This window comes from Halarchaeum salinum (genome assembly GCF_039520965.1).
Classification (GTDB): Archaea; Halobacteriota; Halobacteria; order Halobacteriales; family Halobacteriaceae; genus Halarchaeum; species Halarchaeum salinum.
In genome coordinates this window covers 54863-164881 of record NZ_BAAABL010000021.1, presented here as the reverse complement: position 1 = coordinate 164881, position 110019 = coordinate 54863, and the positions used below count along the sequence as shown (strand labels likewise).

Sequence of the window (110019 nt, the reverse complement as noted above, 5' to 3'; positions counted from 1 at the left end):
CGTCTTCGAGGCGCTGAGCGACGCCCGCGAGCGCACCCCGAGTGACGACTTCGCCGTTCTGCTCGACGAACTCACGAGCGTCCTCGAGACGGGTGGGGATATCGAGTCGTTCCTCGCGGACGCCGTCGTGGACCAGCGGGAGCGCGCCGAACACAGACAGGAGCGCGTCCTCGACGACCTGGAGACGATCGCGGAGGCCTACATCGTCGTCGCGCTCGCCGGCCCCGCCTTCCTCTTCGTCGTCGTGCTCGTCGCGAGCTTCACCGCTCCCGGCCTCCTCCGCGCGCTCGCCGTGATCACCTACGTCGGCCTCCCGCTCGTCCTGCTCGCGTTCTACCTCGTCTTCAAGCGACTCCTCGCCCGGACGCGCCGCCGGGCCGCCGCGCCGGTCGCGCGGGCGACTGGGACGGGGGCGACCGATCCGTCCGACATCGACGACGGCCCCATCGACGACTACCGCCGGGAGCGCGAGCGTACCGCGTGGCGCGAGCGACTCGCGGCCCCGCTCCGCGCCGTCCGCCAGCGGCCGCCGCTCGTCGCGCTCGTCAGTACCCCGATCGGCATCCTTCTCGGCGTCGCGATGTTCCTCGCCGGACTCGTCCCGCACACGCTGGACGCGATGGCCGCATCGCCCGTCGTCTCGACGACCGGCCTCCTCGTCGCGCCGTTCCTCGTCGCGACGGCACCGTTCGCCGTTCTGCACGTCCACGAACGCCACCGTCGTCGCGACCTCCGCGCACGGTTCCCGGACGCGCTCCGGGTCGCGGCGGACGCCGCGAGCAACGGCGTCCCGCTCGCGGACGCGATCTCCCTCGTCGCCGAGCGAACGTCCGGGGCGCTCGCCACCGAACTCGGCCGCGTGCGCCGCGACGTCGCGTGGACGGACGAGTTCGACCACGCGCTCCGGTCGTTCGCCGATCGGCTCCGCGTCCCGGACGTCACGCGCGCAGTCGGGCTCACCGTCGTCGCAGTCCGTACGACCGACGATGTCGGACCCGTCATCGAGGCGGTTGCGGACGACCTCGGCACCCGCCACGAACGCGAAGCCGACCGCCGACGCGTCCTCGGCGTCTACGCTGGTATCGTCGTCATCGGCGTCCTCGTCTACGTCGGGATGCTCGCCGCCTTCGAGATCGTCTTCCTCCCGGCGATCAGCGACGCCGCCCAGTCCGCCGGGACCCTCTCGCGGAACGCCGCGACGCCCCTCAACCTCAGTGCGGTGTCGATCGAGACGTACCGGACGCTCTTCTACCACTCCGCGCTCGTGCAGGCCGCGGGGAACGGCCTCGTGGTCGGCGCGCTCGTTGGTGGACGGCTTCGGGATGGGATCGCCTACGCCGTCCCGCTCGTCGCAACCGTCGCCGCGGCCTTCCTCGCGATCACGTTCCTGTTCTAGCTGCCGGGTGCGTGGCTCTCTTGCGTCCACGTCGCGTATCGGGGATGTGACCGAGACCATCACCGTCTTTTCCGATTACGTCTGCCCGTTTTGCTACCTCGGGCGACGGTCGCTCGCCGAGTACCAGGAGTCGCGCGAGGACCCCCTCGAAATCGACTGGCACCCCTTCGACCTCCGGTCGAACCAGCGCGATGATGAGGGTGAGGTCGTCCGGGAGAGTGGCCACGACGACGACTATTACGAGCAGGCCCGCGAGAACGTCGAGCGCCTCCGCGAGGAGTACGACGCCGACGAGATGGCTTCGTCGTTCGCGAGCGACGACGTCGACTCCCTCGACGCACAGATCGCCTCCTACTACGTGAAGGAGCACGACGACTACGAGACGTGGCTCGACTTCGATCGCGCGCTCTTCACGGCGCTCTGGGAGGAGGAGCGCGACATCGGCGACGTCGACGTGCTCGCCGAGATCGCCGACGAGGTCGGCGTCGATCCCGACGAGGTCCGCGACGCGGTGACGGACGAGGACCTGCGCGAGACGGTGCACGCGAAGTTCCAGGAGGCCCACCAGCAGGGCGTGACCGGCGTTCCGACGTTCGCCTATGAGGGGTACGCGGCGCGCGGTGCGGTCCCGCCCGAGCAGCTCCGCCGGCTCGTGGAAGGAGAGTAGCGACCTGACAGGGCGGTCTCCGATCGCTAACGGCCCTCATTCGTCCCACTCGGTACGTCCTGTCGCCGGGAGAACAACGGATTCCGGGAACGGATAGTTGGATAATACTAATTTTTCTTTGCTCTATGGGACTGAACAAGCACCACACGGAGAAAAATACGTTCCGTGACGCAAGGGATCGGTATGCTTATGGCCATAACGCGTGATGGATCGAACACACACCGATGACCTGGTCAAATCAAGAGTGGTGGCCGGACCTGCTGCGACTGGACATCCTCGACGACAACGCCGCGGAGCTCAACCCGTACGGCGAGGAGTTCGACTACGCCGAGGAGTTCCAGAAACTCGACCTCGACGAAGTGAAGGCGGACATCGAGGACGTCATGACGGACTCGCAGGAGTGGTGGCCGGCCGACTACGGGACCTACGGACCGCTGTTCATCCGGATGGCCTGGCACAGCGCCGGCACGTATCGCACCCTCGACGGCCGCGCCGGCGCGGCCGGTGCCCGCCAGCGCCTCCCGCCGGAGAGTAGCTGGCCGGACAACGTTAACCTCGACAAGGCTCGCCGCGTGCTCCAGCCGGTCAAGCTGAAGTACGGCCGCAAGCTCTCGTGGGGCGACCTCATCGTGCTCGCCGGGAACGTCGCCCTCGAATCGATGGGCTTCGAGACGTACGGCTTCGGCGGCGGCCGCGAGGACGCCTACAAGTCCAACGAGGCCGTCGAGTGGGGTCCCGAGACCGAGTGGGAGACGACCGACCCCGAGCGCTTCGAGGACGAGGAGGTCGGGAACCTCAAGGACCCGCTCGCGAACACCGTGATGGGCCTCATCTACGTGAACCCCGAAGGCCCGTACGGCGAGCCGGACCTCGAGGGCTCCGCGAAGAACATCCGCGAGGAGTTCGACCGCATGGCGATGGACGACGAGGAGACCGTCGCGCTCATCGCCGGCGGCCACACCTTCGGGAAGGTCCACGGTGCCGACGATGAGACGGAGGTCGGCCCCGAGCCCGAGGCCGCTCCCATGGATCAGCAGGGCCTCGGCTGGGACCACGACTTCGAGAAGGCCGGCATGATCACCAGCGGCATCGAGGGCCCGTGGAACGACACGCCGACCATGTGGGACTCCGGATACGTCGACAACCTCCTCGAGTACGAGTGGGAGCCCCACAAGGGCCCCGGCGGTGCGTGGCAGTGGCGGCCCGCCAGCGAGGAGGAGCGCGCGAACATCGAGAAAGCGCCGGACGCGCAGAACTTCGACGAGTCCGAGGAGCCGATGATGCTGACGACGGACGTCGCGCTGAAGCACGACGAGGACTACCGCGAGGTCCTCGAGACGTTCAAGGAGGACCCCCGCAAGTTCCAGCAGGCGTTCGCGCGTGCGTGGTACAAGCTCATCCACCGCGACATGGGCCCGAAGCAGCGCCTCCTCGGTCCCGAGGTCCCGGACGAGGAGTTCGTCTGGCAGGACCCGATCCCGGACGCCGACTACGAACTCGTCGGCGCGGACGAGACCGCCGAGCTCGAGGACGCCATTCTCGACTCGGACCTCTCGCGCACCCAGCGCGTGAAGACCGCGTGGGCCTCCGCGTCCACGTACCGCGACAGCGACAAGCGCGGCGGCGCGAACGGTGCGCGCGTCCGCCTCGCCCCCCAGAAGAACTGGGAGGTCAACGAGCCCGCGAAGCTCGCCGACGCCCTCGACACCTACGAGGACATCCAGGCGGAGTTCAACGACTCGCGCGACGACGACGTGCGCGTCTCGCTCGCCGACCTCATCGTCCTCGGCGGCAACGTCGCCGTCGAGCAGGCGGCGGCGGACGCCGGCCACGACGTCGACGTCCCCTTCGAGCCGGGTCGCACGGACGCCAGCGCCGAGCAGACGGACGCCGACTCCTTCGAGCCGCTGAAGCCGAAGGCGGACGGCTTCCGGAACTATCTCGGCGAGGGTGACTACAACGACCTCTACGACTCCCTCGAGGAGCGAATGGTCGACAAGGCGGAGCTCCTGAACCTCTCCGTGACCGAGATGACCGCGCTCGTCGGCGGGCTGCGCGCGCTCGGCGCGACCTACGGGGACACCGACCGCGGCGTCCTCACCGACGACCCCGGGACGCTGAACAACGACTTCTTCGTGAACCTGCTCGACATGGACTACGAGTGGGAGCCGCTCTCCGAGGACGAGGAGGTCTTCGAGGTTCGCGATCGCGCCACCGGCGAGCAGGAGTGGGAGGCCACCCGCTTCGACCTCGTCTTCGGCTCGAACTCCCGCCTCCGCGCCCACGCGGACGTCTACGCGGCCGACGACGGCGAGGAGAAGCTCGTCGAGGACTTCATCGCCGCGTGGAGTGCGGTCATGCAGGCCGACCGCTTCGATCTCGAATAGACGCCACCCACCGGGTCGACACACCGACCATCCGTTCGAGTCGGTCACCTTGACCGACTCGTTCCCTCTCCCCCTGCGATTTCCGCCGCTGACCCGCGACAACGTTTTTCAGTCTCCCGACGATACTGTCGCCCCGCATCGGTCATGACGGACTCCCGGCTCGATCGCGTCGAGGCGGTGCTCGAAACCGCCATCAGACGCGCCGGCGTCGGCCGGCTCTGTCCGCCGACACACGCCGTGCGCGCGGCCGAGTTCGGGGCTGTCGGGCTCTCCGGGGCGTTCTTGAACGTCGTGCTCCTCTTCGCCCTCCTCGGCGACGTCCCCTACGTCGTCTCGGGGTTCGTCGCCTTCTTCGGTGCCGCCGCGTGGACGTTCGCGCTCAACAGCCGCTACACCTTCGAGACGACCGATCGGCTCGGACGGCGCTTCGTCCGCTATCTCGGGGTCTGCACGTTCGGGTACGTCATCTACACGGCCGTCCTGACGGCCGGCCTCCGGTGGCTCACCCTCCCCTACTGGCTCGCCTCGCTCTCCGCGGTCACCGGCGGCGGGCTGTGTAACTATCTCGGGAGCGAGTGGTACGCCCTCGCGTCGTAGGGGAACGGTTTTTCGCCCCGCGAGCCACGGAGTTCGTATGGAACTCCAGGACTACTGGGGGGTCGGCCCGAAGACCGCCGCGCTTCTCGAGGACGCGCTCGGCGAGACGGCCGCGATCCGCGCCATCGAGTCCGCGGACGTCGGCGCGCTCGTCGACGCGGGCGTCCCTGCGGGGCGCGCCACCCGGATCCTCCGACGCGCGAGCGACGACGGCGATGCGGACGTCTTCGCGACCGACGACGCCCGCGACGTCTACAACCGCGTGCTCGACGCCGCGACCGCGTACGCCCTCACCGACCGCGCACGCGACCGCATCCGCGTCCTCGCGCCGCTCGCGGACGCCGACGCCGCCGAACGACGTCTCGATGAAGTGGAGGCGGCGATCGGGACGTGGCGTGATTTGAACGACGCCGACCGCGACGCGGCCGTTGCCGCCTTCGAGGAGCACGAGAGCCGCGAGGCGGGCGAGCGGGCAGCCGTCGAAACCGCACTCGCGCTCATCGACGCTGGTCTTACCTCCGGCATCTTCGCCCCGTTCGCTGAACTCGACGCCGACTCCCTGCGTGACGCCGCGGCCGCGCTCCGCTACCGCGACGACGACACGGGCGTCAGCGAGGGGTACGACGATCGTCTCGACACGTTACGCGCACAGGCCGACGCTATCGAGCATCTCGCCACCGACGCGGTCGCGGTCCTCGACGACGTCCGCTCGGGCACCCTGCACGGCCCCGACGCGTTCCGCGAGGCGGTCGTTGAACACGTCACCGACGCGACGGGCGTCGAGGCTGCTGCCGTCCGAGAGCACGCTGCGAGCGACGCCACGGACGCCGCGGACTTCGTGAGTACGACGCTGCGCTCGCTCGCCGATGCACGTCGCGAGGCCGCCGCCGAGCGTGAGGCGAGCGTCCGCGAGGACCTCGACGCCGCCGTCGCCGAGGCCAAAGCCGATGTCGAAGCGGCCGCCGATGCCGTGCCTGACGCCGCCTTCGCCTGCTCGCTCGCGCGTTTCGCCATCGCCTACGACCTGACGCGACCCGAGTACACCGCGGACGCGGCGCTCGCTGTCGTCGGCGCGCGTAGCCTCGACCTCCGCAGCGAGGGCGTCTCGGTCCAGCCCGTGACGTATGCCCTCGGCGATCACGATTTCGCCGGGCCGCCGTCGGGCGACCGCGTGAGCGTCCTCACGGGTGCGAACTCCGGTGGGAAGACGACCCTCCTCGAGACGCTCGCGGAGGTGGCGACGCTCGCCTCGCTCGGGCTGCCGGTGCCCGCCGAACGCGCTCTCGTCGGCGACTTCGACCGCCTCGTCTTCCACCGCCGTCACGCGAGCTTCAACGCCGGCGTGTTGGAGACGACGCTGCGCTCCGTCGTCCCGCCGCTCGCCGCGGACGGCCGGACGCTCATGCTCGTCGACGAGTTCGAGGCCATCACCGAACCCGGGAGCGCCGCCGACCTGCTCCACGGGCTCGTCTCACTCACCGCCGACCGCGACGCCCTCGGCGTCTACGTCACTCACCTCGCGGACGACCTCGATCCGCTCCCCGGCGTCGCGCGCATCGACGGCATCTTCGCCGAAGGGCTTGCCGGCGACCTCGCACTCGAAGTCGACTACCAGCCACGCTTCGGTGTCGTCGGGCGCAGCACCCCGGAGTTCATCGTCGAGCGCCTCGTCGCGAACGCGGTCGACGACGAACGCGAGGCGTTCGCGACGCTCCGCGACGCGGTCGACGAACGGCCCGTGACGGACGGCGACGACGCGTAGCGGTCGCTGCTCGATCGGGAAAACGAAAGAAACCGCCGCGTTACTTCTTGCGCTGCGTCCCGCCGCTCTTCGAGGGACGGGTCTTCTCGGTGCCCTTCCCGCGCTTGCGGAGGCCGCGACCCTTGCGGCCGGCGGAGGTGAGTCCGCGGAACGCGCGGTTCTTCTGGCTGTTGTTCGCGATCCAGCCGAGATCGTCGTCGTTCTGGATGGCGGGGTGCTCCGGGTCGAGGAGAATGACTTCGAACCACTTCTGCGAGCCGTCCTCACCTACCCAGTAGGAGTTGAGCACGCGGAGGTTGCGGTATTTCCGGGAGGCGCGCTCCTCGGAGATGCGCTGGAGGTTCTTCGCACGGCCGATGCGGTTGACGCCCTGGCGCTTCGAGCGGCGACCGGCCTTGTGGCGCTGCTGGCGCGCCGTCCCCTTGCGGAGGGCGATGCGGGCGACGACGACGCCCTGCTTCGCCTTGTAGCCGAGTTCGCGCGCCTTGTCGAGACGCGTCGGGTGCTCGACGCGCTCGATTGCGCCCTGCTCGCGCCATTCCTGCTTGCGCTGCCACTGCAACTCGGCGAGTTTGCCCTCGCCGGGCTGCTTCCACGCGTCCTTGATGTGGGAGTAGAAGCTTCGTGCCATAGTGTGTCCGCGGGCGCTTGCGATTCAGTGCGCGAGGCGCACCACATTTCGTCCCGTCGCGACGACGCCGCGGCGGGTGCCCGTCGGGCCCGCACCGACGAGTTGGTTGCTCTACCGGCGTGGCGACGTTAAGGCCTTCGGAACCGGACGCGGTGTCCACCGATCGCCGGCGCGAATGCCGTCGCTCGTGACGACGAAACGCAGGGGAAGGAGAGCGCACAGCGGGGACCGGGTCGTCAGTCGGGTGACCCGGGGAGGCCGCGGAGCCGCCCGAGCGCCGCTGTGCTCACGCGCTCCGCGACGGCGATGATACTGCAACGCGCCGTCGTCCATGTGTATGCCACGAACGAGCCTCCACCCGATCCATTAGGGCCCGGCCATAAAGCGATTGTTCGAGATCGTACCGGAGTTCGGCCCAATTCGGGCACACATTCGACCAGGATGCCCCGCGCTACGCCGGGTAGTCCCGGACCGTGGTGAACGCATCGTCCGCGACGGCGTCCGCGATCGCGTCGTCGTCCGTCTCGGGCATCGGGTTCGGGTATTTGCGCCGGACGTAGGAGACGATGTTGCGGACGTCCCGCTCGAGGAACTCGCGGGCGTTCTCGTGGTCCGTCTCGACTGCCTGTGGCCAATCGAAGAGCACGATGCCGTCCTCGCGGATGAAGACGTTGTACTCGCTGATGTCCGCGTGGACGTACCCCTCGCGGTAGGCCGTCGCGACCTCCTCGAGGATCAAGTCGAGGACGCCGACGACCTGCTCGTCTTCGAGTTTCGCGCGGTTGAGCTCGACGCCGTCGATCTTCTCCATCACGATCGCGTGGCGGTTCTGGTCGATCGGGCGCGGCACGCTCACGTCCGGGTAGAGCGTGTGGAGCGCGTCGTGCTCGCGCTCGGCGGCCTTTCTCGCGGTGTAGAACCACGAGACGTGGTCGTTGTCACTCGTGTAGTCGCGCTCCTTTTGGACCTCGCGGAAGTTCGTGTACCCCTCGCGGTGGAACTTGAGGGCGAGGGGCTTGTACGACTCCACCTCGAAGACGTCGCTCTCCTTGCCGACGCCGAGCGGCGCGCCGAAGCCCGAGACGGTCTCACGTTCGGCGAACGCCTTCAGCGCGAGGACGTCGTACCCCTCGAAGGTGAGCCGGAACCCCTCGTACTGGATGGTCTGACGCTCGACCAACCCGCGGTCCTCGACGCGGTCGAGGCGGTAGTCGACTTCTTCGGCGGTGAGGCGCGCGAACTCCGGGAGCTTCTCGCGCGCGACCCACTCGGAGAAGCGCATCCCGTGTTCGACCCCGGAGAGGAGGTTGAAATCCTCCTGCTCGAGGGCTGCGACGTCCTCGGCGACGTTCCGTACCATCTACCGAGACGTTGGTCGGCGCGCGATAAAAGCCCCGCGACACCCCGAGGCGTCGGCCGTCGCGGCTCGCCCGTCAGCTCGTGCCGTAGCGATCGATGTATCGCGAGGTCTGCTCGGCGAGGCGTTCGAGCACCTGCGTATCCGTCTCGTCGAACCCGTCGCCGCCGTCGTCCGCGACGCAGAGCATCCCGATGCGCTCGCCGCCCGCGACGAGCGGCGCGCCCGCGTAGAAGTCGAGGTCTGCCGTGACGGTCCCTCCCCGATCGGAGGTCGCGAGGTCGTCGACGACGAACGCACCGTCGTCGGTGATCCCGTGCGCGCAGACGGCACGCCCGCGCTCGCGATCCGAGAGGTCGACGCCCTTCCCGGTGAGAAACGTCTCGTGTCGCTCCTCGACCAGCCCGATGAACCCCGCGCGGGCGTCGACGCATTCGCGCGCCGTCGTCGTCATCCCGCGGAGGTGTGCGCGGAGCGTCGGGTCGTCGAAATCGGTGTCGGCGAGCGCGTCGAGGCGCGCGAACTCGCCCGCTGGGACGGGGAAGTCGTCCCACCCGTCGTTGACGGCGCGCCGGAGCGTCCGGGCGGTCGTCGCGGCGTCGGCGCTCGCGTCGGACACGACGCAGACCGCGTCGCTCGCGCGGATCACGCCCCCGAGCGCCTCGCTCCGGGCGACGGCCGCGTCGGCGAGTATCGCGTCCGCGTCCGCCGCCGCATCTGGTGCGGCGTCGATCGTGCTGTGCGTCATCGAGATTCCGTCGGTCTCCCCCACGGTGGGACCGTCACAAGCCGTCGTGTCGACCGACACGCGGACGACCGAGAGCTCCCCCACGTCGCTCATAGTCACAGACGAGAGCGCATTCCATGATAACCTGTCGGCCTGGCGGTCAGTCCCCCGCCCTGTGAATACCACTAGTTATATTGTGTAGTAGGATTATTCTCCAGGTACATCATGACGAACGACGAGATCCGCACGACGCACATCGGTAGCCTTCCCCGACCGCCCGAGCTCCTCGAACTCCTGACGGCGAAACAGGAGGGTGAGGAGGTCGACGAGGACGAGTGGGAGCGCGCGACGACCGACGCGACGCACGACGTCGTCGAGCGCCAGGTCGATGTCGGCCTCGACTCGATCAACAACGGCGAGCAGTCCCGCGTCTCGTTCAACTGGTACGTCCAGAACCGACTCAGCGGGATCGACGGCACGCGCGAGACGGAGCTCTGGGCGGACCTGCAGGAGTATCCGGAGTACGCCGACGAGACGTTCAAGACGGACGTCATCGACCTCTCGGAGCAGCCGGTCGTCGTCGACGAAATCGAGTACACGGGCTACGAGGAGGCCGAGACCGAGATCGACGAGTTCCAGGCCGTCCTCGACGACCTCGATGTCGACGTCGCGGACACCTTCATGACCTCCGCGTCGCCGAGCGTCGTCACGGCTACGCACGTTAACGATTACTACGACGAGTACGACGACTACCTCGCGGACGTCGCCGACGCGATGCAGGAGGAGTACGAACTGATCGCGGACGCGGGCTTCACCCTCCAGATCGATGCCCCCGAACTGCTCACCGCCGGGCAGACGGAAGCGTTCGCCGACGCACCGCTGTCGGAGATCAAGCAGGCGACGCGCCGCCACGTCGAGGCGCTCAACGACGCCCTCGAGAACGTCCCCGCCGAGCAGGTGCGACTCCACACCTGCTGGGGGAGCTACGAAGGGCCCGGCCACCTCGACATCGACCTCGTCGACATGCTGCCGGTCATCTACGAGGCGGACATCTCGGGCCTCAGCGTCGAGCAGGCGAACCCGCGCCACCAGCACGAGTATCGCGCGTTCGCGGAGGAGCCCCTGCCCGACGACTGGACGCTCATCCCCGGTGTCGTCGACGTGAAGACGAACATCATCGACCATCCGGAGACGATCGCGGATCGCATCGAGCGCGTCGCGAACGCCGCCCCCGACGACACCGAGATCGTCGCCGCACCGGACTGTGGCTTCGGCACACAGGCCGGCCTCGGCATGGTGAGCCCCGAGATCGCGTGGGCGAAACTCGAAGCGCTCGTCGAGGGCGCGGAGATCGCGACCAAGCGGCTCTCCTGAACTCGAACACGGTTTTTCGCCGTGCCGTCCGTGCGGGATGCAGAACCGGGACAGCCCGCCGTCGAGGCGCTCGCGCTACGCGTCGTCGGCGGTGTACTGGTCGTAGAGGACGCTCCCGAGGCCCGACGCATCGCGCACTTCCGTACTCTCGTCGCGCGCCGCCGTCCCGCCGACGACGCCCGCGTCTTCCATCTCGCTGACGCGCTGCTCGATCTCCGCCTGGACGTCGCTCAGCAGTTCGTCCGGGACGTCCGTGATGTCCTCGGGCCCATCGAGTGACTCCTCGCGGACGACGTGCCACTCGCGAACCGTTGGGTCGTAGTCGACGGCGCGGAGCCCGCTCTTCGTGACGAACACGATCGCGGTGATGAGCTGTGTCTCGCGTTCCGGGTAGTGGAAGGCGTTCACGGGGCGGACGTCGACGAACCGACCGGAGGCCGAGAGCGCCATCACCTCGTCGTGCGAGAGCGGGCGCGCCGGCAGCGAGTCGAAGGCCATACGTCCACATGCGCCTCGACGCTCAAGCGTCGTTCGAAAGCCGCCGCGACGGAGGCGAAGGTTCAAGCGGCTTCCGTGCGCCCGACGCCACATGAGCAGTCCGCTCGACACCACGGTCCGCGTCGGCGAGATCCGCGCCGCCGAACGTTTCGAGGCCGCCCGCAAACCCGAACTCTTCAAACTGGAGATCGACCTCGGCGACGAAGTCGTCACCTCCGCCGCACAGCTCGGCTACAATCACGATCCCGAGGCGGTCGTCGGCCGACAGGTGCTCTGTGCGACCGATCTCGGGACCGTGAACATCGCGGGCTTCGAGTCCGAGGCGCTCACGCTCGGCGTCCCGGACGATGAGGGGAATCCGGTGCTCGTCGCACCCGATGCGGACGTGCCCCTCGGCGGCGAACTCTACTGATCGCAGGAGTGCTATGGGACGGGTGTCGCGCGGTCGGTATGAGTCTGAACGGTGACCGCGCCGCCGCACCGCATCCAATCTTTAGGTCAGCCTAAAGAGACAAAAGTGTTTCGACGCCCTTACTCGAAGCCGAAGGTCTCCGCGCCCTCGCCACCGAGAATGTCCTCGATGGCCGCACGGATCTCGTCAAGAGGCGGTTGGTCGCGTGTCGGGTCGAGTGAATGGTCGCCGATCCACCGATAGCGGATCGTCCGGTCCGTCTCGAGGAAGAAGACGGAGCGTTTCGGCCGGCGAAAGAGGCCGAACGCCCGGTAGTCGACGCCGAACGCGCGCGTCAGTTCGAGGTCGCGATCGGCGTACAGCGGGAAGTCGAGGTCGAGATAGTCGATGAACTTCCGGTGCGTCGTCGCGTGCGAGCGCGAGACGCCGACGACCTGTACGCGCTCGTCGTGGGCGAACCAGCCGTAGTCGCGAAACGAGCACCACTCAGACACGCAGTCCGGACTGAAATCGTTCGTGTAGAAGGCGAGGAGTGTCGGTTGCTCGTCGGTCAGCGACGAGAGCGCGACGTCGGTGGTGCTCCCGTCGGGTTGGACGAGGGTGGCAGTCACGTCCGGGGCGACGTCGCCCACGTCGAGCGCCTCGCTCATGGGTGCGTGCAGGACGTCGGCGCTCAAGTGTGTTCTGCCCGCTCGTCCGACTCCGAAGCCCCTTTGCTCGCCGCCGCCGTCCGCTCGCGTATGGCTTTCCACGTCGGCGCACACGTCTCTATCGCGGGCTCGAAGACCTCCGGTGACCCCGAAACGCCGCCCGGTGACGGCATCGAGAACGCAGTCTGGCGACAGCGCAACGTCGGGGGCACCTGCGGGCAGGTGTTCACACACTCCCCGCAGGTATGGCAGTCACCCGACGTCGGCGACGACGAAGCGGCCGCGTTCCGCGAGGCCAGCGAGGAGCACGACGTCGGCCCGTGGGTCATTCACACGTCCTACCTCGTCAACCTCTGCACGCCCAAGAAGGACCTCCGCGAGAAGTCCCGCGTCGCGATGCAGGAGGAGGTCGACGCCGCCGCGAAACTCGGGATCCCCTACGTGAACGTTCACCTCGGCGCACACACCGGCGCGGGCGTCGAACAGGGCCTCGAAAACGCCGCGGGCGTCGTCGACTCCCTCGACGTCCCCGACGACGTGACGATCCTCATCGAGAGCGACGCCGGGAGCGGCACGAAACTCGGCGGCGACTTCGACCATCTCGCGACCGTCCTCGACCTCGCCGACACCGACCTCGACATCTGCCTGGACACCGCCCACGCCTTCGCCGCGGGCTACGACCTTTCGACCCCCGAGGGCGTCGCGGACACCCTCGCCGAACTCGACGACGTCGTCGGCGTGGAGCACCTCCAGTACGTCCACCTGAACGACTCGAAACACGAGTGCGGCACCAACAAGGACGAACACGCCCACATCGGCGACGGCTACATCGGCGATGATGGCTTCGAGGCCTTCCTGAACCACGACGCGATCCGCGACGTCCCGCTCGCCCTGGAGACGCCGACGGAGGACGGGCGCTCGTACGCGTGGAACATCGAGCATGTGCGAGATCTGCGTGACGGCGACCGGTAGGGAGCCGTCACGTTCTGGCGAACGGGGAGGGACGACCCGTGAGCTGCGTCGCGCCGAGTAGCACGAAGCGCGACGTTCTCGTGAGCGGCGCAGCCGTGAGTGGTGTGACGGCGCCCAGTCGAGAGACGTTATAGTTCGCCGCCGAGCGGTAAGCGTTTCCTCCCTCCCGACCCTACTCGTGTTCAGTGAGACGGTTCTCCGCCGACTACCTGAAGGACACCCGTCGCGGGATGTGGAACGACCGCGCGGCGCTCGCGCCGCTCGCCCTCGACTCGCGGACGCGGATCCTCGACGTGGGGTGTGGCACGGGCGAGTTGACGCGCGTCCTCCGCGAGGAGAGCGACGCCGAGGTCGTCGCCGTCGACGCCGATCCCGACCTCCTCCGCGCGGCCGACGCGGACGGGCGGGCGCTCGGTGACGCGACGCGTCTGCCCTTCTGCGACGACGCCTTCGACCTCGTCGTCTGCCAGGCACTCCTCATCAACCTCCCCGACCCGCGGGCTGCGATCGAGGAGTTCGCGCGCGTCTCCTCGGACGTGGTCGCCTGTGTCGAGCCCGACAACGCCGAGGTCGTCGTCGAGTCGAGCGTCGCGGCCGAGGCCCCGCTGGCGAAGCGCGCGCGCGACACCTACATCGCGGGCGTCGAGACCGACGTCACCCTCGGATCGAGCGCGGCCGCGCTCTTCCGTGAAGCCGGCCTCGCGGACGTCGAGAGCCGCCGCTACGAACACGAACGAACGGTCGAGCCGCCGTACGACGCGCCGGCGCTCGACGCCGCGAAGGCGAAGGCGGCTGGAACCCGAATCGAGGAGCAAGCGCCGACGCTCCGGCGCGGCGGCCTCTCGCGGACCGACGTCGACGAGCTCAAGAGCGAGTGGAAGGCGATGGGCCGCGACGTCGTCGAGGCGATGGCCGCGGGCGAGTACGAGCGCCGCGCGGTCGTCCCCTTCTACGTCGTCGCCGGGCGGATCGACGCGGGCGAGACCGAGCGTGGCGATGCCGACCGTCTCGCCGACGCGGACGATGGCAGTAACGAGGCGGCGTGACGCACACAAACAACGCTCACACGACGTCGCCACGGACCGTCGTGCCCTCCTGGTCGGCCTCGTAGGCCCGCATCGTCTCGGCGGCCGTCTCGGCCTCTTCGTCGTCGAAGCCGAGCATCGTCAAGGCCTCCTCGAGCGGCGGGAAGGCGAGCGCGCTTTCGCGGAGCTTCGCCAGCGTGTCGTCGTCGCGTCGTCCCTCGGCATAGAGACAGACGCCGCGCGGGTCGATCACCTGCTCGTAGTGCTCGCGCATCCGCGCGCCCTCGGCGCGTTGGGTGACGTTGCGCTCGAAGCCCGTATTACACACTTCGAGGTGGACGGGCTCGCCCTCCGGGAGAAGCTGTGCGGCGAGGCATTTCTCGGGCGCGACGTAGCCGCTGTCGTCGGTACGCACCCACTCGGGGTGTTCGCGCGCCCACGCGGCGTCGACGGTGCGCCCGATCCCCTCCACGCCGTATTCGGCGTCGAGCTCAGGGGCGGGATCACCACTGAAGAGGAGATCCTTCGTGACGTAGACGTCGAGGCGGGTGATCGGGTCCTTTCCGAGTGCGACTTCGCCGTACACCCAACACTCGGTGACGGGGACGGGGAGGTCGCCGTCGCTCACGGTATCGAGGACGGTCTCGACGTGATCCAGTGCGGCGTCGCGATCCATGTCCTCCCCGACGCGCTCCCGCCACAACGCGTTTTCCCTCGCTACTCGCCGGCGACGAGGTGGGAGCGAACGTAGCCGTCGATCGCCTCTCGCGTGTGGGCGACGGTGTCGCTGTCGCCGAAGAGCACGCTCCGGGAGCGCGCGCCATCAACCATCACGAGGATCGTGTCGGCGACGCGCTCTGGGTCGACATCACGGAAGGCACCCGTCTCGATCCCGTCTCGAACGGTGTCGGCGAGCAGCGCGACGAGGTGCGCGTCGTTCGCCGCGAACGCCTCGCGGTACGCCTCGACGTACGGGGCTTGCGAACGGAGTTCGAGCATCGCCACTTGGAAGTCCTCGGATTTCTCCGGCCCGGAGAGGAGGATGTCGACGAGCGTGTCGAGTCGTTCGCGCGGGTCGTCGCTGTCGTCCGTCTCTTCGACCTTCGCGAGGAACCCATCGAGGAGGTAGTCGAGGAACGCCACCAGCAACTCCTCTTTCGTGTCGTAGTGGTAGTGGATGAGCGATTTCGACTTCTCGAACTCGTCGGCGATAGACTGCATCGTCAGATCTGCGTACCCCTGTTCGCACAGCGCCCGGTAGGTCGCCTCCATGATCGCCGTCTGCGTCTCCGAGCGCTCGCTCCCCGTATCATCGCCCATATTTGACTGATTGCTTAGTCAGACACGAAAACGTATCGGTTCCCGAACCACCGCCGTCGGCCGTAGCCACCGGTGCGCCCGCGGCGGCGGGGGCGGGACGCGCGGACGAGCGCCGTCACCCCGCTCGGGGCGACGGTCGTAATGGTGAAACGCGCGCGCCGACAACGGGAACGCGATGGAGTGCACGAAGTGCGACCGTGAGGCGGTCATGCACGCGGCGTACTCGGGGAACCATTTGTGCGAACGCCACTTCCGCGAGTCCGTCGAGCGCCGCGTCCGCCGCCGCGTCCGCGAGGACGACCTCCTGCCGGACTCCGCGACGCCCGACGACCCCCAGACGTGGCTGATCGGCCTCTCGGGCGGGAAGGACTCGGTCGTACTGACGCAGATCCTCCACGAGACGTTCGCGGAGGACCCCCGTATCGAACTCGTTGCGCTCACCGTCCACGAGGGGATCGCCGGCTATCGCGACAAGAGCGTCGACGCCTGCGAGGAACTCACCGCCGACCTCGACATCGACCACGAGATCGTCTCCTACGCAGAGGAGTTCGACGTCGAGATGGACGACGTCGTCGACTCCGACCCGGAGAACATGGCCGCCTGCGCGTACTGCGGCGTTTTCCGCCGTGACCTCCTCTCGAAATACGCCCAAGGGTATGAGGCGGATAAGCTCCTCACCGGCCACAACCTCGACGACGAGGCCGAGACGGCGCTGATGAACATCTTCGAGGGGAACACCGAGCAGATGGCGAAACACTTCGACGCCTCGCTCGGCCCCTTCGACGAACGCAACACGCAGGGCGGGATGACGCCGCGCGCGAAACCGCTGCGCGACATCCCCGAAAAGGAGGTCGCCCTCTACGCGCAGTTGCGCGACCTTCCCGTCCACATGGCCGAATGTCCCCACTCGAGCGAGGCGTTCCGCGGCGAGATCCAAGACCTCCTCCTCTCGCTCGAGGAGGCACACCCCGGCACGCGACACAGCATCATGGCGGGCTACGAGGAGCTGGCGGCGATGGCTGCCGAGCGCTATCGCGACCCCGGGAGCGCGGCCGACCTGAATGAATGTACGGAGTGTGGCGCGCCGACGACGCGCGAGGTCTGTCGGAAGTGCGATCTCGTCGATGCCGTCCACGCCGCGGACTGACGCGATGGGCGAAGCGTCCGACGTGTAAGACGCGCGCGAACGCCGTCGCTGGTCGTCGGTGCGACGCTGAAAAAGGACGAAACGGCGCTAGCGGATGACGTCGAGGCCGTTGTTCTGCTCGAGTTCGCTCTGGCCGCCGTCGCTGTGCGCGCCCGCGCCCTCCCAGTCGGAGCCGCCGTCGGCGTCGGCCTCGAAGTCCTGGAGTTCCGCGCGGGACTTATCGGCCTGCTTCTGCGTGCTGGGGCCGAGGACCTGCGCGGACTGGACGCCGGTCATGATCGCCATGACGCGGACCTTGCCCTTGTAGTTGTCCTGGATACGCGCGCCCCAGATGACGTTCGCGGAGTTGTCGAGGCGCTCGGTGATGTTGTCCGCGATGCCCTCGGCCTCTTTGAGCGTGAGGTCGGGGCCGCCCGTGATGTGCACGAGCCCGCCCGAAGCACCGCGGTAGTCGACGTCGAGGAGCGGGTGGCTCATCGCGTCCTTCACCACTTCGTCCGTCTTGTTCTTGTCTTGCGTCTCGCCCACCAACATCACCGCGACGCCGCCCTGGTTCATGATGGCGGTCATGTCGGCGTAGTCGAGGTTGATGAGCGAGGGCTGGGTGATCGTCTCCGAGATCCCTTTGACGGTCTCCGCGATGATCTGGTCCATCACGGAGAACGCCTTGCCGATCGGGAGGTTCGGGACGTAGTCCAGCAGCCGGTTGTTGTCGAGGACGATGATGGAGTCCGCCTCGTCGCGGAGCTTCTCCAGACCCTCCTCGGCTTTCACCGTGCGGGCGCGCTCGACGTTGAACGGCGTCGAGACCATCCCGACGACGATCGCACCCTGCTCCTTGGCGATCTTGGAGACGACCGGCGCGGCACCGGTCCCCGTCCCGCCACCCATCCCGGCGGTGACGAAGACGAGGTCGGCGTCGCCGAGGACCTCCTTGATCGTGCCCTGGGCCATCTCGGTGGCGCGCTCGCCCATCGAGGGGTCGCCGCCGGCCCCGAGGCCGTTCGTCAGGGACTTCCCGACGAGGATCTTCGTGTCGGCCTCGATCATCTGCAGGTGCTGCTTGTCGGTGTTGATGGCGACGGTGTCCGCGCCCTCGACCCCGATGTTGTACAGTCGATTGACCGTGTTGTTACCTGCACCGCCGGCACCGACGATGACGATTCGGGGATCCCCGAACTCGCTATCGTCGCTGTCGACGTCGCTCAGGTCCCGCTGTTCTGCTTCGGCGTTCTCGAGGGCGTCGTTGACGATATCCTGCATCTCTTACACCTTCGCCCAGTTGCGGTTTTCGTTCGACTTCGAGTCGGTCTGTTCCTCCAGCATCTCGCGGACTGCCGAGCGGATGGCCTCCGAGCGATTCGGGTACTTCCCGAGCTCGACCATCTCCTCGACCTCCTCGATCTGCTGCTTCGGAATCCGGAGTGTCACACGCTCCATTATTGTCTTCCCCTGCAAGACGGCGGGAGTTCCCCATATTTGTCTTACACAGCGCCCCGAACCGGGTGTACTGACGCGACCCCGACCGATTCGCCGTAAGACCTCCGTCTTACGTACGCACAACGACAACGGACCTGCATAAATAGTTAATGGCTGTGTAAACGGCCGTGTCTTACCGATCGAGGACGTCGCCCGCAACCGTCCGACGACCGCAGTCCGGGCAGAACGCCCAGTCGGAGCGGAGCTCGACGCCGCACTCACACGTCGGCCGGCCGGCCGCCCGCTCGCCGCAGTTCGGACAGAACGCGTGATCCGCCGCCAGTCCCTCGCCGCACTGCGGACACGCACGCTCCTCCGATTCTCCCGGCTCCCGCGCGTCGGACGCGGGTCCCCCATCGTCCGTCGTCGAATTCCGGGGCCCCGCGTCGTCCGCCGTCGCGTTCCGGTTCGCTGCGTGCGCACGCGTGTCTCCCGACTCTGCGTCCGACGCGTCGTCTGCCACGTTTACGTTCACCGTCACGTCGCCCGCTTCGCCGCCGCCGTCGTGGTGTGTCGCGATCCGCTCGTCGATCCGCGCGTCGAGAAGTGCGTCGAAGCCTCCCCCATCCGCGTCCGACACCGCGTCGTCGGGCTCGTCGAGGTACGCCCGAAGCGCGCGGCGCATCACCTCGCTCTTCGACGCGTCGAGCGCCTCGACGCGCTCGACGAGCCCCGCGTCCGCCCGGAACGTGATCTTCGACATGCGATACGCGTCGTACGCCGCCCGTCCATTTGAAACTAGCCCCCCGAACCGGGGCACTGTTCAGATTAGAATTGAAGGATGAGGCAGCCGAATTTCTGAGTGATCTATGCCCGAAATCAGCCGCCTCAGCGGAGGTAGCGACTGCTTCGAGTTAGCGTTTGTGGAGCGAGAAGCGACACCGAACTGGGCGATGAAGCTCGGTATTCGCCTCCACCTCGCAGGACTATCACCTTCGAATACTGTATCTGAACTTGACAGATTTGGTGTCGACCGTGCACGATCCACCGTACACAACTGGGTGCAGAAGGCCGATCTACAGCCATCCGGGGGCAAAAACTCGGATCACGTCGCAGTTGATGAAACCGTGATCCAGATCAACGGCCAGCAATATTGGCTGTATGATGCTGTCGATCCCAACACGAACAAATTCCTTCATGTGAAGCTTGGTACAGCGCAAAACCGCGGTCTGTCAGAACTCTTCTTTGGCGAGCTTCGCGAGAAATACGACGTCGAAGACGTCCCCAGAAATCAGGGATTTCTGGTGTGCGAACGAGACGTCCTGCGTCTCGTTAACGCTGTGTTTCTCGACGATGGAGCGCCGTGGCTTCAAGAAGCACTCCGCCGCCACGGCCTCCGATTCCAACACGTCACACACGGGAATCGGAATGCCGTTGAACGACTCTACAAAGAGATAAAACGACGAACGAACCAGTTTGCAAATCACTTCCGCCACGCCGACCCAGCAACCGCTGAAACATGGTTGCTCGCACAAGCCTTCTGCCAAAATCAGCTAATCTGAACAATGCCGAGGGTCATACCCGTACGTCGGGGAAGGGATAAAGTGTGTTGACGGCGTAAACGAGAGTATGGGAACGAGACAGATGCGGGTGAGTGAGGACCTGTACGCGCGAGTACAGTCCGAGAATCGGGAGGGTGAGACGCTGGCAGAGACGCTCGACCGCCTCGTCGGCGGCTACGGACTCACCGACTTCGCGGACGACGTCGCCGAGCTCGACATCGACGCAAGCGTCGAAGAAGCGACCGACGGGTCGGTCGGAGCGACGCCACCGACCCACGAATGATACTCGACACGCAGTACCTCGGCGCGCTCGCGGATGGGAACGCTGCGGCCCGGGAGAAAGCGGCTGACCTCGACGAGCAGGTCGTTCCTACCCGTATCCCGACCGCCGTCATCTGGGAGGTGTTCACCGGGATCGGGAACGCGCCGCTCGAAGAACACGGAAACGAGTTGCGCGCGCTCTACGAGAAGCTGATCGCAAGTCGCTCCACCGTCGCCCTTACGCCCGAGGTGGCGCGTCGCGCGGGTGAACTGAACGGGACCCACCTGAAGTCGGATGTCGTGACGAAGCTCGATGGCGCTGACTCGGTCGTCGCTGCGCACGGATTACTGCTCGACGAGCCGGTGATCTCGAACGACTCTGACTTTCTGGATGTCGACGGCCTCGACGTCGAGACGTACTAACTGTCGACGGCTTCAGAAAGAGCGGGTCAGCTGAAGTTGCCGTCGTCGTCGCGCTGCGGCGGCCGGCGTGGCGGCTGGTCGCCGCTCTGGAAGGCGATGGGGAGGTTCTGGAGCGCCTGGGTCGCACGCGTCCCGAACGCCCACACGACGGCGAGCAGAACCTCGACGGTGAGCACCTGCTGAAGGAGGGTCGGGATTGAAACTTGTGAGGGTGTTCGCCGTCCAACGACTCAATCCGAGTTGCAACGCGGTAGAAACCCAGCATGGGATTGAAATGGGCTGGTGGAGAAGTCGAAGCGTGACGATCGGACGGTCGCGACGCGGTGGAAACCCAGAATGGGATGTGAAACACCTCCCAGATCGAGTACATTGAGAGCGAGTGATCGCGGGTTCGATTCCTGCGAGGCTCGTTCCCGGCCGGACAGAAACCCACGAGGGATCAGAGAGATGCCACAATACAGCGTTGAAGAAAGGTCCTCTTCGTCATCGACGAGGCCCACTATCTGATGGGTGACGCGTCGTCGCTTGGCTTCCTCGAAACCGCGGTGCGACACAGCCGTCACTACGACCTCTCGTTGCACTTCGTCACGCAGACGGGCGGGGATCGTACTCACGCCGGAGGCGAAGACGATCGCTGACCTCTGCTTGCTCGTCCAGATTTATCGGATCTCGGAGGAAGCCGAGAAGTAGATATTGTATAATGAGTATGAGGGGAAGTTCGTAGTAGGGGGTAGTTACCATGTCATACGGTGTATAAACACTAACTAGGCCCTCTCATGCCCGTTTTCGTACGCCTTTCGCAGGGTATATCTGTAAGACCACGTTGAAGCCCTGCTACGTTCAGATGATTCAACGGAACTTCGACACGGGAAGCGGTTGCACGGGTATGGCAGCCGCGGGTTCGCGTATCGACACCCGGATTCCCATCCGTGGGGCCGGCGACGGCGGGTGGCCGTCGACGCACGACCCGGGACCGATCGACGGCTCGACAACGTACGTATGAAACTATCGCCACGCTACATCTTCGGCTTGGAGGACGCCGATGGCGCCGAACTCGCCCTGTTCATCGTCGCGATGGGCGTCCTCCTCGGTCTCGCTGCTGTCGGACTCGTCGACCCGAGCCTCCTCAGCACGACGATGAACGGTGCCTTCGACTGGGTGCTCAAGTGGTTCGGCTGGTGGTTCATTCTCCTTGGCTTCCTCCTCCTCGTTCTCGTTACCGGGTTGACCTTCTCGAAGTACGGGAAGCTCCGCATTGGCGGACAGGAGGCCACGCCCGACTTCGACACGTTCTCGTGGCTTTCGATGGTGTTCACCGTCGGCTTCGGCGCGTCCATCCTCATCTGGGGCGTCGGTGAACCCATCAGCATCGCGAACTCCCCGCCGCCGAACATGCCTATCTCGGCGACACCGGGCGCGCTCGCGCTCGCCTTCATGTACATCCACGAGGTCTTCCCCGGTCTCGCGATGTGGTACCTCCCCGTTGGGATCGCGTTCGGCATCATCGTCTACACGCAGGGTGTCGGTGAGTACAAGATCGGCGCGATGCTCGGGAACCTCATCAGCGTCGAGGACCACCGCTGGTTCCACTGGCTGGTGAACCTCTCCGCCATCGTCGCGAGTATCGGCGGCATCGCGACGACGCTTGGGTTCAGCGCACAGACCGTCTCCTCCATCCTCGGTGGGACGTTCGGCCTCGAATCCGCGTCGCTCACCTATCTGCTGTTTGCGGTCATCGGCGCTGTCTTCCTCTTCGACGTCTGGCTCGGCCTCCGTGAGGGCATCCGAAACGCCGCGCGCGCAACGATGATACTCATCGGCATCGCGATGGCGCTGCTCATCGTCGTCGGGCCGACGCTCTACATGTTCGAACTCGGCCTGAACGCGACTGGCGTATGGCTATCGAACATGCTCCGCCTCTCGCTCTACACCGTCCCCGGCGCTGCGAACACATGGGCTGGCCAGTGGACCGGCTTCTGGTGGGCGTGGTGGGCCGCGTGGAGCATCTTCGTCGGCAGCTTCGTCGCCCGCGTCTCGAAGGGTCGGACGATCCGCGAGATGTTCCTCGTGCTCGTCATCGCGCCTGCCGTCCTGACGTGGATTCAGCACTCGCTCATCGGTGGCTGGGTGCTTGCGCCCGGCTACCGCGAACCCGTCACCGCCGCCTACACGTCCTCGGGGATCCCCGCGTCCATCGCGACGGCGCTCTCCATCACGCCGTTCGGCAAGCTGCTCGCCGTGATCTTCGTGCTCGTCATCGCCGGCTACATCATTACCTCGCTCGACTCCGCTGTCTTCATGGTCTCCGCGATCACGCTCGGCGACGAGGACCCGAACGCCCGCATCCGGGCGTGGTGGGGTATTCTCCTCGCCGTCTTCGGCGTCATGAGTCTCCAGCTCTCCGGGTTCGGCGCTATCGAGTCCTTCGCCGGCGTACTCGCGTTGCCGTTCACGGTGTTCCTGCTCGCCATCGTCTACGCGAGCTACCGGGCGGCTCGCGAGATCCTCGGCGCAACCGACGACTCCATCATCACCGAGCCGAAGCCCGACGAACCCTCACAGCCCGCGACCGATGCCGACCACACCAGCGAGGACGAATCCACGAACTGACGGCTTCCGAGGTCGCGAGTCTTTCAAAACGCCGCGTCCGTCGACGTCCTCGTCGAGCGTTGTCCAATACGTCGGGTGAAAACCAGCTCGGTCGCATCGCCCACAGGCGTCTCACGTTCCCCTGCTCTCTGGCGGGTTAGCGCTGCGAGCGTCCTCAGCGGTCGTCTCGCTGTTCGTCCCTGTCGCTCGTCTCGTCGGTCTCTTTCCCGTCGTCGAGATCCGTGCTCGGAAGGTTCGGATCGCGGTACGGGTTGCGGCCGTAGACCGCGCCGTGGAGGCCCTGCTCGTCGAGGCGTTCGCGCAGCACCCGCCGGAGGCGGTTGAGCGAGGTGATCGAGAGGCCGTGTTTCTCCGCGAGCGCCTCGAAGTGCGGGTCGTCGGTGAGCGAGGTGAACTGCTCGTAGAGATTCTCGAGGCGCTCCGGGGGTTGCTCGGCGAGCCACGCCTGATCTTGCAAGCCGAGGTAGCGCTCGCGTTCGTCGTCGACGACGTGGCGAATCGTGACGAGGGCGACTTTCTCGATCGCGCGCTGGCTCCCGAACGCGGTCAGATCGAGGTCAACCATCACGCCGAGCGCCCGGTCGCGCTGCCACGGCGTCACGTCGAGGTCGTTGCAGAGCGCGTGCGTGATCCGCAACTTCTCCAGTCGATGTTGGCGCGCACTGTGTCCCTCGGTCGCGGGGTGGCGCTCCTCGTGGAGGCGTCGCAGGCTCTCGGAGACGTCCGCGTCCGGCGAGCGCGCGCGCCCGATCTGCGTCGCGCTCGGGCTCGTCGGCCCCCAGCGACCTACCGTCGTGTCGCGCCTGTGTGCCGCACGCGCGAGCGCGCCGTCGCCCGGCCGCTGGCTGAACTGCTCCTCGTCGACCACCTCGAACTCGGGGGCCGACGTGGCGGCGTCGGTCATCGACTCCCGCTATCGGTCGCAGACGGATAAACGCACGACTACCCAACGTAGCCGTCACGGAAAATTGGGCCGCCCACTCCGGGGCGTCCCTCGCTCGTATCCATTACTTGTGACGAGAACAACTTAAACAGACATCGGTGACCGACACCGACGTTTCTTGCCGTGGCCGAGCGAATGCGCGGCCATGGACGACTCTCCGGCCGACGAGTGGGCCGAAGTGACCGCGGAGCGCGCGGGGGACACGGAGTGCCGGTGGCGACGCCGCGTCACGCCGTCGTTCGCGGTCGACCTCTGGGTGTCGGAGTCGCCGACCGACGAGACCTGCCCCTACCACGTCCTGCTCTCGACGATCCACGAGGACGGGACGCGACACGTCTCCGACCATCCCGTCGCGGGCTACGGGACGCGCGAGGCGACCCAGGACGCCCTCGCGGCCCTCCGCGACGTCGTCGATGACGTGCTCGCCGAACGCGATAATGTCCCCGACCCGAAGAACCGTCTCGCGCACGCGGTCATCCCGCGCTTCGTTGAGGAACACCTCGACGTCGACTGCGCGTGCCAGCCGCTCTACGACCCGGACGTCGTGTCGTCGTAGCGGCTGCTCATCGTCGAACGACTGCAAGAACCTGACGGCGGATCGCACGACGCCCGTACAACGACAGAGCGCACGCCCCGGCCACCGCCGACGTCAGGTGGTGAGGGTGGTGGTGGTTCCGAGGACGACGCCGACGACCGTCGCCGGAGCGCCGCGCACCCGCAGTGAGGCCGCGTGTCCACTTCTTCGTTCTGGCGGTTCCCCAACACGACGGATCGTGACCACCTTTATACTCGGACTCCCCTACGACTCGAACGTGCAACCGACACCCGACCTGTGGGTACTCGTCGCCCTGGTGGGGCTGCCGTTCGCCGCCGCGGCGGCCACGCCACTCGTGGCGCGCGCCCTCGGGAACCGGACTGCGTACTACGCGGCCGCGGTCGCCGCGGTCTGCTTCGGGTTGGTCGTCACGCTCGCCGGGACGCACGGCGGCGCGGCCGTCACGTGGGTCGGCCCACTCTCCGTCTCCCTCGGTTTCTACGTCGACGGGCTCGCGACGCTCGTCGGCGCGCTCGCCAGCGGCGTCGGCGTCCTCGTCTTCTGGTACTCCGCGGGATACATGCGCGGCGAGCCCGGCCAGCCGAAGTATTACGCCACGATGCTCGCGTTCATGGGATCGATGCTCGGCGTCGTCTACGCCGGCGACCTCGTCGTGCTCTTCTGCTTCTGGGAGCTGACGAGCGTCGCCTCGTTCCTCCTCGTCGGTCACTACTCGGACCGTCGGGAGTCGCGCTACGCCGCACGCAAAGCCATGCTCGTCACCGTCGGTGGCGGGCTGTTCATGCTCGTCGGCTTCGTCCTGCTCGCGAGCGCCGCGGGCACCTACTCGCTGACCGCGATGCTCGCCCACCCCGCAGCAACCCGTGCTGCCGTGGAGCAGGCGGGAGTACTCCTCCCGGTCCTCTCGCTCGTCGGGATCGGCGCAGCCGCCAAATCCGCCCAGGTGCCCTTCCACGTCTGGCTCCCGGACGCGATGGCCGCCCCGACGCCCGTCTCCGCGTTCCTCCACTCCGCGACGATGGTGAAGGCCGGCGTCTTCCTCCTCGGGCGCGTTCGTCCGATCCTCGTCGGCGAGCAGTGGACGGAGATCTTCGTCGCGCTCGGCCTCCTCACGATGCTCGTCGCCGCGATCCTCGCCGTCTGCGCGAGCGAACTGAAAGAGCTGCTCGCGTACTCGACGGTGAGCCACCTCGGTCTCATCGTCGCCGGGTTCGGCTTTACGGGCGCGCTCGGCTCCGAGACCGCGGTCTTCCACATTCTCAACCACGCGGCGTTCAAGGCCGCGCTCTTCCTCGTCGCCGGGATCGTCGCCCACGAAGCTGGCACGCGGGCGTTCGACGACCTCGGTGGGCTTCGCCATGACCTCCCGATCACCGCGGCCGTCACCGTCGTCGCCGCGCTCGGCATGGGTGGCGTCCCACCGTTCAACGGCTTCTACTCGAAGGAGCTCCTCTTCGAGGCGAGCTACGAGTTCGCCCACCACGCCGGCGGGATCGCCTGGCTCGCACCGACCGTCGCCGTCGTCGGCAGCGTCTTCACGCTCGCCTACTCGCTGCGCTTCCTCAGCATCTTCTTCGGCGAGCGCCCCGAGACGCTCGGCCACGTTCACCGCGCGCCGTGGCCGATGACCGGCCCGCCCGTCGTCCTCGCGGCCGTCGCCGGCGTCATCGGTCTCGGTGGGATCACCGCCGCGCTCGGCGCGCCGCTCGCCCCCGTTGAGGAGTTCGTCGGCTGGGTCGTCGGCTCCACGCTCGGACCCGAGGCGGGCGCGCACGCCACGAGCTTCCACTACCACCTCCCGACGCATCTCTCGCCCGCCGTCGTGATGAGCGCCATCGCGATCGGCGGCGGCGTCCTCTGTTTCCTCGGGTGGCCCCGCGTCCGCTGGGCGACGCGCGGCCTCCTCGATACGCTCCCGGTCCTCCGCGCTGACGGCTGGTACGACCGGCTCGTCTACGGCGCGAACCACGCGAGCACGCGCGTCCAGCGCGCCCTCTGGACCGGCCACCTGCGAACGTACGCCGCGTGGACGTTCGTTGGTGCGGTCGCGCTCGCCGGCTTCGGCTACATCGCGACCGGCGTTGCCGTCCCGACCGCGGGCCCGTCGCTCAGCGCGACCCTCACCGTCATCCTCGCCGTGGCGGCCATCGCCGCGATCGCCGCCGTTCGCGCGCCCTCGCACGTCGCCGGCGTCATGGCGCTCTCCGTCGTCGGCTTCGCCGTCACCGTTTTCTTCGTGCTCGCGAGCGCGCCCGACGTCGCCCTCACGCAGGTCGTCGTCGAGACCGTGACGTTCGTCGTCTTCCTCGTGATCCTCGACAAACTCCCGAGCTACTACGGGCGCATCGAGCGCTCGCGCGCCGCCCACGACGCCGTCATCTCCGTGCTCGTCGGCGGCCTCGTCACCGTCACGACGCTCGTCGCGACGAACGCAACACCCGACACCATCGCCTCCTACTTCGTGAACAATACACTCGAGCAGGCCGGCGGACACAACATCGTGAACGTCATCCTCGTCGACTTCCGTGGCCTCGACACGCTCGGCGAGATCAGCGTCGTCGCCATGGCCGCGGTGGCGGTGCTTACCCTCATCGTCATGCGTGAGCGGGGTGAGACGCCATGACTTGCGTCGGACCTGCGGCCCGACTAAGTCACCCTCGCCACACGGCGGTGGCTCGCGTGACTATCGTCGGACTAGTGACCCGACTGAGTCACGCCGACCACACGGGGTGGTCCGCGTGACCAGCGCCAGACGGCGGTCTGGCTGGGTCACCCTCGCCACGCGGAGGTGGCTCGCGTGACCACGGTCATCCTGCGCACGGTCACGCGCGTCGTCCTCCCACTCGGGTTCGTCGTCTCCTTCGCGTTCTTCTTGCAGGGACACAACCTCCCGGGTGGTGGCTTCATCGCCGGCGTACTCACCGCCTCCGTCGTCGCGCTCGCCTACCTCGCCTACGGCCTCGACGTCGTCGAGAACGACGTCTTCGGCCGCGAGGTCGAGACCGCAGTCGAGCACGTCCAACACGGCGTCGTTCGCGACTACCAGACGCTCTACGCGGCCGGGCTCGCCGTCGCCGTCGCCGGCGGCCTCGCCGCGATCGTCTACGGCTACCTCACGAACACGACCATCCCTTTCATGACACAGACGTTCCGCACCGCGACCGTCCCGCTTTTCGGACATATCGAACTCGCCTCCGCGGTCGTCTTCGACCTCGGGGTGTACGCCGTCGTCGTCGGCGCGCTCCTCACGATCATCTCGGTGGTGGGGGCGGAATGACTTGTACGATCGCCTCAGAGCGGGGGCATCAACCGTCCCACGCTCGACTCCGGGGGTGGCCGGTATGAGCCAGACCGAAGTCGTCCTCGCACTCGCGCTCGGCGTGCTGTTCGCCGCCGGGACGTTCCTCGTCCTGCGCCGCGACCTCGTGCGCGTCGTCTTCGGCGTGCTCGTGCTCTCGCAGGCGACGAACGTCTACCTCGTCACGATGGGTGGCATCGGCGGTGTCGCGCCCATCATCGGCCATGGCGGGGAGACCACCGACCCGCTCGTGCAGGCGCTCGTGCTCACCGCCGTCGTCATCGGCTTCGCCACGACCGCGCTCCTGCTCGTCCTCGTCTACCGGACGTACCAGGAGCACGGCTCCATCGACCTCGACGACATCCAGGGGGCGGTCCGATGACGACGCACCTCGTCATCGCGCCGATACTCGTGGCGTTCGTCACCGCGATCACATGCATCCTCGTGCGCTTCGCGCCGCGCGTCCAGCGGGCGTGTAGCCTCGTCGGCGTCGTCGGATACAGCGCTGCGATCGTCGCGCTGCTCGCGCGGGTCTGGCCGGCGGACACGATCGCCTATCAGGTCGGTGGGTGGAGCGCACCGTACGGCATTACGCTCGTCGCCGACCCGCTCTCGGGCTTCATGCTCGCGCTCACGGCCGTCATCGCACCGCTCACGCTCGTTTACAGTATCCGCCACCTGAAGCCGCCCGGCCAGCGCGTCTCCTACCACACGCTCTTTCACTTCCTCCTCGTCGGCTCGACCGGCGCGTTCCTCACCGGCGACATCTTCAACCTCTTCGTCTGGTTCGAGGTGACGCTCATGGCTTCCTACGGCCTCGTCGCCTTTTACAGCGGTCGCGACGAGACGCTCGCCGCGACACGCTACGTCGTTCTCAATCTCGTCGGCTCCAGCCTGATGCTCCTCGCCGTCGGTGGCCTCTACGGCGTGACGGGCACCCTCAACATGGCCGACATGGCGCGCTGGCTCGCGGCGGCCTCGCCCGCGGAGGCAACGCCCGTCCTCGGGCTCTCACTGCTCCTGCTCGCCGTCTTCGGGCTGAAAGCCGGCCTCGTCCCCTTCCAGTGGTGGGTGCCCTCCGCGTACGCTGCCGCGCCCGCACCCGCCGCGGCGATGCTCGCCGGCGTCGCGAAGAAGGTCGGCGTCTACGCGATCATCCGCGTCGGCTTCGTCGTCTTCGCCGCCGCCAACCCGGGGTTCGTCTTCGGCGGCCTCAGCGGTGATCTCCTCGCCGCCTACGGGCCCGTCCTCTTCGCGCTCGCCGGCGCGTCGATCCTCGTCGGCGGGCTCGCCGCGCTCGATCGGCCGACGTTCGAGGAGACGCTGGCCTACTCCAGCATCGGGCAGGTCGGGTTCATCGTGCTCCCGTTGGCCATCGCGGCCGCTGTCCCCGACCTCCGCGCGGTCGGCGTCGCCGCGGCGCTCGTCTACGCGCTCAACCACGCGCTCGCCAAGCCGCTGCTCTTCCTCGTCGCCGGCATCGTCGAGGACACGACGGGAACGACCGACCTCGACACGCTCGGCGGGCTCGCGGGCCGCGCGCCCGTCCTCGCCGGGGCGTTCCTCGTCGGTGGACTCTCCCTGGTCGGTATCCCGCCCCTCGCCGGCTTCTTCGGGAAGCTCCTCGTCTTTCGGACGGCCGCGCTTGGCGGGTCGACCGTCGCGCTCGCCGTCGCCGTCCTCGGTGCGATACTCACCATCGCGTACGTCTCACGGACGTGGAACCGCGCGTTCTGGGGCGAACGCACCGACGTCGTCGCGTCGATGTCCGCGATCGACCCCGTCCGGCTCGCCGTCGTCGTCGTCCTCGCCGGCTGCGTCGTCGCCGTCGGCGTTGGGTTCGGCCCCGTCTATCAGTTCGCCGAGGCGGCCGGTCACGTCGCCACCGGCGCGGGTCGTGATGCCTACGTCCGCGCGGTACTCGGAGGTGGTGTCGCGTGACCCGCGTCGGATCCGCCGTCCGACTGGCCCACGCGCCCCACCGGGGGTGGTCCGCGTGACGTCCGTCCCGCGCTGGGTGACCGCCGGCGTCGGCTTCGCCGTCGTCTGGATCTTCGTCGCGGAGGCCCCCGGGACGCTACGGGGGATCGTCGCCGGCCTCGTTGCCGGCCTCATCCTCTCGCTGCCCGTCACGTACACCTTCCGCGCGCTCTTTCCGGGGCGCAGCGATCTCGGACGGACGCCGACGATCGTCCGTGCCGTCTCCGTCTACCTCGTCGACTTCGTGTACGAGCTCCTCACCGCGAACATCGACGTCGTGAAGCGCGTGCTCGCCCCCACGCTCCGCTTCGATCCCGGCGTCGTCATCGTCCCGCTGCGCGTCGAGAGCAACGCCGCGATCACCACGATCGCTAACTCCATCACGCTCACGCCCGGTACCCTCACTATGGACTACGACGCGGACGCGAACGCGCTCCACGTCCACGCCGTCGACATCGGGGACGTCGAGGCGCTCGTCGCACCGATCCGGCGCTGGGAGCGCTACGTGATCGACATCTTCGGCGAGGACGTCGACCCCGAGAGTGAGCCACGCGAGGCCACGCTCGAGGCCGCGTGGGAGTACGACTCGTCTGACGAAGACGAGGAGGTGGAGGGATGAACGCACCCGAGATTTACCACCTCGTCCTCGTCGCCTGCGGCGTGATCGTGGCGCTCTGCACGCTCGCCTGCACGTACCGCGTCGTCGTCGGCCCGACCGTCCCCGATCGCGCGGTCGCGCTCGACACGATCTCGACGTGCGTCGTCGGACTCGGCGTCGTCCACGCCCTGGAGGCCGACCGGTCGTTCTTCGTGCTCGTCGCCGTGATGCTCGCCATCGTCGGCTTCGTGACGACGGTCGTCGCTGCGAAGTACCTCACTGAGGGGGCGATCATCGAATGAGCCTCGCACTCACCACCACGACCGTCGTCGCCGCGACCGAGGGTGCGAGCGAGGCTGGTCACGCAGCCGCGGCCGGGCCTTCCACGCTGCGCCTCGCCATCGTCGCCGCGCTCGTCGTCGTCGGGACGTTCTTCCTCTGCGTCGGCACGATCGGCCTGCTGCGCTTCCCCGACGTCTACAACCGGATGCACGCCACCTCGAAGGCGACGACGCTCGGCGCAGCCTCGATGTTCCTCGCCGGCTTCGTCCGCTTCGGCCCCTTCGGCGCGGGGCTCACCTCCCTCGTCGGCATCGTCTTCCTCTTTGTTACCGCGCCCACGGGTGCTCACCTCATCTCGCGGGCCGCCCGCAAGCTCGACGTCGAGATGTACGACGACGAGGAGTGAACGCTACTGCGAATCGAAACGGCTAAAGTCGAACGCGCGCTACGAGGTGGTAAGCCGAGGTAGCCTAGCCTGGCCAAGGCGGTTGCCTCGAAAGCAACTGTCCACACGGACTCGTGAGTTCGAATCTCACCCTCGGCGCTCCACTCCTCTCCGTTTTCACGTCCCCAGCACCGCGTCGATCGTTTTCGCGTCCGCTCACGCGGCCGGATCGAGCACTTCGCGAATGGCCGTCGCGACCTCCTCGAAGCGCGCCGTCGAGAGTTGGTCCGTTGTGACGAAGACGCCGCGGTCGTCCGTGACGACGCGCGTCAACGCGCCGTCCTCGTGGCCGTGGATCGTGTACTCGTACGCCCCGAGCTCGGAGTTCGCGGCGGTCTCGCGGCGCTCGAATCCGCGGCGCTCGTTCTCCACGAACGACGCCAGGTCCGCTGACGCCGTCAGGTCGTCGCGCAAGTAGAGCTGTTCGTAGTCGTCCGCGGTGAAGTAGACGATGCTCCGAAGCGAGTCGCCGATCGCGCTCCGACACGCCCGCGTCAGCTCCTCCCGTACGGTGTCGTTCATGGTCCTTCGTGTGATACGCACTCACGCACCTAAATGTATGTGGTGAGTTACCACGAAATATTGGGTGCCGTCGGCGGCGAGATCGACAACCGCCTCGGCGTGGTCGCGACGCGACCGCTTAGTCGTCGGCGGGCACGGTGTCCCCCTCGTCGGTGTCGGCCGCAGGGAGGAGGCGATCGAGGGCGTCGAGGACGGCCGTGACGCTCGCGACGGTGATGTCGGCGTCGCTCGCCGAGACGGACACCGAGTGATCGCCCCGCGAGACCTCGACGTCGACGGTGACGACGGCGTCCGTCCCGCCCGTGATCGCATCGACGTGGTACGATTCGAGGTGGAAGGAGAACTCGGAGCCGAGCGCCTGCCGGACAGCGCTCATCGCGGCGTCGACCGGCCCGCTCCCCGTGCCGGCGGCGCTGCGCTCGTCGTCGTCGACGCGCAGGCGCACGCTCGCGGACGGCGTTCCCTGGCCGCTCGCCGCGGTCAGGTCGAGCAACTCGACGCGGCGCTCGCGCGAACGCCCGCGGACATCCTCGGCGATGGTGAGGAGATCCGCGTCCGTGACGCGCTTGCCCTTCTCGCCGAGGGTCTTCACGCGCTCGACGACCGCCGCGAGCGCGTCGTCGTCCAACTCGACGTCGTGTTCGGCGAGCGCGGCGCGCACGCCCGCTCGTCCGGCGTGTTTTCCGAGGACGAGGCGGCGTTCGCGGCCGACCGCCTCGGGTGGGTAGGGCTCGTACATCCGCTCGTCCTTGAGCGTCCCGTCGGTGTGGATGCCGGACTCGTGGGCGAAGGCGTTCTCGCCAGAGACGGCCTTGTTCGGCGGGAGGCGAACCCCCGTGGCCTCCGAGACGGTCGCCGCGAGGTCGTAGAGCGATTCGGTCGCCATCGGCTCGACGCCGTAGCAGTGCCAGAGCGCGATGGCGACCTCCTCCAGGGCGACGTTGCCCGCGCGCTCGCCGATCCCGTTGATCGTGCCGTGGACGAGATCCGCGCCCGCGGCGAGGCCGGCGAGCGCGTTCGTGACGGCAAGCCCGAGGTCGTCGTGGGTGTGGACGCCGACGGGCCCGTGGTCCGCGAGGCGATCGACGCCGCGATAGACCGCCTCGGGCGAGGAGTGCCCGACCGTGTCCGCGAAGCAGAAGCGGTCCGCGCCCGCGTCGAACGCGGCTTCGGCCTGCGCTTCGAGGTAGTCGTAGTCGGCCCGTGAGCCGTCCTCGCCGATGACCTCGACCCAGAGGCCCTGCTCTTTCGCGTAGGCGACGAGCTCGCCGGTCGTCTCGACGACCTCCTCGCGCGTCGAGCCGACCTTCCCCTCGATGTGGCGGTCGCTCGCCGGCACGACGATGTGGACGCCATCAACGTCACAGTCGAGGGCGAGGTCGACGTCGCGCTGGACGCCGCGGCAGAAGCTCGTGATCCGTGCGTCGAGGCCGAGGCTCGTCACGCGTTGGATCGTCTCGCGCTCGGCGGCGCTCGTGCAGGCGCTGCCCGCCTCGATGGCGGCGACGCCGGCCCGATCGAGTCGGCGGGCGATGTCCGCCTTCTGATCGGGGCTGAGCGACACCCCCGGAGCCTGTTCGCCGTCGCGGAGGGTGGTGTCGAGAAACTGTACGTCGCCGTCGCTGAGGGTTGTGTTTGAGAAGAAGTCCATCGAGAACTCGCTGTCGGTAGTGGTGGTTTCGTTACCGTCGGATTTCACGGCCAGCCGCCTTGCGGCGACTTCCTCTATCCTCCGACGTCGTCGTATCTGACGTCATCGTACTCCCACCGACGACGCCGAGCCTCTTAAAGTGGTCGGAACGTTCGGGAACAACCGTGATGGTGCGCTACGCGGTTCGTCCGCGGCGTCGACCCGCTCACTCGACGCGGACCGTATCGCCCACGCTGACGTCGGCCGCCGCGCCCGCCGGGAGTTCGATCAGCCGATCTGCCTCCGCGGCCCCGAGGCCGGTCCACGCCGAGAGCGTCTTGAGCGCCTGTACCTCGTCGTCGGCGAGCCAGAGGACGTCGATGGCGAACGGGACGAACACCATGTGGACGTCGCGGCGCGTTCGCCCGCCGAACTCGAAGACGAGCGCGTAGTCGTCCGGAACCGACGCTCGGAACATCAGCCCGCGGGCACGCGCGAGGAACGAGTCGGCGATGTCGACCGTCGAGGCGAGCGTTTCCGTCCCGCCGTCGCGCTCGTGGATGACGCGCACGTCCACGGGAACGCCCGTGGCCCGCTTGGCTCTTCGGGGCGCGCGGAAGCGTTTTGGCGCTCCCGTCGCAACGCCGAGGCGGTGAAGAAGACGCCGACCGGGACCGCCGTGGGCGTAGACGACCCCTACGCGCACGCTGGGGACTGCGACCACGTAACCGGCGACGGGAAGTGCCGCTACGCCTTCGAGCATCCCGAGCACGACCGCGCATTCGCCGCCGAGCGAGCCGCCGAGGACTACCGCTGTCCCGCGACGGACGACTGCGACTGGCGCGACTGCCCGCACTATCGCTCGACCAGTGACGCCCGCGAGTGCGAACGTTGCGGCCTCGCAGAACGTCGGGACGCCCACACCGACGCCCGACCGCTCCTTGAGGAACATCACTTGGCGTACGCGGATGAACGCGGTGAACCAGCGGACCGAGCGAGCGGGGAGGGACGACCCGCGAGCAACGCGGACGAGGGAAGCGAGTCCGCGAGCGACGGCGTCAGCCACGAAATCACCGTCGTCCTCTGTCGGTGGTGTCACGCTGCGGTCCACGACTCGTGGGCGCGAATCGACGACGACGCCGCGCCGAGCGCCGCGGCACTCGCCGAAGCGGAGGGCCGCCGGAGTGACGAACTCGACGAGACGGGCTTCGAGACGGCGGCCGAACGGTGCGGTGGCGACGGGTAGCGAGACGACGGCGAACGTCCCGCGTCGGACGCCTGTCCCGCGTTCCGACGCGACTACGAGGACTTTTTACGGCGACAACCGATAGAGCACGCCATGACGCGCATCGCCGTCGTGGACAACCACGGCCAGTTCACGCATCTGGAACACCGGGCGCTTCGCGATCTCGGCGTCGACACCGAACTCGTCGACAACGACACCGCGCCGGCCGACCTCGCCGCGTACGACGGCCTCGTTCTCTCCGGCGGTCCGAGCATGGACCGCACGGGCCGCTGTGACGAGTACCTCGACCTCGACGTCCCGATCCTCGGGATCTGTCTGGGGATGCAGTTCATCGCCGCGGAGTACGGCGGCGACGTCGGCGGGGGCGACTACGGCGGCTACGCGGACGTTACCGTCGAGATAGTGGACGAGAACGACCCGCTCGTCGGCTCGCTCGCTCCCGAAACGCGGGTGTGGGCGAGCCACGCCGACGAAGTGAAAGCGGTGCCCGACGGCTTCACGCGTACCGCGACGAGCGACGTCTGCGACGTCGAGGCCATGAGCGACCCCGAGCGCGAGCGCTACGGGGTCCAGTGGCACCCCGAGGTCGCACACACCGAAGCCGGCGATGTCGTCTTCGAGAACTTCCTCGCGCGCTGCGAATAGGCGTCCATGACCGAGACGCAGGGCGATCTCGCGGCGCTCTCGCGGTTCATCTTCCGCGCGCCGAACTGGTACGCCAGCCTCACGTTCTCCCTCTTTGTCGCCGCGCTGGCCGGCGTCGGCGCGTTCAACGCCTCCTACCCGCTGGAGGACGCCTGGCAGGGGGTCTTCTTCATCGGGATCCCGACCGTCGCCGCCAGCCTCCTCACGACGCCGATCGACGGCTGGCTCAACGGCCAACTCACCTACAACCGCGCGTCTCTCCTCGCACTCTGCTGCGAACTCATCGTCGTCGCGCTGCTCGCCGTCGCCAGCGTCATCGCCGTCCTCACGCGCCTCGGCCAGAACTTCGTCTTCGACGTCCTCATCGCCGCACTCGCGCTCGTCTTCGCGCTGCGCTTACTCGTCGTCCTCGCCGTCTCGCGCAACAGCCTCCCGCTCGCCGCGATCCCCGCGAGCATCCAGACGGTCACGGCCGGCGTCCTCCTCTTCGTCTACTCCGGGACGATGCGCTATCTCACGATCGACGTTCCGCTGCTCAACGCCTACCTATCGCGCCCGCAGAGCGCCCCCTCGCGTCTCCTCCTCGTCACGCCGAACGACCTCCTCCTCCTCGTCGGCATGAGCGTCCTCTACGCGCTCGTCGCCTACGGCTTCGTCCGCACCATGGACCGCCCGTGGCGACAGAGCCTCGGCGTCTCCGGCCTCGACTTCATCCGTGGCTTCATCGGCCACATCGCGGAGGGCACTCGCGAACTGGAGGATTTCTTCGAGCAGATCGGTGAGGACGCCATCGTCCCCGTCACCGTCCTCTCCGTTCGCCGCCCCGACGGCGAGGAGAAAGCCCGGTTCGTCCTCCCAATGATCCACCCCGGGCCGATGGGCGAAATCGGTGGGGGGAACCTCCCACAGCGCATCGCCGAGACTGCGACCGGCCTCGCCTTCCCGCCGCACGCGACCGCCGGCCACGACTTCAACCTCGTCACCGAACGCGAGGTCGATACGCTCATCGACGCCGCCGAACGCGCCGCCGCGAACGTCGAATACGACCGCGACGCGACCCGCGGTATTCGTGCTACGCACGGCGACGCCAGCCTCCTTGGCCAGCGCTTCGGCGACGACGGAGCGTTCCTCGTCGCCAGCTTTGCACCCGCGTTCGCGGACGACGTCGAGTACGCTGTCGGTCTCGCTGCCGCCGCTGAAGCCCGTCGTGCCGGTCTCGACGACGTCCTCCTCGCCGACGCGCACAACTCCAACAACGGCCTCCAGGGCGACGACCTCGGCCACGTCGTCCCCGGCTCCCCCCGATCGTTCCACCTCATCGAGGGTGCCGGCGACCTCGGGAGCCGCCTCACCGACGCCGAACGCGGTCCGCTCTCGCTCGGCGTCGCGTGGGATCGCACCGTCTGGACGCCACAGGAGGGCATCGGTCCGCTCGGCGTCCGCGTCGCCGTTACCGACGTCGAGGGCGCACGGACCTGCTACGTCCTCGTCGACGGTAACAACATGGAGCCCGGCCTCCGCGACGACCTCGTTGATACCCTCGTCGAGGCCCACGGCTTCGACCCGGACGCCGTGGAGATCATGACGACCGACACCCACATCGTTAACACCGTCAAATCGGAGAACCAGGTCGGCGACGTCATCGACCAAGCCGAACTCAGCGACCTCGTCTGTGACCTCGCCGGCGACGCAATCGCCGACATCGAACCCGTCGAGGCCGGCGTCGCCACCGAACACGCTGAAGTCACTGTCTTCGGCAACGATCGCACCGAGACGCTCGCCAGCCACGCCAACGCCGTTATCGCGCTCGGCAGCGTCCTCGGGGCCGTCGTCGTCGCCGCCACCCTCCTCGTTAGCGCGCTCATCTTCTTCCTGACGTAGGACCCTTTTCTTCGCCGGAATCGCCTCCGGCGACCCGTTCCTCGAAAAAGCTCCGCCAAAAACTCCCGCACGCCGCCGGTACGAAGTGGTGGATCGCGGGACTGCACCGCGACGTCGCCGTGCCGGTCCGTTCTGCATCGACCCGTCCGACCCCCTGTCTCGCCTCACTTTGCCCCAGTTCTCCGACAACACATGCCGCCGTCCGCGACTTCTTCTCCAAGGACGGTCCAACCGCTTTCCGTGTAGCCACACTGACGCGCGGCGGCCAGCGAAACTCCGTCCCGACCGCCGCGTGCATACGGGGCCGGTGTCCGCCATCCGGAGCAGTCGCTCCCCGTCTCGTGACGATTGCAGAAACCGCGAGAGTGTCGCGGCCTACTCCTCAGCCGCGAACAGGTCGTCGACCGCTTCGCGCCCGACGCGCGCCGCCTTGTCCGCGAGTTCGTCCTCATCGACGTCCGCCTCGGGCGCGTTCACGTAGACGTCCATCGTGAGCACGCCGTCCTCGAACGTTACCGCGACGTCGAGGTCGCGAACGTCGGATTGTTTCACCCGCGAGAAGAGGTAGCCTTCCGCGGCTTCCGCGGCGGTCTGGACGACCGTCTCGTCGTCAACCATCGCCTTACGCGCCGCCGGGACCGCCGCCCATCATGCCGCCCGCACCGCCGAGCATGCCCTGAAGCTCCTCCTGGAGCTCCTCGAACTGGTCTTCGACGCGCGTCTCCTGCTTTTCGAGGGACTGCACGCGGATCTCGAGGTTGTCGACCTTCTCCTCGAGGTCCTCGGCGGCCTCGTCGTAATCCGTCTGCACGAGGAGTTCGCCGACCTCGCGGTACATGACGGTGTCCTCGTCGATCTCGTCGAGCTCGTCGAGCGCCGTCTCGGCCTCGCTGAGCTGCGTCTCGGCCTGCTGCTTCTGCGCTGCGACCGTCTGGGCCTTCTCCTGAAGGTCCTGCAGCTCTTCGAGCTTCTCCTGCGCCTCGGGCGGAAGGTTGCCCTGCATGGACGAAACGTGCACGCCCGGAGGTAAAAACCCCCGCTTTGCCCGACGCCACCGCTGGCGCTCGCCGATCCTGAAAAGCCGGTCGAGAGGGGGGAGGGGGGGGGGGAATCGGACGGGTCGGCGCTCGAAAGACGAGCGCCCGGTTCGTCCGTTCAACCGGCGTCCTATCCAATGCCCTCGATGGATAAGAGCCTGTGTCCTATTTGTTTAGGGTCGCGTGCGATCGGCCGGTTTCGCTTGCTCGCTCCGCGACCTCGACGAGCGTCGTCCACGTGTTCGCCCCGGCGCGGAGCGCAGTCAGATCCGCCGCCGCCACCGTAACCTGGACCGTCGCGCCGTCGCGTTCGAGGGTCGCCCGCGTCCGACCGCCCTCGATGTCGCCGGCCTCAACGCGGACCGCGTTCGCGACGGCCGCGGCTACGCGTTCGGTCTCGTAGGAGAAGACGAGTGACGTCCGGTGAGTCGCGCGCACGTCCCTCGTCGGTGCGTTACTGGACGTCGACTTCCTTGACGTCGCGACTGCGCTCTTTCAGCAGGACGCGGTGCCCGCAGTACGGACAGCGGACGCCACCGTAGGCGTCCAGCTCGACGTCGCGCTTACAGCGGGAGCACTTGTACGACATTGGTCGTTACGCCTCGGACTCGTCCTCGGAGAGCGCGGTGCGAATGGAGCGCGTGACGGCTTCGCCACCGGGCGTGGCGGGCCGGTACGCGCCGCCCGCGAACTTGTAGTCGCATTTGCCGCACTGCCAGATGCCCGTCCCCTTGCGGTCGACGGCGTCGGAGCCGCAGTCCGGACAGGTGTGGTCGGCGTTCGTGTCACTCTCGATCTCGCTGACGCGGCGTCGCGCGACGCGACCGTAGCGTGCGCCGAAGCGTCCCGCGCTACCGGTGCCGCTGGAGCCCTTGCTGGCCATGATATCGAACACTAACCCCAGCGCGCACATAAGCCCTACGAGTCGGTCGTCCGCCGCCACATGCCACGCGCGCTGACACCACTCCCCGCGCCGGTCCACGGCCCCGCCGCGCCTCCCCGGCTAGTCGGTGAGCCCGGCTTCCTCTAAGGCCTCGTTGAGGTCGTTGCGAACGCGTTCGCCCATCTCGCGGTTCATCGCCGTCGTGACGACGCGGTTCTCCTGGACGCTGGAGCCGTCGCGGATCAACAACCGGACGTTCCCGTTCCCGTCCGCGCGCGTCACCTTCGCCCGGACGCCACCGCGCGCGCCCGACCCGCTCGCATCGATCGGGCCGGGGATCACCTTCTTCACGTTCGGGTGGGCCGCCACCTCCCGGATCGTCCGCTGGCCGACCCGCCCACCGATCAGCGTGCTGTGCGACCCGCCGATCTTCTCCGCGGGCGCTTTCTCAACGATGTCGAGTTCACGCTCGCCGCGGCGTTCGATGACGGCCGCCACCGGGTCCTCCGCGGGTACGCGGTAGACGTCGTAGTGGAGGTCGGCGCGGACGGCCTGTACGACCGCCCGATCGCCCGCGACGTACACCTCTTCGGGGCGTTTTCGCCGTACTTCGTCGGCGACCCGCCCCGCGAAGTTCCGCACGCGCCGCCCTTCGAGATCCGCGTCGTCCTCCGGCGTCGTCGCGATGTCCGTTTGGCCCACCACCTCCTCGTCATCGAGGAAAGTGAGCGTCGCGTGATCGTGCTCGGCGTGGACGACGACGGCGTCCGCGTTGCGGGTCTCACAGACCAGGCAGTAGTCGCCCGGTTTCTCGAGGGGGGTCCCGCAGCACGAACACTCCATACGCCCGATGGACGGCCCTCCGACGTAAAACCGCCCTGCTTCCTCAGAGATCGAGCGGGCCGCTCTTGAGGTACTCGCGGAGCAACACCGTCGCGTAACTCCCTTTCGGGAGCGCGAAGTCGAACGTGAGCGGCTCGCGCGAGACACCGAGGTCGCTGCGGACGAGGATCGCGCGTCGCGTGCCCGTCGAGTCGAACGACCCCGGACGGTCGAAGTCGGCGGGTTCGACACCGACATCGTCACAAACCCCGCGCTCGATCTCGCCGGGTTCGCCCTCGCCGAACTCGGTGTCCGTGCCGACTAGCGGCGCGGTGACGAACGCCCGCCCGCGTTCGAGGTGGCGGTTCACGATGTCAACCCGGTCCTCGGTGACGCGCTGTGTGCGATCGATATCGGGTAGGGCGGGTTCGCCGTCCGTATCGGCGAAGCAGACGACGTCGCCCGCGACCGCCCGGTCGAACGGGAGGCCGCGTTCGAGGCGCTCGGAGAGGATCCGGTTGAAGACGAACGACTGGGCGGCGTGGACGAAGAGCCGCTGGAGGTTCGACGGGAACGTCTCCAGGGCCTCGCGGAACTCCTCGGGGCTCTCGCCGCCGTTCTCTGCGAGCGTGTTCAGGACGGCGCGTTCGTAGCGCAGATGTCGCGGGAACCGCTCGATGGCGGCGCTCCACTCGCGCGTCTCCTCGACGAACGCCCGGGCCTCCTGCGTTTCCGGCGGTTCGTCCTCGGAGGGGTTGCCGATGTACGCCATCACCGCTCCCTCCCAGTCGTCGCGGAGGACCGCGAGCCCGACCTCGTGGGTGACGGGGCGGTAGCTCCCGAAGCGCTGTTGGCCGAAGAAGTTGGGGACGCCGACGCTCGTCGCGCCACCGTCGTCTCCGTCGCCTCCCGTTTCTCCTGCCCCGCCGAACGCCGCGAGTTCGCTCGTCACGTCGTCGACAGGTTCCGGGTCGGCGTCGCGGACGACGATCGTGAAGTCGTTCCCGCGGAGGTCGCCGAAGCGGATCGGCCGGCCCGCGCGGCCGACGACCTCGATCTCGGCGTTGCCGATCTCGGGGAGGTCGTCCGGGCCGACGCCGCGCACGCTGAACAGTTGGGTCGTGACGGCGTTGCGGTCCTTCGTTCCCGCCCACGAGACGCGCTCGCGGCTGATCCCGAGCTTATTCGAGAGATCGCGGGCGAACCCGTTCGTGTCCCAGTTCGTCAGCGTCGCGCGGAAGACGAGGTGCGGATAGTCCCCCGTGTCCGCCTCGACCGGCTCGGTGTCGAAATCTTCCAGCTCGCGCACGCGGAAGTCCGCGGCCTCCTCGCGCAACGATCCGCCCGTCCCGGGGGCGTCGCTCGCGTAGTAGCCAATCCCGACCGCCTGCTCGATCGCGTGGGCCTCGCGCATCAGTAGAGCGAGAGGTCGCCCGTGACGGCATCGACCTCGTTGTCCTGCGCGGGGCCGATCCCGCACGTCGTCGCCGTCCCCGGATCGAGTTGGGTGCGCCCGGCGTCGCGGACGATCGACGTCGGGAGCCCGCGCCGCCGGGCGTTCTCCGAGACCTCCAGGAGCTCGGACTCGGAGCCGACTTTCACGACGATCTTCGGCTGACCCGCGTCCTTCCACGCGCGTACGGCGTCCGGGTCGGCGTTCTCCGCGGCGTTCATGGCGGCGTGTGCGACCTGCGCGGCGAGCTTCCCCCGCCCCATCCCGAGATCCGTCCGGGCGGCGATGACCTGCTTCATACCGGAGGGAGCGACCGGGCCGGCATAGGCGTGGCGACCCGCGCCCCGAGAGAGGTTCGCTTAACACGCCCCGGTGCCTCCGCGTGCGTATGATCCTCTCCGACGCCGATCTCCTCGATCGCATGGAGGCCGGCGACCTCGTCGTCGAGCCCCTCGACGATCCCGAACTCCAGATTCAGCCCGCGAGCATCGACGTCCGGCTCGGGAAACAGTTCCTCGAGTTCCAGCACGCCAACATCCCCTGCATCCACCCGACCGACGAGACGGAAGTCGAGGACTACGTCACCGAGACCGTCGTCGACGAGGACGGCGAGTTCATCCTCCACCCCGGCGACTTCGTGCTCGGCACGACGAAGGAGCGCGTCGAGATCCCCCCGGACCTCGTCGCGCAGGTCGAGGGTCGCTCCTCGCTCGGGCGGCTCGCAATTGTCGTTCATGCGACAGCAGGATTTGTCGACCCGGGATTTCGAGGAAAAATCACGTTAGAGCTCTCTAATCTCGGAACTGCACCCGTTGCCCTCACGCCAGATATGCGGATCAGTCAGATAGTTTTCACAGAGCTCTCCTCGCCCGCCAAGCGGCCGTACGGCGCAGAACGCGGCTCGAAGTACCAGGACCAAAACGGCCCGCAGGCCTCGCGCATTCAGGGCGACGTGGAGTTCGGCGGCGACCAGCGCGGCGACGGCGGAGGGGACGCGTAGATGCGCTTTCTCGAGGAGGTCGTCGCCGACGAGTTCCTTCCCACCTACCGCTCGCTGCTCGCCGCGGCGCTCCGGGAGCGCGGGCTCACCCAGCAGGCGGTCGCAGACCTCCTCGGCGTGAGTCAGAGCGCCGTCTCGAAGTACGCGAAGGGTGAGGTCGGGACGCGCGAGGAGATCGAGACGGACGAGCGTGTGACGGCGCACGTCGCTGAGATCGCGGACGGGCTCGCGGACGGCACACTCTCGCGTGTCGGCGCGCTCGCCGAAGCGGAGGCGCTCGTGCGCGACCTCGAAGCGCCCGGCGACGTGCTCGCCGACATCCACGCGGAGCAGATGCCCGAACTCGCCGGAACGGACGTCGACTTTCGTGGCACCGGCGAGGGAGCGCTCCGTGAGCGCGAGCACGTCCTCGCCGACCTCCGACGGGGCGTCAGACTCCTCGAACGCGCCTCCGGGTTCGCCACGCTCATCCCCGCGGTCGGTTCGAACCTCGTCGAGTGTCTCGCGGACGCCGAGACGCCGGAGGACGTCGCGGGCGTCCCCGGTCGGATCTTCGACGTGATGGGGCGGACGACCGTCCCCGCCGACCCCGAGTTCGGCGTTTCTGCCCACGTCGCGACCGTCCTCCTCGCCGCCCGCGACGCCGGCAGCGACGCGCGCGCCGCGATCAACGTCGCGTACTCGCCCGGTCTCATCACTGCGCTCGCCGAGGCGGGCTACGACCCCGTCGAGTTCCCCGCGGAATCCGAATCCGACGGCGTCCGTACCGTGGTCAGCGACGCCGTCGCGGACGCACCCGAGACGCGCGCGCTCTACCAGACCGGTGGCTATGGCGTCGAACCCATCGTCTACGTGCTCGGCGACGACGCGCCGAGCGTCGCGGCGGCCGTCCGGGAGTTCTGCTGAGCCGCGCTACGAGGTGCCGACGCGCAGGAGCCCCTGTGGCTGATGGCACGCCCGATCGACGACCGTGACGCGAAAACCCGATTCGTTGTCGTCCGTCGGTTCGAAGCGGACGTCCGCACCCGGCCGACGCCGGAGCAACTCGACCGCGAGCGGGAGCGTGAGTACGCGCCGCCCGCGCCCGAGCGCGTAGCCGTCGAGGGCGACCGTCGATGAGTCGCCCGGCCCGTCGACGTGGTACGCATCGAGGAGGCCGGCGGCCGCGACGCTGTCGAGGCTGTCTGTGAGCGCGTCGTCCGGTGCAGCGACGGGGTCGAGGCGGCCCGCCGCACGGTTCAGAACGACCTCCTGTTCGTGGACGCTCAGCGCCTCATCGAGCACCGCGCCCATGCTCCGCAGTAGGAGGAGACAGAGGTCGTCGGGGTCGTCGACGGTCTCCGCGGCGTCGAGATACGTGTCCATCACGGCGCGCTCCGCGTCGCGGAAGCCACCCCCGGAGAGCGTCTCGAAAACCGCGGCGGCGACCTCGTGACAGAACTCGCTCCGGTCGGTCGGCGTGTGGACGTTCTCGGTCTCGTCCGTCCCACGCGGGAGCTGTCGGACGATGACGTCCCGGTGTGGGAGGCGGGGATCGTACTGGCGTAGCTCCGCCCGGTAGGCGTCCACGAGGTCGGCGGCCTGCGTCGCGCTCTCGCGATCCGGGAACCGGTGTTCGCCGGAGGGGATCGGCCGCTCGCCCGTCCGAGCGCAGGCGAGATAGTAGGGCCCGTCGTCGCACGCGTACCCCACCAGGCGCTCGCGGATCTCGTCGAGCGTCCGCCCGACCATCTACACCACCACCCGTGCTGAGTGCTGCGCCATATGTTTAGGCTGGCCTAAACCCTATTGGGTGTTGCGGTCCCGGACTCACTCGTCGTCCGCGACCGCGCCCTCCCGAAGGCGCTGCTCCGCGGCGTCGAGGGCCGCCTCGCGGTCGAACTCCGCGACGATCGCTTCCAACTCCGTACGCGATGCCCCCGAGAGGTCGCGTGCGTGACGCATGACGTTCGGCAGCGCGCGCAGGATGTTGTCGATAATGGGGACCGTCGCCACCTGCGCGCTTCGCGAGAGCGGGTTCAGGTCGACCACGACCTCTTTCTTCCCCATCTCGCCGAGCGCCTCCGCGCGGTCGCCGTCTTCGAGGGGGACGAGCACGACGTCGGCGTCGTAGATCCCGTCCGCATCGACTTTCGCGCGCTCGTGGGAGAGCCCCGGGATCCGCGCGTCCGCGGTCAGGCCCTTCACCTCCCCAGCACCGTGCTCGCGGAGGTGGTCGGCGATGGCGCGCACGCGCTCCTCCGTCCGTCCGAAGAGGTTCACCTCGATGTCCGCACCCGTTACCTCGGCGAGCTCGACGACTTCCTCCGGCACCAATGCCGCGACGTTTCCGTTGACACTGATCACCGGATGGTCCCCGAGCAAGAAGTGCGCCGCCGCCGCGCGCGCCGCCCGATCCGCGCTCGGGATCGTCTCCTCGCCCAGCAGGTAGTCGAAGGCCTCCCCGCGGCCCTCCGCGATCAGCCCCTGCATGCTCGTAATGCCCTTCTCCACGCCCGCCTCGATCCGGTGGCGCGTCACTAGTGACTGATAGCGCGGGTGATCTTCGGGGACGTCGACCTCGTCGCTCATACCTCCGAGTCGACCGCGTACCGCCAAAAACACCTCGTCTCCCCGTGTCGCCTGCCACCTCCCTACGTTCCGGTGAGACTCGCACCCGCGTCGTGCACGCGCGTCGCTGTCGCATCGTACCCCGCGTCCGTGAGCCCGTGTCCGAGCGCGAACACCGTGTGCCCGAGCATCGCCATCGACGCCTCGCCGCCCGCCTCGACGACGTCCGTGACGATCGACTCGACCTCCGGGGTGAGGAGGTCGGCCTCCTCCGCAAACCGCCGCGACTCGCGGACGAACCCTTCGATCGTCGGCCGCTCGCGCAACGCCCCCAAGGCTCGTACGCCCGCAGACGACAGGCGCGCCGTCGAGCCCGCGAGCACGTCGGCGGTCGAGAGCTCGCCGAGCGAGACGTACTCGATCCGGCCCGTCGCCGGCACGCCGTCGAGTTGCCCATGTGGCGGCGCACCCGGATCGAGCCGGATCGGGACGCCGCCGCGCGCCTGCGCGACCACGTCGCCGAGACCCGTGCCCGCGGCGACCTCCCCCTCGTGGGCGAGGCCGACGAGTTCGTTCTCCGAGTGTCCGGTCTCGAACGCGCCGTTCGCCGCTAGTGCCGTGCCGAGCGCCATCCCGCCGGAGACGCCGAAGCCGGCACCGACCGGGAGATCCGTCGACGCCGCGACCGACGCCGACGCGTCGAGCGCGTCCAACACATGCCCGACCGCCGGCACCGACGCGTCGCGCCCGTTCAGCGTCACTGTCCGCTCGGCCGCCGGCGTAACGCGGACCGTGACCCCGTCTGCCAGCGTCACGCCCGCCCCCCGCGACCCCGTCTTCGCCGGCGTCCCGGCCCGGTGGACGGAGAAGAACCCCGTGACGTGTCCGGGAACGAACGCCGCGGCCTCGTCGGTCATCGTCCCGTCGTCGGTGCGGCCCCCGGTTAAGGCTTGCAGTTCGCCGCGACCGTCACGCTACTCGACCGATCCGGGTGAATATGTCTCCACACGAGCCAAAACCGTCATCCGCGGCGTCGGCGTAGTTTCACACGCCCACGGCTGGAGGCGTCGATTATCGGGGCTCCCGCGAGCGGGAGATAGTCCGGTAACCGTAAAATCCGGCCACTCCCTTGAGGGGGGAGCCATCGGCCACTGGGGGACCGCGACGAGGTCACTCGCTGGCCTCGTTGCGTCCACACCCTGCTCGTGCTCCCCCCACGGTCTGGGGTCGTCACACACGTCGTTCTCCTCGGCCGGTCGTTCCGAAAAAACACCAGCAGCCGCCGCGTCGCCGCGGTCGGTCGGTGTCCAGCTACGGCGAGAGCCGTTGCCGATCCCGCGGGAACCCCGTCGGACGAGCGAAGCGATGTCCGACGTGCCCCCAAGAGACGACGAGCGCCGTCGCCTACGGCGACAGGCGCTGCCGGTCTCGCGGGAACAGCGAGAGACTCGCCATCCTCGTCTCTCTGGCTCCCGCTCGCCGGACCGCGTCCAGCCCTACGGGCTGAGACGCTGCCGGTCTCGCGGGAACAGCACCGCCTCCCGGATGTTCTCCAGGCCGAGCATCGTCATGACGAGACGCTCGACGCCGTACGCCCACCCCGAGTGGGGCGGCATGCCGTACTTGAACATCTTCGTGTAGTAGTCGAACTGATCCGGATCGAGCCCCTGCTGGCGGAACCCCTCGACGAGCGCGTCGTAGCGGTGTTCGCGCTGCCCGCCGGAGACGAGCTCCATACGCGGGTGCATCAGGTCGAAGCCCTTCGAGGTGTCCGGGTCGTCCTCGTAATCCTGGATGTAGAAGGGCTTGATCTCGCTCGGCCAGTCCGTGATGAAGTAGTGCCCGCCGACGTCGTCGCCGAGCGCGCGCTCGGCCTCCGTGGAGAGGTCGTCGCCGTAGACGAGCTGCTCGTCGAGTTCGCCCGTGGCGTTGATGCGCTCGATGGCCTCCTCGTAGGTGAGTCGCGGGAAGTCGCCCTCGGGGACGCCGAAGTCGTCGTAGCCGAGGAGTTCGAGCTCGTCGGCGCAGTTCTCCTCGACGGCCTCGTACGCTGCCTTCAGCGTGCCCTCACAGACGTCCATCGCGCCCTCGTGGTCGATGAACGCGGACTCGAAGTCGATCATCGTCGCCTCGTTCAGGTGGCGGGGCGTGTTGTGCTCCTCCGCGCGGAAGATCGGCCCGACCTCGAAGACGCGCTCCAGCCCGGAGCCGACCATCAGCTGCTTGAACAGCTGCGGGCTCTGGTTCATGAACGCCTCCTCACCGAAGTACGTGATCGGGAAGAGTTCCGTGCCGCCCTCCGTGCCCGTCGCGACGATTTTCGGCGTGTTGATCTCCGTGCTGCCGATGCTGCGGAAGTACTCTCGGACCGCGCGCAGGATCTCCGCGCGGATCTCGAAGATCGCCTGGACCTCCTTCTTGCGGAGGTCGAGCGTCCGGTTGTCGAGGCGCGTCGAGAGGTCGGCGTCGACCTTCCCGGACGGGTCGAGCGGCAGTTCCGCGTCGGCCTCGTTGAGCACGTCCACCGACTCGGGCAGCATTTCGACGCCCGTCGGGGCGCGCTCTTCTTCCTCGACGTCACCAGTGACGCTGATGACGGACTCGCGGTGGACGCCGAGTCCCGTCTCCACGAGCTCCTCGGGCATCTCGTCCTTCTCGAACTTCACCTGGATCTTCCCGGATTTGTCGCGGAGGATGAGGAAGGCGATACCGCCGAGGTCGCGGACCTCGTGGACCCACCCGGCGACCGTGACGTGGTCGCCCGGTTCGGCGTCGGCCGTGTACGTTCTGTCGTCCATACGCGCCCCTATCGGCGTGGCGCGCTTAAAGGCCGCCCTTCGCGTCGACGGGTGTGCTCGTGTCTCCTCCCTACCGCGCCGCTTTCCCGTCGCGTGCGCCCTCGACCGTCTCGCGGACCGCCTCACACCCCTCGTCGTGCAGGAGATCGCCGACGACGACGACGTCCGAGCGTTCGCCCATCAGGTAGGCGTCGTCGTAGTCGTGGACGCCGCCGCCGTAGAACAGCGTCGCCTCGTCGAGGGCGTCGTGGGCCGCCGCGACCTTCTCCGGGTCGCCGAGCGTGCCCGAATATTCGAGATAGACGATCTCCTGGCCGAGCATCCGCTCCGCGACCTCCGCGTACGCCGCGACGTCCGCCGCCGTCTGCTCGCAGTCGGCGTCGGTGAGTTCGGCGACGGAGGCCTCCGGGTTCAGGACGATGTACGCCTCGGTCGCGGTGCGGGCCCAGTCGACCGAGTCGAGGCGGACCCACTCCTTGTGCGCGCCGGTGATCCACGCGACGTCGCCCGCGTTCAACACGATGGGGACGAGATAGCCGTCCAGGGCGTCGTCCTCCACGACGACCGCGGGGTTCGATGGCTCCTGATAGAGCGGGACGTCGTGCGTTCGGCAGGCGTCGATGACGCGCTCCATCTTGTCGCTCGTCACGTCGAGGGTGCCGCCGATCTCGATGGCGTCCGTCCCGGTCTCGCAGACGTCGTCGAAGGTCTCGCCGTCGACGAGGTCCTTGTCCGGGTCGACCTTGAGGACGTGGTCCCAGTCGGCCCACGGGGTGTGCATGCTCGGAGTGTCACTCCGGGCCAGCAAAACCCCTTCGGACCGCCGCGTCGCGCGCTCGCCCGCCCCGCGCGCCCGGTCGAGCGCGGTCCCGAACGGCAACCCATTTACTCGCACCACCCCGATTTCCACTCGAATGCCGGTCATCGACTGCGACCCCGAGACGGCACGCGAGCGCCTCACCGAGGCGGGCGCGACGTTCGCCGAGGGGAACACCGACCACGAGCGCTGGCGAGCGACGCTGGGCGACGCGAGCGCCGTCGCTTACGACGACCAGGTCGTCGTGCAGGGGAAACGCCCCCTCGACGTTACCGCGGTCCTCCGCGATCACGGCGGGCGCGTCCACGCCTACTTCGACGGCGCGTCCCGGGGGAACCCCGGTCCCGCGGCGGTCGGCTGGGTACTCATATCGCCCGGCGACGGTATCGTCGCCGAAGGGGGTGACACCATCGGGTCGATGACGAACAACCGCGCCGAGTACGAGGCGCTCATCGCGGTTCTGGAGGCCGCCGTCGACTTCGGGTTCGACGAGATCGAGATCCGCGGCGACTCACAGCTCATCGCCAAACAGGTGACGGGCGAGTGGAACACGAACGATCCCGCCCTCCGCGAGCGACGCGTGCGCGTCCGCGAACTCCTCCGCGAGTTCGACGACTGGTCGATCACGCACGTCCCCCGGGAGGTGAACGAGCGCGCGGACGACCTCGCGAACGAGGCGCTCGACAATGCCTGATCTCGATCCCGAGGTGGTCGAGGAGGCAGAACGCCTCACCCGCCTCGCGCTGCGCGCGAGCGACGACGGCGAAGCGGCGGCCTACCGCGAACGCCGCGACGCCCTGCTCGACGAGGCGGGGTACGCGGCCCGCGAGCGCGAAGACGACGGTGCGGTGACGCTCGTCTGCTACCCCCAGGCGTGGCTCGACGAGACGGGAACGATACGGATGAACGCGTTCGACCCGGATGAGGCCGTCGAGCGGTCGCTCGGCGGACCGGGCGATCCCGAGCGGTGGGACGACGTCGCCGAACACAATCGGGGGATCGCCCGAACGGTCCACGAGGAACACGGAAGCGTTCACGGCGAGACGGCGACGGCGCTCGCGGCGTTCGCCAGCAACCACTACGCGAAGCCGATCGAGGCGCTCACGCGGGACGAACTCGCCGAATTCCGCGAGGAGTATCTCGTCCGGAACGCGTGGCCGAGCGCGGAACAACTCGACCGCCTCGCCGAGTCGCTTCGCTACGCGTTCGCTGTCGTAGACGAAGAACCGCCGTAGCGCGCGGTGCGCACCGCGCGGCGCTACTCGTTGTCGGCGACGACGTCACGGACCCGCTGTGCGCGCTCGTCGTTCGCGATGAACTTCCCGAGCGCCCACGAGAGATCGTCGAAGACGGCCTCGACACCCGCGTCCGTCAACGCGTACTGGTTCGTCCGTTTGTCGAGTTCGCTCTTCTCGACCAGCCCTTCCTCGACGAGGTCGTCGAGGTTCGGGTAGAGTCGTCCGTGGTTGACCTCTTCGCCGTAGTACTCCTCGAGCTCCCGCTTGACTGCGAGCCCGTATCGTGGTTCCTCCGACAGGACCACCAAGATGTTCTTCTGGAACGCTGTCAGATCGCGGGCGCTGGTGCGCGCCGCGGGTTGTGCCTCTGACATAGCTGATTTAAGACACACACAGTATTTAAACGCTTCTCACGCTTCCGACGCTGAGCCAGGCTTCGACGACCCGAAAGGCCCATTACGGCGTCAATCACACACCAAATCGTTATGGTCAACCTCTGGGAAGACCTCGAAACTGGGCCCGACGCGCCCGACACCGTCTACGCGGTCGTCGAGTGTCTGAAGGGCGAGCGCAACAAGTACGAGTACGACAAGGACATCCCGGGCACGGTGCTCGATCGCGTCCTCCACTCGAACGTCCACTACCCCTCGGACTACGGCTTCATGCCGCAGACCTACTACGACGACGAGGACCCCTTCGACGTCCTCGTCCTCGTGAAAGACCAGACGTTCCCCGAGTGCGTCATCGAGGCCCGCCCCGTCGCCCTCATGAAGATGGACGACGACGGCGAACAGGACGACAAGGTCATCGCCGTCCCCGAGGAGGACCCGCGCTACGACCACATCGAAGACGTTGAGGACCTCACTGACCAGAAGAAGGCCGAGATCGCCGAGTTCTTCGAGACCTACAAGAACCTCGAGGAAGGCAAGGAGGTCGCCGTCGGCGACTGGGAGGATGCTCAGTCCGCCAAGGACGCCATCGAGCACGCCCAGGAGCTCTACGAAGAGAACTTCTAACGTCTCACTCTGCCCGCACTTTTTCCGCGTGACCCGCCCGATTACCGGCGGGTATCCGTCGCCGTCCCGCCGATTCGCTATGCGCATGGGTAATACTTTGGACGTGGCGGCGCTATCGCCGTGTATGTCCACGGATCGACCGGCGGTCGGCCTCGATCACCTCACCGTCGTCCCGACGAACTTCGACGGCGCGGACGGCGATGCTGAGGACGGGAACGACGAGTAGCGCGTCGTGCACGCGCGGCGTTGGGGTGGCTCCCGTTCCACCGTCCCGTATCGCTCATAGACAGAGGCGAGACGCCGGGATGAACGAAGCTTCTTAAGCCGCTCGCCCGGAAACGGTGTGTATGGGACTCTTCGACCGGCTCCGGGGCGACGACGGCCCGCGGGTCGCGTTCATCGGTATCGACGGCGTGCCGTACTCGCTCGTCGCCAACCACCCTGAGGTATTCGAGAACCTCACGGCGATGGCTGAGGACGGAGCTGGCGGCGAGATTGAGAGCATCGTCCCGCCCGAATCGAGCGCCTGCTGGCCCTCCCTCACGACGGGCGTCAACCCCGGAAAGACGGGAGTTTACGGCTTTCAGGACCGCGAGACGGGCACGTACGACACGTACGTTCCGATGGGCCGGGACGTGCAGACCACCCGGATCTGGGACCGCGTCGTCGACGCAGACCGGTCGGCGTCCGTCTTCAACGTCCCCGTCACCTTCCCGCCCCAGCGCAACGTCGATCGGATGGTGTCGGGGTTCCTCTCGCCCGGCGTAAAGAAGGCCTCCCACCCGAGCGATGTCGGCGACTACCTCGACGAGCAGGGGTATCGCATCGACGTCAACGCCAAACTCGGCCACGACGAGGACAAAACCGAGTTCATCGAGGACGCCCACCACACCCTCAAGAAGCGCTACGAGGCCTTCGACCACTACCTCACGCAGGACGACTGGGACCTCTTCTTCGGCGTCTTCATGACGACCGATCGGGTCAACCACTTCCTCTTCGAGGACTACCAGCGCGACGGCGAGTACGAAGCGGAGTTCTTCGACTTCTACCGGCAGGTGGACGAGTACATCGGGAAACTCCGCGAGGCCGCTCCCGACGACGTGACGTTCGTCGTCGCCTCCGACCACGGCTTCACGACGCTCGACTACGAGGTCCACCTCAACCATTGGCTCGAACAGGAGGGGTGGCTCTCCTTCGAGGACGAGGAGCACGACAGCCTTGCCGACATCGCCGACGACACGCGCGCGTACGCCTTTGTCCCCGGGCGCTTCTACCTCAACCTCGAAGGGCGCGAGCCTCGCGGGAGCGTCGCACAGGACGACTACTACGAGGTTCGCGACGAGCTCAAAGCCGAGATCGAGGCGCTCGAAGGACCGGACGGCGAGCCGGTCGTCGACCGCGTCGTCGAGAAGGAGGACGCCTTCGCGGGCGACCACGACGAGATCGCACCCGACCTCGTCGCCATTCCGAACCACGGCTTCGACCTGAAGGCCGGCTTCCGCGGGAGCGACGCGATCTTCGAGAAAGGCCCGCGCAACGGGATGCACTCCTTCGAGAACGCGACGCTCGTTACCGACGCCCCGGACGTCTCGATCGGCGAGGCGAACCTCTTCGACCTGACGCCGACGATGCTCGATCTGATGGACGTCGACTTCGACGCCACCGACTTCGACGGCGGCAGCCTCGTCAAGGGCTGAGGGTCGCGTACCTTCTTATACGATCGCGCGACCACCTCGTCGCGTGTCCACCGACTTCCGCGCCGACGCGACCGATCACCGTCTGATCCACGGCGAGCGCGCCGACGCGACCGATTCACGCCCGACGCATAGCGAGCACGACGAGACGTCGGGTCGCGTCGCGACGACCGAGCACACCGACACTCCGGAACGCGACGCGACGACCGAGCGCGGTCACGCTCCCGATCGTACCGACGTCGACGCCAGACTTCGCGCCGTCGAACGCGCCTTCGAGCCGGCCGAACCGACACCCGAGAGGGGGGACGATTCGACCGGCGGCGAACCCGAACACAGCGCGTCCGACACCACCGACCCAACGCTCGATGTGCGTCTCGCCGCCGTCGAGCGCCGTCTCGACGACCTCGACGCCGCCGTCCAATCCGTGCAGGGATATGTCGGTACCCTCGACGCGGTGAACGAGTCCGTCGAACGCCGCGCGAACGCCGCCCTCGCGGCCGCCGAACGCCCGCGCCCGACGCATCCGCTTCCCGACCTCCCCGATCCCGAACCCGCCGTGAACGACGATGACGACCCCGGATTTCTCGCTCGCCTCGTCCGGTGAGCGTCCTCCGCGTGCTCCTCGCAGTCGTGCTTGCTGGCGCGCTGATCGTGGCCGCTGCACCGGTCGTCGACGACGCCCGCGACGCGAACGCCGCGCGTGCCGGCCACGTCGCCGCGATCGACGTCCGAAACGCCATCGTCGGCCTCACCGCCAGCACGCCCGCACCGCCCGGCGCGCCGGCCGCCGAACGAACCGTCACCGTCTCGCTTCCGCGTCCCGACGCCACCACCGCACCTGTCTCGCTCCTCGTCGGGAGCGTGCCGGACGCGCCGGACGCCGCCACGACTGACGTCGTCGCGGTCGGTGTCGACGGTGGCACTCGGGCGACTGTCCTCCCCGTCGACCTCCGCGTTCACGACGGCTACGGCACACTCCGCGACGACGACACGGGGCTTCGCGTTACGCGCCGGGCAACGCTCACGCTCCGCTACGTGCTGGTCGATCAAACCCCGACGGTGGTCGTCGCACCCGCCTCGGGGGCGACGGTTTATACGCCAGCGCGGCACGACGACGCCGCGTGACCCTCACTGATTTCCTCCCGTCGCGGGGCGACGCGCCCGCGGCGTGCGCGTGCGTCCCCGACTACGCCGACAGGCGACTCGATGTGAGCGCCGACGACTGCCCCGGTCGCGGCGACCTCGCTGCCCACCCGTTCTGCCGCGAGACGGTCGTCCGTGCCCTCGACGGCCGTGATACCGATGCCATCCGCGTCACCGCAGACGGCCTCGAACGGCGGTACGGTCCCGACGCCGTCGCGCTCCTCGTCGCCGCCGGTGAGTTCGCCGCGCGCATCGCCCGACTCGACCCGCAACTCGCGTCGCACGCGTGGCGCGATCCGCGTGCCACCGCCCGCGAAGCGACGGGCCGCGCCGGTACTGTCGCGTCGCTCGCCGCCGAGACCGGGCTGGCGGACGCACTCGACGTCGCCCCGGAGCGCGCGTTCGCCGCCTACCGCGGGCCGGCGCTCGCGCTCGCACACGTCGATCCCGTCCCATCCGCCGACGCGACGCTGCTCGATACCCGCGAGGTTGCCCCAGACACCACGGCGCGCCGCTATGACTGCCCGAACGCCCTCCCGATCTACCATCTCGTTCCCGCCGACGCGACGCTCGACGCGACGGACCACCGCGCGCTCGACGCCGCCGTCGAGCGTCTCGTGGCCGCTGACGCGCCCAGACCGGATCGCGCGATCGCTGCGGTCGTCGACGATCCGACCCGCGTCGCGCCACTCGCACGCGTTCTCCGAAAACACACACGCGGGTACGGCGTCCTCGACGACCTATTCGCCGACGAGCGCGTTAGCGACGTCTTCGCGCCCGCCCCGGCCGATTCGACGCCGCTCTACGTCCGCTGCGACGGCGAGCGCCACCGGACGAACATCCGACTCACCGCGGGCGGCGCGGCTGCGCTCGCCTCGCGCTTCCGTGCTGGAAGCGGCCGCGCGTTCTCCAGCGCCGACCCGACGCTCGATGCCGTCGCCGAGGACGTCGCCGGCCGTCGTGTCCGGGTCGCCGGCGTCACCGGTCCGGCGAGCGATGGGCCGGGGTTCGCCTTCCGGGCGCACGGCGGCGATATCTGGACGCTCGCCCGCCTCGTTGCCGGGGGGACGCTCCCGCCCGACGCCGCGGCGCTCTGCTCGCTCGCCGTCGAACGCGGCGCGGCCGGCCTCGTCGCCGGCGCTCGCGGCGCGGGCAAGACGACACTCCTGTCCGCGCTCCTCACCGAACTGCCGCGCGACGTCCGTACCGTCGTCGTTGAGGACACCCCGGAGCTGCCCGTGGCGGCCCTCCAGCGCGACGGCCGCGACGTGCAGGGCCTCCGTACCGACCTCGACGGCGACGGACTCTCGCCGGACGACGCGCTGCGCACCGCGCTCCGGCTCGGCGAGGGCGCGCTCGTCGTCGGCGAAGTTCGAGGCACGGAAGCCGGCACGCTCTACGAGGCGATGCGCATCGGCGCGCACGTCAGCGCCGTGCTCGGGACGATCCACGGCGAGGACGGTGCCGCGGTCCGCGAACGCGTCGTCTCCGACTTGGGTGTTCCACCGTCGGCGTTCGACGCGACGGATGTCGTCGTCAGCGCCGGCCGTCTCGACGGTGCTCACCGCGTCCTCCGGATCGAGGAGTACCACGACGGCGAGTTTCACGCGCTCTACGCCCTCGATGGGACGAGCCTTCGCGCGACACCCCGGCTCCGCGAGTCGGCGCTCCTCGCGTCGCTCGCCCGACCCGGCGAACCGCTCGCGGACGTGTACGCCGCGCTCGACGCACGGGAGCGCGAGATCGCGGAGCGCGCCGCGACGCGCTCGTGACCCGGTCTACCGCACCGCTCGACGACGCCCTCGTCCGCGTCGCCGCGCGTCTTCCCGACGTTCCCGTCCCCGTTCCGGCCGACCTCCACGCGACGCTCACCGCGTTGGACTGGCGCGCGACGCCGGCAGACGTCGCGCGCATCACCGCGGGCTTCATCGTCGTCGCCGTCGTCGCGCTGCCCGCCCTCGCTGTCGCGCCACTCCCGGCGCTCGTGGTCGCGGCTTACGCCCTCGCGGGCGCGTGTGCCGTCCGATACGCCCCGACGCTCGCTCTCGCGCTCCACGAGAGCCGCCTCGTCGGTGCGGGACCGGGGTTCGTCGCCCGCCTCGCGCTTCGCGTCCGGATCGAGCCGTCAGCGGAAGGTGCGGCCGCGTTCGCCGCCAAGACGGGTGACGACGCCCTCTCCAACGCGCTCGCGGACGCCGTCACTGTGACTGCCGGCACCCCGGAAACGCCGCTCGACGCCGTCGCGGGATCGCTGCCGACACCCGGTCTCCGCCGCGCCGTCGCGCTCGTCCGCGCCGCGGTCGAGACGCCCGCAGTTGCTCGCGGCCGCGTCCTCGATCGCGCGCTCGCCGCCGCCCACGACGCCACCGAACGCCACGTTCGCGAGGCGACGCGTGCCGTTCGCGGCCCCGTCAACGCCGTCTACGCCTTCGGCGTGATCCTTCCGCTCGCGCTCGTTGGCCTCGTCCCCGTTGCGCCCGCCGCCGGCGTCACGCTCCCGCTCGGGTTCGTCGCCGTCTGCTACGACGTCGTCCTCCCGCTCGCGCTCCTCGCCGTCGCCGCGTGGGCGCTCGCGAACCGCCCCGCTGTCTTCCCTGCCGGTCGCGCGGACGCGAACGTTCCCCTCGACCGCCGTCGTGCCGCGCTCGCAGGCATCGGTGCCGGTGCCTTCGCCGCTGTCGGCTGCGTCGCCCTCGGCGTCGCGTGGGCGCTCCCGATCACCGTCCCGTGCTGTGCACTCGGGGCCGCGCTCGTCGTCGCCACCCGTCCCGTCCTCACGATCGACGAGCGCGCTGCTGCCGTCGCTGACGGCCTTCCCGATGCCACCGCTGTCGTCGGCCGCCGGCTCGCGGCCGGCGACCCACCAGAGACAGCCGTCGCCGCCGTCGGCGACACTCTCCACGGTCCCGCGGGTACGCTGTTCGCCGCGGCCGACCGGACTCGTCGCACACTCGGTCGACCGCTCGACGACGCGTTCTTCGGCCGCCGCGGCGTCGTCGGCCCCGAGCACGGCCCGCGCGCCGCCGGCACCGTTCGGCTCGTCCTTGACGCCGCGACCGGTGGCGCGGCTGGCGGACGCGTCCTCACCGAGGTCGCCGACGGGCTCGACGCGGTCAAACGCCTCGAAACGGAGGCTCGCGCCGACCTCGCTGACCTCGTCGATACCCTCGTCCGCACCGGCGGGCTGTTCGCGCCGCTCATCGCCGGCGCGACCGTCACGCTCGCCGGCCACGTCGGCTCCTTCGGCGGTACCGGGGGCACGCTGTCAGTCCCGACACTCGGCCTCGTCGTCGGCGGCTACGTCGCGTGGTCTGCCGTCGTTCTCACCACGCTTGCCGTCTGTCTCGATCGTGGGGTCCGCCCCGCGCCGCTCTGCTACCGCGTCGGCGTCGCGCTCGCGAGTGCCGGTGCGTGTTACGCCTGTGCCGCCGCGGCCACCGCGGTCCTGCTCTAGTTCTTCCGTGATGGGGGGCACACCTGGGGCCATGTTCGACACGCAGGGCGACGCACTCCCGACGTGGGTCGCCCTCACGCTCGTCGCCGGGACCGCGCTGGCGGCCGTCACCGCGATCCCCGACTCGCCGACGCCCGACGCGACCGCCGTCGCGAACGCCGTCGATGCCGTCACAGCCGGCGAGTACGCGGCCGCGCACACCGTTCCGACGGACGCCACGACCGTCCGCGTCCGCCCGACACGCGTCGCGCTCCGGAACGACGCCGGCGCGACGCACGCGACGTTCGCACGACCGATCACGCCCGCTGACACGCCGCGGCTCCGTCGCGTCCTCCGCGGTGACGCCCCGCTCGATGTTTATCCCTCGATCGCCGCGTTTCGAGCTGACGTCCAGCGTGCGCGCGCTGCCGACACGAGCGCCGACTGGCGGCCGTCTCTCGACTCGCTGCGCGTTCGTCGCGTCGTCCTCGGAGGTGTCGATGTCACGCTCCTCGGGTAGAGCGCAGGTCGAACCGACCGCCGCGCTCGCCGCCGTCCTCGCGCTAACCGTGGCACTCGGGATCTACGCGTCCGCTTACGCCATCGTCCCGACGGGTCACGAATCCCCGACGACGCCGACGACGACCGCTCTCGCCGCCCTCGACGACGATATCGGGCCGGGACCGGTTGACCCGATGACGCTCGGATCGGCGGTCCGTGCGCTTCCCGTGACGGGATCGTTGAACGCGACGCTCCGCACGCCGACGCGTGTCTGGTCGGTCGGCCCGCCGCGGCCGCGCCGTGCCGACGTCGCGTCGGCTCCCCTTCCGGTTCGCGTCGAACCCGGTCGCGTCCGGCCCGGACGGCTCACCGTGGCGGTGTGGCGATGAGTCATCGTCGTGGGCTGAGCACCGTCCTCGACGTCGCCGTCTGCGTCCTCCTGATCGGCGGCGCGGTCACTACGCTCTCGACGATCGTTCCGACCGATCCGCCGGCCGACTCCGCACCCGGCGCGACGGCCCGCACTGCCCTCGACAGCACCGCTGTCGTTCCCGTTGGCGACACTACGGTTCGCGGGTCGATCGCCGCGCTGCTCGCCGACGCCGCCGTCGCGCGCAGTGCGAGAATCGCGCCACCCGGCTACGTCCGGGCCGTCGAGCGTGTTGCCACCCGCCGCCTCGCCAACGCCACCCGTCGCGCGTCGCTCACCGCGTCGTGGCGACCCGACGACCCGTGTCGCACAACAGCTCTCACGGTCGGGACGCCACCACCGCCCGGCGGTGCCGTCGATGCAGTGACCCTCGTTGTTCCGACCGGGAACGGCACGACCTGCGGCGACGCGCCGGTCCACCTCACCCTCCGGACGTGGTCGCGGTGAGGCTCGACCCGTTTCCGGATCAGCGTGGCCGCATTCCGTTCGCCGTCATCGGCGCGCTCCTCTTGATCACCAGCGCGGTGCTGGCCGCGGGGATCGCCGGCCAACCCGCCGCCACGGGGTACGACGCCGGGCCCGCGCTCGCGGCGTCGTGGACGGCGACCCACGCCGCGACCGAGCGGGCGGTGCTGCGCGCGAGCGTCGCCGCCGCCCAAAATCCAGTCCTCGAACGCGCCGACACACCGTACGGTCGCGTACTGAACGCGAGCGATCCGTTCCACGACGCCCTTCGCCTTCGGATCTATCTCGCGGTCGCCGACGCGCTGCCCGAGAGCGCGGTGACCCTCGATGGCGTCACCGCGACGGCGTCGCTCCCCGGCATCGTCTCGCCCACGGACGCCCGCACCGCCATCGAGCGCGTGACGCTCGTCGGTGTCGAAAACGATACCGCGATCCGCGTTCACGTCGACGGTGTTCGCGTCGTCGCGACCCGTTCCGGTGCCGTCGTCGACTCGCGCGAACGGACCGTTACCGTCACTGCGCCCACGCCGATACTTGCCGTCCACGATCGCGTCGGGTTGTTCGAGGCGCGTCTCGACCGCGGCGTGACCGACGGGCCGGGGCTCGCGCGCCGCGCGACCGTCTCGCTCACCGCGCTCGCGGAGGCGCGCGGCCTCGCGCAGTATGGCGGCGCGCCGATCAGCAACGTCGTCGCGAACCGCCACGTCGCGCTCGCGACGAACCGCGGCGTCCTCTCGCTCGAACGCGCGACGTTCGGCAGCGCGGACCCACTCGGCGTCGACGCGACGCGGCGCGCGGCCGTCACGGTCGCCGGCCGCGACCTGCTCGTCGGTGCGCAGGCGACCGCTGAGGGACTGAACGGGACCGCCGCGGCCGCCGCCGGAGAGACGCTCGCGACGCTCGACCCCGGCACCGCGAACCCACAGCCGGTGCCGCTCGAACCCGTTGCGGACGACGCCCTCGTCGCGTTCGTCGACGGCGACGGTACCGACTCGATCGATGCGACGATCCGGCGCGCGTACGCTGTCGCCGTTCGTCTCGGCATCCGCATCTCCGCCGACGGTCGGCCGTCCACACCCGCCGTTCCACGGGGGTACACCCGCGTCGACTCGTTCTCGGGCTCGGTCAGCATCGGCAACGAGAGCTACCGCGTCGCCGTGGTCGTCGGTGCGCGCCCCGCGACCGGCCGCAGTCTCCCCGGCGTGACCGACGGGCCGGCGTGGGTCCGCGAGCGCGCGGTGCGGCGCGCCATCGACGACGAGATCGGCGGCTCGGTCGCGAGCCGTGCCGTCGCCGGGGCGCTCGATACCCACTTCCTCGTCCATCCCGAGGTGCCCGCACCGCGCCGTCGCGCGGTCCTCGACGCGCTCGCACGGACGCATATGGCGCTGCGGAACGTCACGACGCACGCCGAGCGACGCGCCTTCCTCGACGGTGACCCGCTCGCCTCGCTTCCGCCCGCGATCGGCGCGACCGTGGATGGAATGCCCGCGTCACCGACAGTCGACGAGCGCGCCGCCGCGCTCGTCCGCGATGCCTACGCCGACCGCGTCCACGCCCTCGTCTCGTCGCGCCGCTCGACGCTCGCGAGTGCGCAGGCCTCGCTCCGCGAGCGGCTGACCGGCCGCGGCGTTTCCGTCACGCCGCCGCCCCTCGCGGGCCCGGACGCGCCGCCGGTCCCGATGACCGTCTCCGCCGATCCGGCGTACCTCTCGCTCGCCCGCGTGACGCCCGCCGACGCACCGATCGACGCGTCGTACTACCCGCTCGCCGCACGGAACGACAACCTGTTCACGGTGCCGTCGGCCGACATCGTCGAGAGAGCCCTCTCCCTGGTGACGACGGGCCACGCCGAGCCAGTGTCGTACGCGACGGCGGCGCAGACTCTCTACGCGGCCGAACGGGCCGGTGTTCACCGTTCGGAACTCGAGCGCGCCGTCAGCGACGCGACCGACACGGCCCGCGGGGCGATGGCGGCGACGCTCCGGCGACACGCGGGACTCTCGAAGCCGGCCCGTGAGCGGGCCCTCGACACCGCGTTCGCCCGCTGGTCGACGCCGGCGACACGCGCGCTCGCCGTCGCGAACGGATCGCTTCCGGCCGCGGTCGCCGCGGCGGCAGCCGAGAGTGGTGCCGACCAGCCCGACCTGCTCGCCGCGCGCCTCCAGCACGCCGTCCGCGAGCGGCGGTCGGGGACCGCCCTTGTCGTCGGCGGCTCGGCGGTCGATCCGGTTCGAGCGACGATCACGTCGCGAATCGCCACAGCTGCCACGGACGCGACGCAGACGGCGGCCGAGCGAGCCCTCGCGCGTTCGACGCTCGCACTCCTCCCGTCGGGGCTCCCGATCCTCCCGCTCCCCAGTCAGTGGTACGTCACCGCGAACGCGTGGCACGTCGCGGCCCGCGGCGGCTACGCGCGCTTCGAGGTCGCCGCCCCGCTCGGCCGGCCGGGCGTCGCCGACGGGTCGCTGCGCTACGTCCGGGCGGACGCACCCGTGACGCTCGACGTCGATGGTGACGGCCGCGCGGAGCGCCTCGGACGCGACACCGCACTCGCCTTCGACTATCGGACGGGCGTCGTCGCGGTCGTGCCACCGGGCCCGCGCGGCGTCGGCGATGTCGGGCACATGTCCGAGATCTCGGCGGGCTGGACGGCCCGCGCCGAGTGAGAAGCCCCATTTAGCCCGAGCGCCACGGTTCGGGTATGCTCACAGCGGACATCGCCGAACCCGAGGCGACCTCGCCCGAGGCGCTTCGGACGCAGTATCTGGGCGCACTCACGGCGGTTCTGGAGGGGCGCGGAACCGAGGCCGTCGCCGCGGAGACCGACCTCACGGCCGAGCGTATCGCGGCGCTGCTCGACGACCCCGACGCCGTGACCGTCGAGGAGACCGCCGCGGTCCTGTCGTGCTCGCCCGACTATCCAGCGGCCGAGGACTACCTCCTCGAGATTCGGGACCACCTGATGCTCCAGATGAGTTCCGCGGTCGTCGACGTCGGCTCGCTCCAGCGCGCGATCGAAACGGACCTCGACGCGAAGGCGCTCCAGCAGAAAGTTGAGGGCCGCCGCGAGATGACGCTCGAGGAGTACGCACGCGTCGTCCACCACCTCGCGGTCGAGAACCCGTGGTGACGATGCGGGTCGCCATCCTCGGTTGTGGCTACGTCGGCCTCGAACTCGGCCGACAGCTCGCCGCGGCCGGCCACGAACCGATCGGCGTCCGGCGCTCCGACGACGGCCTTGCCGCGATCCGCGACGCCGGCTTCGACGCCGTGCGCACGGACGTGACTGACGCGGAGAGCCTCGCGGCCGTCCCCGACGTCGATGCGGTCGTCTTCGCGGCCTCCTCGGGTGGTCGGGACGCCGACGCCGCCCGCCGCGTCTACGTCGAGGGACTGCGCACCGCGATCGACGCCTTCGGCGAACGCGAGCAGAGCCCGGATCAGTTCGTCTACACGTCGAGTACGGGCGTTTACGGCGATCACGATGGCGACTGGGTCGACGAGGAGACGGCGCTCGATCCGACGACGGAGAAGACCGAGGTGCTCGTCGAGGCCGAACGCGTCGCCCGCGAACGCCCGGCCGAACACGGCATGACGGGTCGCGTCGTCCGCTTCGCCGGTCTCTACGGCCCGGATCGCTACCGGCTGGAGCGATACATTACCGGATCGGTCGTCGAGGGCTATCTGAACATGCTCCACCGCGACGACGCCGCGGGGATCGTCCGCTTCGCGCTGACCGAGACGGACGAACCGCTGCTGCTCGCAGTGGACGACGACCCGGTCGACAGACGCGATCTCGCGGACTGGTTGGCCGACGCCTGTGGCGTCGCACACCCGGAGAAGGTCTCGCAGGCCGAACGCCTCGCGGACGACGATCTTTCGGAGGCGGCGCGTCGACGGCTCACGACGAGCAAGCGGTGCTCGAACGCCCTCGTACGCGATCTCGGCTACGAATACGCGTATCCGACGTTCCGCGAGGGGTACGAAGCGGCGGTGCGCGCGTATCGCGCCAAGCGGTAGGCCGCCGTCGCTCGGCCGGTGCCGTTCGGCCGACGCACCGGCTTCGCCCGACTTTTTGCGGCCGCGCGCTCACACTCGCGCATGGAGTACACGCAGGAGCGGGTGGCGACGCTCCACGATTACGGCGGGGCGAGCCCGGACGCCCCGGTCGGCCGCGCGACGGTCGTCGTCCCGATGACCGAGCGGGAGTACGCGGGGCTCGCCGCCGAGGGCGTCCTCTCGACGCTCGCGGCGCTCGACCCCGAGCGCGTCCTCGTCCCGCTGCGCGCGCCCGCCGAGCGCGTCCCGGCCTTCCGCGAATGGCTCGACGGCTTTGATCTCCCTTTGGAGGTGCTCTGGTGCTCGGGGCCGCGCCTCGCCGACCTGCTGGACGCGGTCGGCCTCAGCGGCGCGGCCGGGAAGGGGCGGGATGTTTGGCTGGCGCTCGGGCTCGCGGCCGACTCCGAGCACGTCGTCCTCCACGATGCGGACGCGGAGAGCTACAGCGAGCGTGACGTCCCGAAGCTCCTCGCACCGCTCGCCGGCGACTTCGATTTCACGAAGGGGTATTACGCCCGCGTCGAGTCCGGGCGACTCTACGGGCGGCTCTTCAGGCTCTTCTACGAACCGCTCGTGACGGCGCTCGCCGAGCGTCACGACCACGAAATCCTCGACTATCTCGGCGCGTTCCGCTACGCGCTCGCCGGCGAGTGCGCGATGACGGGCGACGTCGCGCGCTCGCTGCGCGTCCAGCGGCGCTGGGGCCTCGAAGTCGGGACGCTCGGCGAGGCCTACCGGAGCGCGGGCCCCGACGGCGTCGCCCAGGTCGATCTTGGCTTCTACGAACACGACCACCGCGCGGTCTCGGGACCGACGGGGCTCGGCGACATGAGCGAGGGTGTCGGCGACGCGCTCCTCCGCGTCGTCGAGGAGGCCGGCGTCAGCCCGGATTACGACACGCTCCCCGAGCGCTACGCCGCGATAGCCGAGCGCTTCGAGCGCGGCTACGCGGCCGACGCGGCGTTCAACGGCTTCGAACACGACCCGGCCGCCGAGCGCGAGCAGGTCGAGACGTACCGTGCGGCCGTGAGTGAACCTGGCCCCGACACTCGCCTCCCCGCGTGGGACGACGCCCCGCTCTCGACGGCGGAGGTCCGCGAGGCCGCGGCGGCGGACCTCGACGCGGTACGTTGAAGCGCCCGCGACGCGCACGGAACAGCCATGTCCCTCGACCCGGACGAACTCGCGGGCGTCTGTGACCTCTTCGGTGGCTTGACGCGCGACGAACTTGCGGCCGCACTCGCGGACCTCGCCGCCCGTCGTGGCGACGACTACGACCGCGAGACACACGACGCGGCCGTCGCGGACGCCTGTGAGGCGTACGTGCTCGTCGAGATTAGTCCGGATGCGCTCGACAGCCTCGACGGCGTCGCGGCGGACGTGCCGCTGCTCGTCATCGGCCCGCGCGCGTTCCCGACGCTCCCCGAGGGCGGCGAGGACCTGCCGCACCTGATTGATGCACCCCGGCGCGACGTCCCGAGCGACGCGGTCGAAACCGCGATCCGCGCGCGCCTCGCGGCCGACGTGGCCGCGCTCGACGACGGTGAGACGCGTGATCGGGAGTCGGCGGCGGACGCGCCCGATGCGGACGTCCTCATCGACGTCACGTATGACGCCGCAGCCCTGACGGGAACCGACTTCGCCGACGTCCGCGAGCGCATCGCGGATGCGCGGTGACGTGACCCGAGGAACGATTAAGGGGGCGAGGTGTCTGCACATCGGTATGGACCTCGGTCGCATCGCCACGCGCCGCCCGGCAACGACCGCCGGCGCGGAACGCGAGGCGGCCGTCCTCGTGCCGGTTATCGAGCGGGACGACGGCCCCGCGATCCTCTTCACGAAGCGCGCGGCCCACCTCGGCGAACACCCGGGGCAGATGAGCTTCCCTGGGGGCGGGCGCGAACCGAGCGACGACGACGCGACGGCGACGGCACTCCGCGAGGCCGACGAGGAGATCGGGCTCCACCCCGAAGAGACCCGCGTCGTGGGTCGCCTCGACGACATCGAGACGGTGACCGACTACGCGATCACGCCGATCGTCGCCCGCGTCCCCGATCGGACGTACGACCCGGATCGCCGCGAGGTCGCAGAGGTCGCCGTTCTCCCCCTCACGGCGCTGCTCGACCCGGCGAACTACGAACTGGAGCGCCGCGAACACCCTGAGCATGGCGAACTCGACGTCCACTTCTTCCGCGTCGAGGGGTACACGGTCTGGGGGGCGACCGGCCGCATCCTCGCACAGTTCCTCGAACTCGCCTGCGGGTGGGAGCGCCCGACGACGCCGGATCGGGTCGTCGATCCCGACGCGGAGCCCTGAATCCGCTACGCTTTTGCCGGTGACGCGGCGTAGTACGGACGAACATGGTCGCACAGACGAGTGGTCGCGTTCCAGCACCGGTCTAAGTTCTCCCCCGTGAATACGACACGTTCCCGACACGCCGACGTGGAGGTCCAGTCGTGCTGAGCGCTGCCGCCCGCGCCCGCGAAACCGGTATCGACGCGGTGGCGCTGAAGCCGATGGAGTGCGACGTGCGCGTCGCGTCCGCCCTCCCCTTCGACACCGTCGTGATCGACTACGAGGGTCGAGAGCACCTCCCCGAGACGGACATCCTCGCGGACCTCGCGGCCGCGTGCGACCTCCGCCTCACGACGCCCGTCCGTGCGAGCGGGTTCGACCCGCTCGGCGACGACTCGCTCGCTGCGACACTCCCTGACGCCGCGGGCCGCGTTCTCGTCGCCGGCCACGGCGCGTATCTCGACGGCGACGAGCAGGCCAAACGCATCGCACCCCGGCTCGGTGCAGCCGTCGAGACACACCCCGACGCGTGGGTCGGCACCGAGGGGATCGAGCGCGTCGCGCTCGCCACTGGCGCTGGCCAGTTCGAGTTGCTCTCGCGCTCGACGGACCGCGACCTCGGCGCGCTCCGCGCGGCGGGCTATGCGGGACAGATCGCACTCTACGCGCCCGTCGTGCTCGCCGACGACGAGGACGCGATTCTCGACGCGGTCGGCGACTACACGGCTCGACGCGGTCCCGTGCGGCGCGCGCTCCCGGACGACGCTGCGACCGACGGGTCGGCGAGCGGGCGCGCCCGCGAGGTGCTCTCCGCTGCCGTGCGCGACTACGCGCTCGTCGGCGACGCCGAGACGGTGGGCGAACGCGTCGCGGAACTGAAGGCCGCAGGCGCGGACACCGTCGTCGGCTACCCTGCCCGCGGTCCCGAGGCGTTCCGCTAGTCGAGGACGAGATACGTCTTCTCGCCGTCGCGTTCGAAGTGTGCGTCGCGCTCGCGGACGAACGAGCGCACCCACGCGAACGACGTTTCGGTGACGTCGATCCGCGCCTCCTCACGACCCGGTTCCCCGACGACGTCTGCCCCATCGACGCTCATACACCGGTCTACGACTCCTTCCCGCTAATAACTCACCCGTGCGCGCAGTGAAAGTGAAAGTGGTCGTCTCGGTGCGTCTGCGTCCGTGTTTGGTCGATCGAGCGAACCCTCACACGTTGAAGTGCCTGCCGTTCCACCGATCGGTATGCACGGACTCGGACGCGTGGGCGACGGACGGCGGGCCGCGCGATGGCCGGGTGGCTGCGCGCCGACGGGGTGGCCGCGATGACGGCGCGCTCGGTCGCGGTCGTCGGCGGCGGTGCGGTCGGGCTGACCGCCGCGTACGACCTCGCCCGCCGCGACGCGGCCGTGACGCTGTACGAGCGTGACGCGCTCGGTGCGGGGAGCACGGCGCGCGCGGCCGGCATCGCCTACGACGCCTACGCCGAGGACATCGACGTCACGCTCGCTGAACGCGCCATCGAGCGGTTTCGGGAGTTCTCGGGTGAACGCGACTTCCGCTTCGCGCACGCACCGTATCTCTGGTTCGTCACGGAGGGTGGGGCGGCCGCGGGCGCGATCCGCGAGCAGGTCGAGCGGATGCGCCACCACGACCGCGACGTGTCGCTCGTCGATCCCGATGCGATCAGACAGGAGTTCCCGGTGCTCCGAACGGACGATATCGTCGCCGCCGGCCTCGCGCGCACGGCCGGGACAGTCGATCCCGAGACCTACGTCGATCTGCTCGCTACGAAGGCGCGCGCGGCGGGCGTCACGATCCACACTGGCACGCCGGCATCAGTCGCCCTCGGTCCGCCGCGAGTGAACGGCACGGCGTACGACGCCGTCGTCGTCGCTGCGGGCGCGTGGTCGGGCGACGTGCTCGCCGACGCGGGCGTCTCCGTTCCACTCGAACCGTACCGCGTGCAGGCGCTCGTCGCCGGCGGACCGGCCATCCCGATCCTCTACGACGCGACGCGGGAGTATTACGCTCGCCCGCACCCGAACGGCGTCGTCGCGGGCGACGGCGTCACGACGCCCACCGATCCGGACGACTACGACGGCGAGGCGGACGACGCCTTCCGCGACCGGATCACCGACCGACTCCGTGAGCGCGTCGTGAACGCCCGCGTCCCCGTCCAGCGTTCGTGGGCGGGCGTCTGTGCGCGGACGCCGGACACCGATCCGCTCCTCGGCGAAGTGACGGATGGGCTCTACGTCGGCGCGGGGTGGAACGGTCACGGGCTGATGCGCGCACCGGCCGCCGGCGAACGACTCGCGGAAGAAGTGATGGGCGTTCGTGACGGCGTACCGGCGTTCGATCCGACGCGGTTCTGAGCGACGCGGTTCTGAGCGACGCGGTTCTGAGCGACGCGGTTCTGAACGGCGCGGTTCTGAACGGCGCGGTTCTGAACGGCGGCCCTTCTGCGCGACGGCGACGCGCTTCTGCGCTACTCGATCGTGACGGCCTCGCCCTTCGGGACGTAGACGTGGAGCGTGCCGTCGTCCTGCAGTTCTGCGCGCGTATCGGCGTCGGCCACCGCGGCGTCGGCCGGGAGGGTGGTGTGGCCGTCGAGCGAGAGCCCGCGGCCGGGTAGCAACGTCCGGAACCCGTCGCGGTAGTCCCGATAGCGATCGAGACGGACGCTGACGCCGCCGTCCTCGGCGACAACTTCGATATCGCGGGCCTCGACGCCCGGCGCGTCGAAGACGGCGAGATACTCGTCGTCGCTTTCGAGGACATCGACGGCGAGCGGGGTGCGCGCTTGGATGCGGCTCATCGCCCGCCCGACGCGTTTCAGGACGGCACGGCTCGCGGCCGCGCCGTACGTCACGAGATCGCTCACAGCTCGATTTCCGCGAGCGACGTCTCCGACCCGCAGTAGGGACATCGGAGGTCGGCGGTCGAGACGTCGTCCGGCACGTCGTACGTGTAGTGAAGCTCCGCCATGTCGAGTTCGCACTCGTCCGCCGTACAGGTGACTTCCATCGTCGCGGGCATACTCCCGCGTTCGCCCGCGAGCTCAATAAACACGCGGGCTTCCGCGGATTCGGCCGGTCCAAGCACGGGACCGTCGCACCCGGACGGTCGCGTTTTTACGCATCCAGCACCTTCCCCGCTCATGACCGACCCCGCGACCCTCGACGTGACCATCGTGGACGGCTACGTCGACGAACCGGCCCACTTCGGCGTGCCGCCGTACATCTCCACGTATCCGCGTTACACGGCCGGCGCGCTCGTCGAGGCGGGCGTCCCCGAGTCGCAGATCACCTACCACACGATCGACGCCCTCCGCGAGGAACGCTCCCGCTGGCTGGACGTCGAGGAGGCCGACCTCATGATCTATCTCGGTGGGATGACCGTCCCCGGCAAATACGTGGGCGGGACGCCCGCCGAACCGGACGAGGTGCGCGAACTCGCGTGGACCGCGGACGGCACCTCGCTGATGGGTGGCCCGATCCGCTTCGGTGTCGGCGAGGAGAACGCCGGCGCACAGGACATGGCGCGCGACGACCTCGACTTCGACTTCCTCGCCATGGCGGACGTCGAGGCGGCCGCCCACGACCTCGTCGCGAGCGGCCTCGAAGGGTTCGAGGACCGCTATCGGGACAACGACGAACTCGACCGCTGGGCCGAGGCCGGCGCGTTCGTCGTCGCACAACACCCGAACCATCCCCACTACCTCATCGCCGAACTCGAGACCTCGCGTGGGTGTGCCTACCGGTGTTCTTTCTGCACGGAGCCGATGTACGGCGACCCGGACTTCCGGTCGCCCGACTCGGTCGTCTCCGAGGTCGCGGCACTCGACGAGGCCGGCGTGAACGACTACCGCATCGGCCGGCAGGCCGACATCCTCGCCTACGGGGGGGACGGCGAGGCCCCGAACCCGGACGCCCTCCGCGAGCTCTACGAGGGGATCCGCGCCGCCGTCCCGGACCTCGGGACGCTCCACCTCGACAACATGAACCCCGTGACGATCGTGGACTACCCCGAGAAGTCGCGGGAGGCCATCCGGATCATCGCCGAACACAACACCCCCGGCGACACCGCCGCGTTCGGCCTCGAATCCGCCGATCCGGTCGTACAGGAGGAGAACCACCTCCTCGTGGACGCCGACGAATGTCTGGAGGCCGTCCGAATCGTCAACGAGGCCGGCGGTTGGCGACCTGGCGAGCCGGAGAAAGTCGGGCCTTCCACGGGCGACGACGTCGATCGCCTGCCGAAACTCCTCCCCGGGATCAACCTCCTCCACGGCCTGAAGGGCGAGCGCCCGGAGACCTACGAGCACAACAAACGCTTCCTCGAACGCGTCTTAGAGGAGGGACTGATGCTCCGGCGCATCAACATTCGGCAGGTGATGGCCTTCGAGGGCACCGAGATGGCCGAGACGGGCGCGGACGTCGCGAAGGCGAACAAGAAACGCTTCAAGCAGTACAAGTCGGCGGTCCGTGAGGACGTCGATCAGCCGATGCTCGAACGGGTTTGTCCACCCGGCACCGTCCTCGAGGACGTCCACTTCGAGTACCATCAGGACGGCAAGACGTTCGGGCGCTCGCTTGGCACGTACGCGCTCCTCGTCGCCGTCCCCGGCGAGCGCGAACTCGGGACCGTCACCGACGTCGCGATCACCGACCACGGCTATCGCTCCGTCACCGGCGTCCCCTACCCGCTCGACCCGAACGAGGCGTCGATGGACGAACTCCGCGCGCTCCCCGGCGTCGGCTCGAACACCGCGGGCGACATCGTCGTCAACCGGCCCTACGAGACGCCGACCGAGGTGCCGGGCGACGCCGACCTCACGCGCTTCACCCGCGGGTAGGACTCGTCGGACTGAGATAGAACTATAATGCACGATACTAATGCATCTACGAGGGTCTCATAGTGGAAATCTCCGATCAACTCCTCTGTCTGTTCAACGCCGAAGTCACCGTCAGCGACGACGAGTACGTCGTCCGCGTCCCGACGAGCGAGATCGAAGCCGGGGACGTCGACCCCGGCGAGATCTATCGTGTCGCGCTCATCGAACGCGAGGACGCCGGCGCGAGCGCCGAATCATCGTCGTTGTCGCCGTCCGACGCCACCTCCAGCACCTCCGCATCGACGGCCGGGAGCACGACCGGTGAGGGGCCACAACCGCCCGTCGAAGAGGGCGAGATCAGGTACGTCGAGATCGAGGACATCGGCAAACAGGGCGACGGCATCGCGCGCGTCGAGCGCGGCTACGTCATCATCGTCCCCGGTGTCGAGATCGGCGAGCGCGTCAAAGTCGAGATCACGCAGGTAAAGTCCAACTTCGCCGTCGGCGAAACCATCGACGACGACGCTGACGACGCCGACGCATAGCGCTCTCCGTCCCTTCGGTACGCCCCGCCCCGTCACATCGTCTACGTGACACTATCCGTCCGTCGCGGCCTCCTCGTAGCGTGTCCCGTCAGGGCGCTTTGCGCCCTCTGAATCGTGGACGACCGTCTCGTCCGACTCGGTGTCGGCGGGCGCGTAGGCGTCGCGGACGTCGATCGCCTCCTCCAGCTCCGTGACGGCTCGTTCCTTGAGCGCCGCGGCGAGCTCCTCGGCGTCGCCGCGCGAGATGTCGCGACCCAACCCCTCGCACTCGTGGGCGCGGACCATTCCCGCCTCGTCGACGGCCTCGCCCATCGGTTGGCTCGTCCCGCCCAGCGCCACCGAGAACGGATACGTGCGACAGATGAGCGGTCGGTGCTCGTGGACCGTACACGCGCCCGTTCCGTCCTCCTCCTCGTAGAACGTGCAATCCCCACAGCTGTCCGTCTGGAGGGCCCACTCGAACGTCTCGCCGTTCCCGTCAGCATCGAGACCGAACGGCATCGGGCGCGCGACGTCGCGCCACTCTAGGTCCTCGGCTGCCGTCAGCTCGCGCACCTCGTCGGGGAACACGGTCGCCGTGTGCTCCTCGCCAAGGCCCTTACAGCAGCCGCCACAGCGTGTGCACTCGAAGCCGATCTCCTCGATGGCGTCCGCGAGCGCGGCTACCTCCAACTCCCGCGCGCGGTCGAGTTCGTCTTCGAGGCGCTCCATACGCACGGATCGGCGCGCGCCCGGAAAAGTCCCGCGTCACGGGGGACGCGGTAGTCACGGTGGCGAACGCGTCTTACACCACCGCGTTCCGCCCGGCGTCGCCTCGCGTGTTACTCGCCGCTCGACGGCCAGCTTGTCGAGGTGGGCGCGAACAGTCGCGGCGGCGAGGTCGCGGTACGCGCCGAGGTTGGTGTCGTAGACCGCATCGACGATTGCCGAGACGGTCCGCGCGCCTGCTTCGACGGCCGCGAGGACCTCGCGTTCGCGCTCCCGCCGGTGTGCGACGATCGCGGCCAGACGTTCGCGGGGGCGCTCGATCGGGTCGCCGTGGCCGGGGTAGAGCACCGCGGGATCGCGGGCGTAGAGGCGTCGGAGGCTCGTGAGGAACGCGCGTAGATCGCCCTCGTTGGTGATGGCGATACTCCCGTCCGCGCGACAGCAGTCGCCGACGAGGGAGGCGTCGCCGACGGTGAACGCGACGTGATCGGGCGCGTGGCCGGGCGTCGCTACGACGTCGAGGGTACCGACGGTATCGCCCTCGCGGTACGTCCGGTCCGGGACGACGTCGGTGGCGTCGGCGAAACGCTCGGCGTAGGGGGCGTACGCCCAGACAGTCGCGTCGGCTCTCTCGGCATAGTGGGCGAGTCCGTCGACGTGATCGGGGTGGGTGTGCGTGGCGACGATATGCTCGATGTCGGTCAGTTCATCGAGACGTGCGCACCGCGCGGCGGGATCGACGAGGACGTCGTCGACGACGTACGTGTTCGTCCGGCCGCCCGGTACGGGGTGATCGGCGGGGACGGGAACGCGCTCGACGCCGGACACGAGTGATTAGTGATCGAGGAAGTAGACCTGCTTGCGCGCGTCACGGAAGCTGTACCGGGAGTCGACGAGGCCGGCCTCGTCGAGGCGATTGAGGGCGTAGCGGACGGTGCGATCCGGCAGCAGCGACTCCTCGGCGAGCTGGCCCTGCGAGAGGGGCTCCTCGGTTTCGAGGACTTTCGCGACGAGTTTCGCGCTCGGCGGGAGTTCGCGGAGGCGCTCGCGGAACTCCTCGTCGTGCTTTATCGGTGATCGTCGCTGCTCTCCCGTCGTACTCATGGCAGTAAGTCGCACACAGCCGTAGATAAAGGTTGGTACTTCCAACGACCCGGACCTTATACGATATAAGGCCGTTACGGCGGGCTGTCGGAGTCGTGGTCCGTGCAGGGCACGGCACCGTCGTTCCGTGGCCCGCATCCAGTATCGTTTTACCTCCCCGCGGCAGTAGAGACGAGTAGATCGTGAAGGGACAGGAGTGGTACCAGGCCGACGAGGTCGCGGCGGAGTACGAGGACAAGCGCTTCTCCGGTGGCGGCCGGCTCATCGACCGCCGCGAGAAGCAGGCCGTCCTCGATGCCCTCGGACCGCTCGACGGCAAGCGGGTGCTCGAAGTCGCGTGCGGAACCGGTCGGTTCACCGTCCTCTGCGCTCAGCAGGGTGCCGACATCACCGGGATGGACATCTCGGCCGCAATGCTCCGCGAGGGGCGCGCGAAGGCCCGCGACGTCGGCGTTGCCGATCACCTCGAGTTCATGCGCGGCGACGCCGCCCGCCTCCCCTTCCCCGACGACTACTTCGACGCCGTCTTCGCGATGCGCTTCTTCCACCTCGCCGATACGCCCGCGAAGTTCATCAGCGAGATGGCGCGCGTCTCGAAGGCCGACGTCTTCTTCGACACGTTCAACCGGTACAGCACGCGCTCGCTCTACAACTCCCTCCTCCCAATGGGGTCGCGTCTCTACTCGCGGAGCGAAGTCCGTGACCTCCTCCACGGGGCCGGCCTCACGCTCCGCAGCGACGCCCACGACTTCGTCCTCCCCTACGGCTTCTACCGAAAACTACCTAGCTGGCTCGCCGACCCGATTCGCGACGCCGACCTCACCGTCGGCGACACCCCGCTCGGCGACCCCCTCGCGTCCGTCTCCTACTGGCACGCGCACGTCTGACGCCGCGCCGCGGCGCTTTTACGCGCGGCCCCGCTCGGTAGTGCTATGGAGTTGTCGGTGGTCGTCCCCACCCTAAATGCGCGCCGCCGTCTCGCGCGCGTCCTCGACGCCCTCGATACACGCCTTCCGGACGTCGAGATCGTCGTCGTGAACGGCCCGTCGAGCGACGGGACGTCGGGGTGTGTCCGCGACCACCCGGCCGTTGACGTGCTCCTCGAAATTCCGGAGCGGAACCTCAACGCCTCCCGGAACGCCGGACTCGCGACCGCGACCGGCGACGTCGTCGCCTTCGTCGATCACCGTTCGATCGTCCGCGACGGGTGGTACGACGCGCTCGTTTCCGCCATCGAATCCGGTGCGGACGTCGTTACCGGCCCTGTCCACCGGGCCGTCTCCGGCGGCGTCACCACCGAAGAATGCGAACGCGAGACTGTTGTCGGCCGCGACGTCCGCTACTTTGACGGCGGAAACGTCGCGTTCACTCGTGAGGCCGCCGAGGCTCTCGATGGCTTCGACGAGTACCTGGAGACCGGCGCGGCCCGCGACGCCGCCCACCGGCTCGCCGGCCTCGGCATGCGCGTCGCGTGGGAACCCGCCTTCGCCGTGCTGCGCGCCGAGGGTGACGATGTCCCGGATCGCGTCGCGGAATCACCGGAGGGGTCCGCGACCGGGATGAAGTACCGCGCGCTCGGCTATCGTCTCGCGAAGAACTACGGGATCAGCCCCTCGGTCGCCTGGCGCGCCGTGCGACACGCGCTCTGCGATGGGGGCACCGCGGCCCGCGCCGTCGTCGGCGGCGACGAGACGCTCTCCTCGTGGGTCACTCGGGGTCGTGCAGTCGTGGCGAACGCCGCCAGCGGCGTCGCTGCCGGCCTCCTCGCGCGCCGTCGCGACGCCACGCCAACGCGTAACCCGAACGGCGTCTCTTCGCGGATGGACCGCGCGATGTCCCGCTACGAACCGTAGGCGGACGCCACCGCCCCCGACCGTTTCTCCCGCCCTCTGCGACCGGTCCCCTCTGTACCGCCGCAGCTTTTCTCCTGTACCGTCCGCGTCCGGCTCGTCCGTGCTCGCTCACAGCACGGCCCACGGAATCTATATGTAGAACCGCTCGCCTTCCAGTTCCCTATGTCTACGCTTGGAACTCGCAGTCCGGTGTTCATCCTCGGTGACGATGCGCAGCGCACCCGTGGGCGCGACGCGCAGACGTCGAACATCGCCGCCGGCAAGGCGGTCGCCGACGCCGTCCGGACGACGCTCGGCCCCCGCGGGATGGACAAGATGCTCGTCGACTCGACCGGGACCGTCGTCATCACGAACGACGGCGTGACCATCCTCGAGGAGATGGATATCGAGCATCCCGCCGCGCAGATGCTCGTCGAGGTCGCCCAGACGCAGGAGGACGAGGTCGGTGACGGGACCACGACCGCCTCGGTCCTCGCCGGGCAACTCCTCGCGAAGGCCGAGGACCTCCTGCGCGACGACGTCCACCCGACCACGATCGTCGAGGGGTACGCCGCCGCGCGCGACATCGGCCACGCCGCCATCGACGACCTTACACTCGACGACGACGTCGACGACGACCTCCTCCGCCGGGTCGCCGCCACCTCGATGACCGGGAAGGGGACCGGCGACGCGAACGCCGAGACGCTCGCGGACCTCGTCGTCGAGGCCGTCCGGCAGGTCGCGGATGACGACGGCGCGAACCGCGACGCCGTCCGCGTCCACGCCCAGTCCGGGGCGTCTTCCGGCGCGACCGAACTCGTCCGCGGCATCGTCTCCGATACCGACCCCGTCCGCGGGGACATGCCCCGCGACGTCTCGGATGCGACCGTCCTCGTGCTCAATACGAAGCTCGACACCCGCGAGACCAGCACCGACGTCGAGTACACCATCACGAGCGTCGATCAGCTGAACGCCGCGCTCGACGCCGAGGAGGACGAGCTCCGACGCTACGCCGAGGCCGTCCGCGACGCCGGTGTCGACGTCCTCGTCTCGCAGAAGTCCATCGACGACCGCGTCGCCGCTTTCCTCGCCGACGAGGGCGTCCTCGCCTTCGAGAGCGTGAAGCAACCCGACGTGAACGCCATCGCCTCCGCGACCGGCGCGACCGTCGTCGGCGACGTCGAAGCGATCGAGAGAGACGACCTCGGCTCCGCCGAGTCCGTCCGCGTCGAACGCTACGGCGAGGACGACCTCGCGTTCATCGAGGGCGGTGCCGAGGCCAGCACCGTCACGCTCCTCGTTCGCGGGAGCACCGAGCACGTCCTCGCCGAACTCGAACGCGCCATCGGTGACGCCCTCGATGTCGTCGCCGTCGCCCTCGATGACGGCGGTGTCGTCCCCGGTGCCGGCTACGTCGAGATCGCCGTCGCCGACCGCATCCGCGACGAAGCCGCGCGCATCGACGGCCGCGCACAACTCGCCGCCGAGGCCTTCGCGGACGCACTCGACGTCCTCCCGCGCACCCTCGCCGAGAACACCGGCCTGGACCCCATCGACGCCCTCGTCGACCTCCGCGCCGCCAACGAAACCGGACGCGCCGGAATCGTCACTGTCGGCGAACGCGGCGAAGTCGCTAACCCCGTCGCCCACGGCGTCATCGACCCCGCTGCCGTCAAGCACGAGGCACTCGCCTCCGCCACCGACGCCGCGACCATGATCGTCCGCATCGACGACGTCATCGCGGCCTGACGACCTTTTGCTGCGTTCGGCGCGGAGCACGACCATCTCCGTGCCAGCCTCCGCGAAGCGGTCGAATCTCTCTTTCACCTGTGCGGGCGTCCCAACGACTCCGCGATGCGACGGCCCGCATCCATAAGCATCCGCCCGACGTACCGCGGCGTGATGTCGGATCGACTCGGCCTGCCGTCCGCGGTCTCCATCGCGCTCGGCGGGATGATCGGCGGCGGCATCTTCTCCGTCCTCGGCGTCGTCGCGCGGATCGCCGGCACGCGGACGTGGCTCGCGTTCGTCGTCGCCGGCGTGGTGGCGATCTGCGCCGGCTACTCCTACAACACGCTCAACGAGGTCGGCGAGCGGACGGGCGCGTCGGTCACGTTCGTCCAGCGCTACACGGACAACACGACGCTCGCGGGGATGGTCGGCTGGACGCTCCTCTTCGGCTACGTCGGCTCGATGGCGATGTACGCCTACGCCTTCGGCGAGTACACCGTTGGGCTCCTCGGGCTTCGCGCGGTCCTCGGCGGCGTCGCCCGGCCGCTCGTCTCCGCGCTCGCCGTCGTCGGCTTCGTCACGCTCAACCGCATGGGGGCGCGCGCCACCGGCACCGCGGAGAACGCCCTCGTCGCCGCGAAGATGCTCGTCTTGCTCGGTTTCGGCGTGCTTGCTGCGTCCTACGGCTCCGCGCACGGCCTACTTGACTTCGGTACCACCGGGGCTGCGACGGTCGCGCCGGTCGTCGCCGCGGGCGTCTCCTTCGTCGCCTTCCAGGGGTGGCAACTGCTCTTCTACGACCGCGAGAGCATCGTCGATCCCGAGACGACCATCCCGCGTGCCGTCTACGTCGCCATTCCGATCGCCGTCGCGACGTACGTCCTCATCGGCGTCACGACGACGAGCCTCCTCACGCCCGCGCAGATTGCCCAGTACGGCGAGATCGCGCTGGCGAAGGCCGCCGAGCCCGTTCTTGGGTCGCTCGGGTTCACGATCATCGCCGCCGCGGCCGTCGTCTCCACCGGGAGCGCGATCAACGCGACGCTCTTCTCCGCGGCGCACTTCGCGAACGGGATGACCGACGAGAACGTTCTCCCCGATCACATCGCCGCCGACACGGACGGCGACGGCGTCCCCCAGCGCACCGTCCTCCTCCTCGGGATCATCACGCTCGGGCTCACCGTCTACGGGACGCTTGATGGCATCACGGCGCTCGCCTCCTTCGCGTTCCTCGTCGTTTTCGGGACGATGAGCGCGCTCGCGTTCACCGAACGGGATCACGACGACGTTCATCCGCTTCCGCCGCTCGTCGGGGCCCTCGGGGCCGCGTGTCTCTTCCCGCTGCTCTGCTACCACCTCGCGGTCCACGAACCCCGAACCTTCGGCTTCGTCGTCCTCACGCTCGCCGCGCTCTTCGTCGTCGAACTCACCTACTTCGAGCGCACCCGTCTCGCCCGCGTCGCCAAGCGCGCTGAAGACCGGATTTGAGACGTGATACCCCGGGTTCTTTGTGTTTTGTGGTCGGCTACGCCACAGAAACCAAAGGGGTGGAAGTCGAACCCCCGTCTATGGGTGACGATCGACTCGGCTTGTTCGGCGCGATCAGCATCGCCGTCGGCGGCATGATCGGGGGTGGTGTCTTCTCCGTCCTCGGCGTCGTCGTCCAGATCTCGCACGCTGCGTCGTGGCTCGCCTTCACCCTCGCCAGCCTCGGCTCGCTGTGCGCGGCCTACTCGTATCTCAAACTCAACGCGAAGGGTGAGAACCGTGGTGGGAGCGTTGCCCAACTGCAGGAGTTCGTCGACAACACGACGCTCGCGGGGATGGTCGGCTGGACGCTCCTCTTCGGCTACGTCGGTGCCATCGCGATGTACGCCTACGCCTTCGGGAGTTTCGCCATCGGGCTCGTCGGCCAGAAGGCCGTCGCGGGCGTTCCGCTCCATCCGATCCTCGCCATCGCCGCCGTCGGGATCTTCGTCGTCTTCAACCTCCTCGGGGCGCGCGCCACCGGCACCTCGGAGGAGGCGCTCGTCGTCACGAAGGTAGCCATCCTCGTCGCCTTCATCGCGCTCGGGCTCTGGTACGGGTGGAAGAACGCCAGCCTCGAATACGGCCTCTCGACGATCCGGCAGGGGACGCCAGTGATCATGGCGACCGCTATCAGCTTCGTCTCCTTCCAGGGGTGGCAGCTCCTGATGTACGACCAGGATCAGATCGCTGACCCCCTGAAGAACCTCCCCATCGGCGTCTACTCCTCGATCATCATCTGCATCGTCATCGACGCGCTTATCGCTGTCGTCGTCACGAGCCTTGTCAGTCCACACCTCATCGCAACCGAACCTGATCGTGCGCTCGCCTACGCTGTCGAGCAGACGTTCGTTGGGCACGCCGGCTTCGTCGTCGTCTCCATCGCCGCGCTCTTCTCGACGGGGAGCGCCATCAACGGTACCCTCTTCTCCAGTGCGAACCTCGCGAAGGGGATGATCTCGGACTCGCTCCTCCCGGACGAGGCCGGCGACGGGAACGCCGACGGCGCGCCCGAGCGCACCGTCCTCCTCATCGGCGTCCTCGCCGCCGCGTTCGCCGCCTACGGCAGCCTCAACGGTATCACCTCCTTCGGCTCCATCGCGTTCATGCTCGTCTTCGGCGTGATGTGCTACCTCGCCTTCCGCGAACACGACGACGATGCCATCAACGCCGCGCCGCCCGCGCTCGGCGCTCTCGGAATGGCCTGCTTCATCCCGCTCCTCGTCTACCACCTCTGGAGCGCGGAACGCCACGTCTTCTGGGTCGTCTGTGTCGTCGCCGCCGCCGTCCTCGGCCTCGAACTCGTCTATTTCCAGGGGCGAACGACCATCCACGAGGGCATCGAGGAGTTCGAGCAGCGCCTCTCCTGAGCTACGCGACCCGGCCTGAGTGCGTTCTCACGCTCTCTCAGGGTGGAGCCGCCGAGCGAGGGCCTCGATCCCCTCGATCAGCGCCGGGCTCGGCTGATTGAGGAGCGAGTCGTCGAGGACGTGCACCGTCGCGTCGATGTCCCAGCCGCGCGCGTCGAAGTCGGGTTTCGCCCGCTCGCCGCGACCCCCGCGCCCGCAGTAGTGTGCGACGACGTGGTCGGGGTCGGCCCGCTCGACCGTCCCGCGATCTACTTCGCGGGAGCGTTTGCCGGGCTCGACGAACGGGTGTCGGCCGCCCGCCGCCCGCACGGCATCCGGCACCCAGTTGCCCGCGGCCATCGGCGGCTCGTCCCACTCCTCGCAGTAGACGACGGGCCGATCGGCGTCGGCGACGGCCTCGCGCACCGCCTCCACGCGCTTGCGGCAGCCGGCTTCGAGGGCCTCCCCGGCCGCGGGCCGCCCCACGTCGTCGCCGCGCGCCGCGAACCCCGAGAGAACGTCGTCAAGGCGCGCTGGCTCGCGGTGGCGGACCTCGTACCCTCGATCGACGAGCTCGTCCCGGACGTCGCGCTGGAGGGCGTCGCCCGTCAGGACGACGTCCGGGTCAACGTCGGCGAGGTGGTCGTAGTCGGGGTTCAACCAGCCGCCGACCGCGGGCGCGTCGACGTCGACCGTCGCGTTGTGCGTCACGCCGACGAGGTCGGCCTGCGCGCCGAGCGCGACGACGGTAGCGGTGGCGGCCGGTGCGAGCGAACAGACTCTCACGAACGATACCGCCGTATGTGGCGCGTACGCATACCGCTGTCGGTCAATTACGGAACCGTTAAGTGTTCTTTGCAGAAAGGAAGATGCCACGACGATTTCCGGGTTTTCCGGGGGCACACGCAGTATGCAAAACGCACGAACCAGAGCACGACAGCACGGAGAGCGCGAAACGGAGAGCGAAGACACCACCGAGTCGACCGACGAGTGTCCCGAATGTGGCGGCCTCGTCGTCGCCGACGAGGAGCACGGCGAGTCCGTCTGTATGGACTGCGGCCTCGTCGTCGACGAGGACGACATCGACCGCGGGCCCGAGTGGCGCGCGTTCGACTCCCAGGAGAAAGACCAGAAGTCCCGCGTCGGCGCGCCGACGACGAACACGATGCACGACAAGGGGCTCTCGACCAACATCGACTGGCGCGACAAGGACGCCTACGGCAACTCCCTCTCCTCGAACCAGCGCCAGAAGATGCAGCGGCTGCGCAAGTGGAACGAGCGCTTTCGCACCCGCGACGCGAAGGAGCGCAACCTGAAGCAGGCGCTCGGCGAGATCGACCGGATGGCGAGCGCGCTCGGCCTCCCCGACAACGTCCGCGAGATGGCCTCCGTCATCTATCGCCGCGCGCTCGAGGAGGACCTCCTCCCGGGGCGCTCCATCGAGGGCGTCTCGACGTCCTGCGTGTACGCCGCCGCCCGACAGGCTGGCGTCCCGCGCAGCCTTGATGAGATCACTGACGTCTCGCGCGTCGAGAAGGCCGAGATTGCCCGCACGTATCGCTACGTGATTCGGGAGCTCGGTCTGGAGGTTCGCCCTGCGGACCCCGAGAGCTACGTCCCGCGCTTCGCCTCCTCGCTCGGACTCAGCGACGAGGCTGAGCACCGCGCCCGCGACCTCCTCAAGACCGCGAAGGACAAGGGCGTCCACTCCGGGAAGTCGCCGGTCGGCCTCGCCGCCGCCGCCGTCTACGCCGCCGCGCTCCTCACGAACGAGAAGACGACGCAGGCCAAGGTGAGCGACGTCGCCGACATCAGCGAGGTCACGATCCGCAACCGCTACCACGAGCTCTTAGAGGCCGAGGACACCCTTCCGGCGTAACGACGCCGCATTCTCCGTTCGTCGTATCACACACCGATTCGACTATGTTCGCGCGTTTGACGGTCGTCGCATCCTGCGTCGATCCGACTACGCCCGCGCGTTCGACACTCTCGACGCGTAGCGACGCATCCCTAGATCCGACCCGACTGACCCGTCGGCAGTGGCTTTTATCCGCTGGCCGTCGAACGCGGAGGCATGCAGACGCCCTCTTTCCCCGTCCGTGCCGCGATCTTCGTCGTCGGTGCGCTCCTCGCCGGTGCCGTCGCTGGCATCGTTTCGACTGTCGCACTCGACCCGTTTCCGTTCGCCATCGGCCTCGCGGTCGCCGTCCCCGTCATGGACGTCGCGCTCTCCCCCGAAACCGTCCCGAGCGACCGGGATCACGCCCTCGAACTCGGCGTCGCCGCCGCGATCGCCGGGATCGTCGTCGGCTGTGCCGTCGGTGCGCTGGTGCTCGCTCTCGCGCTCGGCGAGTACGCCACGATTGGTCTCACCGCCGCCGCGACGTTCCTCGCGGCCGAGTACGGCGGGCGTGCTGTGCTTCGACGAATCCCCCGTTCCTAAGAGCACGGCGGGCGAACCCCGGCCATGCTCTCGTTCGACGATTTCACGCTCTGTGCCGCGACGGCCGACCTCGCCGACGAACCCGCGGCCCGCGCGCACGCCGACGCCGTCGAGTTCCGCGTGGACCTCGCTGCCGACTCCGACGCACAGCTCCGGGACTACGACGGTGAGCTTCCCCTCCTAGTGACGAACCGCCACGAGGGACAAGGCGGCGAGGCCACGGACGACGACGCGCGTCTCGACGCGCTCAAAACCGCCGTCACACACGACGCCGTCGGCGCGGTCGACCTCGAACTCGATACCTGCCTCGATGGCCGCGGCGAGGGCGTCCGCACGGCCGCCCACGAGCACGGCGCGTCGGTCGTCGTTTCCGCCCACGACTTCGACGGGACGCCGCTCCGCCAGGACATCCGCGGGATCCTCGGGAACGCCTTGGAGTACGGGGATGTCGCCAAACTGGCCGTCACGGCCATCGAGCGCACGGACGTTCTCGATCTCATCACGGTGACGCACGAATACGACGTCGAGGGCGAGCGGATCGCGACGATGGCGATGGGTGAGGCGGGCAGGCACTCCCGCGCCGTCCTCCCCGTCTACGGCTCGCGGATCGGCTACGCGCCCGTCGATCCTGCGGAGGCTACGGCACCGGGACAGTACGATCTCGCGACGCTGCGACAGTTGGTTGACGATCTCCGCGGGGAGTGAGCACCGCTCGCACCCGTGGCGCTCAGTCGACGAGCGCGAGCGCGTCGTCGACGGCGGCCGCGACCGCCGCGCGTGCACCCTCGTCGAGTTCGACGAGCGGCGGACGGACCGCCGCGTCGTCGATCCGGCCGCGCGCCGCGAGCGCCGCCTTCGTCGCCGGTGCGAACCCGTGGTCGGCGCAGAACGCGAAGAGAGGCGTGAGCGCGTCGGTGTGGAGTTCGCGTGCCCGTGCGTCGTCACCCTTGTTCAGGGCGTCGCGGACGGCCGCGAACACCTCGGGGACGGCGTTCGAGAGGGCGTTGATTCCGCCGGTCGCCTCCATGAGCCCCGCGGGCACGAGCTGGCCGTCCACGCCCTGATAGACGGCGAAGTCGTCGGGCGTCGTCGCGAGGACGTCCGTGAAATAGCCGAAATCGCCGCTGGAGTCCTTCAACCCGAGGACGTCGTCGCGGTCGGCGAGTTCGGCGACGGTCTCGACCGGGATTTCGCTCCCCGTGCACGCCGGGATGTTGTAGAGATAGAGCGGCAACGGACTTCGATCGGCGACGCGGCGGAGGAAGCGTGCGTTCCCGTCGGCCGCGTTGGCGGTGTGGAAGTACGGGACGACGACGAGGCCGGCGTCCGCCCCGACCTCCGCGGCGGCCGTGAGCGCGTCGACAGTGTCGGGCACGGACGTCGCGCCCGCGCCGGCGATCAGCGTCGTGTCGTCGCCCGCGACCGCCCGCACGCGTTCGAGGACTGTGCGGTTCTCCGCGCGCGTCAGACTCGCGAACTCGCCCGTCGTTCCACAGGGGACGAGACCGTCGAGACCGGCGTCGAGCACGCCGCGCGTGACGGTGTCGAGCGCGTCGACGTCGATCGATCCGTCGGCGGTCATCGGCGTGACGAGCGGACAGTGGACCCGTGTGTCTGTCATGGTCGTTCGCTCGGCGGCCGGGACCATAGTGTCTTCTACGGCGCGCGAGAGGCGGGGTCGACGACCAACCACGTTCCGATGCTTGCGCGTCGTCTCTCGTTGCGTCACACGCACTCCCTGCGGTCGTTCTCGTGACGGCCGCCGGTTCACCGCGAGCCTCCGGCTCGCGGGCCGACGAGCGACTGAAAGGAGTGAGGAAGGCTTTTAACGTAGCTTTTGCCAGCGAGGCCGGCCTCGTCGGCCGAGCGCAGCAAAAGGTACTATTCGACGTAGTCGATGTCGCGGCCGCTCGTGTCGAGTTCGGCGTCGTCGTTGTGCCCGTAGATCTGGGGTGACTCGACGCCGGTGACGACGACCATCGTGCGCATCTCGCCGTCGAGTTCGTCGTCCACGGAGGTCCCCCAGATGATGCGCGCGTCGGGGTCGATGCGGTCGTAGATCTCCTCGACGACGCCCTCGGCCTCTTCGATGGACATGTCGGGGCCGCCGGTGACGTTCACGAGCGCGGAGTTGGCTTGGCCGATGTCGACGTCGAGGAGCGGGCTCCGGAGGGCGCTCTTGACAGAGTCGACCGCCTTGGACTCGCTGTCGGATTCGCCGAGGCCGATCATGGCGACGCCGCCCTTCTCCATGACGGTGCGCACGTCGGCGAAGTCGAGGTTGACGAGCCCGGGTTTCGTGATGAGTTCGGTGATGCCCTTCACGGAGCGCATCAGCACCTCGTCGGAGACCTTGAACGCCTGGCGGACCGGGAGCTTGCCCACGGAGTCGAGCAGGCGGTCGTTCGGGACGACGATCACGGTGTCACTGACGTCGCGCAGGCGTTCGAGGCCGGCTTCGGCGTTGTTCCTGCGCACTTCACCCTCCGCGGTGAACGGGGTCGTGACGATGCTGATGGTGAGCGCGCCGGCCTCGCGGGCGGCCTCGGCGACGACGGGTGCGCTCCCCGTACCGGTCCCTCCGCCCAAGCCGGCGGTGACGAAGACCATGTCCGAGCCGGAGATAGACTCCTTGATCTCGTCCTGGGACTCCAGGGCGGCCTCCTCGCCGACCTGCGGGAGCGAGCCGGCCCCGCGTCCGCGAGTCTTCTCCTGGCCGATGAGGATCTTCGTGTCCGCCTCGATGTCGACGAGATGCTGCACGTCGGTGTTCGCGGCGACGAGCTTCGCGCCCTCGATGCCTTCCTCGAACATCCGATCGACGGTGTTCGACCCCGCGCCGCCACAGCCGACGACTGTGATGTTCGTCTGGAGCTCTTCGAGTACCCCGAGCAGCTCCTCGTCGGACATGCGCCCGGAGTCCCCCCCACCGCCGTCCGCGTCGGGGGAAACGCCGGTGGAGGACGCCTCGTCCTCCTCGGCCTCGTCGATTGCGTCCTGCACGATGGAGTCCATTTGCCTATACAGTAAACGAGAAGTGTTTAATTACCTTTTCCCTCACTCGGATCGGCGAGCGCGTAGATTTCCGTTCGCTCGCGCGAGACGTCGGCGGGCGCGACGGTCTCTCCGTCCACTGCGACGGCCTCGCCGTTCGCCAGTCGGCCGTATTTCGGGCCTTCCGGGACGCCGCGATCGGCCGCGGCCGCCGGGTCGAACGCGGTATCGGTGATCCGTATCGTCCCGTCCTCGCGCGCCACCGTGTCGTACTTTTCGCCCAACAGCGCTGCGAGCGCGTCCACGTAGGCGTCGTACGCGTCCGCGTCCGGGAGCGCGATCTCGCCGGCAACGCGGTTGCCGTTCTCCTCGGTCGTGTACGCAAACGCGTTCGCGGAGGTGGCGGCGAGCGCAGCGTCCGAATCCACGCTGTGCGCGTCCGCCCAGAGGTCGTCCGGGTGGTCGACGAGAATGTACTCCGCGTCTGCCGTCGCTTCTCGTGCCCGCTCCCCGAACCGCAGGCCGTCGTCGACGCTCGCCACCGCGGCTTCGAGGTCGGCGACGAGGTCGAGAGCGACGCCCGTCGTCTCGCGGAGCCACGTCTCGCTTACGACGTCGTAGCCGAGGTCGTCGAGCACCTCCCGTAGGCGCGGCTTCTCGCCGTCCACGACGGCCCGCGTCGCGCCGCTCGCCGCGAAGACGCGCTCGATCACGTCTCGCCCCTCGCGGGGGTCGCCGAGGTCGTCGAGACACCAGTCCGCGGCGACGTGCCCGACGGCCCAGTCTGTCTCCGCGACGATCCGCGTGGGACGCGGGACGTAGTGGCCGCCGCCGAACGCCACGACTGTCCGCTCGGTCTGAGGGACCACCCCGCGGAGGTCGAGGATCGCGTCGGCGACCGCGGCGGCACCGACGTCGTCCGCCCACTCGGCCTCGGAGGAGCCGAGCTCGACGAACATCGAGGGCGCGCCGACCGCGGTCGGGCCGTGGTGGGTGCACTCCATCCCGGCATCGTACCCCTCGGGGGTGTGCTCGTCGAGCGCACGGACGACCGCGTGGTGGGCGTTCGGGCAGGCCGCGGCGAGCGCGCGATCCGATCCGCCGTGTTCGGCTGCGCCGAAGTTCCCCGTGAAGTGCGCGGTGAGGAGCGGGCCCGTCTCGCCGGCGTGGCGCGACGCAAAGACGAGGAAGTCGAGGTCCTCGAACGCCGCGGCGACGCCGTCGAGTTCGAGGTGCCACGGGTCGAATGCCAGCAACTCGAAGCCGTCCGCGACGTAGCGCGCGATGTGCTCGGGGCCGCCGCTTGATCCGCCCTCGTCGTCACGCTCCCAGTCGGCGCGTTCGCGTAGCTGTTCGCCGATCCGCACGGACGCACTGTCGGCGCGACTCACGACGATCCCGACGGTCATACCGGGCGAACGGCGCGGGCGCGCTTAGGGGCGTCGAACCCGATGGCGACGGGGAAGTGAGGGGGAATCGCTTATGGGCGAGCAACCGAATCACTCAGCTATGCAGACAAGTCTCCTCGCACCGGCACTCCTCTCTGCGACGGCCGACCGCGCGCTTCTCCTCGCCGGCTCGTTCGCGCTCCTCCTGCTCGGTGCCGAAGTGTTCACGAACGGCGTCGAGTGGCTCGGCCATCGCCTCGGCGTCAGCGAGTCCGCGACGGGGAGCATCCTCGCCGCCGTCGGCACCGCGCTCCCGGAGACCCTCATCCCCGTCATTGCGATCGTGCAGGGCGGCGAGGAGGCCGCACACGTCGGCGTCGGGGCGATCCTCGGCGCGCCGTTCATGCTCGCGACCATCGCGATGTTCCTCGTCGGCGTCAGCGTCCTCCACTTCCGCGATCGGCGGACGTTCGGCGACGAGATGCACTTCAACGACGCGGCGACCCGCCGCGACCTCTCATTCTTCCTCGTCGGCTACGTCATCGCGTTCGCCGCCGCGTTCGTCGACAACCGCCCCGTGGAGTACGCGATGGGCGCACTCCTCGTCATCCTCTATCTCGTCTATCTTGTGCGCTCGCTCCGGAGCGGCGAACTCGCCGAGAGCGAGGACTTAGACGCTCTCCACCTCGGCCTCATCGTCGAGCGCGTCGCCGCCCGCTTCGGTTACGATCCGCACGAGCACGGCGAGAATCCTCACCTCTTCTTCGTCGCGTTCCAGACGATGCTCGCGCTCGCCCTCATCATTGCCGGCGCACACCTGTTCGTCAGCGAAGTGCAGTGGCTCTCCACACACGTCCTCAACGTCCCCATCGCCATCGTCGCGCTCCTCATCGCGCCCCTCGCCACCGAACTCCCCGAGAAGTTCAACTCCGTCCTCTGGATCTCCCGCGACAAGGACACGCTCGCACTCGGCAACATCACCGGCGCGATGGCGTTTCAGGGGACGCTCCCCGTCACGCTCGGCATCGTCTTCACCGACTGGGACCTCTCGCTCGCGTGGGGGACTTCAGGGTTCCTCAACGCCGTGTCAGTCGTCCTCGCCGTCGTCTCCGGCGGCATCCTCTACCTCCGCGCGCGCACCGCAGCCGAGGAGCCGATGAAGCCCCGGCCCTTCCTGATCGGCGGACTCTTCTACGCCGCCTTCATCGCGCTCGTCGTCTACTTCGTCGTCGTCCTCGGCGTCACCGCCAGCGGCGGTCACTGACGGCCGTCCGACCCCTCGGCCCTCGCCGTCCGAGCGGGGGACTTTTGCCGCCGGCTCACCCCCCATCGCTATGGACGTCTACGGACTCATCGGAAATCCGGTGGGCCACTCGCTCTCCCCACCGATGCACGAGGCCGCCTACGAGGAACTCGACCTGGACGCGCGCTACGTCACGCTCGAACCCGACGCTGCGGACGGCGCGGCCGCGATCAGTGCCGCCGACACGCTCGGCCTCGCCGGCCTCAACGTCACCATCCCGTTCAAGCAGGACGCCCTCGCCGCCGTGGAACCCGACGACCTCGCACGCCGCGTCGGCGCGGTCAACACCGTCGACTTCTCCGGGCCGGTTCCGACGGGCCACAACACGGACGTCGCGGGCGTCAGACGCTCGTTCGAGCACTTCGACGTCCCGCTTGCGGGGGCTGACGCCGTTCTCGTCGGTGCCGGCGGTGCGGCGCGGGCGGCCGCCGTCGCACTCGTCGAGGACGGGGCGAACGTCCACGTCGCCAACCGTACCGTCGAGCGCGCCGAAGCGCTCGCGGACGACGTCGGCGCGACCGCCTCCGGACTCGACACGCTCGACGATCGCCTCGCCGGCGCGGACGTCCTCGTGAACGCGACGAGTGTCGGGATGGAAGACGACGTCTCTCCCGTCCCCGCCGAGGCGCTGCACGGCGACCTCGCGGTCCTCGACGCCGTCTACTCGCCCCTCGAAACGCGACTCCTCCGCGACGCCGTCGCGGCGGGTGCCACGACCATCGACGGCGCGTGGATGCTTCTCTATCAGGGCGTTGCCGCCTTCGAGCGCTGGACGGGGATCGATGCGCCCGTGGTGGCGATGAACGACGCGCTCCGGGACCGGGTTTAAGTTCTGCCCGGGTGTTAGCCGGGTGTATGAGCCTCATCTCGAAACTGAAAACGCTGCTCGGCCTCGGGTCCGACGGATCAGGACGGGGCCACGACGCCGGCGTTACTACGGAGACTGACGGCGTCGAGGAACCGCCGGCCGCCGCGACCGACGCAACCGCGTCGACGGAGTCGCTCGTCGAGGAGTCCGTCGAGGAGGGTGATCCCGCCTCGCCGGCCAAAGCCGCCGAACCCGCGGAGGCTGCCGGCCCGGGCGAGGACGACATGACGACTGACGTCGCAGACGTCGAGCCAAGCGACGAAACCGGGGCGGACGAGTCTGTTGAGGAAGGCGAATCCGATGTCGAGGAACCACTGGCCGCCGCGACGGATGCTGCGGCGTCGACCGAATCGCTCGTCGAGGAGTCCGTCGAGGAAGGCGAACCCGCCTCGCCGGCCGAAGCCGCCGAACCCGCGGAGGCTGCCGGCCCGGGCGAGGACAACATGACGACCGACGTCGCGGATGTCGAGCCAAGCGACGAAACTGGGACGGACGAGTCTGTCAGGGAGGGCGAATCCGACGTCGATGAACCACTGGCAGCGGCGACGGACGCCGCGGCATCCACCGAGTCGCTCGTCGACGACGCAGTCGAGGAGGCGGAACCCGAGTCGCCCGCTGACGCGGCCGAGCCCGCCGAGGCCGCTGGACCGAGCGAGGCCGACATGGAGACCGACATCGCGGACATCGAGGTGGAGACGGGCGACGACGTCGCCGACACCGAGGGTGCCGAATCGGTCGAGATCGTCTCCGGTGTCGGCCCCGCCTACGCCGAACGCCTCAACGAGGCCGGCGTCGAAACCGTGGCTGACCTCGCGACCGCCGATGTCGACGCGCTCGCCGAGGAAACCGGGCTCTCGCCGAAACGCATCCGCCGCTGGGTGGACGACGCGACCGACCGCGTCGACAAATGAGCGCGGGCACGCGGATGGCGGCGGTCGACGATATCCCGACCGATTCGACGCTGCTCGTCACGCTTCGAGACGCGAGCGGCGCGGAGGTCGAGTTCGTCCTCGTCCGCGTCGGCGGCGGCGACGTCGAGGCGTGGCGTAACGTGTGCCCCCACTGGACGGATGTCCGCTTCGACAAGGGCGACGGCGCGACGGTCCGAAACGCCGAACTCGTCTGCGGGAAACACGGCGCGACATTCGACACGGAGAGCGGCTACTGTGACTTCGGGCCGCCCGAGGGGGCGACGCTCGACGCCGCCGACGTGGCGATTATGGACGGTTCCGTCCACCTCGTCGACGACGACTACGACTTCCTCCGGGTGGGCGAAGCCGACGCGGAGCGCGACCGCTCGACCAACCCCGGCGAACGGCTGGGCTTCTAGGTCTCGACGACGAACGCGGGCTCCTCGATGCCCTCGTGTTTACACTCCGGGCAGCGCGAGGGGAGGTTTAGCGGGTCGTCGAATCCCGTAAAGCCGCACTCGCGACACTCCGGCGGGCGGACGAGCAGCTCTTCGTCGCCAGCGCCTCGAACGGATCTCGCGACGTGCTCGACGTGCCCGAGCGCGGCGTGCGGCGTCACCTCGAAGCGTTCTGCGAGCGAACTCGGCGTCTCCGGGCCCTCGCGCAGCGCGTCGGCGATGCGCTCGCGCGTCGTCCGTGACTCCATACCAGCGCTACGCCGTCTCGCGGTTTAGCGGTGGCGGTGCTCGCGACTCGTACTTTGAAGGAAAAAGGACTTAGGTACCGCGGGAATCCGTGAGCGTATGAAAGCCGTCGTGCTGGCGGGTGGGTACGCGACGCGGCTCTGGCCCATCACCAAGAACCGACCGAAGATGTTCCTCCCCGTCGGCGACTCCACGGTCATCGACCGGATCTTCGCCGAACTTGAGGCCGACGACCGCATCGACGAGGTGTTCGTCTCGACGAACGAGCGCTTCGCGGACGACTTCCGCGAGCACCTCGCCGAATCCGACTACGAGAAGCCGACGCTCTCCGTCGAGGACACGAGCGAGGAGGACGAGAAGTTCGGCGTCGTCGGCGCGCTCGCCCAGCTCTTCGAGCGCGAGAACGTCGCAGACGACACGCTCGTCATCGCCGGCGACAACCTCATCAGCTTCGACGTCGCGGACTTCGTCGACTTCTTCGAGGAGACGGAGACCCCGACGATCGCCGCTTACGACGTCGGGAGCTACGAGCGCGCGAAGTCCTACGGGCTCGTCGACCTCGAGGGCGACAAGGTCGTCGACTTCCAGGAGAAGCCCGACAACCCGAAGAGCACGCTTGTCTCCATCGCTTGCTACGCCTTCCCCGAGGACGTCGTCCCGCTCTTTGATGAGTACCTCGAGGCGGGCGAGAACCCCGACGAGCCCGGCTGGTTCATCCAGTGGCTCCAGGCCCGCACCGGCGTCCACGCCTACACCTTCGAGGGCGCGTGGTTTGACATCGGCACCCCCGAGTCGTATCTCGATGCCGTCGCGTGGACGCTCGGCGGCGACTCGCTCGTCGACGACGACGCCACCGTCGAGAACACCGTCATCGGCGACGACGTCCACGTTATGTCCGGCGCGGAGGTCGTCGACTCCAGTCTCGATCGCGCTGTCGTCTTCCCCGACGCCACGCTCTACGAGTGCGACGTCCGTGACTCCATCATCGACCGGGACACCCGCCTCGAAAACATCGACTTCTCGGGCGCGCTCATCGGCGCGCACACGCACATCACGAACGGCGACGGCGAGTAGCGCTCACTCCTTCTCGATCAGCGCCACGTCGCGGAACTCGACCCGCGCGCCGCCGCCCAGGTCGTCCGCGAGGCGCATCTCCCACCCGTGCTCGGACGCGACCGTCCCGACGATGTGGAGGCCGTAGTGCCCCCCGACCGGCCCGTCGGCCGCTACCGCCTGGGCCTTCACGTCGTCGCCGAATCCCGGTCCGTCGTCCGAAACGTAGAAGCCCTCCGCGTCGCCGAGCACGCCGACGCGGACCGCCACGTCCCGTCTCCCGTGCTCCACGGCGTTGCGAAAGAGGTTCTCGAAGACCTGCCGGAGTCGACTCCGGTTCGCCCGCACCTGCCACACGCCGTCCGGGAGCGTGAGCGTCGCATCATCTGTCGCCACCGTCTCCCACGCCGCCCGCGCGATCGCGTGGAGGAGGAGCGTATCGGGGGCCCGTGCCTCCCCTTCGTCGCGGGCGCGCGCCAGCATGTCCTCGATGATCGCGTCGATCCGGTCCAGCGACTCATCCACCGTCTCGAAGAACTCCTCGCGCTTCGCGGTGTCGTCCGCGTGCCGGCCGAGCGCGAGCTGGGCTTTCGCGACCTGCAAGGGATTGCGCAGGTCGTGTGAGAGCACGTCCGCAAACTCCTCCAGTTCCTCTTTCTGCTCTCGCAACGCCGCCTCGCGTTGTTTGCGCTCCGTTACGTCCGTGAACATCCCGGTGAACACCCGTTCGCCGCGGTACTCGTGTGTGCGGAGACTCACCATAACCGGCACCTCGTGGCCGTCCTTGTGGAGCGCCGGGAGCTCGACGCCGTCCCAGTCGATGTGTCGCTCGCCGGTCTCGACGAACGCGTCCAGCCCGTTCTGGTGCGCGGAGCGCAACCGATCCGGGATGATCGTCATCTTCGAGCTGCCGATCAGCTCCTCAGGCGTGTATCCAAGGATCGGCTCGATTGCGGGGTTCGCGAAGAGGATGACGCTGTCCGTGTCGATCGTCAAGATTCCCTGTGACGTGTTTTCGACGAGCACTTGCAGGAACTCCGATTCCTCGCGGAGCGACCCTCCGGCCCGAACCAAATCGGCGACATCCCCCATGAACGACACCTCGGGCCGAACGAGTGATAAGGGTTTCCTGCCCCACCTTTTTCGTCGTCGGGTCGGCGGAGCCGACCACTCCTCGAAAAAGCTGGACCAAAAAGGCGGCGCGCTCCGCGCGCCGTCGAATCGCCGGAGCCGTCACCGCCGCGCCCCCGCACCGCCCCCGCACCGCCCCGCACCGCTCCGAACGCCCTGCACCGCACCGCCTCGCCTCGTCCCGCATCGCCTCGCCCTGCACCGCACTGTCTTTTTCCCGCCCTGTTGAAATCCTATTAGTTAGACACTATCTGCTGTGAAACACCCGGTAAAAGGGGTTGCGTACTTCTCGAGACAGACACCACTCACCCAGTCCAGATTACCTCTGGAGCCAATATGAGGAGACCGAGGAAGACGATGATGACACCGAGGCCAACTATTCTAAGTACGCCTGCTGAACGCTGTCGGGTCGGCGGAAGAGATTCGGCTACCCCGGTGAACGCGAACGCGATACCCAAAAAGAGCATATTGTGAGGGCCGTCGAGTACAATGCCGAAATACGCCCAGCCGAGGAGGCAAACGACGGAGAAGAGGGAGAAGAGGAGCCCCTTCCGCCGTCCATCTGGCTCACGAAACAGTATCTGTCGAACTGTGTTCACACGTACTAACAGACGTTTGACCAAGTAAATCGTTCGGCTGTACTTACCGCTGAGACTGGAAAGGCTGTTAACCGACTCGCGCCGTCTATTCAACAGGCCGCAATCAAACTATCAGCCACAGAGGATTTCAACAGAGCCTTTTTCCCCTATTCCCTCTCCGTATCGCCCACTCCCACCGCTATCCCAATCGTGCGTCGGTGATCTCGACGTGCCCCCGATTCCCTTCCCAAACGGTGTCGTACGCCAACTCGATCGGCTGGTCCATGTGCGGGGCGTCGGTGACGAACGTCTCGAACTCCCCGCCCTCGCCGAGCGGGTGGACGCCGTACTCGTCGTTGAGCGCTTCGAGGTCGGCGAGGGCGTCCCGATCGAGCGTCCGGCCGAGCCACGACTCATCGAGGCCGTACGCGGCGACCTGGAGGATCGTGATTTCGAAGTCCGCATCAAGCATCGCCTCACCGAGCTCGATCGGATCCTCGCCCCAGAGCGGCGCGAACACGGCACAACCGAGTCGGTCGGCCATCGCCTCGATGCGCGAGGTCTGGAACTCGCTCTCGATCGCACCTGCCGTGACGCCCGCCAGCCCGCCGTCGAGGTCGGCCGCGAGGTCCCGTAGGGCGCGTTCGAGCGGTTCGAGTTCGGCGTCGCCCTGTGCGCCCGCATCGACGGCGTTCGGGGCGTCGAAGTCGTCGGGCTCGAGGTTCATGTGCTCGATCCCGATGCTCTCGGCGGCGAGACTCGTGAGGTGCGTCGCCGGCACATGGTACATGTAGGAATCCTCGCTCGGGTGGACGGTAAGCAGCCGCGTGACGTTCATGTCAGCCTCCAGGGCCTCGTAGAGCGCCCAACTGGAGTCCTTCCCACCCGAGAACAACGATACCCACTCGCCGTCGTCCACCTCATCCTCGCTCATACGCTCTCGTACGCGCCGACGGCTAAAGGTCCCGCGCTACGGCGTCTCGTCTCGCCCGGGGCTTTCAGCGGTGAGGTGACTCGACACGCGGATCCCGACGAGGCTGATGAGCACGCCGAGCAACACGAACGCCGTCAGGCGCTCCTCGGGTGAGAGCACGCCACCAGCGACGAGCGGCAGCGCGGGCGCGTGAGCGGGCGAGATGATGCCGGCCTGCTCGACGAAGTACGCGCTGAAGCCGCGGACGACGAGGCCGACCGCGATCGCGCCGAAGGGGAGATTGAGGTACGAGGCGCGCAGCCCGTCGTCGCGGATGAACTCGTCGATCAGCCGCCCCGTCGCGCCCGCGAGCGCGGCGAGCGCGAGCCACGGCACGCTGTGGTAGACGAACGCCATCGCGGTGACGAACGCGCCTGCGTCCCCGAGCCCGGAGACGCTGAGCGCGCCCACGAACGCCCCGACGAGCGTCAACCCGACCGCGATGACGTACGTGACGATGGAGACACGCCCCGAGTAGAGCGCCTTGCGGGCCTGCGTCGAGACGACTCCGAGGCGCTCGTCGACGCTTAGGCCCTTGTAGAGGAGGAACGCACCGATGACCGCGGTAATGGACGCGATGGCGAGCGCGAGGCTTCCGGTGACCGTGAGGAGGACGGGGAAGACGAGGAGCACGACCCCGAGGGGGACGAGGACGCTCTCGCGGAGCTCCTCGTCCGCGAGGAACTGCTTCAACAGGTAGTACGTGCTCTCGATGTCGCGGGCCTGCCGGACGACGACGCGATCGACGGCGTCGACCGGCAGGCGGCTCTCCACGATCGAGACGACGCCCTCGTCGCCCGCCGTGTCGACTACGACCACTGCGGTGTCCGGGGCATGTGTCGCGACGAGCTCGTCCAGCTGTTCGGCGAGTGCGCGATCCGCACCGACGGCGGTGTCAGCCGCCCCGGAGACGGCCGCGACGATGGCCTCGTTGGTCCCGTCATCGACGTCCGCACCGACGCGTAATGCCTCTAAGAGACAGTTGACGGTCGAGTCCTCGGGATCGCGCTGGCCGAGGTCGATAACGAGGTCCTCGATGGCGTCCCGGCCGACGATCGGCACCGCGGCTCCGGTCGAGCGGGCGATATCGCCCGCCCGGTCGACACAGACGACCAACGTACGCATCGAACGTTCGTCCCGTGGCGCGCGGCGCGTAAAAAGACTCACATCGTGGTGGCCCGCATGCCGTCACGACCGGCCAGCCGGCTTACCGGAACTGAATCTCGGTGTCCCCGTCGCCCGCGAGCGCGTCGGCGACGCCGGCACCCGCCGCCCGTGCGAGCGCGCGCCCGCCACCCTGGAGCCGGCGGAGCAGGCCGGGCGACGCGTGGAACGCCTCGACCGTGACCTCGTGGCCCAGTTCGTCCGCGAGCGCGTCCTCGGCGTCGCGTGCCGTCCCGATCTCGTCGACGAGGCCGCGCGACTCTGCCTCGCGCCCGAGGAACACCCGCGCCTCCGTCTCGCGGACGGTCTCCGGGTCGAGGTCGCGGCCCTCGGCGACCCGCTCGACGAAGTCGTCGTAATAGTCGTCGACGAGCCCCTGCAGGTAGTGCCGGTCGTCCTCGTCGAGTTCCTTGAGCGGCTGGCCGGCGTCCTTGTACTTCCCCGCCGCGAAGCGCTCGTAGGAGACGCCGAGCTCCTCGGCGAGTTCCTTTGCGTTCACCGTCGAGCCGATGACGCCGATGCTCCCGACGAGACTGCCCTCGCGGGCGAACAGCCGGTCGCACGCCGTCGCGATCCAGTAGCCGCCGCTCGCGCACTGATCGGTCGCGTAGGCGACGACCGGCCCCTCGAAGCGCTCGGCGGCGAGGCGGATGTCGTCGCTCGGGACGATCTCCCCGCCCGGTGTGTTCAGTTCCACGAGCAGCCCCTCGACGTTCGGATCGTCGTCCGCCCGCTCGATCTGTTCGACGATAGCGTCAGCCGGTGGCGTCACCACGCCGCCCGTCAGCCCGTCCGTGTTCCCGTCGCGGCTGATCGGCCCCTCGACCGCGACCTCCGCGACGTCGTACGCGGCGAGCCAGCGGCGACCGAGTCGCGCGGCCGCCCGCGCCACCACGAGCCCGAGCCCCAGGACGAGGAGAACGCCGAGCAGGTCGGCGACGTCCCGCGGGACCCGCACGAAGATGGTCCAGCCGATGACGAGCGCGACGAAGACGGCGAGGACGACGACGCAGAACCGGCCCAGTCGCTTCCCGAGCGTGTCCATACGGCTCACCGGGTGCGCGAGTCACCTAAACACACGGGTCACGCGTCGCGCGGCGCGTCATGTAGCCGTCGCTGGTCGGCGTGCGAAAACGTGAGGAAACGGGGAAAACGTGTTCGTTCTCTACAGCAGGCCGGACTTCTGGAGCTTGCGAAGGTCCTCGGTATCGACCGTTTCGCCCTCCTTGAACCGCTCGTAGATCTCCTCGGCCTCCTCGCGGGCCTCCTCCTGCTTTGCGGCGCGCTCGTCCTTGCGCTCTTCTTCTTCCTGCTTGTCGAGTTCGCGCAGGCGCTTTTGGACGCGAACGAACGCCTCGTGGTGGGCGTCGGCGGACTCCTGGGCCTCGACGAAGCTCTCGTGCATCTCGTCGGCTTCGTCCCGGATGTCGTCGGCCTCGCGATAGGCCTCGATCATCTGGTTGTGGTGCTGCTGAGCCTCGTCGGCGAGCTCGGTGACCTTCTCGTGGTGGTTCGACGCCTCGGCGCGGACCTCCTCGGCCTCATCGACGAGCTCTTCGAGGTCGTCGTTGTCCTCGAGGGTCTCCTTGCGCTGCTGGTACTCCTCGCGTTTGTTCTCGATCTTCTCGATGAGCTCGCGCTCGTCCTCGGGCGAGAGGACTTCGGTCTGCTGTTTGAACTCCAGCTGCTCGATGTCCTCTTTGAGCTCGTCGAGGTCCTTGCCCTCGTCGAGTTCGAGATCGCCCTTGCGCTCGTCGACTTGGTCGAAGAGCTCGTTGGCCTTCGCGTTCAGCTCGTTGCGCTGCTCTTTGTGCTCTTGGACGCGCTCGTTGAGCTCGTCGCGCTTCTCGCGGTGTTCCTGAGCCTCGTCGACCTTCTCGCGCGTCTTCGCGTTGAGGTCGTCCCGGTCGGAGGCGCGGGAAGAAGCGAGTTGGTTGAGTTCGTTACGTCGGTCGCGGAACTGACCCGCCTTCTTGATGAGCTGCCCCTTGGACTTCTCCTGGAGCTCTTCGTCGGTGATCAGTTCATCCGCATCGGATACTTCGAGAGTTGCTTCCTCTACCATTGTTTGATCCTCGGTTCCATACCGCCGGAGCGTCGCGCAGGGCGACCGCTCGGTGTGTCCTGTTGCCCGTCGTAAGGAGAGCGTCGGTTCATTCTCGAGCGGTGCTGACGAACGCCCGCAGCGTTCTGGTACTCTTACGTATGGCGTTACCGCACTTAAAATTTCCGCCGTCTGAGAGGTTGTAAACAGCTAGCATGCCCCGTGTACGTGGCGGTCTCGACGGTCCGCTCGTCATCGAACGAATGGACTGAAATACGCCCCGTAAGCTATCCCGGATATGCACCGCGAGGTCGTCCACGCGCGTGGTCACGACAACGTCAGCGCCGCCCACGCGAGCACGTTCGAGGTCACGACCGACGACTACCTTACGCCCGCCGGCGACTGTATCCTCGCCGTTGAGGCCGATCGTGCCCCGGTCGACTTCGACGAGGCGTTCGTCGCCGCCGCCAGCGACGCCGACGCGACGATCATCGCGACTCTCGAGGCCGACGGACACGAACACACCGTGACGGGCCGCGGCGACCCCGAGCTCACCTTCGCGAGCGAGCGCTCGATGGTCGGCCGAACGAGCACCTACGTCGACGACCGGACGGTCATGCTCGACGCCGAGCAAGCCGCCGAGGGGTTCGACCGCAATCTCGTTGCGGCGCTCGCCGACGGCGTCGAGGCGACGTTCACGCTGACCATCGAGTAGCGCGTCTCAGTACGTCGGAGGCTGAAGCAGCAAGCGCTCGCTCAGTGCCACTCGTCAGCCCACGCCTCGATCTCGTCGAAGACGGGGCAGAGCGCGCCGCCCTTCTTGGTCAGGGCGTAGTACGTCGCGACGGGTGCATCCTCCTCGACGCGCCGCGAGACGAGCCCGGCCTCGCCGAGGTCGTCGAGCACGCGGGAGAGCGTGCGCGCGTTTGCGCCGGTCGCGCGTTTGAGCTCGTTGAACCGCTTCTCGCCGTCCTGAAGCGCGTAGAGGACGATGAGTCGCCACTGCGATCCGATCAGTTCCAGTGAGTCGACGGCCGCGCACGCCGCCTCGTTCTCCGCCTCGACGTCGGTACCTCCTGACACGGGTGTCACCTGCTTACGTGTACGTTCGTGGGGAAATAAGTAGTTCGCCATCGTACCAGGTAACGTAATGCAACTAGTACGCGATCAGGACGGCGGATCGGAGACCGATCGGCGGGACACCTTCGACGGCGCGGGGCTCTGAATGGCGGCGAACGATCCCCACGCGGATGCCGCATTCGCTACCGCGGGCCCCGATCCGGCCGACGCCGACGTCGGGGCGGTCCTGATCCACGGCCGCGGAGCCACCCCGGAGAGCGTTCTCGGCCTCGCGGACGAGTTCGAGCGCGACGATGTCGCGTACGTCGCGCCGGGCGCGACGAACCGTACGTGGTACCCCAACCCGTTCACCGCGCCCACGGAGGCGAACCAACCGCACCTCGACTCCGCGCTCGCGACCGTCAAGCGCGCCGTCGGGACGCTCACCGATGCCGGGATCGAGCGCGAAAACGTCCTCCTCCTCGGCTTCTCGCAGGGGGCCTGTCTCACGACCGAATACGCCGCGCGCAACGCGCGACGCTACGGCGGCGTCGTCGCCTTCTCCGGCGGCCTCATCGGCGAGACCGTCGAGCGCGAGCGCTACGGCGGCGACTTCGACGGGACACCCGCGTTCGTCGGCTGCAGCGACTCGGACCCGCACATCCCCGAAGCGCGCGTCCACGAAACGACTGACGTCCTCACCGACCTCGGCGCGGACGTCGACGAGCGCATCTATCCGGACGCGCCACACGGCATCTTCGCAGACGAAGTCGAGGCCGTGAACGACATCGTGAACGGTCTTGGAGAGTAGCCGACGCGGGCCGCCCCGCTTTTCCTCTCGGCCGGCCAACCACCGCGTATGAGCGACGACGAGCCGACCCGGAACATCTCGGGCGGCGACGCCGGCGGCGGCGCGAGCGCGGTCTTCGACGCGAGCGACGACCCGGACGCGCCGCTCGTCGAGCGCGTCGTCGACCGCCTCGGCGAACGTTACTGGCAGAAGACCTACGGCGGACAGGACGCCTTCGAGTGTCTCGTCCGCACCGTCCTCTCGCAGAACACCTCCGATACGGCGAGCCAGCCCGCCCACGACGCGCTGCTGGCGCGCTACGGTCCCGAATCCGCCGACAACGACGCGGACGACGACGCCGACCTCGCCGCGGCGCTCGCGGACGCCCACCAACCCGACCTCGCGGAGACGATCAGCTCCGCGGGGCTCTACAACCAGAAGTCGGAGACGCTCATTCGCCTCGCCGAACGGGTGTGCGAGGAGTATGGCGGCGCGGCCGGCTTCGACGAGTTCGTCAAACGGGAGGACCCCGACGCCGTCCGCGACGCGCTCCTCGACATGAAGGGTGTCGGGCCGAAAACGGCCGACTGCGTCCTCCTCTTTGCGGGCGGGCGCGATGGCGTCTTCCCCGTCGACACGCACGTCCATCGGATCGCGCGCCGGATGGGCTTCGCGCCACCGGACGCCGACCACGAGGGCGTGCGCGAGGCCATCGAGCGCGAACTCCCCGCGGAGAAGTGCGGCTTCGGCCACACGGCGATGATCCAATTCGGCCGGGACTTCTGCAGCGCCCGGAAACCCGCGTGCCTTGACGACCCCGAGGCGTGTCCGATGGCGGACTGCTGCGAACAGGTCGGCGTCTATCCGGATTCGGACGAGGTCGTCGATCCCGCTGATACCGTGGAGTAGCACGCGCCGAAGCCGATTCACCGCAGGTGTGACGCCTACTCGTCCGCGCCGATCTCCTCAGCGAGCCCGTCGATGACGTGCTCCGCCGACGAGAGGTTCGTCGCGAGCGGGATGTCGTGGACGTCGCAGATACGCAACAGCGCCGAGATATCGGGTTCGTGGGGCTGGGAGGTGAGGACGTCGCGAATGAAGATGATGGCCTCACAGTCCCCCTCCGCGACCTCCGCGCCGATCATCATGTCGCCGCCGAGCGGGCCCGAGGCCTTCCGCTCGACTTCGAGGTCCGTCTCCTCCATGATGCGCTTGCCCGTCGTGCCGGTGCCGATGAGGTCGAACTGCTTCAGGCGCGCCTCGTGGCTTTGTGCGAACTCGATGAGCTCCGGTTTCTTCTCGTCGTGTGCGATGAGCGCGATACGCATACCGGTACTCCGGGGGGCGGGAGTAAGAACCTTCGCACCCCCGACCGGTTGCTGTTCCTCGGAGGAGTCAGCGGCCGTCACGCGAACGTTCGCCCTGCGGACCAACGCTTCTCTGCGGATCGTTTCTCGCGTGCGCGGAGAGCAGCAGCTAGAACGTCTGATCTCTACAAAACTGAGAGTGTTGTCTGTCGCCGCGTGCGACAGTGTGTGTCGGTCTTACTGTCGAACGACGTTCGCTGCGCGAGGCCCCTTGGGGGAGGACTCGATATCGAACTCGACCTCAGTCCCCTCGGTGAGGTCTTCGCCGCCGACATCTTCCATGTGGAAGAAGACGTCTTCGTCGTCGTCGAGGTCGCCGTCGTCAGTCGAAATGAAACCGTAGCCGCCCGTGTCGTTGAAGAAGTCAACCTTACCGTTTGCCATTACAACCAAACAGAGGGCCGTGTACGGGATAACCCTTGCGAGTGTCAAGGTACCACGGCTCTCGACGGTACATTCGCAGTCGTGACATCGCGATGGATACACGACTGTCCACCCCCTACCGTGACCGGTGGCCTAGAGGAACCGGAACGTTTCGAGGTTCTTCGGTGCGAACGTCCGCATGTTGTAGTCGTGGTAGAGCGCGCTGGAGAGGTCCTGCGTGGAGCGTTCGTCGCCGTGCACGCAGAGCACCTTCTCGGGACGGGGGTTCATCGTGCGCACGAAGTTCTCGAGACCTTGGCGGTCGGCGTGCCCGGAGAAGCCATCGACGGTCGCGACGTCCATGTTGAGCTGGAGGTGTTGGGTCCGCCCGCCCTCGCCGCCCATCGGAATCTCGTCCCAGCCACTCTGGATGCGTCGCCCCATCGTCCCCTGGGCCTGGTAGCCGACGAAGATCATCTGGTTGTCCTCCTGTGGCCCGAGGTGTTCGAGCCAGCTCATGATCGGGCCACCGGTGACCATCCCGGAGGTGGAGAGGACGATGCACTCCTCGCCCTCGGCGACGTCCATGCGCTCGTCTTCGCCGCCGTCGATGTGGTTGAACTGGTCGGCGAGGAAGGGGTTCTCGTCCTCGTGGAAGATCCGATCGCGGAGGTCGTCGCGGAGGAACTCCGGGTAGGTCGTGTGGATGGCGGTGGCCTCCCAGATCATCCCGTCGAGGTGGATGGGCATGGTCGGGATCTTATCGGTCCGCATCGCCTCCTCCAAGACGAGCATGAGCTCCTGGGAGCGCCCGACGGCGAACGCCGGGATGACCACTTTTCCGCCGCGCTCGTACGCCTCGTTGATGATCTCGATGAGGTTCCGCTCGGAGTCATCCTGGTCGGTCTGGTAGTCGTTGCGTCCGCCGTACGTCGACTCCATGACGAGCGTCTCGACGCGCGGGAAGTCGTTGACCGCGCCGTTGAACAGACGGGTGTCCTCGTAGTGGATGTCCCCCGAGAAGGCGACGTTGTAGAGCCCGTCGCCGATGTGGAAGTGCGAGACGGCGCTCCCGAGGATGTGGCCGGCGTTGTGGAACGTGAGCTTGACGTCCGGCGCGATGTCCGTCACGTCGCCGTAGTCGAGCGTGATGCAGTGTTTGATCGCCTCGCGGACCATCTCGGAGTCGTAGGGCGGCGTCCGACCCTCCTTGGCCGCGACGTCGAGATAGTCGAGCGTCAGGAGCCCCATCAGGTCGCGGGTCGGCTCCGTACAGTAGATCGGGCCGTCGTAGCCGTATTTGAAGAGAAGCGGGATGAACGCCGAGTGATCGAGGTGCGCGTGGGTGAGGACGACGGCGTCGATGGTGTTCGCGCCGGCCCCGAGCGCCTCCGAGACCTGCAGATAGGGGACTTCGTCCTCGCTCCCCGGTTTGTCCCCGCAGTCGATGAGGATGCGCGTCTCGGGCGTGCTGAGGATGAAGCTCGCGCGCCCGACCTCGCGACAGCAGCCGAGCGTCGTGATGCGGACGTACTCGTCGTCCGACATCTCCTCGCGGTGGATCTGTCGACCGACCTTTTCCAGTATATCGCGACGCTCGTCGCGTTCGGTCTTCAGGAAGTTCCGGACGTTCCGGACGGTCGAGGACTCGATCGGCGGCGTGCGGACGACTTCGGGTGTCCACCCCGCGCGCTGGGTGATCTCGCGGAGCGTTGAGCCGTGTCGACCGATGACCATGCCCGGCTTGGTGGCCTCGATGACGACCTCGCCCGTGTCCTCGTGGAAGTCGAGGTCGGTGACGCCGGCGTCCTCGGGGACGACGTCCATGATCTCCTCGCGGGCCTCGCGCGGCGGCGAGAGGACGTCCGGGTCGGGACGGACGGTGATCCGTTTTCGGAGTTGGGAGGCGAGACGCCGGATGAGGTCGTCGTTCTCCGCGAACTTCTTCGGATCGCGGGTGTAGACGACGAGTTCCGGGCCCTCGTACTTGACTTCGGTAACGGAGATGTCCGGCGGCACTTCGTCCGTGATCGTCTGTTGTAGTTCCTCAAGTTGCGTGTCTACGGAGCTCATAGTGAACCTGGCGGGCTTCGTCGGGGCGTCACGGCACGGCGACGGCGCGGACGAGACGGTCCGATCGGACGTCCCGTGCTCGGTGACTGACCGAAAGATGTCATCGTAGTGAGTGCGGTCGTCCCACGGGCGACGCCCGTGGGTCCCGCGGGAGCAGTCGTGAAAACCCGCTTGTCCGGGTATATACCCGTGATGTTATAAAATACCTTCGTAAGGTAGACGACTGTCGCAGCGATGGCGTCAGTCTGCACGCGACGCCGCTGACGACTCCCGCGGCACGATCGACGCGGCTTGCACGGACGTCACGGCGGATACGCCGTGCAGGGCTCGACGATCTCGATGCCGCTCTCGCGGGGTACAGACGCGACTCCCGGAGTGAGCGTGGCGTGACGGCGAGAACCCGTTCGGCGTATGACGAGGACCGCGTCGTCGGGTCCTACCGTCCCCGACGCGCGAAAAGAGTGGCCAGACCAGAGCGAGACCGTGTCAGCGGGACCGCTCAGTCGCTTCCGATGGAGATCTCGGCCTCATCAGGTGCGAACGATCCTGGCGGTTCGTCGTCCGCGCGGAGCGCTCGATACACCTCGCGCTCGCGACGCTGCTGGCGTTTGCCCATGCCCTTCCGTTCGCGACCGCGTTTCGTATCTCCCATTACATCATGGTATGAGCACCCATACCACTTAAACTTGTTCCCCACCCGGTCCGCAGGCCCCTTCAGGAGATTTAAGGCCGCAGTCGGCCTCCGAACCGATAATGAGCGAGGACCAGGAGCTCGGCATCACCGAGCAAAAGGAGTACAACCCCGGCGAGTGGTACGCCGAGGTCGTCGAGAAGGCCGAACTCGCGAGCTACGCCCCCGAAGGGATGGGTGGGTTCATCGTCACGCGCCCGCGCGGGTACAGCCTCTGGGAGAGCGTTCAGGACAACCTCGACGCGTGGTTCGACGAGACCGGCGTCGACAACGCCTACTTCCCGCTGTTCATCCCCGAGGACTACCTCGAACGCGAGAAGGACGTCGTCGAGGGGTTCGACCCCGAGGTCGCGTGGGTGACTCACGGCGGTCACGACGAGCTCGAAGAGCGCCTCGCGGTCCGACCGACCTCCGAGTCGATCATCGCGCCCTACATGGCGCAGTGGGTCCGCTCGCATCGCGACCTCCCCCTTCGTCTCAACCAGTGGTGTAGCGTCGTCCGCTGGGAGGCCACGGAGACGAAGCCGTTCTTCCGGACGAAGGAGTTCCTCTGGCAGGAGGGACACACCGCCCACGAGAGCGACGAGGGCGCGTGGGAGGAGACGCTGACCCGCCTCGATCAGTACCAGCGCCTCTACGAGGACGTCTTCGCGATGCCGGTGATGCGCGGCGCGAAACCCGACCACGACAAGTTCCCGGGCGCGGACACTACGACGACGGTCGAGGCGCTGATGCCCGACGGCAAATCCGTGCAGGGCGCGACGTCGCACAACCTCGGGCAGTCCTTTGCGGAGGCCTTCGACCTCACATACAGCGATGAGGACGAGGCGGAGCGCGTCGCGCACACGACGTCGTGGGGGCTCTCGTGGCGCGCGCTCGGCGCGCTCATCATGACGCACTCGGACGACCAGGGCCTCGTGCTGCCGCCGACGGTCGCGCCCGAGCAGGTCGTGATCGTCCCGATCTGGCAGGAGGAGACGAAAGAGGAGGTCCTCCAGTATTCGAGCGAAATCGCGGCGGAGCTCGAAGACGACGGCGTCCGCGTCCACCTCGACGACCGCGACGAGCGCAACCCCGGCTTCAAGTACAACGAGTGGGAGCTCAAGGGCGTCCCTCTCCGCCTTGAGATCGGCCCGCACGAGGTCGATGACGCGGAGGTCACCGCCGTCCACCGCCCGGACGGCGAGCAGACGACGACCGAGCGCGAGACGCTCGTTGAGGACGTCGAGGACCACCTCGATGCGGTGTTCGCGAAGCTCTACGCGGCAGCCGAGGAGACCTTGGAGGAGAACGTCCGGGAGGCCGACAGCCCGGAGGAGATTATGGGAACCATCGGCCAACACGGCGGCTACGTCCGCACGCCGTGGTGTGGCGACGAGGCCTGCGAGGCGGCGATCAAGGAGAAGGTCCACGCGGAGATTGTCGCCGTCCCGCTCGACGAGTCCGACATCGCGGGTGACCACCGCGAGAACGCCCACCGCGCCGAGGCGATCCACGAGGAGGGAGACGAGTGTACGGTCTGCGGCGACGACGCGGTCGAGACGGCCTACTTCGCTCGGTCGTACTGACGCCGTCGCTCCGGCTCTTTAGGTGATTATTGTGATATTGATGTCCTAATACTGTCTAAGGACCTGGTTATATGTCCTAAGGTGCTGATGGAAGGGGTTTTATGCGCCGATGTGTGTCTTACAGTCACATATGACTGAGCACGACGCACGGAGCGGCGGCCGGCGCCTCGCGGACCCGGCCGAGGCACGCTCGAACTGCGGCGTCGGGGTCGTCATGGACCTCGACGATGACGGCGGTCACGATGTCGTACGTGATGGCCTTGACCTTCTCGCGAACCTCGAACACCGCGGGACGACCGGCGCGGAGAAACAGACCGGCGACGGAGCCGGTATCCTCCTCCAGATTCCGGACGGTTTCTTCGCAGACGAGATCGACAACCTCCCGGAGCAGTACGCCGTCGGATCGTTCTTCCTCCCGCAAGACGCCGACGAACGGGCCGACAGCAAGGACGCCGTCGCCGACGCACTCGGCGAACACGGCCTCGACGTCGTCGCGTGGCGCGACGTCCCGACCGACAACAGCGATCTCGGGCAGACCGCGATCGACTCCGAACCGCACGTCGCCCAACTCGTCGTCACCCCCGACGAGTACATGGACGACGACGACTTCGATCGCGCGCTCTACATCGCTCGACGCGCCGTTGAGGCAGCGGTCGACCACGAGCGCTTCTACGTCTGTTCGCTCGACCGGCAGACCCTCGTTTACAAGGGACTCCTGAAGGGCGATCAGGTGCGGGGCTACTACCCCGACCTCCGCGACGAGCGTCTCGACTCGACGTTCGTTCTCGTGCACGCGCGCTTCTCGACGAACACCCTCGGCGCGTGGCACCTCGCTCACCCCTACCGGAACATCGTCCACAACGGCGAGTTCAACACGATCAAGGGGAACGTCAACTGGATGCGGGCCCGCGAGGCCGACATCGAGAGCGAGCGCTTCTCCGAGGACGAACTCGACACGGTCCGACCGATCATCCCCGACCCCGACCAGTCCGACACCGCGAGCGTCGACAACGCCCTCGAACTCCTGATGCAGGGCGGGCGCGACCTCCCCCACGCGCTCCGGATGCTCATCCCGGAAGCGTGGGAGGGCGACGAGGCGATGGACGACGACCGGCAGGACTGGTACAACTACCACGCCTCGCTCATCGAACCGTGGGACGGCCCCGCGCTCGTCGTCGGCACCGACGGTGAGCGCGTCGGTGCGGCCCTCGACCGAAACGGCCTCCGGCCGTGTCGCTACGAGGTTACGACCGACAACACGCTCGTCATGGGCAGCGAAGCGGGTGCGATCGAGACGCCCGCCGCTGAGGTGGCCGAGCGCGGTCGCCTCCAGCCCGGCCAGCTCTTCGTCGCCGACCCCGCGGAGGGGCGCGTCATCCCCGACGACGAGGTCTTCGACGACCTCACTGACGAGAAGTACGGCGAATGGGTCGACGCAGAGCAGACCCGCTATGAGGGGCACGCCGACAACCCGCTGCCGAGCGGTGACGGCGACGCGCTGCGCGCCCGCCAAGCCGCCTTCGGCTACACCCACGACGAGCTGAACGAGGTGCTCGAACCGATGCTCGACGCCGGGAAGGACCCCGTCGGCTCGATGGGCGACGACACGCCGCTGGCGGTCCTCTCGAAGTTCAACATCCCGCTGTTCAGCTACTTCCGGCAGATGTTCGCACAGGTGACGAACCCGCCGATCGACTACATCCGCGAGGACGTCGTCACCTCCCTCCAGACCCGCCTGGGCCGCGAGCGGAACCTCCTCGACGAGACGCCCGCGCACGCCAGACAGGTCGTCCTCGACTCGCCGATTCTGACCGACGATGGCCTCGGGCGCGTCCGCGACGCCGACGTCCCGGACGTCACGGTTGACATCACGTACGATCCCGAGACGGACCTCGAAGACGCCGTCGAGGCCGTTCGCGACGAGGTTGAGGCGGCGATCCGCGACGGCGCGGAGATCGTCGTGCTCTCCGATCGGGACGTCGGGCGCGACCGGCTCGCGATTCCGAGCCTGCTCGCGACCAGCGCCGTCCACCACCACCTCGTCCGCGAGGGCCTGCGCACGCGCGCCGGCCTCGTCGTCGAGTCCGGCGACCCGCGCACCGTCCACCAGCTCTCGACGCTCGTCGGCTACGGTGCGGGCGCGGTCAACCCCTACCTCGCGATGGAGACGGTGACGGATCTCGTCGCCGGTCCGGACGGGATGGACGACGCCGAAGCCGTCGACACGTACGTCGACGCGCTCGAACAGGGCCTGCTGAAGGTCATGTCCAAGATGGGCATCTCGACGGTCGAGTCCTATCGCGGGGCGCAGATCTTTGAGGCGGTCGGCCTGAACGACGGCCTCGTGGACGAGTACTTCACGGGGACGCCGAACAAGACGAGCGGCATCGGCCTTGCGGAGATCGAGGACGACCTCCGCGAACGCCACCAGCAGGGGTACGGCAGCGAGGACGTCGATCTCGAACGACAGGGCGAGTTCACGAACACCTCGAACGGCCGCTACCACCAGTGGAACCCGCAGACGGTCAACGCCTTGCAGGCCGCGGTCCGCTCGGACGACTACGAGCAGTTCGGTGAGTTCTCCGAGCTGATCGACGACCAGACGAAGCAGCTCCAGACGCTGCGCGGACTCATCGACATCGATAGCTCCGAGCGGGAATCCGTTCCCCTCGACGAGGTCGAACCCGCGGCGGACATCGTCGAGCGCTTCTCGACGGCCGCGATGAGCCTCGGGAGCCTCTCGCCGGAGGCCCACGAGAACAACGCGAAGGCGATGAACTCCATCGGTGCACGCGCGAACACGGGCGAGGGCGGCGAACCGCCAGCGCGCTTCAACACGGAGAAGGAGTGTCGGATCAAGCAGGTCGCCTCCGGGCGCTTCGGCGTCACGAGCGAATACCTCACCGAGGCCGACGACCTGCAGATCAAGATGGCGCAGGGCTCGAAGCCCGGCGAGGGCGGTCACCTCCCCGGCTCGAAGGTCAACGAGATGATCGCCGGCGTCCGCTACTCGACGCCCGGCGTCGGGCTCATCAGCCCGCCGCCGCAACACGACATCTACTCGATCGAGGACCTCAAGCAGCTCATCTACGACCTGCGCTCGGGCAACCCCGAGGCCCGCGTGCATGTGAAGCTCGTCTCCGAGGCCGGCATCGGCACCATCGCCGCCGGCGTCGCGAAGGCGAAGGCGGACTGCATCCACATCTCCGGGCACGCCGGCGGGACGGGTGCGTCCCCGAAGACGTCGATCAAACACGCCGGCCTCCCGTGGGAGCTCGGCCTCGCCGAGGCGAACCAGCTCCTCCGCGAGACCGGCCTGCGCTCGCGCGTCACGCTGCGCGTCGACGGCGGGCTCAAGACCGGTCGCGACGTCGCGATCGGCGCGCTGCTCGGTGCCGAGGAGTTCGCCTTCGGGACCGGGAGCCTCGTCACCTCCGGCTGTGTGATGGCTCGTCAGTGTCACGCCAACACCTGTCCGGTCGGCATCGCCACGCAGTCGGAGACGCTCCGCGAGCGCTTCCCCGGCCAGCCCGAGCACGTCGTGAACTTCATGATGTTCGTCGCGCAGGAGCTGCGCGAGATCATGGCCGAACTCGGCTTCACGGACCTCGACGAGATGGTCGGGCGGACCGAGCTGCTCGACCAGCGCGACGTCGAGCACCCGAAGGCCCGCACGCTCGACCTCTCGCGCGTCATCGCGGACCCGGTCGACAACGACGACCGCTACCGGACGCGCGTGCAGGACACCGACCACGACGAGCACTTCGACTGGGACGTCTTGGAGGAGGTCGGCGACGCGATCGAGGCCGGCGACTCCGTCAACGTCGAGACGGACGTGACGAACGTCGATCGTGCGGTCGGCGGCGTGCTCTCGAACGCTGTCTCGGACGCACACGGCGGCGACGGGCTGCCGGACGACACGGTGTCGCTCGAACTCGATGGCATCGCGGGCCAATCCTTCGGCGCGTGGCTCGCACAGGGCGTCTCGCTCTCCCTCACGGGTGCGGCGAACGACTACGTCGGCAAGGGCATGTCCGGCGGGAAGATCGTCGTGAACACGCCGAGCGAAGCGCCCTTCGACCCGGCGACGAACACGCTCATCGGGAACGTCGCGCTCTACGGCGCGACCGACGGCGAGCTGTACGTCAACGGGACTGCCGGCGAGCGCTTCGGCGTTCGGAACTCGGGCGTGAAGGCCGTCGTCGAGGGCGTCGGCGACCACGGCTGCGAGTACATGACCGGCGGCGTCGTCGCGGTGCTCGGCGACGTCGGGCGGAACTTCGCGGCCGGGATGAGCGGCGGGATCGCCTACGTCTACGACCCCGAGGACGAGCTCGCCGACAAGACGAACGCGGGGATGGTCTCCCTGGAGGACGACCTCACGGACCAGGACGAGGCGATGCTCCGGCGGCTCGTCAAGAACCACGAGACCTACACGGACTCCGCGCGCGCCGCCGAACTGCTCGAGCGGTGGGCGGCCGTCCGCGACGACTTCGTGAAAGTCATGCCGGACGCGTACGCGGACGCCATCGCGGAGCGCCCGGAGGACGACGCGCGCAAGTCGCTCCCGGCCCCCGCGGCGAGCGAGCCCGAGGCGACCGGTCGCGCGGACTGATCGACTGAAACGCGCGTTTCAGCCGCCACAACGTCTTTTCACACGCACCGCGTCGATAGCGGTGTGCAGCTTTCACGACGCCACCTATGCGGCGCGCTCGCCGGAACGATGAGCGTCGCGCTCGCCGGCTGTACGACCGGCGACGTTGGGGGGAGCGGCGATAGTGGTGGGACCGACGGCGACGGGACCGACGGCGACGGGACCGACGGCGCTGGTGACGGGATCAACGGCGGCGGAACGACGACGGACACGTCGTTCGCGGGGTGTCCGTCGCTCCGTGACGCCGACCGGACGGTCTGTGCGGCGACGGCGGGGGCGGACGTCCCGGTCGTCCTCCGGCCGTCCACGACGGCCCTCACGTCGCCCGGAACGCTCCGGTTCACGTTGTCGAACGGCGGCGAGTCGACGCTCGGGCTGAACCCCTACGACTGGACCGTCCACCGAGAGACGGCTGACGGCTGGGAGCACGTCGCGCCGGACGCGACGATCGAGCCGTGGCGCGAGATCCAACCGGGGGAATCGCAGTCGTGGGTGCTCGGCGTCGGGACGGAACCGACGGCTGAGGGTGACGACGTGGCCTGTGGCCCGCTCGCCCTCGACGCCAGGACGTACGCGTTCAGCGTCGTTGCACAGGAGGGCGACGTGTGGACGGCGTACGTCGCGCGCTTCCGCGTCGCCTGAGGCTTCACCCCACTCCGCCCTGCCCATCCTTCCTCGCCCCGCTCCGCCCTGCCCGTCCCCTCCCGTCCCGCCCCATTTCGCCCTGCCTTCTCTGTCCGCGCCGTCCCACCACCCCTTTTTGCGGGCCGCGCGATATGCCGGTATGCACGAGGCGCTCATCGTCGGCGGCACGCGGTTCATCGGCCGCTATACGGTTGAGGAGCTGTTGGACCACGACTACCGGGTGACGATCTTCAATCGCGGGGAGCACGCGAACCCCTTCGCGGAGCGCGACGACGTTCACCACTACGAGGGCGACCGGACGAACGATCGCGAGCTGCTGACGGCGAAACGGGAGGTCGAACCGGACGTCGTGATCGACTGCGTGGCCTACCAGCCCCGCGACGTGCGCCAAGCGACGGAAATCTTCGCCGACGTGAACGCGTACGTCTACGTCTCCTCGGGGGCGTCGTACGCCCGCGACGACATCCCGAAACGCGAGGGCGAGACGCCGCTGTGCGACTGCTCGGCCGATCAGGCCGCGGACGACACCGGGGCGACGTACGGCAACCGGAAGGCCGAGGGCGACCGGATGGTGTTCCGTGCGGCCGAGCGCGGGGTGAACGCGATGGCGGTGCGCCCGACGGTCGTCTACGGCCCCCACGACTACACGGAGCGCCTCGACTACTGGCTCCACCGCGTCGAGTCGTACGATCGCGTCATCGTGCCGGGCGACGGGACGAACCTCTGGCAGCGCGTCTACGTCGAGGACGTCGCGTCGGCGCT

Annotated in this window: 120 protein-coding genes and 1 tRNA gene (2 of these 121 only partly in view); 70 read left to right on the top strand and 51 right to left on the bottom strand. The window is 68.5% G+C overall.

Annotated elements, in window-relative coordinates; genetic code table 11:
* The 5 genes from ABDZ36_RS02685 to ABDZ36_RS02665 all read left to right on the top strand — a co-directional run.
* Window positions 1–1396: the 3' portion of a type II secretion system F family protein gene (locus ABDZ36_RS02685; RefSeq protein WP_211311879.1), read on the top strand. Its footprint begins 620 nt before the window's first position; 1396 of the gene's 2016 nt are visible here — the last part of the coding sequence; its start codon lies beyond the left edge, outside the window; the stop codon is at window positions 1394–1396.
* Between the two features lie 46 nt (window positions 1397–1442).
* Window positions 1443–2063, top strand: coding sequence for a DsbA family oxidoreductase (locus tag ABDZ36_RS02680; RefSeq protein ID WP_343749189.1), 621 nt, complete (start codon window positions 1443–1445; stop codon window positions 2061–2063).
* Between the two features lie 224 nt (window positions 2064–2287).
* Window positions 2288–4450 (top strand): catalase/peroxidase HPI, encoded by a 2163-nt coding sequence (gene katG / locus ABDZ36_RS02675; RefSeq protein WP_211311877.1) that lies wholly within the window; start codon window positions 2288–2290, stop codon window positions 4448–4450.
* Between the two features lie 144 nt (window positions 4451–4594).
* Window positions 4595–5047: a GtrA family protein gene (locus tag ABDZ36_RS02670; protein ID WP_211311876.1), complete on the top strand. Its 453-nt coding sequence runs from the start codon at window positions 4595–4597 to the stop codon at window positions 5045–5047.
* Window positions 5048–5084: 37 nt separating this feature from the next.
* A complete protein-coding gene (locus ABDZ36_RS02665) occupies window positions 5085–6809 on the top strand; it encodes a P-loop NTPase family protein (RefSeq protein WP_211311875.1) in 1725 nt (574 codons plus the stop codon).
* Between the two features lie 40 nt (window positions 6810–6849).
* Here ABDZ36_RS02665 and ABDZ36_RS02660 read toward each other — a convergent pair whose 3' ends face one another.
* From ABDZ36_RS02660 to ABDZ36_RS02650, 3 genes are all read right to left on the bottom strand, one after another.
* Window positions 6850–7440, bottom strand: coding sequence for a 50S ribosomal protein L15e (locus ABDZ36_RS02660; RefSeq protein ID WP_211311874.1), 591 nt, complete (start codon window positions 7438–7440; stop codon window positions 6850–6852).
* Window positions 7441–7891: 451 nt separating this feature from the next.
* Complete coding sequence (locus tag ABDZ36_RS02655) at window positions 7892–8800, bottom strand: serine/threonine-protein kinase RIO2 (protein WP_211311873.1); 909 nt, start codon at window positions 8798–8800, stop codon at window positions 7892–7894.
* 73 nt (window positions 8801–8873) lie between these two features.
* A complete protein-coding gene (locus ABDZ36_RS02650; RefSeq protein ID WP_211311872.1) occupies window positions 8874–9638 on the bottom strand; it encodes a GAF domain-containing protein in 765 nt (254 codons plus the stop codon).
* Window positions 9639–9749: 111 nt separating this feature from the next.
* On the opposite strand from ABDZ36_RS02650, the gene ABDZ36_RS02645 reads away from it, so the two are divergent.
* Complete coding sequence (locus ABDZ36_RS02645) at window positions 9750–10898, top strand: cobalamin-independent methionine synthase II family protein (RefSeq protein ID WP_211311871.1); 1149 nt, start codon at window positions 9750–9752, stop codon at window positions 10896–10898.
* 75 nt (window positions 10899–10973) lie between these two features.
* Here ABDZ36_RS02645 and ABDZ36_RS02640 read toward each other — a convergent pair whose 3' ends face one another.
* Window positions 10974–11396, bottom strand: coding sequence for a DUF7964 domain-containing protein (locus ABDZ36_RS02640; protein WP_211311870.1), 423 nt, complete (start codon window positions 11394–11396; stop codon window positions 10974–10976).
* A gap of 91 nt (window positions 11397–11487) precedes the next feature.
* On the opposite strand from ABDZ36_RS02640, the gene ABDZ36_RS02635 reads away from it, so the two are divergent.
* Window positions 11488–11808 carry a tRNA-binding protein gene (locus ABDZ36_RS02635; protein ID WP_211311869.1) on the top strand — a complete coding sequence of 107 codons (321 nt, stop codon included), beginning with the start codon at window positions 11488–11490 and terminating at the stop codon, window positions 11806–11808.
* A 119-nt stretch (window positions 11809–11927) separates the two neighbouring features.
* Here the strand turns inward: ABDZ36_RS02635 and ABDZ36_RS02630 are convergent, their stop codons facing one another.
* Complete coding sequence (locus tag ABDZ36_RS02630) at window positions 11928–12458, bottom strand: redoxin domain-containing protein (RefSeq protein WP_211311868.1); 531 nt, start codon at window positions 12456–12458, stop codon at window positions 11928–11930.
* Between the two features lie 90 nt (window positions 12459–12548).
* On the opposite strand from ABDZ36_RS02630, the gene ABDZ36_RS02625 reads away from it, so the two are divergent.
* Both ABDZ36_RS02625 and ABDZ36_RS02620 read left to right on the top strand, forming a co-directional pair.
* On the top strand, window positions 12549–13430 hold the full coding sequence (locus ABDZ36_RS02625; protein WP_211311867.1) for a deoxyribonuclease IV: 882 nt from the start codon (window positions 12549–12551) through the stop codon (window positions 13428–13430).
* Between the two features lie 185 nt (window positions 13431–13615).
* A complete protein-coding gene (locus ABDZ36_RS02620; protein ID WP_343749188.1) occupies window positions 13616–14476 on the top strand; it encodes a class I SAM-dependent methyltransferase in 861 nt (286 codons plus the stop codon).
* 16 nt (window positions 14477–14492) lie between these two features.
* Here ABDZ36_RS02620 and ABDZ36_RS02615 read toward each other — a convergent pair whose 3' ends face one another.
* Window positions 14493–15131: a DUF7095 family protein gene (locus tag ABDZ36_RS02615; protein ID WP_211311866.1), complete on the bottom strand. Its 639-nt coding sequence runs from the start codon at window positions 15129–15131 to the stop codon at window positions 14493–14495.
* A gap of 41 nt (window positions 15132–15172) precedes the next feature.
* Window positions 15173–15775, bottom strand: coding sequence for a TetR/AcrR family transcriptional regulator (locus tag ABDZ36_RS02610; RefSeq protein ID WP_211311865.1), 603 nt, complete (start codon window positions 15773–15775; stop codon window positions 15173–15175).
* A gap of 175 nt (window positions 15776–15950) precedes the next feature.
* On the opposite strand from ABDZ36_RS02610, the gene ncsA reads away from it, so the two are divergent.
* Window positions 15951–16922 (top strand): tRNA 2-thiolation protein NcsA, encoded by a 972-nt coding sequence (gene ncsA / locus ABDZ36_RS02605; protein ID WP_211311864.1) that lies wholly within the window; start codon window positions 15951–15953, stop codon window positions 16920–16922.
* A gap of 87 nt (window positions 16923–17009) precedes the next feature.
* On the opposite strand, the gene ftsZ (ABDZ36_RS02600) is transcribed toward ncsA, so the two are convergent.
* The 3 genes from ftsZ (ABDZ36_RS02600) to ABDZ36_RS02590 form a co-directional block, all read right to left on the bottom strand.
* A complete protein-coding gene (gene ftsZ, locus ABDZ36_RS02600; RefSeq protein ID WP_211311863.1) occupies window positions 17010–18185 on the bottom strand; it encodes a cell division protein FtsZ in 1176 nt (391 codons plus the stop codon).
* Between the two features lie 3 nt (window positions 18186–18188).
* Window positions 18189–18362 (bottom strand): ribbon-helix-helix domain-containing protein, encoded by a 174-nt coding sequence (locus ABDZ36_RS02595; protein WP_211311862.1) that lies wholly within the window; start codon window positions 18360–18362, stop codon window positions 18189–18191.
* A gap of 172 nt (window positions 18363–18534) precedes the next feature.
* On the bottom strand, window positions 18535–19104 hold the full coding sequence (locus ABDZ36_RS02590; RefSeq protein ID WP_211311861.1) for a double zinc ribbon domain-containing protein: 570 nt from the start codon (window positions 19102–19104) through the stop codon (window positions 18535–18537).
* A gap of 106 nt (window positions 19105–19210) precedes the next feature.
* On the opposite strand from ABDZ36_RS02590, the gene ABDZ36_RS02585 reads away from it, so the two are divergent.
* From ABDZ36_RS02585 to ABDZ36_RS02575, 3 genes are all read left to right on the top strand, one after another.
* Window positions 19211–19903, top strand: a complete 693-nt coding sequence (locus ABDZ36_RS02585; RefSeq protein ID WP_211311860.1) for a DDE-type integrase/transposase/recombinase — start codon at window positions 19211–19213, stop codon at window positions 19901–19903.
* Between the two features lie 67 nt (window positions 19904–19970).
* On the top strand, window positions 19971–20186 hold the full coding sequence (locus ABDZ36_RS02580; protein ID WP_211311859.1) for a hypothetical protein: 216 nt from the start codon (window positions 19971–19973) through the stop codon (window positions 20184–20186).
* The gene (locus ABDZ36_RS02575; RefSeq protein WP_211311858.1) at window positions 20183–20587 is read left to right on the top strand and encodes a PIN domain-containing protein; all 405 of its coding nucleotides are present in this window, start codon (window positions 20183–20185) and stop codon (window positions 20585–20587) included. Before ABDZ36_RS02580 ends, ABDZ36_RS02575 begins: the two co-directional genes overlap by 4 nt.
* A 26-nt stretch (window positions 20588–20613) precedes the next feature.
* Here ABDZ36_RS02575 and ABDZ36_RS02570 read toward each other — a convergent pair whose 3' ends face one another.
* A complete protein-coding gene (locus ABDZ36_RS02570) occupies window positions 20614–20763 on the bottom strand; it encodes a hypothetical protein (RefSeq protein WP_211311857.1) in 150 nt (49 codons plus the stop codon).
* 330 nt (window positions 20764–21093) lie between these two features.
* On the opposite strand from ABDZ36_RS02570, the gene ABDZ36_RS14860 reads away from it, so the two are divergent.
* The gene (locus ABDZ36_RS14860; protein ID WP_425545296.1) at window positions 21094–21225 is read left to right on the top strand and encodes a hypothetical protein; all 132 of its coding nucleotides are present in this window, start codon (window positions 21094–21096) and stop codon (window positions 21223–21225) included.
* A 361-nt stretch (window positions 21226–21586) separates the two neighbouring features.
* Complete coding sequence (locus tag ABDZ36_RS02560) at window positions 21587–23197, top strand: BCCT family transporter (protein ID WP_211311856.1); 1611 nt, start codon at window positions 21587–21589, stop codon at window positions 23195–23197.
* Window positions 23198–23351: 154 nt separating this feature from the next.
* Here the strand turns inward: ABDZ36_RS02560 and ABDZ36_RS02555 are convergent, their stop codons facing one another.
* A complete protein-coding gene (locus ABDZ36_RS02555) occupies window positions 23352–24101 on the bottom strand; it encodes a DNA-directed RNA polymerase subunit epsilon (RefSeq protein WP_343749187.1) in 750 nt (249 codons plus the stop codon).
* A 184-nt stretch (window positions 24102–24285) separates the two neighbouring features.
* Here ABDZ36_RS02555 and ABDZ36_RS02550 point away from each other — a divergent pair, with 184 nt between their 5' ends.
* The 9 genes from ABDZ36_RS02550 to ABDZ36_RS02510 all read left to right on the top strand — a co-directional run bounded on the left by ABDZ36_RS02550 (window position 24286) and on the right by ABDZ36_RS02510 (window position 31398).
* Entirely contained in the window at window positions 24286–24696 is a 411-nt protein-coding gene (locus ABDZ36_RS02550; protein WP_211311855.1) for a hypothetical protein, read from the top strand.
* Between the two features lie 256 nt (window positions 24697–24952).
* The gene (mbhE, locus tag ABDZ36_RS02545; RefSeq protein ID WP_343749186.1) at window positions 24953–27319 is read left to right on the top strand and encodes a hydrogen gas-evolving membrane-bound hydrogenase subunit E; all 2367 of its coding nucleotides are present in this window, start codon (window positions 24953–24955) and stop codon (window positions 27317–27319) included.
* A 174-nt stretch (window positions 27320–27493) separates the two neighbouring features.
* A complete protein-coding gene (locus ABDZ36_RS02540) occupies window positions 27494–27973 on the top strand; it encodes an MnhB domain-containing protein (protein WP_211311853.1) in 480 nt (159 codons plus the stop codon).
* A gap of 64 nt (window positions 27974–28037) precedes the next feature.
* A complete protein-coding gene (locus ABDZ36_RS02535) occupies window positions 28038–28376 on the top strand; it encodes a sodium:proton antiporter (protein WP_211311852.1) in 339 nt (112 codons plus the stop codon).
* Window positions 28373–29935 (top strand): complex I subunit 5 family protein, encoded by a 1563-nt coding sequence (locus ABDZ36_RS02530; protein WP_211311851.1) that lies wholly within the window; start codon window positions 28373–28375, stop codon window positions 29933–29935. The genes ABDZ36_RS02535 and ABDZ36_RS02530 overlap by 4 nt, the downstream gene beginning before the upstream one ends.
* Before the next feature lie 55 nt (window positions 29936–29990).
* Window positions 29991–30593, top strand: a complete 603-nt coding sequence (locus ABDZ36_RS02525) for a Na+/H+ antiporter subunit E (RefSeq protein ID WP_211311850.1) — start codon at window positions 29991–29993, stop codon at window positions 30591–30593.
* Complete coding sequence (locus ABDZ36_RS02520; RefSeq protein WP_211311849.1) at window positions 30590–30874, top strand: MrpF/PhaF family protein; 285 nt, start codon at window positions 30590–30592, stop codon at window positions 30872–30874. The genes ABDZ36_RS02525 and ABDZ36_RS02520 overlap by 4 nt, the downstream gene beginning before the upstream one ends.
* Entirely contained in the window at window positions 30871–31260 is a 390-nt protein-coding gene (gene mnhG, locus ABDZ36_RS02515) for a monovalent cation/H(+) antiporter subunit G (protein WP_211311848.1), read from the top strand. Before ABDZ36_RS02520 ends, mnhG begins: the two co-directional genes overlap by 4 nt.
* 53 nt (window positions 31261–31313) lie before the next feature.
* Window positions 31314–31398, top strand: a tRNA-Ser gene (locus tag ABDZ36_RS02510).
* Between the two features lie 57 nt (window positions 31399–31455).
* Here ABDZ36_RS02510 and ABDZ36_RS02505 read toward each other — a convergent pair.
* From ABDZ36_RS02505 to ABDZ36_RS02495, 3 genes are all read right to left on the bottom strand, one after another.
* Window positions 31456–31821, bottom strand: coding sequence for a DUF7522 family protein (locus ABDZ36_RS02505; protein WP_211311847.1), 366 nt, complete (start codon window positions 31819–31821; stop codon window positions 31456–31458).
* 118 nt (window positions 31822–31939) lie between these two features.
* Window positions 31940–33472 (bottom strand): 2-isopropylmalate synthase, encoded by a 1533-nt coding sequence (locus ABDZ36_RS02500; protein ID WP_211311893.1) that lies wholly within the window; start codon window positions 33470–33472, stop codon window positions 31940–31942.
* 205 nt (window positions 33473–33677) lie between these two features.
* Window positions 33678–34022, bottom strand: coding sequence for a DUF192 domain-containing protein (locus ABDZ36_RS02495; protein ID WP_211311846.1), 345 nt, complete (start codon window positions 34020–34022; stop codon window positions 33678–33680).
* A gap of 81 nt (window positions 34023–34103) precedes the next feature.
* Here ABDZ36_RS02495 and ABDZ36_RS02490 point away from each other — a divergent pair, with 81 nt between their 5' ends.
* The 3 genes from ABDZ36_RS02490 to ABDZ36_RS02480 all read left to right on the top strand — a co-directional run bounded on the left by ABDZ36_RS02490 (window position 34104) and on the right by ABDZ36_RS02480 (window position 37223).
* Window positions 34104–34697, top strand: coding sequence for a DUF7097 family protein (locus tag ABDZ36_RS02490; RefSeq protein ID WP_211311892.1), 594 nt, complete (start codon window positions 34104–34106; stop codon window positions 34695–34697).
* 93 nt (window positions 34698–34790) lie between these two features.
* On the top strand, window positions 34791–35342 hold the full coding sequence (locus tag ABDZ36_RS02485; protein ID WP_211311845.1) for a GMP synthase subunit A: 552 nt from the start codon (window positions 34791–34793) through the stop codon (window positions 35340–35342).
* Window positions 35343–35348: 6 nt separating this feature from the next.
* Window positions 35349–37223 carry a DUF2070 family protein gene (locus tag ABDZ36_RS02480; RefSeq protein ID WP_211311844.1) on the top strand — a complete coding sequence of 625 codons (1875 nt, stop codon included), beginning with the start codon at window positions 35349–35351 and terminating at the stop codon, window positions 37221–37223.
* A gap of 375 nt (window positions 37224–37598) precedes the next feature.
* Here ABDZ36_RS02480 and ABDZ36_RS02475 read toward each other — a convergent pair whose 3' ends face one another.
* The 8 genes from ABDZ36_RS02475 to pth2 all read right to left on the bottom strand — a co-directional run bounded on the left by ABDZ36_RS02475 (window position 37599) and on the right by pth2 (window position 41717).
* Window positions 37599–37841, bottom strand: coding sequence for a DUF3194 domain-containing protein (locus ABDZ36_RS02475; RefSeq protein ID WP_211311843.1), 243 nt, complete (start codon window positions 37839–37841; stop codon window positions 37599–37601).
* A 4-nt stretch (window positions 37842–37845) separates the two neighbouring features.
* Complete coding sequence (locus tag ABDZ36_RS02470) at window positions 37846–38226, bottom strand: prefoldin subunit beta (RefSeq protein WP_188877759.1); 381 nt, start codon at window positions 38224–38226, stop codon at window positions 37846–37848.
* A 199-nt stretch (window positions 38227–38425) separates the two neighbouring features.
* Window positions 38426–38698 (bottom strand): KEOPS complex subunit Pcc1, encoded by a 273-nt coding sequence (locus tag ABDZ36_RS02465; protein ID WP_211311842.1) that lies wholly within the window; start codon window positions 38696–38698, stop codon window positions 38426–38428.
* Window positions 38699–38714: 16 nt separating this feature from the next.
* Entirely contained in the window at window positions 38715–38849 is a 135-nt protein-coding gene (locus ABDZ36_RS02460; protein ID WP_123074201.1) for a DNA-directed RNA polymerase subunit P, read from the bottom strand.
* A gap of 6 nt (window positions 38850–38855) precedes the next feature.
* Window positions 38856–39143 (bottom strand): 50S ribosomal protein L37ae, encoded by a 288-nt coding sequence (locus ABDZ36_RS02455; RefSeq protein ID WP_211311841.1) that lies wholly within the window; start codon window positions 39141–39143, stop codon window positions 38856–38858.
* A gap of 120 nt (window positions 39144–39263) precedes the next feature.
* Window positions 39264–39986 (bottom strand): DUF2103 domain-containing protein, encoded by a 723-nt coding sequence (locus tag ABDZ36_RS02450; protein WP_211311840.1) that lies wholly within the window; start codon window positions 39984–39986, stop codon window positions 39264–39266.
* 43 nt (window positions 39987–40029) lie between these two features.
* Complete coding sequence (gene truD / locus ABDZ36_RS02445; protein WP_211311839.1) at window positions 40030–41379, bottom strand: tRNA pseudouridine(13) synthase TruD; 1350 nt, start codon at window positions 41377–41379, stop codon at window positions 40030–40032.
* A complete protein-coding gene (gene pth2, locus ABDZ36_RS02440) occupies window positions 41379–41717 on the bottom strand; it encodes a peptidyl-tRNA hydrolase Pth2 (RefSeq protein WP_211311838.1) in 339 nt (112 codons plus the stop codon). The genes truD and pth2 overlap by 1 nt, the downstream gene beginning before the upstream one ends.
* Window positions 41718–41806: 89 nt before the next feature.
* Between pth2 and dcd the strand changes: the two genes are divergently transcribed.
* Entirely contained in the window at window positions 41807–42418 is a 612-nt protein-coding gene (gene dcd, locus ABDZ36_RS02435; RefSeq protein WP_211311837.1) for a dCTP deaminase, read from the top strand.
* Complete coding sequence (locus ABDZ36_RS02430; protein ID WP_211311836.1) at window positions 42419–43324, top strand: thiamine-phosphate synthase family protein; 906 nt, start codon at window positions 42419–42421, stop codon at window positions 43322–43324. It abuts the gene before it with no gap.
* Between the two features lie 6 nt (window positions 43325–43330).
* Here the strand turns inward: ABDZ36_RS02430 and ABDZ36_RS02425 are convergent, their stop codons facing one another.
* The 5 genes from ABDZ36_RS02425 to ABDZ36_RS02405 all read right to left on the bottom strand — a co-directional run bounded on the left by ABDZ36_RS02425 (window position 43331) and on the right by ABDZ36_RS02405 (window position 48547).
* Window positions 43331–44149, bottom strand: a complete 819-nt coding sequence (locus ABDZ36_RS02425; protein WP_211311835.1) for a DUF7551 domain-containing protein — start codon at window positions 44147–44149, stop codon at window positions 43331–43333.
* 78 nt (window positions 44150–44227) lie between these two features.
* Entirely contained in the window at window positions 44228–44989 is a 762-nt protein-coding gene (locus ABDZ36_RS02420; RefSeq protein WP_211311834.1) for a 4-phosphopantoate--beta-alanine ligase, read from the bottom strand.
* A 62-nt stretch (window positions 44990–45051) separates the two neighbouring features.
* Window positions 45052–45885, bottom strand: coding sequence for a pantoate kinase (locus ABDZ36_RS02415; RefSeq protein ID WP_211311833.1), 834 nt, complete (start codon window positions 45883–45885; stop codon window positions 45052–45054).
* A 579-nt stretch (window positions 45886–46464) separates the two neighbouring features.
* On the bottom strand, window positions 46465–47766 hold the full coding sequence (aspS, locus tag ABDZ36_RS02410) for an aspartate--tRNA(Asn) ligase (RefSeq protein WP_211311832.1): 1302 nt from the start codon (window positions 47764–47766) through the stop codon (window positions 46465–46467).
* Between the two features lie 70 nt (window positions 47767–47836).
* On the bottom strand, window positions 47837–48547 hold the full coding sequence (locus ABDZ36_RS02405) for a phosphoglycerol geranylgeranyltransferase (protein WP_211311831.1): 711 nt from the start codon (window positions 48545–48547) through the stop codon (window positions 47837–47839).
* 133 nt (window positions 48548–48680) lie between these two features.
* Here ABDZ36_RS02405 and rnhA point away from each other — a divergent pair, with 133 nt between their 5' ends.
* Both rnhA and ABDZ36_RS02395 read left to right on the top strand, forming a co-directional pair.
* Window positions 48681–49277: a ribonuclease HI gene (gene rnhA, locus ABDZ36_RS02400; RefSeq protein WP_211311830.1), complete on the top strand. Its 597-nt coding sequence runs from the start codon at window positions 48681–48683 to the stop codon at window positions 49275–49277.
* Window positions 49270–49818, top strand: a complete 549-nt coding sequence (locus tag ABDZ36_RS02395; RefSeq protein ID WP_211311829.1) for a DUF7108 family protein — start codon at window positions 49270–49272, stop codon at window positions 49816–49818. Before rnhA ends, ABDZ36_RS02395 begins: the two co-directional genes overlap by 8 nt.
* 23 nt (window positions 49819–49841) lie before the next feature.
* On the opposite strand, the gene ABDZ36_RS02390 is transcribed toward ABDZ36_RS02395, so the two are convergent.
* Window positions 49842–50195 (bottom strand): PadR family transcriptional regulator, encoded by a 354-nt coding sequence (locus ABDZ36_RS02390; RefSeq protein WP_211311828.1) that lies wholly within the window; start codon window positions 50193–50195, stop codon window positions 49842–49844.
* 111 nt (window positions 50196–50306) lie between these two features.
* Here ABDZ36_RS02390 and ABDZ36_RS02385 point away from each other — a divergent pair, with 111 nt between their 5' ends.
* The 16 genes from ABDZ36_RS02385 to ABDZ36_RS02310 all read left to right on the top strand — a co-directional run bounded on the left by ABDZ36_RS02385 (window position 50307) and on the right by ABDZ36_RS02310 (window position 65802).
* On the top strand, window positions 50307–50837 hold the full coding sequence (locus ABDZ36_RS02385; RefSeq protein ID WP_211311827.1) for an inorganic diphosphatase: 531 nt from the start codon (window positions 50307–50309) through the stop codon (window positions 50835–50837).
* Window positions 50838–51184: 347 nt separating this feature from the next.
* Entirely contained in the window at window positions 51185–52534 is a 1350-nt protein-coding gene (locus tag ABDZ36_RS02380; protein ID WP_211311826.1) for an alkaline phosphatase family protein, read from the top strand.
* 43 nt (window positions 52535–52577) lie between these two features.
* Entirely contained in the window at window positions 52578–53135 is a 558-nt protein-coding gene (locus tag ABDZ36_RS02375; RefSeq protein ID WP_211311825.1) for a DUF7310 family coiled-coil domain-containing protein, read from the top strand.
* Entirely contained in the window at window positions 53132–53656 is a 525-nt protein-coding gene (locus tag ABDZ36_RS02370; RefSeq protein WP_211311824.1) for a DUF7311 family protein, read from the top strand. Before ABDZ36_RS02375 ends, ABDZ36_RS02370 begins: the two co-directional genes overlap by 4 nt.
* The gene (locus tag ABDZ36_RS02365) at window positions 53653–55446 is read left to right on the top strand and encodes an ATPase, T2SS/T4P/T4SS family (protein ID WP_211311823.1); all 1794 of its coding nucleotides are present in this window, start codon (window positions 53653–53655) and stop codon (window positions 55444–55446) included. Before ABDZ36_RS02370 ends, ABDZ36_RS02365 begins: the two co-directional genes overlap by 4 nt.
* Window positions 55443–57128, top strand: a complete 1686-nt coding sequence (locus ABDZ36_RS02360) for a hypothetical protein (RefSeq protein WP_211311822.1) — start codon at window positions 55443–55445, stop codon at window positions 57126–57128. The genes ABDZ36_RS02365 and ABDZ36_RS02360 overlap by 4 nt, the downstream gene beginning before the upstream one ends.
* A gap of 31 nt (window positions 57129–57159) precedes the next feature.
* The gene (locus ABDZ36_RS02355; protein WP_211311821.1) at window positions 57160–57627 is read left to right on the top strand and encodes a DUF7283 family protein; all 468 of its coding nucleotides are present in this window, start codon (window positions 57160–57162) and stop codon (window positions 57625–57627) included.
* Window positions 57608–57997, top strand: a complete 390-nt coding sequence (locus ABDZ36_RS02350) for a DUF7285 family protein (protein WP_211311820.1) — start codon at window positions 57608–57610, stop codon at window positions 57995–57997. The genes ABDZ36_RS02355 and ABDZ36_RS02350 overlap by 20 nt, the downstream gene beginning before the upstream one ends.
* Window positions 57994–58485: a DUF7284 family protein gene (locus tag ABDZ36_RS02345; protein WP_211311819.1), complete on the top strand. Its 492-nt coding sequence runs from the start codon at window positions 57994–57996 to the stop codon at window positions 58483–58485. The genes ABDZ36_RS02350 and ABDZ36_RS02345 overlap by 4 nt, the downstream gene beginning before the upstream one ends.
* A complete protein-coding gene (locus ABDZ36_RS02340; RefSeq protein ID WP_211311818.1) occupies window positions 58482–61172 on the top strand; it encodes a DUF7286 family protein in 2691 nt (896 codons plus the stop codon). The genes ABDZ36_RS02345 and ABDZ36_RS02340 overlap by 4 nt, the downstream gene beginning before the upstream one ends.
* Before the next feature lie 35 nt (window positions 61173–61207).
* The gene (locus ABDZ36_RS02335) at window positions 61208–61636 is read left to right on the top strand and encodes a DUF5791 family protein (protein WP_211311817.1); all 429 of its coding nucleotides are present in this window, start codon (window positions 61208–61210) and stop codon (window positions 61634–61636) included.
* Between the two features lie 2 nt (window positions 61637–61638).
* Window positions 61639–62526 carry an NAD-dependent epimerase/dehydratase family protein gene (locus tag ABDZ36_RS02330; RefSeq protein ID WP_211311891.1) on the top strand — a complete coding sequence of 296 codons (888 nt, stop codon included), beginning with the start codon at window positions 61639–61641 and terminating at the stop codon, window positions 62524–62526.
* An 81-nt stretch (window positions 62527–62607) separates the two neighbouring features.
* Window positions 62608–63699, top strand: coding sequence for a glycosyltransferase family protein (locus ABDZ36_RS02325; protein WP_211311816.1), 1092 nt, complete (start codon window positions 62608–62610; stop codon window positions 63697–63699).
* Window positions 63700–63726: 27 nt separating this feature from the next.
* Window positions 63727–64242: a DUF7109 family protein gene (locus ABDZ36_RS02320; protein WP_211311815.1), complete on the top strand. Its 516-nt coding sequence runs from the start codon at window positions 63727–63729 to the stop codon at window positions 64240–64242.
* Between the two features lie 46 nt (window positions 64243–64288).
* The gene (locus ABDZ36_RS02315; RefSeq protein ID WP_211311814.1) at window positions 64289–64882 is read left to right on the top strand and encodes an NUDIX hydrolase; all 594 of its coding nucleotides are present in this window, start codon (window positions 64289–64291) and stop codon (window positions 64880–64882) included.
* Between the two features lie 140 nt (window positions 64883–65022).
* Entirely contained in the window at window positions 65023–65802 is a 780-nt protein-coding gene (locus ABDZ36_RS02310) for a DUF7388 family protein (RefSeq protein WP_211311813.1), read from the top strand.
* Here ABDZ36_RS02310 and ABDZ36_RS02305 read toward each other — a convergent pair.
* Window positions 65799–65957 carry a hypothetical protein gene (locus tag ABDZ36_RS02305; protein WP_211311812.1) on the bottom strand — a complete coding sequence of 53 codons (159 nt, stop codon included), beginning with the start codon at window positions 65955–65957 and terminating at the stop codon, window positions 65799–65801. The two genes, ABDZ36_RS02310 and ABDZ36_RS02305, sit on opposite strands and share 4 nt — an antisense overlap.
* 189 nt (window positions 65958–66146) lie before the next feature.
* Between ABDZ36_RS02305 and ABDZ36_RS02300 the strand changes: the two genes are divergently transcribed.
* Window positions 66147–67235 carry an NAD(P)/FAD-dependent oxidoreductase gene (locus tag ABDZ36_RS02300; RefSeq protein ID WP_211311811.1) on the top strand — a complete coding sequence of 363 codons (1089 nt, stop codon included), beginning with the start codon at window positions 66147–66149 and terminating at the stop codon, window positions 67233–67235.
* Between the two features lie 113 nt (window positions 67236–67348).
* On the opposite strand, the gene ABDZ36_RS02295 is transcribed toward ABDZ36_RS02300, so the two are convergent.
* Window positions 67349–67744, bottom strand: a complete 396-nt coding sequence (locus ABDZ36_RS02295; RefSeq protein ID WP_343749185.1) for an Hsp20 family protein — start codon at window positions 67742–67744, stop codon at window positions 67349–67351.
* Window positions 67741–67899, bottom strand: coding sequence for a DUF7559 family protein (locus ABDZ36_RS02290; protein ID WP_425545298.1), 159 nt, complete (start codon window positions 67897–67899; stop codon window positions 67741–67743). Before ABDZ36_RS02290 ends, ABDZ36_RS02295 begins: the two co-directional genes overlap by 4 nt.
* A gap of 121 nt (window positions 67900–68020) precedes the next feature.
* Here ABDZ36_RS02290 and ABDZ36_RS02285 point away from each other — a divergent pair, with 121 nt between their 5' ends.
* Together ABDZ36_RS02285 and ABDZ36_RS02280 are read left to right on the top strand one after the other, a co-directional pair.
* Window positions 68021–69718, top strand: a complete 1698-nt coding sequence (locus ABDZ36_RS02285; RefSeq protein WP_211311809.1) for a radical SAM protein — start codon at window positions 68021–68023, stop codon at window positions 69716–69718.
* Between the two features lie 62 nt (window positions 69719–69780).
* Window positions 69781–70242, top strand: a complete 462-nt coding sequence (locus ABDZ36_RS02280) for a TRAM domain-containing protein (protein WP_211311808.1) — start codon at window positions 69781–69783, stop codon at window positions 70240–70242.
* 51 nt (window positions 70243–70293) lie between these two features.
* Here ABDZ36_RS02280 and ABDZ36_RS02275 read toward each other — a convergent pair whose 3' ends face one another.
* From ABDZ36_RS02275 to ABDZ36_RS02265, 3 genes are read right to left on the bottom strand one after another with little or no spacing between them, the layout of a single operon-like run.
* Window positions 70294–70953, bottom strand: coding sequence for a YkgJ family cysteine cluster protein (locus ABDZ36_RS02275; RefSeq protein WP_211311807.1), 660 nt, complete (start codon window positions 70951–70953; stop codon window positions 70294–70296).
* Between the two features lie 54 nt (window positions 70954–71007).
* Window positions 71008–71778: an MBL fold metallo-hydrolase gene (locus ABDZ36_RS02270; protein ID WP_211311806.1), complete on the bottom strand. Its 771-nt coding sequence runs from the start codon at window positions 71776–71778 to the stop codon at window positions 71008–71010.
* Between the two features lie 6 nt (window positions 71779–71784).
* Window positions 71785–72054, bottom strand: a complete 270-nt coding sequence (locus tag ABDZ36_RS02265; RefSeq protein WP_188872130.1) for a MarR family transcriptional regulator — start codon at window positions 72052–72054, stop codon at window positions 71785–71787.
* Between the two features lie 182 nt (window positions 72055–72236).
* Here ABDZ36_RS02265 and ABDZ36_RS02260 point away from each other — a divergent pair, with 182 nt between their 5' ends.
* The 5 genes from ABDZ36_RS02260 (at window position 72237) to ABDZ36_RS02240 (ending at window position 78514) form a co-directional block, all read left to right on the top strand.
* The gene (locus ABDZ36_RS02260) at window positions 72237–72941 is read left to right on the top strand and encodes a class I SAM-dependent methyltransferase (RefSeq protein ID WP_211311805.1); all 705 of its coding nucleotides are present in this window, start codon (window positions 72237–72239) and stop codon (window positions 72939–72941) included.
* Window positions 72942–72986: 45 nt separating this feature from the next.
* Window positions 72987–73907: a glycosyltransferase family 2 protein gene (locus ABDZ36_RS02255; protein ID WP_211311804.1), complete on the top strand. Its 921-nt coding sequence runs from the start codon at window positions 72987–72989 to the stop codon at window positions 73905–73907.
* A 162-nt stretch (window positions 73908–74069) separates the two neighbouring features.
* Window positions 74070–75635: a thermosome subunit alpha gene (gene thsA, locus ABDZ36_RS02250; protein WP_211311803.1), complete on the top strand. Its 1566-nt coding sequence runs from the start codon at window positions 74070–74072 to the stop codon at window positions 75633–75635.
* Between the two features lie 153 nt (window positions 75636–75788).
* Window positions 75789–77105, top strand: a complete 1317-nt coding sequence (locus ABDZ36_RS02245; RefSeq protein ID WP_211311802.1) for an APC family permease — start codon at window positions 75789–75791, stop codon at window positions 77103–77105.
* 80 nt (window positions 77106–77185) lie between these two features.
* Entirely contained in the window at window positions 77186–78514 is a 1329-nt protein-coding gene (locus ABDZ36_RS02240) for an APC family permease (RefSeq protein ID WP_211311801.1), read from the top strand.
* Between the two features lie 27 nt (window positions 78515–78541).
* Here ABDZ36_RS02240 and ABDZ36_RS02235 read toward each other — a convergent pair whose 3' ends face one another.
* Entirely contained in the window at window positions 78542–79279 is a 738-nt protein-coding gene (locus ABDZ36_RS02235) for a helical backbone metal receptor (RefSeq protein WP_211311800.1), read from the bottom strand.
* Between the two features lie 124 nt (window positions 79280–79403).
* Between ABDZ36_RS02235 and ABDZ36_RS02230 the strand changes: the two genes are divergently transcribed.
* From ABDZ36_RS02230 to ABDZ36_RS02220, 3 genes are all read left to right on the top strand, one after another.
* The gene (locus tag ABDZ36_RS02230; protein ID WP_211311799.1) at window positions 79404–80372 is read left to right on the top strand and encodes a transcription initiation factor IIB; all 969 of its coding nucleotides are present in this window, start codon (window positions 79404–79406) and stop codon (window positions 80370–80372) included.
* Window positions 80373–80567: 195 nt separating this feature from the next.
* Window positions 80568–80936, top strand: a complete 369-nt coding sequence (locus ABDZ36_RS02225; RefSeq protein WP_211311798.1) for a hypothetical protein — start codon at window positions 80568–80570, stop codon at window positions 80934–80936.
* A gap of 24 nt (window positions 80937–80960) precedes the next feature.
* Window positions 80961–81641, top strand: coding sequence for a type I 3-dehydroquinate dehydratase (locus tag ABDZ36_RS02220; RefSeq protein WP_211311797.1), 681 nt, complete (start codon window positions 80961–80963; stop codon window positions 81639–81641).
* A gap of 22 nt (window positions 81642–81663) precedes the next feature.
* Here ABDZ36_RS02220 and ABDZ36_RS02215 read toward each other — a convergent pair whose 3' ends face one another.
* The 3 genes from ABDZ36_RS02215 to ABDZ36_RS02205 all read right to left on the bottom strand — a co-directional run bounded on the left by ABDZ36_RS02215 (window position 81664) and on the right by ABDZ36_RS02205 (window position 85339).
* The gene (locus ABDZ36_RS02215; RefSeq protein ID WP_211311796.1) at window positions 81664–82557 is read right to left on the bottom strand and encodes a dihydrodipicolinate synthase family protein; all 894 of its coding nucleotides are present in this window, start codon (window positions 82555–82557) and stop codon (window positions 81664–81666) included.
* 260 nt (window positions 82558–82817) lie between these two features.
* On the bottom strand, window positions 82818–83951 hold the full coding sequence (gene ftsZ, locus ABDZ36_RS02210; RefSeq protein WP_211311795.1) for a cell division protein FtsZ: 1134 nt from the start codon (window positions 83949–83951) through the stop codon (window positions 82818–82820).
* Between the two features lie 26 nt (window positions 83952–83977).
* Window positions 83978–85339: a D-aminoacyl-tRNA deacylase gene (locus tag ABDZ36_RS02205; protein ID WP_211311794.1), complete on the bottom strand. Its 1362-nt coding sequence runs from the start codon at window positions 85337–85339 to the stop codon at window positions 83978–83980.
* Window positions 85340–85439: 100 nt separating this feature from the next.
* Here ABDZ36_RS02205 and ABDZ36_RS02200 point away from each other — a divergent pair, with 100 nt between their 5' ends.
* From ABDZ36_RS02200 to ABDZ36_RS02185, 4 genes are all read left to right on the top strand, one after another.
* A complete protein-coding gene (locus tag ABDZ36_RS02200; protein WP_211311793.1) occupies window positions 85440–86582 on the top strand; it encodes a sodium:calcium antiporter in 1143 nt (380 codons plus the stop codon).
* 70 nt (window positions 86583–86652) lie between these two features.
* Entirely contained in the window at window positions 86653–87450 is a 798-nt protein-coding gene (aroE, locus tag ABDZ36_RS02195; protein ID WP_211311792.1) for a shikimate dehydrogenase, read from the top strand.
* 26 nt (window positions 87451–87476) lie between these two features.
* A complete protein-coding gene (locus tag ABDZ36_RS02190) occupies window positions 87477–88400 on the top strand; it encodes a helix-hairpin-helix domain-containing protein (protein ID WP_211311791.1) in 924 nt (307 codons plus the stop codon).
* Entirely contained in the window at window positions 88397–88819 is a 423-nt protein-coding gene (locus ABDZ36_RS02185; protein ID WP_211311790.1) for a Rieske (2Fe-2S) protein, read from the top strand. Before ABDZ36_RS02190 ends, ABDZ36_RS02185 begins: the two co-directional genes overlap by 4 nt.
* Here the strand turns inward: ABDZ36_RS02185 and ABDZ36_RS02180 are convergent.
* Window positions 88816–89106, bottom strand: coding sequence for a transcriptional regulator (locus ABDZ36_RS02180; RefSeq protein ID WP_211311789.1), 291 nt, complete (start codon window positions 89104–89106; stop codon window positions 88816–88818). The two genes, ABDZ36_RS02185 and ABDZ36_RS02180, sit on opposite strands and share 4 nt — an antisense overlap.
* Window positions 89107–89203: 97 nt before the next feature.
* Here ABDZ36_RS02180 and ABDZ36_RS02175 point away from each other — a divergent pair, with 97 nt between their 5' ends.
* Window positions 89204–90178, top strand: coding sequence for a nucleotidyltransferase family protein (locus ABDZ36_RS02175; RefSeq protein WP_211311788.1), 975 nt, complete (start codon window positions 89204–89206; stop codon window positions 90176–90178).
* Window positions 90179–90181: 3 nt separating this feature from the next.
* On the opposite strand, the gene ABDZ36_RS02170 is transcribed toward ABDZ36_RS02175, so the two are convergent.
* From ABDZ36_RS02170 to ABDZ36_RS02145, 6 genes are all read right to left on the bottom strand, one after another.
* Window positions 90182–91249: a PAS domain S-box protein gene (locus ABDZ36_RS02170; protein WP_211311787.1), complete on the bottom strand. Its 1068-nt coding sequence runs from the start codon at window positions 91247–91249 to the stop codon at window positions 90182–90184.
* Between the two features lie 344 nt (window positions 91250–91593).
* Window positions 91594–91887: a DUF8011 family protein gene (locus ABDZ36_RS02165; protein WP_211311786.1), complete on the bottom strand. Its 294-nt coding sequence runs from the start codon at window positions 91885–91887 to the stop codon at window positions 91594–91596.
* Window positions 91888–92065: 178 nt separating this feature from the next.
* Window positions 92066–92800, bottom strand: a complete 735-nt coding sequence (locus ABDZ36_RS02160; RefSeq protein ID WP_343749184.1) for a diphthine--ammonia ligase — start codon at window positions 92798–92800, stop codon at window positions 92066–92068.
* A gap of 36 nt (window positions 92801–92836) precedes the next feature.
* Window positions 92837–93964, bottom strand: coding sequence for a DUF373 family protein (locus ABDZ36_RS02155; protein ID WP_211311785.1), 1128 nt, complete (start codon window positions 93962–93964; stop codon window positions 92837–92839).
* Between the two features lie 82 nt (window positions 93965–94046).
* A complete protein-coding gene (gene sppA, locus ABDZ36_RS02150) occupies window positions 94047–95048 on the bottom strand; it encodes a signal peptide peptidase SppA (RefSeq protein WP_211311784.1) in 1002 nt (333 codons plus the stop codon).
* Window positions 95049–95168: 120 nt separating this feature from the next.
* Complete coding sequence (locus tag ABDZ36_RS02145; RefSeq protein ID WP_211311783.1) at window positions 95169–96068, bottom strand: coiled-coil protein; 900 nt, start codon at window positions 96066–96068, stop codon at window positions 95169–95171.
* 277 nt (window positions 96069–96345) lie between these two features.
* Here ABDZ36_RS02145 and ABDZ36_RS02140 point away from each other — a divergent pair, with 277 nt between their 5' ends.
* A complete protein-coding gene (locus ABDZ36_RS02140; RefSeq protein WP_211311782.1) occupies window positions 96346–96762 on the top strand; it encodes a DUF371 domain-containing protein in 417 nt (138 codons plus the stop codon).
* 41 nt (window positions 96763–96803) lie between these two features.
* Here ABDZ36_RS02140 and ABDZ36_RS02135 read toward each other — a convergent pair whose 3' ends face one another.
* Window positions 96804–97139 carry a winged helix-turn-helix transcriptional regulator gene (locus tag ABDZ36_RS02135; RefSeq protein WP_425545295.1) on the bottom strand — a complete coding sequence of 112 codons (336 nt, stop codon included), beginning with the start codon at window positions 97137–97139 and terminating at the stop codon, window positions 96804–96806.
* 133 nt (window positions 97140–97272) lie between these two features.
* Here ABDZ36_RS02135 and ABDZ36_RS02130 point away from each other — a divergent pair, with 133 nt between their 5' ends.
* Window positions 97273–97917 (top strand): alpha/beta hydrolase, encoded by a 645-nt coding sequence (locus ABDZ36_RS02130; RefSeq protein WP_211311780.1) that lies wholly within the window; start codon window positions 97273–97275, stop codon window positions 97915–97917.
* Between the two features lie 48 nt (window positions 97918–97965).
* Complete coding sequence (locus tag ABDZ36_RS02125; RefSeq protein WP_211311779.1) at window positions 97966–98805, top strand: endonuclease III domain-containing protein; 840 nt, start codon at window positions 97966–97968, stop codon at window positions 98803–98805.
* 35 nt (window positions 98806–98840) lie between these two features.
* Here the strand turns inward: ABDZ36_RS02125 and ABDZ36_RS02120 are convergent, their stop codons facing one another.
* The 4 genes from ABDZ36_RS02120 to ABDZ36_RS02105 all read right to left on the bottom strand — a co-directional run bounded on the left by ABDZ36_RS02120 (window position 98841) and on the right by ABDZ36_RS02105 (window position 102351).
* Window positions 98841–99224 carry a methylglyoxal synthase gene (locus ABDZ36_RS02120; RefSeq protein WP_211311778.1) on the bottom strand — a complete coding sequence of 128 codons (384 nt, stop codon included), beginning with the start codon at window positions 99222–99224 and terminating at the stop codon, window positions 98841–98843.
* Window positions 99225–99440: 216 nt separating this feature from the next.
* Entirely contained in the window at window positions 99441–99647 is a 207-nt protein-coding gene (locus ABDZ36_RS02115) for a cold-shock protein (protein WP_008418277.1), read from the bottom strand.
* Window positions 99648–99779: 132 nt separating this feature from the next.
* On the bottom strand, window positions 99780–101699 hold the full coding sequence (locus ABDZ36_RS02110; protein ID WP_211311777.1) for a beta-CASP ribonuclease aCPSF1: 1920 nt from the start codon (window positions 101697–101699) through the stop codon (window positions 99780–99782).
* Window positions 101700–102198: 499 nt separating this feature from the next.
* Window positions 102199–102351, bottom strand: coding sequence for a hypothetical protein (locus ABDZ36_RS02105; RefSeq protein WP_211311776.1), 153 nt, complete (start codon window positions 102349–102351; stop codon window positions 102199–102201).
* Window positions 102352–102452: 101 nt separating this feature from the next.
* Here ABDZ36_RS02105 and proS point away from each other — a divergent pair, with 101 nt between their 5' ends.
* From proS to ABDZ36_RS02085, 4 genes are all read left to right on the top strand, one after another.
* The gene (gene proS, locus ABDZ36_RS02100; protein ID WP_425545294.1) at window positions 102453–103958 is read left to right on the top strand and encodes a proline--tRNA ligase; all 1506 of its coding nucleotides are present in this window, start codon (window positions 102453–102455) and stop codon (window positions 103956–103958) included.
* 130 nt (window positions 103959–104088) lie between these two features.
* Entirely contained in the window at window positions 104089–108573 is a 4485-nt protein-coding gene (gltB, locus tag ABDZ36_RS02095) for a glutamate synthase large subunit (RefSeq protein WP_211311775.1), read from the top strand.
* Between the two features lie 63 nt (window positions 108574–108636).
* Window positions 108637–109254 (top strand): hypothetical protein, encoded by a 618-nt coding sequence (locus ABDZ36_RS02090; RefSeq protein WP_211311774.1) that lies wholly within the window; start codon window positions 108637–108639, stop codon window positions 109252–109254.
* A gap of 142 nt (window positions 109255–109396) precedes the next feature.
* Window positions 109397–110019, top strand: partial view of an NAD-dependent epimerase/dehydratase family protein gene (locus ABDZ36_RS02085; RefSeq protein ID WP_211311773.1) — the 5' portion only. It continues 367 nt past the right edge of the window; only the first 623 of its 990 coding nucleotides appear in the window; the start codon lies at window positions 109397–109399; its stop codon lies off the right edge, out of view.

Excerpts from the sequence above, each read along its gene's own strand:
- katG (WP_211311877.1), top strand. The coding sequence starts at position 2,288 with ATGACCTGGTCAAATCAAGAGTGGTGGCCGGACCTGCTGCGACTGGAC.
- ABDZ36_RS02670 (WP_211311876.1), top strand. The coding sequence starts at position 4,595 with ATGACGGACTCCCGGCTCGATCGCGTCGAGGCGGTGCTCGAAACCGCC.
- ABDZ36_RS02665 (WP_211311875.1), top strand. The coding sequence starts at position 5,085 with ATGGAACTCCAGGACTACTGGGGGGTCGGCCCGAAGACCGCCGCGCTT.
- ABDZ36_RS02660 (WP_211311874.1), bottom strand. The coding sequence starts at position 7,440 with ATGGCACGAAGCTTCTACTCCCACATCAAGGACGCGTGGAAGCAGCCC.
- ABDZ36_RS02655 (WP_211311873.1), bottom strand. The coding sequence starts at position 8,800 with ATGGTACGGAACGTCGCCGAGGACGTCGCAGCCCTCGAGCAGGAGGAT.
- ABDZ36_RS02650 (WP_211311872.1), bottom strand. The coding sequence starts at position 9,638 with ATGAGCGACGTGGGGGAGCTCTCGGTCGTCCGCGTGTCGGTCGACACG.
- ABDZ36_RS02645 (WP_211311871.1), top strand. The coding sequence starts at position 9,750 with ATGACGAACGACGAGATCCGCACGACGCACATCGGTAGCCTTCCCCGA.
- ABDZ36_RS02640 (WP_211311870.1), bottom strand. The coding sequence starts at position 11,396 with ATGGCCTTCGACTCGCTGCCGGCGCGCCCGCTCTCGCACGACGAGGTG.
- ABDZ36_RS02635 (WP_211311869.1), top strand. The coding sequence starts at position 11,488 with ATGAGCAGTCCGCTCGACACCACGGTCCGCGTCGGCGAGATCCGCGCC.
- ABDZ36_RS02630 (WP_211311868.1), bottom strand. The coding sequence starts at position 12,458 with ATGAGCGAGGCGCTCGACGTGGGCGACGTCGCCCCGGACGTGACTGCC.
- ABDZ36_RS02625 (WP_211311867.1), top strand. The coding sequence starts at position 12,549 with ATGGCTTTCCACGTCGGCGCACACGTCTCTATCGCGGGCTCGAAGACC.
- ABDZ36_RS02615 (WP_211311866.1), bottom strand. The coding sequence starts at position 15,131 with ATGGATCGCGACGCCGCACTGGATCACGTCGAGACCGTCCTCGATACC.
- ABDZ36_RS02610 (WP_211311865.1), bottom strand. The coding sequence starts at position 15,775 with ATGGGCGATGATACGGGGAGCGAGCGCTCGGAGACGCAGACGGCGATC.
- ncsA (WP_211311864.1), top strand. The coding sequence starts at position 15,951 with ATGGAGTGCACGAAGTGCGACCGTGAGGCGGTCATGCACGCGGCGTAC.
- ftsZ (WP_211311863.1), bottom strand. The coding sequence starts at position 18,185 with ATGCAGGATATCGTCAACGACGCCCTCGAGAACGCCGAAGCAGAACAG.
- ABDZ36_RS02595 (WP_211311862.1), bottom strand. The coding sequence starts at position 18,362 with ATGGAGCGTGTGACACTCCGGATTCCGAAGCAGCAGATCGAGGAGGTC.
- ABDZ36_RS02590 (WP_211311861.1), bottom strand. The coding sequence starts at position 19,104 with ATGTCGAAGATCACGTTCCGGGCGGACGCGGGGCTCGTCGAGCGCGTC.
- ABDZ36_RS02585 (WP_211311860.1), top strand. The coding sequence starts at position 19,211 with ATGCCCGAAATCAGCCGCCTCAGCGGAGGTAGCGACTGCTTCGAGTTA.
- ABDZ36_RS02580 (WP_211311859.1), top strand. The coding sequence starts at position 19,971 with ATGGGAACGAGACAGATGCGGGTGAGTGAGGACCTGTACGCGCGAGTA.
- ABDZ36_RS02575 (WP_211311858.1), top strand. The coding sequence starts at position 20,183 with ATGATACTCGACACGCAGTACCTCGGCGCGCTCGCGGATGGGAACGCT.
- ABDZ36_RS14860 (WP_425545296.1), top strand. The coding sequence starts at position 21,094 with ATGGGTGACGCGTCGTCGCTTGGCTTCCTCGAAACCGCGGTGCGACAC.
- ABDZ36_RS02560 (WP_211311856.1), top strand. The coding sequence starts at position 21,587 with ATGAAACTATCGCCACGCTACATCTTCGGCTTGGAGGACGCCGATGGC.
- ABDZ36_RS02555 (WP_343749187.1), bottom strand. The coding sequence starts at position 24,101 with ATGACCGACGCCGCCACGTCGGCCCCCGAGTTCGAGGTGGTCGACGAG.
- ABDZ36_RS02550 (WP_211311855.1), top strand. The coding sequence starts at position 24,286 with ATGGACGACTCTCCGGCCGACGAGTGGGCCGAAGTGACCGCGGAGCGC.
- ABDZ36_RS02535 (WP_211311852.1), top strand. The coding sequence starts at position 28,038 with ATGAGCCAGACCGAAGTCGTCCTCGCACTCGCGCTCGGCGTGCTGTTC.
- ABDZ36_RS02530 (WP_211311851.1), top strand. The coding sequence starts at position 28,373 with ATGACGACGCACCTCGTCATCGCGCCGATACTCGTGGCGTTCGTCACC.
- ABDZ36_RS02520 (WP_211311849.1), top strand. The coding sequence starts at position 30,590 with ATGAACGCACCCGAGATTTACCACCTCGTCCTCGTCGCCTGCGGCGTG.
- mnhG (WP_211311848.1), top strand. The coding sequence starts at position 30,871 with ATGAGCCTCGCACTCACCACCACGACCGTCGTCGCCGCGACCGAGGGT.
- ABDZ36_RS02505 (WP_211311847.1), bottom strand. The coding sequence starts at position 31,821 with ATGAACGACACCGTACGGGAGGAGCTGACGCGGGCGTGTCGGAGCGCG.
- ABDZ36_RS02500 (WP_211311893.1), bottom strand. The coding sequence starts at position 33,472 with ATGGACTTCTTCTCAAACACAACCCTCAGCGACGGCGACGTACAGTTT.
- ABDZ36_RS02485 (WP_211311845.1), top strand. The coding sequence starts at position 34,791 with ATGACGCGCATCGCCGTCGTGGACAACCACGGCCAGTTCACGCATCTG.
- ABDZ36_RS02480 (WP_211311844.1), top strand. The coding sequence starts at position 35,349 with ATGACCGAGACGCAGGGCGATCTCGCGGCGCTCTCGCGGTTCATCTTC.
- ABDZ36_RS02475 (WP_211311843.1), bottom strand. The coding sequence starts at position 37,841 with ATGGTTGACGACGAGACGGTCGTCCAGACCGCCGCGGAAGCCGCGGAA.
- ABDZ36_RS02470 (WP_188877759.1), bottom strand. The coding sequence starts at position 38,226 with ATGCAGGGCAACCTTCCGCCCGAGGCGCAGGAGAAGCTCGAAGAGCTG.
- ABDZ36_RS02460 (WP_123074201.1), bottom strand. The coding sequence starts at position 38,849 with ATGTCGTACAAGTGCTCCCGCTGTAAGCGCGACGTCGAGCTGGACGCC.
- ABDZ36_RS02455 (WP_211311841.1), bottom strand. The coding sequence starts at position 39,143 with ATGGCCAGCAAGGGCTCCAGCGGCACCGGTAGCGCGGGACGCTTCGGC.
- ABDZ36_RS02450 (WP_211311840.1), bottom strand. The coding sequence starts at position 39,986 with ATGGAGTGTTCGTGCTGCGGGACCCCCCTCGAGAAACCGGGCGACTAC.
- truD (WP_211311839.1), bottom strand. The coding sequence starts at position 41,379 with ATGCGCGAGGCCCACGCGATCGAGCAGGCGGTCGGGATTGGCTACTAC.
- pth2 (WP_211311838.1), bottom strand. The coding sequence starts at position 41,717 with ATGAAGCAGGTCATCGCCGCCCGGACGGATCTCGGGATGGGGCGGGGG.
- dcd (WP_211311837.1), top strand. The coding sequence starts at position 41,807 with ATGATCCTCTCCGACGCCGATCTCCTCGATCGCATGGAGGCCGGCGAC.
- ABDZ36_RS02430 (WP_211311836.1), top strand. The coding sequence starts at position 42,419 with ATGCGCTTTCTCGAGGAGGTCGTCGCCGACGAGTTCCTTCCCACCTAC.
- ABDZ36_RS02425 (WP_211311835.1), bottom strand. The coding sequence starts at position 44,149 with ATGGTCGGGCGGACGCTCGACGAGATCCGCGAGCGCCTGGTGGGGTAC.
- ABDZ36_RS02420 (WP_211311834.1), bottom strand. The coding sequence starts at position 44,989 with ATGAGCGACGAGGTCGACGTCCCCGAAGATCACCCGCGCTATCAGTCA.
- ABDZ36_RS02415 (WP_211311833.1), bottom strand. The coding sequence starts at position 45,885 with ATGACCGACGAGGCCGCGGCGTTCGTTCCCGGACACGTCACGGGGTTC.
- aspS (WP_211311832.1), bottom strand. The coding sequence starts at position 47,766 with ATGGACGACAGAACGTACACGGCCGACGCCGAACCGGGCGACCACGTC.
- ABDZ36_RS02405 (WP_211311831.1), bottom strand. The coding sequence starts at position 48,547 with ATGCACACCCCGTGGGCCGACTGGGACCACGTCCTCAAGGTCGACCCG.
- rnhA (WP_211311830.1), top strand. The coding sequence starts at position 48,681 with ATGCCGGTCATCGACTGCGACCCCGAGACGGCACGCGAGCGCCTCACC.
- ABDZ36_RS02395 (WP_211311829.1), top strand. The coding sequence starts at position 49,270 with ATGCCTGATCTCGATCCCGAGGTGGTCGAGGAGGCAGAACGCCTCACC.
- ABDZ36_RS02390 (WP_211311828.1), bottom strand. The coding sequence starts at position 50,195 with ATGTCAGAGGCACAACCCGCGGCGCGCACCAGCGCCCGCGATCTGACA.
- ABDZ36_RS02385 (WP_211311827.1), top strand. The coding sequence starts at position 50,307 with ATGGTCAACCTCTGGGAAGACCTCGAAACTGGGCCCGACGCGCCCGAC.
- ABDZ36_RS02380 (WP_211311826.1), top strand. The coding sequence starts at position 51,185 with ATGGGACTCTTCGACCGGCTCCGGGGCGACGACGGCCCGCGGGTCGCG.
- ABDZ36_RS02355 (WP_211311821.1), top strand. The coding sequence starts at position 57,160 with ATGTTCGACACGCAGGGCGACGCACTCCCGACGTGGGTCGCCCTCACG.
- ABDZ36_RS02350 (WP_211311820.1), top strand. The coding sequence starts at position 57,608 with ATGTCACGCTCCTCGGGTAGAGCGCAGGTCGAACCGACCGCCGCGCTC.
- ABDZ36_RS02345 (WP_211311819.1), top strand. The coding sequence starts at position 57,994 with ATGAGTCATCGTCGTGGGCTGAGCACCGTCCTCGACGTCGCCGTCTGC.
- ABDZ36_RS02335 (WP_211311817.1), top strand. The coding sequence starts at position 61,208 with ATGCTCACAGCGGACATCGCCGAACCCGAGGCGACCTCGCCCGAGGCG.
- ABDZ36_RS02330 (WP_211311891.1), top strand. The coding sequence starts at position 61,639 with ATGCGGGTCGCCATCCTCGGTTGTGGCTACGTCGGCCTCGAACTCGGC.
- ABDZ36_RS02325 (WP_211311816.1), top strand. The coding sequence starts at position 62,608 with ATGGAGTACACGCAGGAGCGGGTGGCGACGCTCCACGATTACGGCGGG.
- ABDZ36_RS02320 (WP_211311815.1), top strand. The coding sequence starts at position 63,727 with ATGTCCCTCGACCCGGACGAACTCGCGGGCGTCTGTGACCTCTTCGGT.
- ABDZ36_RS02315 (WP_211311814.1), top strand. The coding sequence starts at position 64,289 with ATGGACCTCGGTCGCATCGCCACGCGCCGCCCGGCAACGACCGCCGGC.
- ABDZ36_RS02305 (WP_211311812.1), bottom strand. The coding sequence starts at position 65,957 with ATGAGCGTCGATGGGGCAGACGTCGTCGGGGAACCGGGTCGTGAGGAG.
- ABDZ36_RS02300 (WP_211311811.1), top strand. The coding sequence starts at position 66,147 with ATGGCCGGGTGGCTGCGCGCCGACGGGGTGGCCGCGATGACGGCGCGC.
- ABDZ36_RS02290 (WP_425545298.1), bottom strand. The coding sequence starts at position 67,899 with ATGCCCGCGACGATGGAAGTCACCTGTACGGCGGACGAGTGCGAACTC.
- ABDZ36_RS02285 (WP_211311809.1), top strand. The coding sequence starts at position 68,021 with ATGACCGACCCCGCGACCCTCGACGTGACCATCGTGGACGGCTACGTC.
- ABDZ36_RS02275 (WP_211311807.1), bottom strand. The coding sequence starts at position 70,953 with ATGGAGCGCCTCGAAGACGAACTCGACCGCGCGCGGGAGTTGGAGGTA.
- ABDZ36_RS02265 (WP_188872130.1), bottom strand. The coding sequence starts at position 72,054 with ATGAGTACGACGGGAGAGCAGCGACGATCACCGATAAAGCACGACGAG.
- ABDZ36_RS02255 (WP_211311804.1), top strand. The coding sequence starts at position 72,987 with ATGGAGTTGTCGGTGGTCGTCCCCACCCTAAATGCGCGCCGCCGTCTC.
- thsA (WP_211311803.1), top strand. The coding sequence starts at position 74,070 with ATGTCTACGCTTGGAACTCGCAGTCCGGTGTTCATCCTCGGTGACGAT.
- ABDZ36_RS02245 (WP_211311802.1), top strand. The coding sequence starts at position 75,789 with ATGTCGGATCGACTCGGCCTGCCGTCCGCGGTCTCCATCGCGCTCGGC.
- ABDZ36_RS02240 (WP_211311801.1), top strand. The coding sequence starts at position 77,186 with ATGGGTGACGATCGACTCGGCTTGTTCGGCGCGATCAGCATCGCCGTC.
- ABDZ36_RS02230 (WP_211311799.1), top strand. The coding sequence starts at position 79,404 with ATGCAAAACGCACGAACCAGAGCACGACAGCACGGAGAGCGCGAAACG.
- ABDZ36_RS02225 (WP_211311798.1), top strand. The coding sequence starts at position 80,568 with ATGCAGACGCCCTCTTTCCCCGTCCGTGCCGCGATCTTCGTCGTCGGT.
- ABDZ36_RS02220 (WP_211311797.1), top strand. The coding sequence starts at position 80,961 with ATGCTCTCGTTCGACGATTTCACGCTCTGTGCCGCGACGGCCGACCTC.
- ABDZ36_RS02215 (WP_211311796.1), bottom strand. The coding sequence starts at position 82,557 with ATGACAGACACACGGGTCCACTGTCCGCTCGTCACGCCGATGACCGCC.
- ftsZ (WP_211311795.1), bottom strand. The coding sequence starts at position 83,951 with ATGGACTCCATCGTGCAGGACGCAATCGACGAGGCCGAGGAGGACGAG.
- ABDZ36_RS02205 (WP_211311794.1), bottom strand. The coding sequence starts at position 85,339 with ATGACCGTCGGGATCGTCGTGAGTCGCGCCGACAGTGCGTCCGTGCGG.
- ABDZ36_RS02200 (WP_211311793.1), top strand. The coding sequence starts at position 85,440 with ATGCAGACAAGTCTCCTCGCACCGGCACTCCTCTCTGCGACGGCCGAC.
- aroE (WP_211311792.1), top strand. The coding sequence starts at position 86,653 with ATGGACGTCTACGGACTCATCGGAAATCCGGTGGGCCACTCGCTCTCC.
- ABDZ36_RS02190 (WP_211311791.1), top strand. The coding sequence starts at position 87,477 with ATGAGCCTCATCTCGAAACTGAAAACGCTGCTCGGCCTCGGGTCCGAC.
- ABDZ36_RS02185 (WP_211311790.1), top strand. The coding sequence starts at position 88,397 with ATGAGCGCGGGCACGCGGATGGCGGCGGTCGACGATATCCCGACCGAT.
- ABDZ36_RS02180 (WP_211311789.1), bottom strand. The coding sequence starts at position 89,106 with ATGGAGTCACGGACGACGCGCGAGCGCATCGCCGACGCGCTGCGCGAG.
- ABDZ36_RS02175 (WP_211311788.1), top strand. The coding sequence starts at position 89,204 with ATGAAAGCCGTCGTGCTGGCGGGTGGGTACGCGACGCGGCTCTGGCCC.
- ABDZ36_RS02170 (WP_211311787.1), bottom strand. The coding sequence starts at position 91,249 with ATGGGGGATGTCGCCGATTTGGTTCGGGCCGGAGGGTCGCTCCGCGAG.
- ABDZ36_RS02160 (WP_343749184.1), bottom strand. The coding sequence starts at position 92,800 with ATGAGCGAGGATGAGGTGGACGACGGCGAGTGGGTATCGTTGTTCTCG.
- ABDZ36_RS02155 (WP_211311785.1), bottom strand. The coding sequence starts at position 93,964 with ATGCGTACGTTGGTCGTCTGTGTCGACCGGGCGGGCGATATCGCCCGC.
- sppA (WP_211311784.1), bottom strand. The coding sequence starts at position 95,048 with ATGGACACGCTCGGGAAGCGACTGGGCCGGTTCTGCGTCGTCGTCCTC.
- ABDZ36_RS02145 (WP_211311783.1), bottom strand. The coding sequence starts at position 96,068 with ATGGTAGAGGAAGCAACTCTCGAAGTATCCGATGCGGATGAACTGATC.
- ABDZ36_RS02140 (WP_211311782.1), top strand. The coding sequence starts at position 96,346 with ATGCACCGCGAGGTCGTCCACGCGCGTGGTCACGACAACGTCAGCGCC.
- ABDZ36_RS02130 (WP_211311780.1), top strand. The coding sequence starts at position 97,273 with ATGGCGGCGAACGATCCCCACGCGGATGCCGCATTCGCTACCGCGGGC.
- ABDZ36_RS02125 (WP_211311779.1), top strand. The coding sequence starts at position 97,966 with ATGAGCGACGACGAGCCGACCCGGAACATCTCGGGCGGCGACGCCGGC.
- ABDZ36_RS02120 (WP_211311778.1), bottom strand. The coding sequence starts at position 99,224 with ATGCGTATCGCGCTCATCGCACACGACGAGAAGAAACCGGAGCTCATC.
- ABDZ36_RS02115 (WP_008418277.1), bottom strand. The coding sequence starts at position 99,647 with ATGGCAAACGGTAAGGTTGACTTCTTCAACGACACGGGCGGCTACGGT.
- ABDZ36_RS02110 (WP_211311777.1), bottom strand. The coding sequence starts at position 101,699 with ATGAGCTCCGTAGACACGCAACTTGAGGAACTACAACAGACGATCACG.
- ABDZ36_RS02105 (WP_211311776.1), bottom strand. The coding sequence starts at position 102,351 with ATGGGAGATACGAAACGCGGTCGCGAACGGAAGGGCATGGGCAAACGC.
- proS (WP_425545294.1), top strand. The coding sequence starts at position 102,453 with ATGAGCGAGGACCAGGAGCTCGGCATCACCGAGCAAAAGGAGTACAAC.
- gltB (WP_211311775.1), top strand. The coding sequence starts at position 104,089 with ATGACTGAGCACGACGCACGGAGCGGCGGCCGGCGCCTCGCGGACCCG.